Here is a 108,732-nt window from a genome sequence, read left to right on the forward strand (position 1 = left end):
GCCCCCTTTTCGTCGATGATCCGCGAGGTCGTTGCACGGACCCCGCCGGCTGAATACACCCCCGCGCCACGGGCCTGGTTGATCACCATGCTCTCGAACTCGGTGTTCACCCGCTTGTAGCCGTAGGTCCCCGAGTTCGCGATGTTGTCCGAGATGGTGGCCAGCCGCGTGGCGTTGGCCGCCAGCCCGGCGACACCGGCATTGAGGGACGAGGAAATCGACATGGGATCACCCTGATTGTTGCGCTGTTGCCGTCACTGTCCACGCGAGACCTTAATTTCCGGCTAACGCCGGCCCGCGCGCCAACATTATCTGAGTAAAATGACCTCGATCCGGTTGTTGGCCGGGTCCATCGCATTGGAATTGCGGGGCTTCTTGTCGCCAAAGGCGGTCACCCGCTGGACCCGGCGCTCATCGAGCCCGCCCTCGGCCAACAGTTTGCGGGTGGCGTGGGCGCGCTGGTCCGAAAGCGGCCAGACGGGATTCTCGATCATCATCTCGGGGAAGCCCCGCACATGGCCGGCGATGGCCAGGCGGTTGCGGGTCCGCCCCAGCACCGTCGCGAGGATTCCCGTCAGCTCGCGCATCACCGGCGACGGCTCGGCGCTGTCGCCCACGAACAGCGGCTCGTCCACGATGTCGCCAAGCTCGATCACCAGCCCCTCGTCGGTCATCCGGGTCACCACATGACGCAGCAGGTTCACCCGCTGCATCGATTCGGCGCCGCTGCCGGTGAGCTGGTCCTGCAGATGCTGCGCCAGCTTCTCGAGTTCCGCATCGCTGCTGCGCTCGGGCGCGGCGCCCTGATCCGATGCCGGGCTTGCGGCGTCGCCGCCCTCGAGCCCCTGCGAACCGCCCGAATCGGACTGCACGATCGTCGGGTCGAAATAGTCGGCGAGCCCCTGGCGCTGCTTTTCCGTGGTCGCATTGAGCAGCCACATCAGCAGGAAGAACGCCATCATCGCGGTCACGAAGTCGGCGTAGGCGACCTTCCACGCGCCGCCGTGGTGGCCGGCCTCACCCCCGCCCTCGATCCGCTTGATGATGATCGGGGATGCGCCCTTGCCCGACTTGCCTGCCATGATCGCCCCCGTCACCACGTCGAGCGACAGGTTTAGCAGAGACCCGGTTACGGCGCGGTTAACCGCTCAAATGCCGCGCAGATCCTCGGCCATCATCACGGCGGCCTTCTCGGCGATCATGATCGTGGGTGCGTTGGTGTTCCCCGAGGTGATCGTCGGCATCACCGAGGCGTCGACCACGCGCAGCCCCTCGACGCCCCGCACCCGCAGGCGCGGATCGACGACCGCGCCGGGGTCGGCCCCCATCCGGGCCGTCCCGACCGGGTGGAAGATGGTCGAGCCGACCATCCCCGCGGCATCGGCCAGCTCGGCGTCGGTCTGGAAATCGGGGCCGGGCTTGAACTCTTCCGGGCGGTACTTCGCCATCGCCGGGTTGGCCATGATCGCCCGCGTCCGCCGGATCGCCCGGGCCGCGACCAGCCGGTCGCCGGGGGTCGAGAGGTAGTTCGGCGCGATCACCGGCGCCCGCATCGGGTCGGGCGAGCCGATCCGCACCGTACCGCGGCTTTCCGGGCGCAGGTGGCAGACGCTGGCGGTGATCGCCGGGAAATCATGCAGCGGCTGTCCGAACGCCTCGAGGCTTAGCGGCTGGACGTGCCATTCGAGGTCCGGCGTCTCGACCTCGCCCGAAGACCGCGCGAAGGCACCGAGCTGGCTGGGCGCCATGCTCATCGGGCCAGTGCGGCGCAGCAGATACTCGGCCCCGATCATCCCCTTGCCCCACCAGCGCCGGGCGAGCTGGTTGAGCGTCCGCCCGCCCGAGACCTTCCACGCGCAGCGCAGTTGCAGGTGGTCCTGCAGGTTCTCGCCCACGGCGGCCTCGCGCCGGACCTCGATCCCCATCTGCTGCAGCAGCGCGCCGGGGCCGATGCCGGAGAGCTGCAGGATCTGCGGGGTGTTGATGGCGCCCGCGCTGAGCACGATCTCGCGGCCGCGGATCACCTCGATCCCGCCGTCGAGCGAAACCTCGACGCCCGCCGCGCGCGCGCCCTCGAAGATCACCCGGCGCACCTGGCGGTGGGTCAGGACGGTCAGGTTCGGGCGCCGCATGGCCGGGCGCAGGAAGGCGCGGGCGGCCGAGACGCGCCAGCCGTTCTTCTGGCTGACCTTGAAGTAGCCCACCCCCTCGTTGTCGCCAGTGTTGAAGTCGTCGACGCAGGGGATGCCCTCGGCCTCGGCGGCGCGCGACCAGTCGTCGAGGATGTCCCAGCGCAGCCGCTGGCGCTCGATCCGCCAGGGGCCGCCGGCGCCGTGATGGTCCGAGGGGCCCGCGAAATAGTCCTCGGACTTGCGAAACAGCGGCAGCACGTCGTCCCAGCCCCAGCCGGTGCAGCCCGCCTGCCGCCACTGGTCGTAATCCTCGGCCTGGCCGCGCAGATACAGCATCCCGTTGATCGAGCTGCACCCGCCGAGCACCCGCCCGCGGGGATAGAGCAGGCTGCGCCCGTGCAGCCCCGGGTCGGGGGCGGTCTTGTACATCCAGTCGGTGCGGGGATTGCCGATGCAGTAGAGATAGCCGATCGGGATGTGGATCCAGGGATAGTCGTCGCGCCCGCCGGCCTCGATCAGCGCGACGCGCAGCCGCGGGTCCTCGGACAGCCGCGCGGCCAGAACGCAGCCGGCGCTGCCAGCCCCGGCGATGACGATATCGTAGTCCATGCGGGTCCCTCCCCCCGGGACGGGGACGTTAGCATCGGGGCGGGCGGGGGCAAGTGGGCGCCGCGCCGGGCTTCGACCTCCCGGCCCCGGGGCCCCGCCGCGCCCGCCCCTCCCTCTCCCTTGGCCAAATATCCCGGGGGACGCCGCGCCAGCGGCGGGGGGCAGCGCCCCCTGCGGCGCCCGTCGCCCGCGCCGCCATCGCCCCCTTCCCCCACGGCGCGCTTGCGCCGCGGTGCGGGCGGCTTATCTTCGCCCCATGATCGAGGCAGGCCAGTACGACATCACCACCGGGGCGGGGCTGATCGCCTGCCCGCGCTGCGATGCGCTGCACGTCGAGGCCGAGCTGGCGCCGGGCGAGACCGCGCGCTGCATCCGCTGCCACTCGATCCTCGCCCGCCCGCGCGAGGGGGCCTTCACCCAGATCGTCGCACTGTCCTTCACCTCGATGGTGCTGATGTTCGCGGCGGTGTTCTTTCCGTTCCTCGAGATCTCGCGCATGGGGATCGGCAACGCCACCTCTCTCTTCGGGGTGGCGCTGGCGTTCTCGCAAGGCTGGCTGATGCCGCTGACCGTCGCGGTGCTGGGGTTCATCGTCGGGCTGCCGGTGCTGCGGGCGGCGCTGCTCGTCTATGTGCTGCTGCCGATGCGGGGCGAGGGGCGGCCGGCGCCGCAGGCAGGCGCGGCCTTCCGGCTGTCGGAACTGCTCAGGCCGTGGTCGATGGCCGAGATCTTCGTGATCGGCACCTCGGTCGCGCTGGTCAAGGTGGCGGGGCTGGCGACGGTGAACCTCGGCCCGGCCTTCTGGGCCTTCTGCGCGCTGATCATCGTCGGCGCAGCCAGCGACGTGTTCACCTGCTCGACGACGATCTGGGACACGCTCGAGGACCGCGGCGCCTTCACCGACGGGCGCGAGGTGGTGGCCGACCCGGTCGAGACCGCCGCCGACCGCGCCGCGGTCGAGGGCACCGCCGTGCGCGTTGTGCAGGTCGAACCCGACCCGCACGGCCACCCCATGCCCGGCCCCGCCGCCCCACCGCCCGGCCCGCCCGCCGGCAACCCGGGCGCCGCCTGATGGCCGCGCCGCCCGCGCCCTCCGCCCCACCCGTCGCCACCGGCGCCGCCGTGGGGGCCAGCCGCCCGCCCCGTCGCCCCGGCCCGGTCACCGCCCCGCGCGAGGACGCGCCGATCCTGACCGCGCACCGCGCCCATCTCGTCGGCTGCCGCGGCTGCGGCCGGGTCTGGCCCGAGGGCAGCGCCGTCTGCGGCCGCTGCGGCGCCCCGCTGCACAGCCCCGACCGGTCGAGCCTCGCCGCCGTCTGGGCCTGGTGGCTGGCCGGGCTGATCTTCTACATCCCCGCGAACCTGCTGCCGATGCTCAAGACCCAGACCTTCGCGGGCCTCGCGGGCAACAGCGAGGCGACGATCATCGGCGGGGTGATCGAGCTCATGCACTACGGCAACTACGGGGTCGCGGGGATCGTGTTCGTGGCCTCGGTGATCGTGCCGATCGGCAAGTTCGCGGTGATCGCCTGGCTCGCCCGGGTCGCCGGGCGCCCCGCCACGCCCGAATCCGCCCACACCCGCTTGCGCGCCCTCGAGGCGGTCGAGTTCATCGGCCGCTGGTCGATGATCGACGTGTTCGTGGTGGCGATCCTCTCGGCGCTGGTGCAGCTCGGCTTCGTCGCCACCATCCACCCGGGACCGGCCGCGGTCAGCTTTGCGCTGTCGGTTGCGTTCACGATGCTTTCGGCGCAAAGCTTCGACCCGCGGCTGATCTGGCGCGGCCTGCCGTTGCGAAGCCGCCGGGACAGGACCAGCGCATGACCGACATTCCCCCGCCCGACCGGCGCCCGACGGCCCCTTCGGCCCCCGCCGGCCCCGCCGAGCCGTCCGCCATGCGCCCGGCCAGCCCGGTGCGCCGCACCGCCGCGCGGGCCGCGCGCGCCGGCGTCTCGGTCATCTGGGCGGTGCCGATCATCGCCCTTCTGGTCACCATGGCGCTGGCCTGGAACGCCTATACCGGCCGCGGCACGCTGGTCTCGGTCGCCTTCAGCGACGCGACCGGCATCACCCCGGGCGAGACCGCGCTCAAGTTCCGCGAGATCACCGTCGGCAAGGTCGAGGCGGTGCGCTTCACCCGCGACCTGCAGCGCGTGGTCGTGGACATCCGCGTGGACAAGGACATCGCCAGCTTCATCGACGACGATGCCGAGTTCTGGATCGTCCGGCCGCAGGTCTCGGCGCAGGGTATCTCGCGCCTCGACACGGTGCTGACCGGCGCCTTCATCGAGGGCTACTGGGACGACAAACCCGGGGCGGCCGACCTCGACGTGCACGAGGGGCTCGACAAGGCCCCGCTGACCCGCTCGAACGAGCGCGGGACGTGGGTGACGCTCGCCTCGACCAGCGCCAAGGGCATGGCCGAGGGGGCGCCGATCTTCTTCCGCGGGCTGCAGGTGGGGCGGATGCAGAACCTGCGGCTGGCCGAGCGGGACGAGACGGTGATGGCCGACGTCTTCGTGGCCGCCCCGCACGACCAGCGCCTGACCACCGCGACGGTGTTCTGGGACACCTCGGGGTTCAACGTCTCGCTGGGCCCGCAGGGGGTGCAGCTCAACGTGAGTTCCGTCTCGTCGCTGCTGCAGGGCGGGGCCGAGTTCGCCACGCTCAGTTCGGGCGGCCAGCCGGTCCAGCCGGGGCATGTCTTCACCCTGCAACCCGACCAGCAGGCGGCGCAGAACAGCCTGTTCGCCGCCTCGCCCGAGGATGAGCTGCGCCTGACCGTGCTGCTGCCCGAGGCGGTGCGCGGCCTTTCGGAAGGGGCCGACGTGCAGTTCCAGGGCCTGACCGTGGGCCGGGTCACGGCGCTTTCGGTGCGCGTCGCGCCGCCGGCGGACGGCCAGCCGGGGCAGGTGCTGCAGGACATCACCATCGCGCTGTCGCCCCAGCGGCTCGGCCTGCCCGACACCGCGACGCCGGCGGACGCGCTGGCCTTCCTCTCGGGCCGGGTCGAACAGGGGCTGCGGGCCCGGGTGACCGGGGCCGGGTTCCTCGGCACCTCGCTGATGGTCGAGCTGGTCGAGCTGCCCGACCAGCCCCCGGCGCGGATCGCGGTCGACGCCCAGCCCTTCCCGGTCGTCCCCTCGGCCCCGACCGACAGCTCGGACATCGCGGCCACCGCGCAGGGGTTCATGACCCGCATCGGCAACCTCAAGATCGAGGAGCTGCTGAAGTCCGCGACCGACATGATGAACAGTGTGACCGCCATCGCCTCGTCGCAGGACACCCGCGCCATCCCCGCCGGGCTGCGCAAGACCATCGACGAGGCCCAGGCGACCGCCGCCGAGCTGCGCGCCGCCGTCGAGGAGCTGCGCGGCGCGGGCGTCGTCGCCAACATCTCGGGCGCGGCGACGCAGGCGAGCGAGCTGGCGACCAAGCTCAACGGCGCCGCCGACAAGGTGCCGGGGATCGTCGACAGCCTCGACAAGGCCGCGGCCTCGGTCCGTGACGTGGACTTCGCGGGCCTCGCCACCGAGGCGCGCGGCGCGGTCGCCGACATCCGCGCCGTGGTCGGCACCGAGGCCGCCCGCGCCCTGCCCGGCAACCTCTCGGCGGCGATGGACCGCGTGGGGACCGCCGCGGGCGACATCGGCGACATCGCCAGCGACCTCAAGGCCAACCAGATCGGGCCGAAGATCGGCAAGTTCGTGGACGACGCGAGCGCCACCGCGGCCTCGATCCGCGAGGCGGCGGTGGATATCCCCGGGATGGTGGAGAAGATCGACGCCGCGGCGACCTCGGTCGACGAGTTCGACTGGTCGGGGATCAGCGCCTCGGGCAAGGGGCTGGTCGACGACCTGCGCGCGATGCTCGGGACCGAGGATGCCGCGCAGCTGCCGCGGAACCTGTCGGACACGCTCAAGGCGGCCTCGGGGCTGCTGACCGACCTGCGCGACGGGAACGCGGCCGGCAGCCTCAACGCCGCCCTCGCCTCGGCCCGCCGGGCGATGGACGAGGTCGCGCAGGCGGCCAACACGCTGCCGCAGCTCTCGAACCGCTTCCAGCAGCTCGCCAGCCGGGCCGAGGCGGTGATCGCGGCCTACGGCGATCGCGGCGCCTTCAACACCGAGTCGATCAACACCATGCGCGCGCTTCGCCGTGCGGCCGAGAACTTCGGCAGCCTTGCCGCCACCATCGAGCGCAACCCCCGCGCCTTCATCCTGGGACGATAGACCATGCTGCGCCCTGCACTTCTTGCCCTGACCGCCGCCGTGGCGCTGGCGGGCTGTTCCAACCCGGAAAAGACCGGCCGCTACCTGATCGACCCGCCGACGCCCGCGGCGCGGGTCGGCAACGCGCTCGGCACCGCCGAGCTGCGCGACGTGACGCTGCCGGAATACGCGGCGGCGGGCGAGGTCTCGTGGCAGACCCCGGACGGCGCGGTGCGGTCGAACCCGAAGAACCTGTGGGCGGACAAGCCGCAGCGGGCGTTCACCCTGACGCTGGCGCGGGCCATCTCGGACATGTCGGGGGCGACGGTGATCGCCGAGCCGTGGCCGCTGGCCGAGCCGCCGCGGCGCCGGATCGAGGTGCGGGTGGAAAAGGCGCTGGCGCAACTGGACGGCATCTACCGGCTCAAGGGGCAGTATTACGTCTCGAACGACAGCTCGGGCGGCACCAACCACGCCCGCGGGTTCGACATCGCCGTGCCGCTGCCGCAGGCGGCGGCCTCGGGCGGCGGCGGGCTGGGCGGGCTGCTGGGCGGCGGCGGGCAGGCGGTCGCCTCGCCCTCGGCCATCGCGGCGGCGCAGAACGCGGCGATCTCGCAGCTTGCGGCGCAGATCGCGGTGCTGGGCGGGCCGGGCCGGACGGTCAAGACGCAGACCCCGCGGCTCGACCCGATCTTCTCGACCCCGCTGGAACCGCTGCCGCCGCTCGAGCCGCTGCCCGAGATCAGCGTCGAACCCTTGAGCTGAGCTAGCCCGTGCCGCCCGTGCCGTCATCCGGCAGGAAGCGGCCGAAGCGCCCGGCGGCAAAGACCAGTGGGTGATCGTCGGGACCGCCGATCGTCACCTGCGCCACCCGGCCCAGCAGAACGCTGTGGTCGCCCGCCGCATGGCAGGCTTCGGCCCGGCAGTCGAAGCGGGCCGCGACGCCAGGGATCACCGGGGTGCCGAGGTCCGAGACGCTGGGCGGCAGCCCCGCGAAGCCCGCCCCGCCGCGGGCAAACCGCAGGCACACGTCGAGCTGTTCGGCGCCGAGCACATGGACCGACCAGGCGGGCGCCGCGGCGAAGATGGCGTGGCGGCTCGACGCGCGGGCCGGGCACCACAGCACCAGCGGCGGGTCGAGCGACACGCTGGTGAAGCTGTTGACCGTCATCCCCACCGGGCCCGCGGGCCCCTCGGCGGTCACGATGGTGACGCCGGTTGCGAACCGGCCGAGCGCGTCGCGGAACACCCGGCCCGGCTCGCTCTCGGGGTGAAAGCTGATCGCGTCGGCCAGCCGGTCGAGCGTCTCGGGCGGCAGCCGGGTCATCGCCCCTGCCCCGCCGCGCGCAGGTCCGCCCCGGGGGCCAGCCCCTCGGCCAGCAGCCCGTGCAGCGCGGGCCCGGCCACGATCAGCCCGTCCGACTGCGGCACCGCGCCGTTGAAGCGGAACGCCCGGCCCTGCCGGTCGGTGACGCCGCAGCCGGCCTGCGCGGCGATCACGCTCGCCGCCGCGATGTCCCAGTCCCAGACCGGCCGCACCGACAGCGCCGCGTCGAACCGCCCCTCGGCCACGAGGCACAGCCGCCAGGCGAGCGAGCTGCGGAACTTCCGCGTGAGCCCCGGCACCCGCCCTCCGCGCCAGTGCTGGGGGTCGAGCACGGTCCGCGCGCCCAGCATCGTCGCCCCCTCGGCCGAGGTCCGCGCAGCGGGACGGATCGGGGCGCCGTTCAGCGTGGCGGGGCGGTCCAGATCGGCCGCATAGGTCGCCCCGCGGGCCGGCAGGTGGACGACGCCCGCGACCGGGCGGCCGTCCTCGACCACGGCGACGCAGACCGAGAACCCCTCCTGCCCGTCGATGAAGGCGCGGGTTCCGTCGATCGGATCGACGATGAAGGTCCGGGCGGCCGCAAGCCGCGCCGGATCGTCGGGGCTTTCTTCGCTCAGCCAGCCGTAGCCGGGGCGCGCTGACCTGAGCCGCGTCTCGAGCGCGGTGTTCACGGCCAGGTCGGCCTCGCTGACCGGCCCGGCGCCTGCGTCCTTGTCCCACGAGCGGAAGCTGCCGCGCCAGTAATCGAGGGCGATGCGCCCGGCCTCGACCGCCGCTGCCTCGATGAGCGCGAGGTCGGTCAGCGTCAGGTCCGCTTCGTCCGACGCCGTGTCGCGCCGGGCGTCGTCGCGCAGAGGCTCAGGCGCCGGCAACGGTCATCCCCTCGACCATGAGGCTCGGCACCCGGTGGCTGCGCCATTCGGGCAGGTCGTCGGCGGCGGTGATCCGCATCAGCATCTCGCGCAGGTTCCCGGCGATGGTGCATTCGTTGACCGGAAAGGCGATCTCGCCCCCCTCGACCCAGAACCCCGCCGCGCCGCGGGAATAGTCGCCGGTCGTCGGGTTGACCGAGGCGCCGAGCATCGAGGTCACGACGAGCCCCCGCCCCATGTCGCGGATCAGCGCCGCGGGCGGCACCGTCCCCGGGGTCAGCGTCACGTTCGAGACGCCGGGCGAGGGCGGCGCCGAGGTGCCGCGCACCGCGCTGGCCGTCGACGGCATCCCGAGCTTGCGCCCGGTGGCGAGGTCGAGCGTCCAGCCGCCCAGCACCCCGTCCGCGACGATGGTGCGGGCGGCGGTGGGCAGCCCCTCGCCGTCGAAGGGGCGCGAGGCGCCGCTGCGGGGCAGGCGCGGGTCCTCGACCAGATCGAAGCCGGGGGGGAGCACCGGCTCACCCAGCGCGGTCCTGAGCCAGCTGGCGCCGCGCGCGACGGCGCTGCCGTTCACCGCCGAGAGCAGGTGCCCGATCAGCGTGGCGGCCACGCGCTCGTCATAGAGGATCGGAAAGGCGCCGGTGGGGGGCTTGCGGGCGCCCTTGCGGGCCACCGTGCGCTCGCCCGCGCGGCGGCCGATCTCTTCGGGGTCGGGCAGGTCTTCGGCCCAGACGCGGGATTCCGAGGCCCAGTCACGCTCCATCCCCGTGCCCTCGCCGGTGATCGCCACCGCCGATATGCCGTGGCTCGAGCGCGCGTAGCCGCCGGAAAAGCCGTTGGTGCCGGCGAGCCAGAACTGCCGGTGCAGCGACGAGGCGCTGGCCTGCTCGGCGATCCGCACGCCGGGGACGGCCAGCGCCGCCGCCTCGGCCCTGAGCGCAAGATCCAGCAGCGCCTCGGGCGCGGGCTGCGGCTGACCGTCGTCGAGCGCCAGCCCGCCGCCGTCCCGCACCTCTGACAGCGCGCCCGGATCGGCGAGGCCGATCATGTCGTCGACCGGCGCCTCGCGGGCCATTGCCACGGCACGCTCGGCCATTTCGTCGATGGTGCGGGGGGTGAGGTCGCTGGCCGAGACGCAGGCCTGCCGGCCGCCGATCAGCACGCGGAGGCCGATCTCGACCCCCTGCGCGCGGGTCGCCTGCTCCAGCGCGCCGGCGCGCACATCGACCGAGATCGAATCGCCCGAGACCGCGACGGCGTCCGCCTCGGTCGCGCCGGCGGCCCGGGCGGCGGCCAGCAGCGCGTCGGTCAGCCCGGCCAGATCGGGGGGCGCGTGGTCGCCTCGGGTCATCGGCTGCGGTTCCTCACGATGCAAAAAGGGCCGGACGGGCCGGCCCTTTCCGCGGGTGTCGTCAGCAAGGGTGTTACTTCACCTGCTGGCCGTTGGCAAAGACCTGCCCGCCCTCCTTGAACTCGTACTCGCCCACCAGCGCATCCCCGCCCTCAGGCGCGGGCTTGGCGAACATGGCCAGCATCATGCGGTAGCCGCTGACCTCGTCCTGGCTGAGGATGCCGAGCTTCACGAGGTTGTCGATCAGCGCGTTCACCCCCTCGAGCCGGGCGTGCATCGTGCCCACGGGCGCGTCGATCGAGCCGCCTTCGGGCACGGTCAGCGCCCCGGTCACGTCCACCTTGGTGCCGATGGCGTCGAGCGCGAGCTTGTTGACGTTCAGCTCGGTCAGCACGAACGGCTCGGGCGTGTCGGCCGCGTCATCGGCGGCCTCGGGTGCGCCGTCAGCCGCACCGGCATCCGCCGAGGTCGTGGTGTCGGTCGCGGCGTCGGTGGTGGGCGCGTCGGCGGCGGGCGCGTCGGTCGCAGGTGCGTCGGTCGCGCTCGGCTCGGTCGCCGTGGCGTCCGGGGCGGCGGCGTCGGTGCCTTCGGCGGCATCCTCCATCGCCTTGACGTTGGCGGGGTCGAACAGGTCCATGGCGATCCTGGCCAGGCCCGTCACGTCCACGTCAAGGCTCGCCGGCTCGCGCGGCAGCACCTTGCCCTGGTCGAACAGGTTCCACAGCTCGTCCCCGACGGTGAGGCCGGTCAGCGAATAGGCGATCTTGAACGGCACCGGGGCGTCGGACTTCATCACCGGGATCTGCACGTCGACGGTCGAGCCGCCGACCGCGTAATTGATCGGGAACGGCAAGTCCGACGAGGTCAGGCTGACGTTCGAGGCGTCGGCGCTGCCCTGGTACTTGAGGCCGGCGGTCGACATCCCGACGGTCAACTCGACCCCCTTCACGTCGGTGGCCATCTGGCCGCTGACGTCCTTGTCCTCTTCGCCCTTGCCGCTGAACTGCCCCTCGACCTTGCCGGCGCCGATCGAGAAGCTGGCGCTCATGTCCATGCCGGCCTTGAGGGCGGCGTTCAGGTCCTTGGTCACGTCGACGCCCTTGGGCATCATGAAGCGGCCCTCGCCGGCCAGCGCGTCGATGCTGCCGGTGAACGAGGCCTTGGCGGTCGGATCTTCCTTGTCCATCCCCTCGACCGTGCCGGTGAAGTCGGCGCGGTCGGCGCCCATGCGGGCGTCGACGGTCTGGACAGGGCCGTCCACGACCCGCTGCGACGAGGTGGCGTTCACCATCGTCACGCTGATCGGCATCGGCTTCTGCCCGTCCGGCGTGGTGATCGTGTTCAGCGCGAACACCATCTGCGTCGCGCGGCTCTCGTGGGTCATGTCCTCGGGCGCGCCGCTCGAGACGATCTCGGCGTCCTTCAGCGTCACGTTCCCGTCGAGGGTGACGGGCTCGTCCTCCTCGTTCTTGAACGTCAGCTTGAGGGGCGAGGTCTCGGCCACGACCGTGCGCACCTTGCCGTCGCCGGTGCCGGTCAGCGTGACCTCGGGCATGGTGAACTCGACCCCGCCCTCGTTGTCGGGCGCCGACGCCGCCATGACCACGTTCTTGAGGGTCAGGGTCTCGCCGGCCTCTTCACGCGAACCCTCGGTGACGGTGTAGCCGTTGGCCTTGTAGTAATCGACCCAGTTCTGCCACACCTGCGCGGGCGTGACCTCGGCGAAGGCCGGGGCCGTCAGGGCGATGACGGCGAGGGCCGAGCTTGTGGTCCTGAGAAACATTGACGATACCTTTCCGCTGCTGACGGATCACATTCGGTTCAGACGCGACGTGTCGTGCCATACCGCGACGCAACGGCCAAGGAGGCAAGATGGTTCGGTCGGAAACTTCGTCCGAGGGGCTGGTCACGATTTCGTTGGACCGCCCGGACAAGGCGAACGCGCTGACGCCCGGGATGCTCGAGGCGCTGATCGCGGCGGTCGAGGCGGCCACGACGGCGGGCGCGCGGGCGCTGGTGCTGACAGGGACGGGCAAGGTCTTCTCTGCCGGCGCCGACCTTGACGCGGCCCGCGCGGGACTTGCCGTCTCGCCCCTGTGGGAGGCGCTGTCGGGCGCCATCGCCGCCGCGCCCGCGCTGACGATCGCGGCGCTGAACGGCACCGCGGCGGGGGGCGCGCTGGGGATGGTGCTGGCCTGCGACCTGCGGATCGCGGTGCCGACGGCGAAGATCTTCTATCCGGTGATGCGGCTGGGGTTCCTGCCGCAGCCGTCGGACCCGCGGCGGCTGGCGGCGCTGGCGGGGCCGTCGCGGGCGGCGATGATCCTGATGGCGGGGCAGAAGATCAGCGCCGACGAGGCGCTGAGCTGGGGGCTGATCGACCGGATCGCGGAACCCGAGGCGCTGGCCGAGACGGCCGCCGCGCTCGCCGCCGACGCGCTGGCGGCCGAGGTCGCCCATGTCGCGGGGATCAAGCAACTGATCGCCGGGGCGCGCTGAGCGCGGCCTGAACGGGGCCCTGCGCGCCGAGCGGGCGGGACGGCCGGCTCAGTGCGTCAGCCTCAGGGCTTCTTCGGCGGGTTGGCGCGGGTGACGACGTAAAGCCCGACCGCCAGCAGCACCAGCGCCTGCGCGGTCCACCAGCCATGCGGCAGGATGTGCCAGCTGACCGCCAGCCCCACCGCCATCGACACCACGACGAAGATCTTGACCGCCGGCGCGATGGCCCGGTGTTCATGCCATTCGCGGATCTGCGGGCCGAACACCTTGTGGTTCACGATCATCGCGTGGAACCGCGGCGACGAGCGGTTGAAGCCGTAGGCCGCGACCAGCAGGAACGGCACGGTGGGCATGATCGGCAGGACGGTGCCGACGAGCGCCAGCCCCAGTCCGGCAAAGCCGACCACCCACCAGAACCATGCCCGCATTTCCCGCATGTCAGTAGCGGTAGTGCTCCGACTTGAAGGGCCCCTCGACCGGGACGCCGATGTAGTCGGCCTGGTCCTTGCGCAGCTCGGTCAGCTTGACGCCGATCTTCTCGAGATGCAGCCGCGCGACCTTCTCATCCAGCGCCTTGGGCAGGATGTAGACGCCGGGCTGATATTCGTCGCCCTTGGTCCACAGCTCGATCTGCGCCAGCACCTGGTTGGTGAAGCTCGCCGACATGACGAAGGACGGGTGCCCCGTGGCGTTGCCGAGGTTCAGCAGCCGGCCCTGGGACAGCAGGATGATCCGGTTGCCCGAGGGCATCTCGATCATGTCCACCTGGTCCTTGATGTTGGTCCACTTGTGGTTGCGCAGCGCGGCGACCTGGATCTCGTTGTCGAAGTGGCCGATGTTGCCGACGATGGCCATGTCCTTCATCTCGCGCATGTGCTCGAGCCGGATCACGTCCTTGTTGCCGGTGGTGGTCACGAAGATGTCGGCGGTGCCCGCCACATCCTCGAGCGTGACGACCTCGAACCCGTCCATCGCGGCCTGCAGCGCGCAGATCGGGTCGATCTCGGTGACCTTCACCCGCGCGCCCGCGCCGCGCAGCGACGCCGCCGAGCCCTTGCCCACGTCGCCGTAGCCGCAGACGACGGCGACCTTGCCGGCCATCATCGTGTCGGTGGCGCGGCGGATGCCGTCGACGAGCGATTCCTTGCAGCCGTACTTGTTGTCGAACTTCGACTTGGTGACGCTGTCGTTGACGTTGATCGCCGGGAACGGCAGCTGCCCCTGCTTGTGCAGGTCATAGAGCCGGTGGACGCCGGTCGTCGTCTCTTCGCTGACGCCGCGGATGGCGTCGCGCTGGCGGGCGAACCAGCCGGGGGTCTCGGCGATGCGCTTGCGGATCTGGGCGAAGAGCGCCTCTTCCTCTTCCGACTGCGGGGTGGCGATGAGGTCGGTCTCGCCCGCCTCGACCCGTGCGCCCATCAGGATGTAGAGCGTGGCGTCCCCGCCGTCGTCCAGGATCATGTTCGCCGTGCCTTCCGGGAACTGGAAGATCCGGTCGGTGTAGGCCCAGTAGTCCGGCAGCGTCTCGCCTTTGACGGCGAAGACCGGGATGCCGGCGGCGGCGATGGCCGCGGCGGCGTGGTCCTGGGTCGAGTAGATGTTGCACGACGCCCAGCGGACCTCGGCGCCCAGCGCCACCAGCGTCTCGATCAGCACCGCGGTCTGGATGGTCATGTGCAGCGACCCGGCGATCCGGGCGCCCTTCAGCGGCTGGGCCTCGCCGTATTCGGCGCGCAGCGCCATCAGGCCGGGCATCTCGGTCTCGGCGATGTCGAGTTCCTTGCGGCCGTAATCGGCGAGCGCGAGGTCACGGACGAGATAGTCGCCCGGGCGGCTGTCGGAGGAGCGGGTCATGGAGGCCCCTTGCTTGCGTGTGAGTGCAGTGCCGGAATCGACCGGCGTTCCCGCGCGGCCTTCTCACAGACGGCGCTGGAACGCAACGAGAGACGGGGCGTGAGGGCCGAAATCCGGCCTGCGGCCTCAGCCGAGGCCGACCTTGGCGAGATAGGTCGCCGGGTTCTCGCCCGCCGCGTAGCCGATCCCCGAGGCGATGACGCACTGCGTGTCATCGGGGCGCGAGAGCACCACGGTCCACGTCCCCATCACGTCCGAGCCCCAAAGCTGGGTGCCGTCCGAGTGGCGGGTGACCATCTGCTCTTCGAACTCGGTGCGCAGCGCGTCGCGGACGGTCGCCGAACGGTCGCACCACGGCTGGTCGCCGTCGGCCTCGCTGGCCACCGGCAGGGTGCGGGCCAGTTCCAGCACCGCCGGCCCCGACAGGCCCGCGACCGCGGTCCAGCCCTTGACCGGCCCGGCATCGTGCGGGGCGGGTTCGACAGCCGACTGCGCGGCCGTCACCGAGAATGCGGCGATCAGCGCCGCAGCGACGGAGAGGCGGGCGACGGACGGGCGGGCGGTGGCGATACGGCGGGACATCTGGACCTTGGGAACAAAAAAGGGGTTGACAGGCGACGGCGCAGCAATTGCTGCACGACGGGACAACGGCGGGGCCGCCTGCGGGTTCCATCGGGCGCGTTCACGCCGGGCTTGACATTCCCGTGACCCCTCTCGCACCCGATCGTCCGCGGGGTCCGCAATGCTGCGCCGTCAAGGGCTTGAAGCGTGGGTGGCTGGGGGACACGCCCGGCACAAATCTGCCCGCCTGCGGCCTCGGCGGATGGATTTCCTGACCCGAGTGCGTCAAGAATGGTCGGGATCGGGACCATAACGACGACGCGGACAACGGCGGCGCAACGAGGCGGGCAGCGACATGGCGACAGCGTGGGCGAGAAGGGTCGCAGCAGCGGCCGCGGCGGGGTGCCTGATCGCGGGCCCGGCCTGGCCCCAGGGCGCGGCCCCCGCCCCAGCGCCATCGCCCGCACCGGCCGAGACCAAGCCCGCGGGCACCGGCTCGGCTTCCTCCTCGCCGTCGTCGGCGTCCTCGCCCTTCGCGCGCTGGTTCGGGGGTGGCGACCGGGTCGCCAATTCGCCCGTCGAGTTCATCGTCCGCGTCGAGGGCAGCGACCCGGCGCTGGAACGCAAGCTGCGGCAAAGCTCGCTCATCACCGGCGCGCTGGCCGAGGGCCGCACCTCGGGGCAGGACGTGCTCGCCGCCGCCCGCGCCGATTACGCAAGGTTCCTCGGCACCCTCTATGACGAGGGACTGTATGACGCGGTCATCGACATTCGCCTCGACGGGGTCGAGGCGGCGGGGATCGCGCCGCTCGACGCGCCGCAGTTCGTCCGGCAGGTGGTGGTCTCGGTCGATCCGGGAAGCCGCTTCCGCTACAGCCGGGCCGAGATCGCCCCGGTCGCGCCGGGCACGGACCTGCCGCGCGACTACCGTACCGGCGCGGTCGCCCGCACCTCGGACATGAAATCCGCCGCCCGCGCCGGGGTGACCGGCTGGCGCGACTATGGCCACGCCAAGGCCGACGTGACCTCGACCGACATCGTCGCCGACCACGAGCTGCACGCCGTGGACAGCCGCATCGTCCTCGCCCCCGGCCCGCTGGTCCGGTTCGGCCGGCTGCTGCCCTCGGGCAACGAGCGGCTCTCCACCCGCCGGCTGCTCAAGATCGCGGGCTTCCCCGAGGGCGAGCGCTTCGACCCGGAGAAGCTCGAGCAGGTGCGCAAGCGACTGCGCCGCTCGGGCATCTTCTCGGCCATCACGCTCGAGGAAGCCGAGGCGCTCGGCCCCGGCAACACCCTCGACGTGGGGCTGACGGTGATCGAGCAGAAGTTGCGCCGGATCGGCGGCGGCTTCGAGATCTCCAGCATCGACGGGGCCAAGGTCACCGGCTACTGGCTGCACCGCAAACTGCTGGGCGGGGGCGAGCGGCTGCGCGTCGACGGCGAGATCAAGGACATTGGCTCGGGCACCTCGGGCCGCGACTACAAGCTGGGGCTGCGGCTCGACCGCCCGGCGACGATCCGCCCCGATATCACCGCCTTCGTCGAGGCCCGGGCCGAGCGGCTGCGGGAAGAGGACTACGACCTCGACCTCGGCGTGCTCGGGATGGGCCTCGTCTGGCTGCCCTCGGACCGGCTGACCGGCGAGACGCGGCTTGAATACCGCCGCTCGCGCGTCACCGACGCCAGCGGCACGACCGATTTCCGGGTGCTGGCGCTGCCGACCACGGTCACGCTCGACCGCCGCGAGGATGAGCCGAACGACGCAAGGCGCGGCTACTGGTTGTCCACCACCGCGACGCCCTTCTACGGGATGCAGGACACCGGCTCGGGCCTGCGGCTGGTGGGCGAGGGCCGCGCCTACCGCAGCTTCGGCGCCGAGGACCGCTTCACCCTCGCCGGGCGGGCGCGGGCCGGGACGATCTTCGGTTCGGACCTGGCCGAGACGCCGCGCGACTATCTGTTCTACTCGGGCGGCGGCGGCTCGGTGCGCGGCCAGCCGTTCGAGTCGCTGGGCGTCGAGGTCATCCAGGGGCCGGAGGGGCCGGTCAAGACCGGCGGCCTCAGCGTGCTGAACATCACCGGCGAGATGCGGGTGCTGGTGCGCGAGCGCATCGGCCTCGTGGCCTTCGCCGACGCCGGCCAGGTGTGGGAGGAGAGCAGCTTCGGCGGCGCGAGCGACTGGCACGCGGGCGCGGGCATGGGCATCCGCTACACGACGCCGATCGGGCCGATCCGCCTTGACGTGGCCGGGCCCGTCGGCGGCGACACCGGCGAAGGGGTGCAGTTCTATCTGGGTCTGGGGCAGGCGTTCTGATGCGGTATCTCTCGACCCTTCCCGCCCGCCTGACCCGGCCCCTGCGCCGCCTGACGCCGGCGCTGGCCGCGCTGGTGCTGCTGGCCGCGCCGCTGCCGCCCGCGGCGGCGCAGGACGCCGCCCCCCCGCCGGCCGAGGCGCCCGCGCCCGCGCCCGGCGCCGCCGATCAGGACGTGGCCGCCAGCGCCGCCGAGATCTCCGCCGAGGTCGAGGACGACCGCGGCTTCATCACCCGCTTCCTTGAACGCAACCTGTCGGGCGCCGGCCGGCAGGTGGTCATCCGCGGTTTCCAGGGCGCGCTCTCGTCGCGCGCGACCTTCACCGAGATGACCATCGCCGACGCCGAGGGCGTCTGGATCACGCTCAGGAACGGCGCCATCCAGTGGGACCGCTCGGCGCTGTTCGGCCGGCGGATCGAGATCAACGAGCTTTCCGCCCAGGAAATCCTGCTGCCCCGCCTGCCCGGCGGCGGCGAGGGCGGGCGCAAGGCCGAGGTCCGCGACTTCGCCCTGCCGACCCTGCCGGTGTCGGTCAACATCGCCCGCATCGCCGCGGGCCGGGTCGAGATCGGCGAGCCGGTGATCGGCGAGGCGGCGGTCGTCTCGCTCGACGGCTCGATGAACCTGGCGGGCGGCGAGGGCGCGGCCAAGCTGGCGATCAACCGGGTGGACGGCAAGCGCGGCGTCTTCGCCGTCGATGCCGCCTATTCCAACGCCACCACGAACCTCAGGCTGGACGTGACGCTGGACGAGGACCGCGAGGGGCTGTTCGCCAACCTCGTCGGTCTCTACGACAAGCCCGCGGTCACCGCCGAGATCAAGGGTGACGGGCCGCTCAAGGAATTCGCCGCCGACATCCGGCTGGCCACCGACGGCACCGACCGCGTCACCGGGCGCGTCTCGGCCCACGCCCAGGCGGGCGAGGACGGCACCCCCGGCACCGGCTTCCGGGCCGAGCTGACCGGCGACGTGGCGAGCCTCTTGCCGCCCGACAACCGGCCGTTCTTCGGGACCAGTTCGCGCCTTCTGGCCGAGGGCTGGCGGGGCGAGAACGGGCGCATGGCGCTGCCGGTGCTGATGGTGGACACCGAGGCGCTGAACCTCACCGGTTCGGTCACCACCAACGACAAGGGCGCGCCGCAGTCGCTCGTGCTGCTGATGACGCTGGGCGAGGATGCCGGCGCCACCACCCTGCCCGTCCGCCTGCCCTTCGGCGGAGAGCCGACCGACGTGCGCTCGGGCAGCCTGCAGATCAGCTATGACGCCACCCAGTCGGATGCGTGGCGCGTCGTCGGGCGGATCGGCGACATCACCCAGAACGGCAACCGGATCGGGGCGCTGACGCTGAACGGCGACGGCACCGTGGCGCTCGAGAACGGCGACCTGCAGCAGGTGCTGGGCAAGCTCGCCTTCGGGGTCGAGGGGCTGGCGCTGGCCGACGCCGGGCTGCAACTGGCGCTCGGCACGTCGATCACCGGGGAATCCGGCTTCGACCTGACGCCGGGCAATGCGCTCGAACTGTCGGACTTCACCCTCAGCGGGCAGGATTTCGGCATCGCGGGCACCATCCTCGCCGACGGCCTGCGCTCGGGGATCACCGTCTCGGGCGACCTCGACGCGGCCTATGAGCGGCTCGAGCACCTCTCGACGCTGGCGGGCCGGCCGCTGACCGGGCAGGCCAACGCCAACATCCGCGGCCTCTACACCGTGCTGACCCGCGGCTTCGACGCCGAGGCCGAGATCACCGGCACCGACATCACGGTGAACCAGCCCCAGCTCGACCGGCTGATGGCGGGCGAGGCGTCGATCTTTGCCAGCGCCCGGCGCGATGAGCAGGGGATCGAGATCCGCGACCTGCGGGTGGACGGGCAGCGCCTGACCGCCGCGGCGCAGGGGCTGATCACCAGCACCTCGACCGACCTCAAGGCCGACCTGCGGCTGTCGAGCCTGACCGCCGCCGACCCGGCGATGGCCGGCGCGCTGACCGCGCAGGCCGCCGTCACCGGCGCGCCCGGCGCGCGGCGGGTCACCGTCTCGGGCGAGGCGACGGACCTGGAACTGGGCATCAACGAACTGGACTCAGCGCTCAAGGGCCGGACCAACCTCACCGCCATCGCGCAGGAGAAGGACGGCCGCTTCGAGGTCGAGACGCTGCGCCTTGCCAACCCGCAGCTCACCGCCGACGGGCGCGGCAGCTTTGCCCAGGGCGCGCTCGACGCGGCGCTGGATCTGGACGTGCCGGACCTCGGCGCCCTGCAACCGGGCTTCGCCGGGTCGCTCAAGGCCACCGCCACCGCCCGCGAGGCGAACGGGGTGCGCAGCATCGAGGCCACGGGCACCGGGCAGGACCTGCGGCTGGGCCAGCAGGACGTGGACGGCGCCCTGTCGGGCACGACCAACTTCCGCCTGTCGGCCGAGCAGGCGGGCCAGACGGTCACGGTGCGCGACCTGCAGCTGACCAACGACCAGATGACCGCGAATGTCGAGGGCGTGCTGGCCGAGACCGGCACCGACCTGACCGCGACCGCCGACATCCGCTCGCTCGCGGCCTTCGGCCGGGGCTGGCGCGGGGCGCTGCGGCTCGACGGGTCGCTGAAGGATGACGGGACCGGCGCGCGCGTGCTGGCGGTGGACGGCACCGGCACCGACCTTGCGCTGGGGCAGAAATCCGTGGACGGCGTGCTGGCGGGCGAGACGCGGCTGACCGTGCGCGGGACCGAGCGCGACGGCGTGCTGACCCTGACGCAGGCGGTGATCGACAACCCGCGCGCGCAGGCCGATGTAAAGGGCACCGTGGGCGGCGGGCAGACGGACCTGTCGGGGCGGGTGAACCTCGCCGATCTGTCGGCGCTGGGCCTCGGCTGGCGCGGCAGCTTCGCCGCCACGGGGCGGGTGAACGAAGAGCCGGGCGGGTTGCGCCGAATGGTGCTCGACGGCACCGGGCACGACCTGTCGCTGGGGCAGGCGCAGGCTGACGGCGTGCTGGGTGGCGAGACCCGCGTGACCCTGCGCGGGACCGAGCAGAACGGCGTGCTGACCATCGAGCAGGCGGTGATCGACAACCCGCGCACCAATGCCGACATCTCGGGCACCCTCGGCGGCGGGCAGACCAACGTGCAGGGGCGCGTGAACCTCGCCGATCTCTCGGCGCTGGGGCTTGGCTGGCGGGGCAGCTTTGCGGCCACCGGCAGCTTTGCCGACGATGGCAGCGGCGTGCGCCGGCTGGTCGTGGACGGCACCGGCAACAACCTGTCGCTGGGCCAGGCCCAGGCCGACGCGGCGCTGGCCGGGCCGACCCGACTGACCGTGCGCGGCGCCGAGCGCGACGGCGTCCTGACGCTCGAGGAGGCCGTGGTGGCCAGCGCCCGGCTGAACGCCACCGCCCGCGGCACGATCGGCGCCGGGCGCACCGACGTGAGCGCGGACGTGCGCGCGGCGAGCCTCGCCTTTCTCGGCGGCGGCATCGACGGGGCGCTGAACGCCACCGCGCGGCTGGTGGACCAGGGCCGCGGCCGGCGCGTCACCGCCGAGGGCACCGCAAGCGGCCTGCGGATCGGCAACGCGCGGGTCGATCCGCTGCTCGGCGGGCAGACGACCTTCGACCTCGCCGCGACCCAGTCGCCGGGCGGCGCGCTGAGCATCGAGCGGCTGAACGCCCGCAACGGCCAGCTGCGGCTCAGCGCCGACGGCAGCCCGCAGGCGGGGCTGAACGTCGATGCGGCGCTGTCGGACCTGGCGCTGGTGGTGCCGGGGCTGCCGGGACCGGCGACGGTCGCGGGGACGGTGCGGCAGGCGGCGGGGCGCTATGACATCAACCTCAACGCCACCGCGCCGGGCGGCACCCGCGCCACCATCGCGGGCAGCGCGGCGCAGGATTTCTCGACCGCCGACATCCGGGCGTCGGGGGTCAGCGATGCGGCGCTGGTGAACCCGCTTCTGCGGGTGCGCTCGATCGAGGGGCCGGTGGACTTCGACCTGCGGCTGGCCGGACGCCCCGCGCTCGAGAACCTGCGCGGGCGGGTGAGCCTGCCGAACGCGCGGCTGTCGGACCCGAAGCTGGGGCTGCGGGTGGACAACCTCAGCGGCACGGCGGACCTGAACGGCGGGCTGATCCAGGTCAACGCGACCGGCGACGTCTCGGCCGGCGGGCGGGTGACGGTCAGCGGCCCCGTGGACCTGCGCGGTGGCACCGCGCTGGACCTGACGGCGCAGCTCGACGGCGTCGTGCTGCGGGACCCGAACCTCTACGAGACCCGGGTCGACGGGACCGTCCGCATCTCGGGCAACCCGGCGGACGGGCCGCTGGTGACCGGGACCGTGAACCTGGGCGAGACCGAGATCCGCATCCCCTCGACCGGGCTCGGCGGGGCCCGCGCGATCCCCGAGATCGTCCACCTGCGCGACCGCCCCCCGGTGCGCGGCACGCGCGCCAAGGCGGGGCTCCTTCCCTTCCCCTCGGCCGACAGTCGGATCGCGGGGATGACCGCGCCGCCGGCCACGCCGCCCGCCAACCCGGCGCGGCTGGACCTGACCATCAACGCGCCGAATCAGGTGTTCGTGCGCGGCCGCGGGATCGACGCCGAACTCGGCGGCAGCCTGCGGCTGACCGGCACCGCGCGGAACATGATCCCGGTCGGCCAGCTCGAGCTGATCCGCGGCCGCATCGACCTGCTGGGCAAGCGCTTCGACATGACCGAGGGGCTGATCGAGTTGCAGGGCAGCATGATCCCCGTCCTGCGGCTGGTCGCCGAGACCCAGCAGGATGAGATCCTGACCCGCATCGTCGTCGACGGCGACATCCGCGAGCCCGAGATCACCTTCGAATCGGTCCCCGAACTGCCCGAGGAGGAGGTGCTCTCGCATCTGCTGTTCGGTCGCGGGCTGGACACCATCTCGCCGTTGCAGGCCGCGCAGCTCGCCAACGCCGTCGCGGTGCTGGCCGGGCGGGGCAGCGAGGGGATCGTGTCGAACCTGCGCGACTCGGTCGGGCTGGACGACCTCGATTTGGCTACCGACGATGAGGGCAATGTGACGGTCCGCGCCGGCAAGTACCTGACCCGCAACGTCTATACCGACGTGGCGGTGGATGCCGACGGGCGCTCGCGGATCAACCTCAACCTCGACGTGAACGATGCGGTGACCGCCCGCGGCTCGGTGGCGAGCGACGGGGAAAGCACCATCGGGGTGTTCTACGAGCGGGATTACTGAGCGTTTCCCGGGATGCCGCCGCGTCCCGGGGGGCTCACAATAGGGGACCTAACGGCGGGCGACTGACGGATTGTCCCTGAGGCCTCGGGGGCATCGCTGCCGCCTCCGCCTCAAGAACAATCCGGCAGACGAACGATGGCTCGTCGCGTTGCAAGGGCGATCGTTAACAGCGGACCTTCAAACCCGAGTCTCGCAAGGCGCGGCGCGACCCTGTCGGCTGCACCTACCAACATACAACAAACACGCATCGGATAAACGTCCAATTTGTCTGGTTGGTCAATTTATCCTTGGGTCAGCCCGGGAAGTTTTCCCCCACTCGCCGACCCAAACGGATACGCGGGGCTCCGCTGCGCCGCAGCGGCGATCCTTGCGGGGCCGCCCGAGTTTCACTAAGCAGCGACCCTAGTCGGATTTGCGGGGCATCGTCAGTGGAACGCCGGGTTTTTCTGGGGGCGATGACCGCCGCCCTGTCGGTCGCAGCGACCGGCGCGCGGGCGCAGATGGCCGCTCCGCCCGAGGCCGAGGCCGTCGCAGCGCCCCCCGCGCCCTTCGGGTTCGAGGATGTGGCCCGAATCGCCGCCGACCTCGTGCGCGCCGATTACGTCCGCCCGCAGGCCAAGCTGACCCCGCCCTTCGCCGACCTCGGCTATGACGCCTACCGCGGCATCCGCTTCCGGCGCGAGGCCGACCCCTGGCGCGACCTGGGCGGGTTCGGGCTCGACCTGCTGCCGCCGGGGATGCTGTTCACCGACCCGGTGCGGATCAACCTGATCGAGAACGGGGTGGCGCGGAACCTGCCCTTCGACCCGGCGGTGTTCGAGTTCTCGCCCGAGGGCTTCCCGCCCGACGCGGCCTCGGCCCCGCCCGGCGACATGGGCTGGTCCGGCTTCCGCCTGCGGACGGTCCTGAACCGTCCCGGCGTGCTGGACGAGATGGCGGTCTTCCAGGGCGCGAGCTACTTCCGCGCCATCGGCCGCGGCAACGTCTATGGCCTCTCCGCGCGCGGCCTCGCGCTCGGCACCGGCAGCGCGGCGGGTGAGGAGTTCCCGGCCTTCCGCGAATTCTGGATCCGCACGCCTGAGCCGGGGGCCGCCTCGGTCACCGTGCTGGCGCTGCTCGACAGCCCGTCGGTCGCGGGCGCCTATGAGTTCGTCCTGACCCCCGGCGCCGATACCGCCGTCGCCACCCGCGCCGCGCTGTTCCCGCGGCGCGAGCTGACCGACGTGGGGATCGCGCCGCTCACCTCGATGTTCTGGTTCGGGCCGGCCGACCTTGGCAGCTTCGACGACTACCGCCCCGCGGTCCACGACAGCGACGGGCTGCAGATGGTGACCGGCAACGGCGAGCGGCTCTGGCGGGCGCTGGCCAACCCGGCCGCGCTGCAGATCTCGGCTTTCGCCGACCGCGACCCGCAGGGCTTCGGGCTGATGCAGCGCGCCCGCGACTTCACCGCCTTCCAGGATGCCGAGGCCGCCTATGAGCGCCGCCCCTCGGCCTGGGTCGCCCCGCAGGGCGGCTGGGGCGAGGGCCGCGTCGTGCTGGTCGAGATCCCGGTCGAGAGCGAGTTCCACGACAACATCGTCGCGTTCTGGCAGCCCGGCCAGCCGCTCGCCCCCGGCGTGCGCCACGACTTCGCCTATGAGCTGAGCCTCGGCTTCGCGCCCGGCGACAACGACCCGGCGGCGCAGGTGCGCCAGTCGAGGTCGGGGGCCTCGATCAACGGCAAGGGCGCGCGCAGCTTCGTCATCGACTTCGACCTCGCCCCGTTCGACGGCCAGCCCGACCCCGAGCCGGTAGTCACCACCTCGGCCGGCGAGGTTCGCCACCCCTATGTCGTCCGCCTGCCGGCCGAGGGGGTGATGCGGCTCTCGTTCGAGTTCGTGCCCGGTGGCGCCGATCTGGCCGAGCTCTCCGCGCGGCTCGACAGCGCCCAGCTGCGGATGAGCGAGACCTGGCTTTACCGCTGGACGCGGGGCTGACCGGGGTGCTGGAAACCGGCGCCCCGGCGGCCGGCGTGCCCCAGCCCCTTGCCGCAGACGCCCCGGCGGATGCGGCCGCGCGCCTATCCGGGCAGTCGTCCGGGCACCCGCCCGCCACCCCACCCGAAGCGCCGCTGGCGATGCTGGCGCAGGATTTCCGCGCCGTCCCGCCCCCCGGCCCGCCGCGCCTGCCCCCCGCCCCCGAGGTGGTGCTGGCGCGCGTCATCGCCTTCGGCGGCGCCGCGCTGATCGTGGCGCTGGGCTTCTGGCAGATGCTGCTCGTCTTCGGCGACCGCATCCAGCCGCTGCAATGGGCGCTGCTCGGGTTCTTCACCCTGACCTTCGGCTGGGTCGGGTTCAGCTTCTGCTCGATGCTCGCGGGGCTCGTCGCCCGCGCCCCCGCCACCCCCGCCGACCCGGGCACCGCCCGCGTCGCCGTGGTGATGCCGGTCTATCACGAGGACCCCGCCGAAAGCCTCGGCCTGCTCGGCGCGCTCGCCGACGAGATGGCCGCCGCGGGCCTCGCCGGGCGGGCCGAGATCTTCATCCTCTCGGACAGCCGCGACCCCGCGTTCTTCGCTGCCGAGACCCTTGCCGTCGCCACCCTGCGCGAGACCTGCCCGCTGCCGGTCTGGTACCGCCGCCGCACCGACAATACCGGGCGCAAGGCCGGCAACATCGCCGAGTTCGTGCGCCGCTGGGGCGGGCGCTACGACCAGATGGTGGTGCTGGACGCCGACAGCGTGGTGTCGGGCAAGGTGGTGGCCGAGATGAGCGCCCGGATGGCCGCCGATCCGGCGCTGGCGCTGATCCAGACCATCCCGATGCTGGTCGGCGGGCAGACGCTCTTCGCCCGGGTGATCCAGTTCGCGGGCCGCGTCTACGGCCCGCCGATCGCCCGCGGAGTCGCCGCCTGGTCGGGCGACAACGGCAATTTCTGGGGCCACAACGCGATGATCCGCGTCCCCGCCTTTGCCGCCTGCTGCGGCCTGCCCGAGCTGCCGGGCGAGCCGCCCTTCGGCGGCACCATCCTCTCGCATGACTTCGTCGAGGCGGCGCTCTTGCGGCGCGCGGGCTGGAAGGTGCGGCTCGACTGGGACCTGCGGGCGAGCTACGAGGGCAGCCCGCCCACGCTGCTCGACATGGCGGTGCGCGAGCGGCGCTGGGCGCAGGGGAACCTGCAGCACCTGCGGCTGATCGGGGCGCGGGGGTTCTCGGCCATCAGCCGGGTGCATTTCACCATCGGCATCCTCGGGTTCCTGATGAGCCCGATCTGGCTGGCCATGATCCTCGTCGGGCTGGCGCTGACGGCTAAGGTGATCCTGTCGCGGCCCGAGTATTTCCCGCGCACCTACCAGCTTTTCCCCGACTGGCCGACCTTCGATTCCGTCCGCATGACGTGGCTGTTCGCGGCCGCGATGGCGCTGCTGCTGCTGCCCAAGTTCGTGGCCGTCGGCCGCGCCTGGCGCCGCCCGCTGGCCGCCAACGCGGGCGGGCGGTCGCGGACCCTCGCCTCGGCGCTGTTCGAGATCCTGCTCTCGGCCCTGATCGCCCCGGTCCAGATGCTGATCCAGACCCGGCAGATCGCCGAGATCCTCTCGGGCCGCAACTCGGGCTGGGAAAGCCAGGTCCGCAAGGGGTCGATGCCGCCGTGGCGGCTGGTGCTCAGGCGGCACGGCATCCACGTCGCCTCGGGGCTGGCGATCCTGATCGTGGTGGCGATGCTGTCGCCCGGCCAGCTCATCTGGCTGTCGCCGATCCTCGCAGGGCTGATCCTCGCGCCGGCGATCTCGCGCTGGACGGCCTCGCCGGTGTTCGGACGCTGGGCGCGGATGGCGGGCCTCTTGGTCACGCCGGAAGAGCGGCGGGTCCCCCCGATCATCGCCGCCGCCACCGCCGAGGCCCGCCGCCTGCGCCGCGACGACGACCCCACGGCCGCGCTGGGGGCCGACGCCGGGCTGCGCGCCCGCCACGCCGCGCTGCTGCCGCCGCTGCCCGCGCGCCCCGCGGCCGAGCGCCTGCCGGCCATCGCCGCCGCCGCCAAGATCGACGCCGCGGCCAACCAGTCCGAGGCGCTGTCGTTCCTCGACCGCGCCGAACGCGCGGCGCTGCTGTCGGACCCCGCCCTGCTCGAACGCTGGGCCGCGCTGCCGCGATGAGACGCAACGCGACGCTCGACGCCCTGCGCGGCTACGCGCTGGTGTGCATCATGCTGAACCACATCCCCGCCGGATGGGCGCGGCAGTTCACGCTGACCAACTTCGCCATCTATGACGCGGCCGAGCTGTTCGTGCTGCTCTCGGGGTTTCTGGTCGGGCTCGTGTGGGTCAAGGTCGAGGCGCAGTCGGGCCGCCGCGCCGCGCAGTGGCGATTCCTGCGCCGCGCGGGGCAGGTGTGGCTCGCGCTGGTTGCGGGGGGCGTGGCGCTGGCGCTCACCTCGCGCGGGCTCTTCGCGCTCGACCTCGGCCACACGGCGATCTGGTCCGAGTATGCCCGCTGGATCGTCGAGCTGCCGCTCGCCTATGTCACGGCACTGGCGGTGATGTGGATGCAGCCCAACCTGCTCGACGTGCTGGCGCTGTATGTGGTGCTGCTGGCCGCCGCGCCGGCGGTCGTGCCGCTGCTCTTGCGCTGGCCGCTGGCCTTTGCGGCGGGGTCGGTGGCGCTGTGGATGGTGGCCGGGCCGCTCAACGCCCTGCTGCCGAACCAGCGCGAGGGGAACGGGCTGCTCTTCAACCCCTTCGCCTGGCAGATGCTCTTCTTCAGCGGCGTGGCGATGGGGGCGTTCCGCCACCGCTTCATGCCGATCCTGCGCCGCCACGCGGGGGTTCTGACGACGCTGGCCGCGGGGGTCACGCTCTACAGCCTCGGGATGGCGGTGCTGTGGCGCTTCGGCCCCGAGGGCAAGCGGCTGGCCGACGCGATGTGGCACGCGGTGGGGGTGGTGGACAAATGGTCGCTCGACCTCGTGCGCTACACCGCGATCATGGCGGCGAGCTGGCTGGTCGCGGTGCCGCTCGCCCCGCTGATGGCGTGGATCGCGGCGAGCGCCCCGGGGCGGGCGCTGGCGACGATCGGGCGCGGCGGGCTCGTGTCCTTCATCGCCTGCGTGCTGCTGTCGGTCGTGGGCGACGCGCTCGGCAGCAACCTGGGCGGGGCGGGCACCGCCCACCGCGCGGCCGTCGATCTGTGGGTGATCGCGGCGCTGTGGCTGGTGGCCGAGGTGTGGCTGAACCGGCGGCGCGGACCCGTCGCGCGGGCCTGCGACCGGCTGCCGCAGGCGACCGTGGGCACTGTCCGAAAACACAGCTTCCAAAATGGCTTGAAGTGATTATGAGCGGGCCGTGTAGCTCTTTCGCCCAGGTGACCCCATGAAGTTTCTGTCTCTGACTGCCGCCCTCGGCGCCGTCCTGCTGGCCGGCTGCTCGGTCTCTCCCAAGGATTACGAGACCACGCCGGTCGTGGTCGCCTCGGCCGCGGGCCCCGTCACCTGCCAGCTCTATACCCACAGCCAGGTGACCTGGGACCGCTCGATCGGGCATCCGAACAGCATGAGCGTCGCCGATGCCGACGCGATCTGCCGGCAGGAAGGCTTCCGCGTGATGCGTGGCGAGGGCACCGGCACCGCGGCCACGACCGTGCCCGCCGGGACCACCGTGGTCGTCCCCGCCAAGCTCTGACCTCCGCCGTTACCGGCGCCTGACGAAAATGCCCGCCGCGGAACCCGCGGCGGGTTTTTTCACCAGATGCCGCCGTTACTGCGCGGCGGCGCGGACCATGTCGATGGTGTCCTTGCCGATCCGGCTTTCCATCTGCTGATAGACCGGCTGCAGCGCCTCGACCCAGGCCGCGCGCTCTGCCTCGGTCTGCTCGTGGATCTCGGTCGTGCCGGCGTCGCGGATCGCCTGCAGGGCGGCGGCGTTGTCGGCCTCGGACACGCCGTTGGCATAGGTCGTGGCCTCGTCCATCGCCTTGTCCAGCTCGGCCCGGATATCTTCGGGCAGCCCGTCCCAGAACGCCTTGTTCACGATCACCGCGTAGCCGATGTAACCGTGGTTCGAGTGCGTGGCGTGCTTCTGCACCTCGTGCATCTTCTGCGTATAGACGTTCGAGGGCGTGTTCTCGGACCCGTCCACCACGCCCGTCTGCATGGCCTGATAGACCTCCGAGAACGCCATCACCTGCGGCACCGCGCCGAGTGCGGCGAACTGCGCCTCGAGCACCTTGGACGACTGGATGCGCATCTTCAGCCCCAGGAAGTCGTCGGGCATGATCATCGGCCGGTTTGCGGTCATGATCTTGAAGCCGTTGTCCCAGTAGGCGAGGCCCTTGATGCCCTTGGGCTCAAGCAGCGCCAGCATCTTCTCGCCCACCTCGCCCTCGGTCACCTTCCGCAGCGCGGCGGTGTCCTTGAAGATGTAGGGCAGGTCGAAGACCTCGAAGGCGCTGACGCCCAGCGGCCCGAACTTGGCCAGCGACGGCGCGAGCATCTGGACCGAGCCGAGCTGCAGCGCCTCGAGCTCTTCCTTGTCCTTGTAGAGCTGGCTGTTGGGGTAGATTTCGACCTTCACCCGGCCGTTGGTGTATTGCTCGGCCAGCTCCTTGAACTTTTCGGCGCCCTTGCCCTTGGGGGTGTTCGGGGCGACGACATGGCTGAACTTGATGACGATCGGCTCTTGCGCGAGCGCCGGCAGGCCGGTCAGCGCCAGCGCGGCGGCGCCGGCGGCGATCAGCCCACGGCGGGTCAGTGTGGTCAGTGTCATCCGTTTATCCTCCCTGATTTTTCGGATGTTTGGGGCAGTCCCGGGACCGGGCCATAGCGGCGGTCCGCGCCGGCGAAGCGGGCGGCGGGGGCCGGATAGCGGACCGGGCCCACGGGTGTTTCCACGGTGATGCGGCGCAGCTGCGGGTGGGCCGCAAGCCCCGCCATGTCATTCACCGCGGCAAAGGCCACGTCGGCGGCGGTGAGCGCCGCGACCGCCTCGGCCCCCGTGCGGCGGGCGAAGGCGGCGGCGACGGCCGCGTCGGTCTCGGCCCGGTGGCGGACGCGGGCGACGTTGGTGGCAAAGCGCGGGTCGGCGGCCAGGCCGGGGTCGTCCAGAAAGCCGCGGGCAAGGCTCGCGAACTCGCGGTCGGACTGGATCGACATGAGGATCGCCACCCCGTCGGCGGTGGTGAACACCCCGTAGGGCGCGATGGAGGGGTGGGCGAGGCCCAGCCGCTGCGGGCTGCGCCCGGCCTCGTGGTTCATCAGCGGCACGGTCAGCCAGTCGGCCATCACGTCGAACATCGAGACCGAGATCGCCGTCCCCCGCCCGGTGATCCCGCGGCCGATCAGCGCCTCGAGGATGGCGGCGTGGGCCGTGGCCCCCGTGGCGATGTCGACGATCGAGACGCCCACCCGCGCCGGGCCGTCCGGCCCGCCGGTGATCGAGGACAGCCCCGATTCCGCCTGGATGAGCAGGTCATAGGCCTTGCGCGCGGCCATCGGCCCGTCCTCGCCGTAGCCCGAGATCGAACAGGTGACGAGCCGCGGCCAGTCGCGCGCCAGCCGCTCGGGCGGAAAGCCCAGTCGCGCCAGCGCGCCGGGCTTGAGGTTCTGCACCAGCACATCCGCCCCGTCGATGAGCTGCGTCAGCGCCGCCTTGCCCGCGTCCGAGGTCAGGTCCAGCGCCACCGATTCCTTGCCGCGGTTGAGCCAGACGAAATAGCTCGACAGGCCATTCGCCGCGTCGTCGTAGCCGCGGGCAAAGTCGCCCTCGGGGCGCTCGATCTTGATCACCCGGGCGCCCGCGTCGGCGAGCCGCGCGGTGGCGAAGGGCGCCGCGACCGCCTGCTCGACCGCCACCACGGTCAGCCCCTCGAGCACCCGCATCAGAAGCCCCCCATCAGAAGGACCGGGGCAGGCCGAGCACGTGCTCGGCGATGTGGCTGAGGATCAGGTTGGTCGAGATCGGCGCCACCTGGTAAAGCCGCGTCTCGCGGAACTTGCGCTCGACGTCGTATTCGTCGGCGAAGCCGAAGCCGCCGTGGAACTGGATGCAGGCGTTCGCGGCCTCCCAACTCGCCTTGGCGGCAAGATACTTGGCCATGTTGGCCTGCGCCCCGCAGGGCTGGCCCGCGTCGTAGAGCCGGCAGGCCTCCCACCGCATGAGGTTGGCGGCCTCGATCTCGATATAGGCCTCGGCGATGGGGAACTGCACGCCCTGGTTCTGGCCGATGGGGCGGCCGAAGACCGTGCGTTCCTTGGCATAGTCGACCACCTTGTCGGTGAACCAGTAGCCGTCGCCGATGCATTCGGCGGCGATCAGCGTGCGCTCGGCGTTCAGCCCGGTGAGGATGTACTTGAAGCCCTTGCCCTCCTCGCCGATCAGGTTCTCGACCGGGATCTCGAGGTTGTCGAAGAACAGTTCGTTGGTCTCGTGGTTGACCATGTTGGCGATCGGCTTGACCTCCATCCCGCGCGCCATCGCGTCGGCGATGTCCACGAGGAAGATCGACATCCCCTCGGATTTCTTCGTCACCTCGGCCAGCGGAGTCGTCCGCGCCAGCAGGATCATCAGGTCCGAGTGCTGGACCCGGCTGATCCAGACCTTCTGGCCGTTGATCACGTAGCGGTCGCCGCGGCGGACCGCGGTGGTGCGGATCTTCGTCGTGTCGGTGCCGGTGGTGGGTTCGGTCACCCCCATCGACTGCAACCGCAGCTCGCCCGACGCGATGCGCGGCAGATAGCGCTGGCGCTGTTCTTCCGAGCCGTGCCGGACCAGCGTGGTCATGTTGTACATCTGCCCGTGGCAGGCGCCCGAGTTGCCGCCGGCGCGGTTGATCTCCTCCATGATGACGCTGGCCTCGGCGAGGCCCAGCCCGGCGCCGCCGTAGGCTTCGGGGATCAGCGCCGCCATCCAGCCGGCGCGGGTGAGGGCCTCGACGAACGCCTCGGGGTAGCCGCGTTCGGCGTCGATGCGGCGATGATATTCGGCCGGGAACTCGGCGCAAAGCGCGCGGACGCCGTCGCGGATGTCCTGATAGGGGTCGTGCGGCGAGGGGGCGGTCATGAGGTCTCCAGCGTGGCGGTGGCGTCCATGGCCAGCGCCCCGTCGGCCCGGCGCGCCCACAGGCGCACCGATCCGTCCGGCTGGGGCGCGCCGTGGACCGCGAAATCGGCGGTGTCGGTGATGGTGGCGAGCGCCCGGAAGGCGAAGCCCGTGACCCGGCCCATGTCCTGACGCCGCAACAGGTCCATCAGCAGCGTCGCCAGCAGCGGGCCGTGGACGACGAGGCCGGGGTAGCCCTCGACGCCGGTGGCGTAGGGCTGGTCATAGTGGATGCGGTGGCCGTTGAAGGTCAGTGCCGAATAGCGGAACAGCAGCACCGGGTCGGGGGAGATGACGCGGTGAAACGCCGAGCCCTCGGGCGCGGGCTGCGGCGCGGGGGCGGGCGCGCCGGGGGCGGGATCCTCGCGGTAGACGATGTCGTGTTCCTCGGCGATGCACAGCGTCCCGCCGTCGAACAGCTCATGCCCCACGGTCACGAAGCACAGCGGCCCGCTGCGCCCCTGCTTTTCCTCGACCTTGAGGATGGTCGAGCGTTTCGTCGCCTGCGCCCCCACCCTGAGCGGTGCATGAAAGCGGAAGCGCGAGCCGGCCCACATCCGCCGCGGCAAAGGCACCGGGGGCAGGAACCCGCCCCGCGCGGCGTGGCCGTCACGGCCGCTCTCGGACAGCTTGTGCAGCGGCAGGAAATAGAGCCAGTGCCACAGATCGGGCAGCGGGGCGCCCTCGGGGTAGCGTTCGTCGCGGTCGAGCGTCGCGGCCAGCGCGTCGGCGGGGAACGGGCGCAGGGTCTCGGTCGCCGTCTCGGTGCGGCCGATCCAGTCGGTCTGTCGGGTCATCAGGTGCCTCCGCCCCCGGTTATGGCAGGGGTTGCGCGTTCGGCCAATTCGCCTTTCACTAAGCTCGCGTTCGGCTGGGTGGAATACGGGATGCGCGTCGATCTGGACGACCTGCGGCTGTTCGTGGCGGTGGCCGAGGCCGGAAACCTCACCCAGGGCGCGCGCGCCGCGTTCCTGTCGCCGCCCGCCGCCTCGGCCCGCATCCGGGCGCTCGAGGCGGGGCTGCCGCAGCCGCTGCTGGTGCGCGGCAACCGCGGCGTCACCCTGACCGAGGCGGGAACGGTGATGCTGCGCCACGCCCGCATCGTGCTGCGCCAGGTCGAGGCGATGCGCGACGAGCTCGCCGGCGAGGGCGCGGCCGAGGCGGGGCACCTGCGGGTGCTGGCCAACACCACCGCGGTGACCGAGTTCATGCCCGAGGTGCTGGCGCGCTTCCTCGTCACCCGCCCGCGGGTCACGGTGGACCTGCAGGAGCGGCTGACCGACGACATCTTGGGCGGGGTGCGCGACGGGGCCGCGGACCTCGGGATCGTCTCGGGCGATCTCGACTGGTCGGGGCTCGAGCGGGCGGTGTTCTCGACCGACCGGCTGGTGCTGGCGGCGCCGCTGGGGCATCCGCTGGCCGCCGCCGGGCCGGTGGGCTTTGCCGAGACGCTGGGGTTTGCGCATATCGGCCTGCACGAGGGCTCGACCCTGCTCGCGTTCCTGCGCGGGCTGATGGCACGGCACGGCTATGACCGGGCGCTGCGCGTCAAGGTCCGCAGCTTCGAGGCGATGTGCCGGATGGTCGAGGGCGGAGTCGGGATCGGCGTCGTCCCCGAGTCGGCCGGGCGCCGGCACGCGCAGACGATGCGGATCGCGCTGGTGGGGCTGACCGAGGACTGGGCCTTGCGCGACCGCTGCGTGGTCTGGCGCGCGGGCAGCCCCCTGCCCCGCCCGGCCCGCGCACTGGTCGAGGCGCTGATGGCGATGCGCGCGGGCGGCGTCGAACGCGCCGAGGGCGCCTGACCGGCCCCGCGCTTTACTCTGCCTCGCATCGGCATATTCTGCACCCGCAGCATCAGGGAGCGCGCATCATGGTCGAGAAGAGTCTGGCGGGCAAGGTCGCCGTCGTCACCGGGTCGAACAGCGGCATCGGTCTGGGCGTGGCCGAGGCGCTCGCCGCGGCGGGCGCCAAGCTCGCCATCAACAGCTTCACCGACCGGGACGAGGATCACGCGATGGCCCGCGACCTCGCCCGGAAGCACGGGGTCGAGGTGATCTATCTGGCCGCCGACATGAGCAAGCCCGACGACTGCCGGGCGCTGGTGACGCAGGCGGCCGAGAAGCTCGGCGGCTGCGAAATCCTCGTGAACAACGCCGGCATCCAGCACGTCGCCCCGATCCCCGAGTTTCCGACCGAGAAATGGGACGCGATCCTGGCGATCAACCTGTCGTCGGCCTTCCACACCACCGCCGCGGCGCTGCCGCTGATGCGGGGCAAGGGCTGGGGGCGGGTCGTCAACATCGCCTCGGCGCACGGGCTGACCGCCTCGCCCTACAAATCCGCCTATGTCGCGGCCAAGCACGGGATCGTCGGGCTGACCAAGGTCACCGCGCTCGAGACCGCGGGCGAGGGCATCACCTGCAACGCCATCTGCCCGGGCTACGTGCTGACCCCGATCGTCGAGGCGCAGATCCCCGACCAGATGAAGACCCACAAGATGAGCCGCGAGGACGTGATCGCCAAGGTCATGCTGGCGCGCCAGCCCTCGGGCGAGTTCGCCACCGTCGAGCAGATGGGCGGCACGGCGGTCTTCCTGTGCTCGGACGCGGCGGCGCAGATTACCGGGACGACGATCTCGGTCGATGGCGGCTGGACGGCGATGTAAGCCGCCCCGCTCAGGCGTCCGTGCGCGGGCGTCAGGCGTCCGCGGCGACCTCGGCCATCAGGAACCGGCGCAGGGCGCGGATCGCCGGGCGGTTCCGCCGCGCTGGAGGGTAGACCAGGAAATACGCCCGGCCGTTGGTGCCCAGCGTCTCGAACGGCTGGACCAGCGCCCCGGTCGCCAGCTCGAAGCGGAAGAACCGCGGGGTGAGCAGCGCCACCCCCTCGCCCGCCATCGCCGCGCGGGCCTCGTGCAGCTGCACGTTCAGCTCGAGCGCGGTGCGCGCGGCGCAGGGCTCGCAGTTCCGCTCGATCCCCGCGGCGGCCAGCCACAGGTCCCAGGTCGGATCGCGCGGGCTGACCCAGGGCAGCGGCATGATCTGGGCGGGATCGGTGAAGGGCCCGTGGGCCGCGGCCATCGCCGGCGACAGCATGGGGGCGAAATCCACCTCGAACAGGCGGTGCGCGATCAGGCCGGGCCAGTCGCCGGCGCCGCAGCGGATCGCCACGTCCATGTCCTCGCGCGCGAAATCGACCAGATGCGCCGAGCTGTCGAGCCGGACGGCCAGCCCCGGGTTCTCGATCTGGAACCGCCCCAGCCGCTGCGAGAGCCAGTTCCCCGCCATCGTCGGCAGGGCCGAGATCGACAGCGTCTCGGTCTCGTTCTGCGGGCCGAAGGCGCCGCGCAGGGTGTCGAACGCCTCGTGCGTCGGCCGCGCCAGCCGCGCGCCCAGCGCGGTGAGCTCGATCCCGCGCGGCTTGCGCAGGAAGAGCGCCGCCCCGAGCCGATCCTCGAGCAGGCGGATCTGATAGCTGACCCCGGCCTGGGTCATCCCCAGATCGCCCGCGGCGGCGGTGAACGACATCCGCCGCGCGACCGCGTCGAAGACCCGGATGGCGGCGAGAGGCGGCAACTCGTCCATCAGCCCGGCTTATGCCCCCATCCCGGCGTTTCGTTGGTATTGCACGGCGAAAGCTAGCATCTTCGGTACAGGCATCAAGCCTTGCTTGAAGGATCAATATCATGAGCACGATCGATTGCGGCGCGGCCCCGGCCGTGCGCGGATGGCGGCTGTCCGACTGGGCGGCGCGCCTGAGCCACTGGCGGACCCGGACCGCCTGCCGCGAGACGCTGGCCGAACTGCCCGCGGACCTGCGTGCGGATGTGGGCGTGGACGGCGGGCTGCCGCTCGCCCGGCACGAGAACGGCGGGCGGGTGTTCGTCAGCTACGGCCGCCCCGACAGCACCCTCAGCGGCTGGCACTGGTGACGGGCGCCGCGGCCAGCGTCGCGGGCGCGCCCGAGAGGGTCAGCGCCCGCGCGCCCAACCGCGCGGCATGGGCGGGATCGTGGGTGACGAGGATCAGCCCCGCCCCGCTGTCGCCCAGCAGCCGGTCGGTCAGCTCGAGCATCCGCCCCGCGGTCTCGGCATCCAGCGAGGCGAAGGGTTCGTCCATCAACAGGATGTCCGGCCGCGCGGCAAAGGCCCGGGCCAGCGCCAGCCGCCGCTGCTGGCCTAGCGAGAGCTGCCGCGGATAGGCGGCCTCGCGCCCGGCGAGCCCCACCGCGGCCATGAGGCGCGCGGCCTCGGCCGCGCTCGCCCCCGTCGGCAGGGTCAGGTTCGCGGCGGCGCTGCGCCAGGACAGCAGGGTCGGTTCCTGAAACACCATCGCCAGCCGCTCGGGCACCTCGCGGCGGCCCTGAAAGCCCCGGTCCAGCCCGGCGACGATCCGCATCAGCGTGGTCTTGCCGATCCCCGACGGGCCGAGCAGCGCCACCCGCTCGCCCCGCCCGAGGCTGAGCGAGACCCGCCCCAGCACCTGCCGTTCGCCGAAGGCGCGGCCGTCGATCTCAAGCCGCATCGTCCCTCCACCGGTTGGCGCGGGCCTGCCACGGGCGCAGCACCATGAGGTCGAGCGCCAGCATCACCGCGACGAAGGCGAGCGACCAGGCCAGCAGCCGCGGTACGTCGAAGTTGGAAAACGCGAGGTGGATCTTGAAGCCGACGCCGTTCGAGCGGCCGAGGAACTCGACCACCAGCACGATCTTCCAGATCAGCGCGACGCCCGAGCGCGCGGCGGCGGCGATGGCGGGGGCCAGCTGCGGCAGGACGATGTGGCGCAGCCGGGCCACCGGCCCCATGCCGAACACCCGCCCCATGTCGTCGAGGTCCGGGCGCAGCGCCCGCGCCTGCTCGCGCAGCAGCACCGCGACGACCGCGATCTTGTTCAGGGCGACGGCGAGAACCGCGGCGGTCTCGTTCAGGCCGATCCAGATGTAGCAGAGGACGATCACCACCAGCGCCGGGATGTTGAGCAGCACGAGCAGCGAGGGGTTGAGCCAGCGGTCCGCCGCCGGCACCCGCCCCATCCACAGGCCAAGCGCCCCGCCGATCAGCATCGCTGCGGCAAAGGCGGCGCCGACGCGGCCCAGCGTCATGCCGAGATGCAGCCACAGCTCGCCCGACACGGCCAGCTCGACCAGCCGGGTCAGCACCAGCGCCGGGGACGGCAGCCGCTGCGGATCGTCGCCGAGCGCCGCAGCGATACCCCAGACGGTCAGCAGCATGGCGAGCGAGACGAGGCCGGGGACGAGCCCGGGCCAGCGTCGTGTGCGGGGCGTGGCGGATCGCCCGTCGGCAGGAGGAGCGGTGATCGGGACAACCGCCGCCGCAACCGCCGGACTCGTCGGATCAACCGCGACAGCCCCGCCGGGGGGCGGGGCATCCTGAGGCACAGGGCCCCCGCCGGGCGGGGGCGTCAGGGCGGCGGCGGGTTTACTCACCCGACCAGAACAGACCCGCCGGCAGCTCCTTGAGGCCGCCGGTCAGCTCGTCGCCGCCCAGCTCGGCCATGACGCCGAACATCTTCTGCGCGGCCGCCGCATCGACCTTCTGCGACTTGGGGATGCCCGCCCGCCAGCCGTCGCGCAGCGCCGCGAACTGGGCGTCGTCCTTGGCTTTCATGATCGGGCGCAGCGCCTCCCACGCCGCATCGTCGGTGGTGAGGATGCGTTTGGCCTCGGCCGACGCCTTGGCCAGCCCCTTCGCCGCGTCGGGGTGGTCCTTGATCCAGCTTTCGCGCAGCACGTAGCCGAGCAGCGGGGTCGCCGGGTCGAGCCCGAGATCCTTCGCCGCGTCGTTCACGTCGAGGATCTGGCGCGCCCCGCCGGCCATCATCTTGGCCTGGAAGTGCCAGAAGTTCAGCGCCGCCGCGACCTCTCCGGTCTCGAGCGCGTTCATGATCATCGGCGGGGCGCCGAACACCTGGGTGGTCGCCTTGCCGATGTCCTCGCCGCCCGTCGGGCTGCCGGGCCGCATCGACCACGCGCGCAGGATCAGCCAGCTCTTGTCCACCGGCCCGCCGGCGATCCCGACCTGCTTGCCCTTGAGATCGGCGAGCGTCTGGACCGGGCTGTCCTTGGCGACCATCAGCCCGCCGACCGAGGTCGAGTAGGGCAGGAACACGAAATCCGACCCCGCTCCGCGCTGCTGGGCGACCCACAGCAGGTCCGAGACGATGCTGTCCACCTCGCCCCCCTGCATTGCCACCTGCGTCGCGGGGTTGCCGGCCAGCGGCAGGGTTTCCAGCTTGAAGCCGTTGGCGGTGTCGAGCCCGCGCGCCTTGATCGTCTCGAGCTCCCAGCTGACGGTCCCGTTCTCGAGCGTCCCGACCTTCAGCACCGGCTGCTCGGCGGCAGGGACAGCGGTGGGGGCCGCAGCCGGGGCGGCCGTCTGGGCCGCGGCGGGCAGGGCCAGCGCCAGCGTGGCCAGCGCCGCCCGGGCGAGGTGGCGGATGGGGTGGCGGATCGGGATCATGGGCGAAACCTCGCGCGGGTGGGTGCAGATGTCGGCGGAAGGCTGGCACGCGCGACGGGGACAGGCAATCCGACCAAAGCCGCCGCGCGCCGGCGAAAGCACCCGGCCGGGCCGGGAAGGTTCGGCAGTCGGGGGCGCGGCAAAGCCTTGCGCTGCGGCCCGCGGGTTCTAGACTGAGGGCAGCCGGCACGGACCGGCGCGGCGTCGGAGGATCGCTGCGCCCCACGAGAATCCGTCCGGTGCAGGGAGAACAGACACCATGCCCATGTCCACCACGCCCGGTCCGCTGGCTGACGGCCGACCGGCCACCGACCCCGACACGCCCGCGGCCGCCGCGCCTGCCGGCCGGCGCTCGGCCGACCGGGTGAACGACATCCTGATCGTCGACGACCACCCGCTGATGTGCGACGCCCTCGCCCTGACGCTCAAGATCAGCTTCGGGCGCAAGACCGTGCGGACCGCCCGCAGCCTCGCCGCCGCGGTGGAACAGATCCGCAGCCACGGGGCGCCCGACGCGGTGATCCTCGACCTCAACCTGCCCGACGCGCGCGGGGCCGAGGGGATCGTGACCCTGCGCCGGCAGCTGCCGGACGTGCCGATCACGATGATCTCGGCCGACCTCGAGAACGCGATGATCTCGGCGGCGATGGCCGCGGGGGCGCAGGGCTACATCTCCAAATCCCTCGGCCGCGAGGCGCTGGTCGACAGCCTGCGCCGGATGTGGGAGGGCGAGCGCGTCACTCCCGACGGCTACGAGCCCGAGGCGGCGGGGACCGAGGACGAGGCGCGTGCCGAGCTGGCGCGGCGCTTTGCGACCCTGACCCCGCAGCAGATGAAGATCCTGCGGCTGATCTGCCTCGGCAAGGCCAACAAGGAGATCAGCTACGAGCTGTCGATCGCCGAGGCGACGGTCAAGACCCACATCACCGCGATCATGTCCAAGATCAACGCCCGCCGCCGCACCCAGGCGGTGCTGCTCGCCAACAGCGCGCGGCTGTTCGAGCCGGGCTGAGCGCGGGACCGGCACGGGCGGACGGCGGGCAATGACCAGCGCGGAAGCGGCCCTCGACAGCGGCGCAGGCGCCCAATGGGGCGCGCCGGTCAGCCTCAGCGTGGCGGCCGACGCGGCGGATGCCGCGGCGCGGTTGGCAGCGGGGCTGGCGTCTGCCGACCCGGCGCTGGTGCTGCTCTTCGGCTCGCCGCGCGAGACGCTGGCGCCGGTGGCGGAGGCGCTCGCCGCGGCGCTGCCCGGGGCCGAGATCGCCGGCTGCTCGTCGGCGGGCGAGATCGGCGCCGCGGGCTATCAGCGCGGCACCATCGTGGCGATCGGCTTTCCGCGCGCCGCCTTCCGCGCCGAGGTCGTGGCGCTCGAGGATCAGGCGTCGATCCCGGTTTCGGCGTGGCTCGCCCGGCTGCGGCGGCTCAGGGCCGGGTTCCCCGACCGGGCCGGGGCGCAGCTCTTCGGCATCCTGCTGGCCGACGGCAGGGCCCGGCACGAGGATGTGCTGGTCGCCGCGCTCGACGCCGCCCTGCCGGGGGTGCCGGTGGTGGGGGGCTCGGCGGGCGACGGGCTCGACTTCGGCGCCAGCGTGCAGATCGCCGGCGGGCGGCCGGTGCCCGGCGCGGCGGTGTTCGTGCTGGTCGAGACGACGCTCGCCGTGTCCGAGGTGAGCTTTGCCCATTTCACCCCCACCGCCCAGCGCGCCGTGGTGACCCGCGCCGACCCCGCGGCGCGTGAGATCTTCGAGCTGAATGCCGAGCCGGCGGCGCAGGAATACGCCCGCCTCGCGGGGCTCGATGCGGCACGGATGGACCGCACCGACTTCGCCCGCCACCCGCTGCTCTGGCGCACCGGGCGGCGCCACCATGTCCGCGCCATCTCGGGCGTGGGCGAGGGCGGCGCGCTGCGGCTGATGTCGGCGATCGAGCCCGGCACGGTGCTGACGCTCGGCCAGGCGGGCGACGTGACCCAAGGGTTCGCCGAGGCGCTCGAGGCGCTGCCGCGGCAGCCGCTGATGGTGCTGGGCTTCGACTGCATCCTGCGCCGCCTTGCGGTCGAGCGGGCGGGCATGACCGGGCAGATGGCGGCGCTGTTTGCGCGCTACCGCGTCGCCGGGTTCAACACCTACGGCGAGCAGCACGGCGGGATGCACGTCAACCAGACCTTCGTCGGCCTGGCGCTGATGCCCCCCGCCGAGGTGCCGTGATGCTGCCCGACGACCCCGACCCCGCGCGCCGCGCCGACAAGCTTGCCCGCATCGTCGAGGCGCTGATCCACCGCGTGGACCGGCTGGAGGAGACGCGCGGCTCGGCCTGGTCCACCTTTCAGGCCGCCGTCGCGCTGGAACAGGAGGCGCTGGCCCGCACCCGCGACCTCGAGGCGGCGCTTGCGGACCTGTCGCAACGCAACCGCGACCTCGCCGTGGCCCGCGCGGCGGCGGATGAGGCTAACCGCTCCAAGACCCGGTTCCTGCGCGCGGCGAGTCATGACCTGCTGCAACCGCTGGCCGCCGCGCGGCTGTATCTGTCGGCGCTGGCCGACAGCGACCTCGACCCGGTGCAGCGCGAGCTGACGACGCGCCTCGGCGGGGCCTTCGAGTCGGTCGAGGAGCTGATGCACGCCGTCCTCGACATCAGCCGGCTGGACAGCCAGCGGATCGAGTTTCACCGCCGCCCGGTGGCGCTGGACGAGCTGTTCCAGCGGCTGGCGGTCGAATACGCGCCGGTGGCCGAGGCGGCGGGGCTGCGGCTCAGCTTCGTGCCGACCTCGGCGGTGGTGGACAGCGATCCGACCTTTCTGCGCCGCATCGCGCAGAACCTCGTCTCGAACGCGCTGAAATACACCGAGGCCGGGGGGGTGGTCGTGGGCGTCCGGCGGCGCGGCAAGCGGGTCTGGCTCGAGGTGCACGACTCCGGCCCGGGGATCGGCGAGGCCGACCGCGCCCGCATCTTCGACGAGTTCCAGCGCGCGGTGCGCGAGGGCGGCCCGCAGGGCATGGGGCTCGGCCTCTCGATCGTGCGACGGGCCTGCACCAAGCTCGGCCATCCGCTCGAGGTGCTGAGCACGCCGGGCCGCGGGACGGTGTTCCGGGTGGGCCTGCCGCCGGTCGGCCCGGCCGAGGCGGCGGTGGCATTCGCCCCCGCGGGGCGGGGGCTGAGGTCGCGCGTGGCGCTGGTGGTCGAGAACGACCCGGCGATGCGGCGCGCCTATGAGCTGATGCTGGGCCGGACGCTCGGGATGGTGGTGCGGGCGACGGGCGGCACCGCCGAGGCGCTGGCCGAGATGGGGCAGGACGATCCGCCGGACGTGATTCTGGCGGACTACAACCTCGACAACGGGGACACGGGGATCGCGGCGATCCGGGCGCTTCGGGCGGCCGCGGGGCAGGTCGTGCCGGCGGTCATGGTCACGGCGCAGCGCGATCCGGGGATCGCGCGGGCCTGCGCGTCCGAGGGGGTGCCGCTGATCGAAAAGCCGGTGCGGGCGGATGAACTCGCCGCGGTGCTCACACGGGTGGCCGGGTGAGCGGGAGGTGTGCCGTGCGGCGGACCGCACGGCAGCGGGGATCAGAAGATCCCGGTCAGGTAGAGGCCGATGATGACGATGACCGGAACCCCGAGCAGCCAGGCGACGATGCCCTTCATATGACTATCCTTTCTGTTGAAGCTGAACCGGCAACGTATGGCACGGCGGCCGGTTCCCGCCGATGCGGAAGGATCGGGAGGGCGCGGCGGGCGCGGCTACTCGCACCCCACCCCGTCGTTGTCGCGGTCGAGATGCGGCCCGTAGCCCGGCTCGCCCCGGCGCACCGGCGCGGCGCCGGCCCGGCGCGCCGCGGTGCAGTTGCGATAGGCGCCGCCCGACGGAGCATCGATCAGCATCAGCGGCGCCGCCGGCGCCGCCCGACGCGACTTTCCGCCGCGATGACAGTGATAGTCCCCGGTCTTCCGGTTGGTGTGGCAGCCGTCGGCATCAAGCCCACCGCCATGCGCGAACACAGGCCCCGGCAGGCCCAGAAGCAGCAGCAAAACCGCAGAGCGCAGCATCCCCGCCCTCCCTGCACCAGCGAATCGTTAACAAACCGTTAACGAAGCTTAACGCGACGGGAGGGCGTGGGGCGAGTTGTCCTATTCGGCAGCCTCGGCGTAGCTCTCGACCGGCGGGCAGGTGCAGATCAGGTTGCGGTCGCCGTGAACGTTGTCGACCCGGCCGACCGGCGGCCAGTACTTGTCCACCCGGAAGGCGCCGGGCGGGAAGCAGCCCTGCTGGCGCGAGTAGGGCCGGTCCCAGTCGTCCACGACCAGATCCTCGACCGTGTGCGGGGCGTGGCGCAGGGGGCTCTGCGCGGCCTCGATGCGGCCTTCGGCAACCTCGGTGATCTCGTCGCGGATCGCCATCATCGCGGTGATGAAGCGCTCGAGTTCGGCCTTGGTCTCGGATTCCGTCGGTTCCACCATCAGCGTGCCGGCCACCGGCCAGCTCATCGTGGGGGCGTGGAAACCGTTGTCGATCAGGCGCTTGGCGATGTCGTCCACGGTCACGCCGTGGGTGGCGAAGACGCGGGTATCGACGATGCACTCATGCGCCACGCGACCGCGGTTGCCCATGAACAGGATCGGGTAACCGCCGCTTAACCGGGCGGCGATATAGTTGGCGTTGAGAATCGCCACCCGCGTCGCCTGGGTCAGCCCGGCGCCGCCCATCATGAGGATATAGGCCCAGGAAATCAGCAGGATCGACGCCGACCCCCACGGCGCGGCCGATACTGCGCCGCCGATGTCGCCCGCGCCCGTGCGCGGGTCGTCCGGCAGATGCGGCGCCAGATGCGCCTTGACCCCGATCGGGCCCATCCCCGGCCCGCCGCCGCCATGCGGGATGGCAAAGGTCTTGTGCAGGTTGAGGTGGCTCACATCGCCGCCGATCTCGCCGGGCTTCACGAGGCCCACGAGCGCGTTCATGTTCGCGCCGTCGATATAGACCTGACCGCCGTGCTCGTGGGTGATGCGGCAGACCTCGCGCACGGTGTCTTCGAAGACGCCGTGGGTCGAGGGATAGGTGATCATCACCGCCGCCAGACGGTCGCCGGCCGCGGCCGCCTTGTCGGTGAAATCCTCGAGGTCGATGTCGCCGTTCGGCGCCGACTTGACCACCACGACGCGCATCCCGGCCATCTGCGCGCTGGCCGGGTTGGTGCCGTGCGCGCTGGTCGGGATCAGGCAGACGTCGCGCTGATCGTCGCCATTGGCGCGGTGATAGGCGGCGATGGTCAGAAGCCCCGCATATTCCCCCTGCGCGCCCGAGTTGGGCTGCAGCGAGAACGCATCATAGCCGGTGATCTCGCAGAGCTTTTCGGTGAGGTCGGCGAACATCTCGTGATACCCCGCCGCCTGAGCCTCGGGGGCGAAGGGGTGCAGGGCGCCGAACTCGGGCCAGGTCAGCGGCATCATCTCGGCCGCGGCATTCAGCTTCATCGTGCACGACCCGAGCGGGATCATCGCCCGGTCGAGCGCGAGGTCGCGGTCCGAGAGGCGGCGCATATAGCGCATCATCTCGGATTCCGCCCGGTTCATGTGAAAGACCGGGTGGGTCATGAAGTCGCTCTCGCGCAAGAGCGCCTCGGGGATCGCCGGCGCCGTCGCGGGCTCGGCCGGATCAGTGATGCCGAAGGCGTCGAGCACGCGGGCGATCACGCCCGCATCGGTCGTCTCGTCCAGCGAGATGCCGACCCGGTCGCGCCCCACGCGGCGCAGGTTGATCCCGCGCTGTTCGGCGGCGGCGACGATGCCCGCCTGCCCCACGCCCACCCGCACGGTCAGCGTGTCGAAGAACGCCTCGGGCTCGACCTCGGCCCCCGCGGCGCGCAGGGCATTGGCCAGGGTGACGGCGTGCAGGTGCACCCGCTGGGCGATGGCCTTGAGCCCGACCGGCCCGTGGAAGACACCGTAGAACGAGGCCATCACTGCCAGCAGCGCCTGCGCGGTGCAGACGTTGCTGGTGGCCTTTTCGCGGCGGATATGCTGCTCGCGGGTCTGCAGCGCCAGCCGATAGGCCGGCCGGCCCGCGGCATCCACCGACACGCCGACGATCCGGCCCGGCATCGCCCGCTTCATCTCGTCGCGGCAGGACATGAAGGCGGCGTGCGGCCCGCCGTAGCCCATCGGCACCCCGAAGCGCTGGCTCGACCCCACGCAGATGTCCGCCCCCATCGCGCCCGGCTCTTTCAGCAGCGTCAGCGCCAGCAGGTCGGTCGCCACCACCGCCACCGCGCCCGCCTTTTGCAGCGCGGCGCACTCGGCGGTCAGGTCGCGGATGTGGCCGAAGGTGCCCGGATACTGGAAGATCGCGCCGAACACGCGGGTCGGATCGCAGTCCTCGGGGGCGCCGCGGATGATCTCGATCCCCAGCGGCGCGGCGCGCGTTTCGATCACCGCGATGGTCTGGGGGTGCAGGTTCTCGCTGACAAAGAACGCCCCCGCCTTCGACTTCGCCACCCGCTGCGCCATCGCCATCGCCTCGGCCGCCGCCGTCGCCTCGTCCAGAAGCGAGGCGTTCGCCACCGGCAGCCCGGTCAGGTCGGCGACCATGGTCTGATAGTTCAAGAGCGCCTCGAGCCGCCCCTGCGCGATCTCGGGCTGATAGGGGGTGTAGGCGGTGTACCAGGCGGGATTTTCAAGGATGTTCCGCTGGATCGCCGGCGGCGTGACGGTGCCGTAATAGCCCTGCCCGATCAGCGAGGTCATCACCCGGTTCCGCCCCGCCACCTCGCGCATCTTCGCCAGCAGCTCACGCTCGGACAGCGCCGGCCAGTCCAGCGCCCCCTCCTGCCGGATCGAGCGCGGCACGGTCTGGTCGATCAGCTCGTCGAGGCTGCCGCAGCCCAGCGTGGACAGCATCTCCTCCATCTCGGCGGGCGAGGGGCCGATGTGGCGGCGGTTGGCGAAATCGTCGGGGTTGTAGTCGGTCGGGGTCCAGCGGGTCATCGGAAGTGCCTCACGTCAGCGGTGGCTGAGAAGATTGACGAGATTGCCGGCGGGATCGCGCAGGAAGAACCGGCGCACGCCCCAGTCCTCGGCGACCGGGCCGTGGGTAACGGTGCCGCCGGCGGCGAGCGCCCGGGCATGGCAGGCGTCGAGGTCATCGACCTCGATCGACACCGCCGGGACCGGCGTCCCCGCCCCGCCCTCGGCGGCGAGGCTGAGCTGCGCGGTCTTGCCTGCAGTTCGGGGCCCGCCGGCGAGGGTCACGATCCAGCCGTGATCCATGACCGGTGCGAGGCCCAGCACCTCGGCCCAGAACCGCCCGAGCGCGGCCGGGTCGGGCGCCGTCAGGTTCGGGATGATCCGCAGCACCGTCATTCTGTCCTGCCCAAATATCCTGCGGGGGGAATGACCCGGCAGGCTCATGGGGGACGCAAGGCCCCCCTGTGGCGGCGGTCAGCCGATCAATGCCTTGTAGGCATCCTCGTCCATGAACCCGTCGAGGTCGATGCCGTCCTTCGGCGTGATGGCGAAGAACCACGCCATCATCGGGTCGGCGTTCACGTCGCCGGGCGCGTCGGCCAGCGGCGCGTTCACCGCGGTGATGGTGCCCGCGACCGGGGCCACGATGTCGGACGCGGCCTTGACCGACTCGATCACCACGACCTCCTCGCCCGCCTCGACCTCGCGGCCGACCTCGGGCAGTTCGATGAACACCACGTCGCCCAGCTGCTCGCTGGCGTGGCGGGTGATGCCGACGACGATCTGCTCGCCCTCGGCGCGCAGCCATTCGTGGTCTTCGGTATATTTCAGCATGGGCGGCCTTTCAGCGCTTGTAGGTGGGGGAAACGAAGGGCATCGGCACGAGGGTGGCCGGGATGCGACGCCCGCGCAACTCGGCAAAGACCGTCGCGCCCTCGGGCAGGTCGGCGGGCAGGCTCGCCATCGCCACCGGCGCGCCGAGGGAGGGGCCGAACCCGCCCGAGGTCACGCGGCCGATGGGCGCGCCGCCCTCGGCGTCGGCGAAAAGCTCCACCCCCTCGCGGATCGGGGCGCGGCCCTCGGGGCGCAGCCCGCGGCGGGTGATGGGGGCGCGGCCGAGCTCGGCCAGCACCGCCTCGGCGCCGGGGAAGCCGCCCGCCCGCTCGCCGCCCGCGCGGCGGACCTTGGGGATCGACCAGCCGAGGCCCGCGCGGGCCGGGCTCACGCCCTCATCCATGTCGTGCCCGTAGAGCGGCAGCCCGGCCTCGAGCCGCAGCGAATCGCGCGCGCCAAGGCCGATGGCCTCGACCTCGGGCTGGTCCAGCAGGGCGCGCGCGAAGGCCTCGGCGCGGGCTTCGGGGACCGAAATCTCGAAGCCGTCCTCGCCGGTATAGCCCGAGCGGCTGACCCACAGGGTCTCGCCCTCCCACGCGAGGTCGCGGACGTCCATGAAGCGCATCTCCGCCACCTCGGGCATCAGCCGCGCCAGCGCCGCCTCGGCCGCCGGGCCCTGCAACGCCAGCAGGGCGCGGTCGGTCACGACCTCGGGTCTAAGGCCCGCTGCCTCGAGATGAGCGATGTCCTCGGCCACCCGCGCGGCGTTCACGACCAGAAGCAGGTGGTCGCCCTTGTTGGCGATCATCAGGTCGTCGAGGATCCCGCCGCTCTCGGCGGTGAACAGCCCGTAGCGCTGCCGCCCCTCGGGCAGTCCGACGAGATCGGCCGGAACCAGCGCCTCGAGCCGCGCGGCCGCGTCACGGGTGCCGAGGATCACCTGCCCCATGTGGCTCACGTCGAAGAGCCCCGCCGCCTTCCGGGTGTGCAGATGCTCACCCAGCACGCCGAGCGGATACTGGACCGGCATCTCCCATCCGGCAAAGGGCACCATGCGCGCGCCGAGCGCGACGTGCAGAGCGTAAAGCGGGGTGCGTTTCAGCGCATCCATAGGCATCCTCCCCGGCCCGCAGGCCGCTGGTCAACGATGCCCCCTCTGTCCCTGCCCGCGAACGGGCGCCTGAGATCGTGATCCTTCGGCGGGCCGGGTCGCGGCCACTCTTCAGAGTTCGATGCGGGACCCGGTCCTTTTGCCTGAGAGTTTGCCGGGGCGGCTGCTCCTTCGGCCCTGGGAAAGCGCCAGCGTCTCCCGGTATCCACGACTTTCGTAGCGGGGCGGGGGGCGGGCTGGCAAGAGCTTTGTTAGGCGCCCGGTGACGCGCGGGTCGCGCCGTCAGGCGTTGCCGTTTTTGCGCCGCGTCTCCCACCCCTTGCGGGCGGCCTCGGATCGGCTGGTTTCGCGTCCTGAACCGGATTCGTTGCCGCCGCCGTCCTGCTTGTTGACGGTGGCCCAAGCGATCTCCTCGGCGCGCGCCTCGCTCATGCCGCGCTCTTCGTAGCCCTCGGCGATATGGGCGGCCTTGCGCTTCTGCTTATCGGTGTAGGCGTCCTTGTCCCCGCGCGGCATGGCGGCCTCCTGTGCTGATCCTCGGGGTCAACCGCGGGTCGGGGCCGGGGTTCCGGCCTTCAGCGGCGGGGAAAGACGAAGGCGCGGTCGCGGCGCAGCATCAGCCACATGGGCGTGCCCGGATCGGGCAGGAACACCGCGGGGACGGTGGCGCGCAGGATCGAGCCGTCGTGGTCCATGCGGAACTCGACCAGCGATTCGCGCCCGAGGAAGCGGGCCCGCTGCACCACCCCGTGCGCGGCGGTGCCGTTCTCGGGCGTCGGCGCCGGGGGGCGGCCGGCGCGGTCGAAATCGATCCTGAGGTGCTGGGGCCGGATCACGATGTCCACCGCCGTCCCGTCCGGCACGCCGGGGGTGAGGAAATCGCCGAAGGGCGTGTCGGTCAGCGCCCCCTGCACCACCCCTTCCAGCACGTTAACGTCGGAAAAGAACGCCGCCGCCGCCCGGTCCACCGGCGCGTTGTAGAGGTTGTAGGGCGCCCCGCGCTGTACGACCTTGCCGTTCCGCATGAGCAGGATCTGGTCGGCCATCCGCATCGCCTCGTGCGGCTCGTGCGTGACCAGCAGGACGGCCGTGCCCTCTTCCTTCAGCAGCGCGAGGGTTTCGTCGCGGATGCCGTCGCGCAGCCGCTCGTCGAGGCCCGAGAACGGCTCGTCCATCAGCAGGATGCGGGGGTTCGGCGCCAGCGCCCGGGCCAGCGCCACGCGCTGCTGCTCACCCCCCGACAGCGCGTGCGGATAGCTGTCGGCATGACGGCTCATCTGCACCCGTTCGAGCAGCTCGCCCACCCTTGCCCGGTTCGCCCCGGCCCCGCCCTTGAGGCCGAAGGCCACGTTCTCGGCCACCGAAAGGTGCGGGAACAGCGCGAAGTCCTGGAACATCATCCCGATCGCCCGGCGTTCGGGCGGGATGCGGAACACCGTGTCGCAGACGAGCTTGCCGTCCACGAGGATCCGGCCGCTGTCCTGCATGTCCACACCCGCCACGATCCGCAGCGTCGTGGACTTGCCGCAGCCCGACGGGCCGAGCAGGCAGGCGACCTGTCCCGCCGGGACCGAGAACGACACGTCGTCCACCACCGGTCGGCCCCCGAAGCTGCGGACCAGATGCTCGACCTCGAGCCGCGCAGGGGCCTGGGTCTCGGGTGTCAGGGTATGGGGCACGGCAATCCGAGGGTTCCTGTCGGGAAGCCGTTACCAGTCCGGGGCGCGAGGGTAAAGTTTCACACGGTCACGTTCAGCGCACCGCCGTCCAGCATGAGGTTCTGGCCGACGATGAACCGCGCCTGCTGGGAACACAGGAACGCGCAGGCGGCGCCGAAGTCCTCGGCCCGGCCATAGCTGCGGGTCGGGATCGTCGCCTCGCGCCGCGCGCGCGCCTCGTCGGCCGAGATCCCCTGCGCGGCCGAGACGCCCGCATCCAGCGCCGTCGCCCGGTCGGTGTCGTGGATGCCGGGCAGCAGGTTGTTGACGCAGACGCCCTTGTCCGCGACCTGCCGGGCCATGCCGGCGACGAAGCCGGTCAGCCCCGTGCGCGCGGTGTTCGACAGCCCGAGCTGCGCGATCGGCGCGCGCACCGCGGCCGAGGTGATGTTGACCACCCGGCCCCAGCCACGCTCCATCATCCCCGGTACCAGCGCCTGCATCAGCGCGATGGCCGACAGCATGTTGCCGTCGATGGCGCGGATGAAGTCGTCGCGGTCCCAGTCGGTCCAGTGCCCGGGCGGCGGGCCGCCGGCGTTGGTCACGAGGATGTCGGCCTTGCCGCCCAGCGCGTCCAGCACGCGGGCGCGCCCGTCCGCGGTGGTGATGTCGGCCGCGACCGGCTCGACCGTGACCTGGTGGCGCTCGGCGATGGCGTAGGCGGTCTGGATCAGCGCCGCCTCGCCTCGGGCGTTGATGACGAGGTTGACGCCCTCGGCCGCCAGCGCCTCGGCGCAACCCCGCCCCAGCCCCTTCGAGGCCGCGCAGACGAGCGCCGTCTTGCCCTTGATGCCCAGATCCATGCCGCCGCTCCTTCCCCTGCGTTCGCCCGCAGGGAACGCCGGGCGGGCCGCCGGGTCAACCCGGGTTCTTTCGGGCCCGTACCCCTCCGCCGGCGAGGCCCGCGCCGCGTCAGAAGCAGAGGATCTCGGCCTCGGCCTCGGCCCGGCGCAGGTCGGCCATCGGCCCGTCCACCGCCGCGCCCGAACGGAACATGGCCGACCGCTCGCCCGAGGTCTGGCGCATCCGCAGCACCGTCTCGGCATCGACATAGGCCTCGTAGGGCAGGATCCCGGCGATGGCGTCGATGGCGCAGGAACAGCGCTGCAGCGCGGTCGGCGTCTCGCCGTTCGTGGCCATGCAGGCCATGACGTATTCGACCCGCGCGGTGGTGGGGTAATCGTTCACCGTCTGCGCCATGGCGACGGCGGGCAGTAGCAGCGCAAGGCCCGCCAGCGCCCTCATTGCAGCACCAGCGCGTGGCGATAGGCCGTGGGCGCGGCCGTCTGTCCGGCCATCTCGCGCGGCAGCTCGGCGGCCACGGGGCCGGCGGTCGCGGCGACCATCTCGCGGATCGGAGCCTTCGGGTCGTCGCCCAGCACGAAGCGCAGCGTGAGCGTGTCGAACCCGTGCATCCGCGCCCGGTTCGGGTCATCGGCGAACGGCGCGAGCTCGACGGTCGCGCGCCCGTCCGCGCGGCTGACCCGCCCGCCCCGGAACAGCGCGTCCTTGAGGCGGTTGCGGATGTAATCCGGGCTGCCGCCGCTGAGCGTCGCCATGTCGCGGGTGGTGCTTTCGAGGAAATAGATCACCGCCGGGTCGCCGCCCGAGACCGGGAACGGCCCGATCCGCCGCTCGGGCGCCGCCCCACCCGCCCAGCTCTGGGTCAGTTGCAGGACCGGCTTGCCGTCCGAGGCATCGACGGTCTGCGCAAGGCTGAGCGTCCCCGCCCCCATCGGCGGCAGGTCCGGCCGTGCCGGCCCCTCGCGCGTCACCGCCCAGCTGAGCACCTTGTCGCCCAGCGACCACGGGCCGCGCTCGGCAAAGACCAGGTCGCCCGCCTCGGACGCCCCGGCCGCCCCGGCCGCCGGCGCAGCCAGCACCAGCCCGAGCGCCAGCGCCGCGGCAACCCGTCGCAACCGAGCGTGGCGCCGATGGCGGGGTGAGAGGGGGGGAAGGGCTGTCATCTTGGACTCCTCGCTCGACGTGAGCGAAGGTGCCGGGGCCACGCCCGCTTGCCAAGCCCCCGCCCGCGCGGGTCGTCCCAAGGGACCATGCCGGGGGTTGGGCTCGGGCTCTATGCTCGGCTCATCCGGGGGCGCGCCGTGACACCCCGCAAGGCGGCGGCGCGGTTGGCAAGCCCCGCTCGAGACACGACGCACGCCGGCCCGATCCCGGCGCCAAGTCCAATGCAGACCGCGGTGCAACAGCCCGACGAGACGCGCTTGACAACCGCCCGCGCCTGCGCGAGATAGCCCGCCTGTGGGGCCGTAGCTCAGTTGGTAGAGCGCATCGTTCGCAATGATGAGGCCAGGGGTTCGATTCCCCTCGGCTCCACCAGATATTCATGAAAATTGCGAAATGTTGCAGCGGTTAGCATGCTGCTCTGCTGGTGTGGCCCTCGATCTTGTCCCTCACCTTCCCGCGGGTTTCCACGGACAACAGCGGGCAGTTCTGGACATTGGGCAGGGTGTCGGCACCGTAGGATTGCCTGCCTGCAACCTGAAAAGCAGCAACAGGGTCTCGGTGGATCCTCGTCGCAACCGTTGCCTTTGGCGACCTGTTAACTCTCCGCGGCAACAGGCCATGGTGCCTCCTTCGTTGGGCAGGCCGGATTTCCGGCGGGTCGATTTCGGGTCTGCGGGGGACGACGATCCCCTTTTCGAGTCGCCGGTGGCCGGGCTGCCGATGGTCCTCTGGGCCTAGCGCCTTGCGTGCCCCGCCCCGCGACCCCGCCCTAGCTGCGGCCCATGCGCCGATAGACGAAATCGGGGGCGGGGGTGGAGGCGTCTTGGGCGATGATTCGGTCAAGCGTGGCGCGGTGGGGCGAGTGGCGGCAGACCGGGTCGATGGCGCGAGGATTGCCCGCGATCGCCATCGCCTGGCAGCGGCAGCCGCCGAAATCGACCTCTTTCCGCGGGCAGCTTTGGCAGGTCTCGGGCAGCCAGTCGGTGCCACGAAACGCCTGAAACGCCGAGCCGTTGAACCAGATCTCGGCCAACCGCGCCTCGCGGATGGTCTGGAATTGCAGCTCGGGGATGGTTTCGGCGGCGTGGCAAGGCAGCACCTTGCCCTCGGGTGTGACGTTGAAGCCGGTCGACCCCCAGCCATTCATGCAGGGCTTGGGAAAATCGGAGAAATAATCCGGCGGCACAAAGTCGATCACCATCCGCCCGGTATATTGCGCCCGCGCCTCGCCCACGACTTGCTTGGCGGTCTCGACCTGGGCGCGGGAGGGTTGCAGCGCGGCACGGTTTTGCAGCGCCCAGCCCTGGAACTGCACGCAAGCGACCTCGATCCGCCGCGCGCCCAGCCGGTCGGCGAGCGCGATCGTCTCGGCCAGATCGGGCAGGTTCAGCCGGTGCATGACCGCGTTGACGGTCAGCGGAAAGCCGATCCGGGCGATTTCGGCCGCGACCTGCATCTTGCGGTCGAACCCGCCGCGATAGCCGCCGACATGATCGGCAATCTCGGCCCTGACGCCCTGGATCGACAGCTGCACATGGTCCAGACCGGCCGCGTCCAGCTCGTCCAGCCGCCGTCCGGTCAGCCCGATCCCGGAGGTGATGAGGTTGGTGTAAAGCCCCGCCGCCCGCGCGGCCGCGACGATCTGTACAAGGTCGGTGCGCGCGGCCGGCTCGCCGCCCGACAGATGCAGCTGCAGCACCCCCAGCGCGGCGGCCTGGGCGAAAAGATCGGCCCATTCCGCGGTGGTCAGCTCGCCCGCCCGGTCGGTCAGCGCGAGCGGGTTCGAGCAATAGGGGCAGGCCAGCGGGCAGCGATGGGTCAGCTCGGCCAGCATTGCCAGAGGCGGGGGTACGGCGTTGGCGCGACGCGCGGGATGGGGGTCGGGTTGCGGCGGGGGGGCGGGGGCGTTCATGCTTGGTCCACCAGCCGGCGCCCGGCCATGTCGGCCAGAAACTCGACGATGTCGGGCAACACCTCGTCCAGGTCCGCGCCGTAGCGGCCGGCCAGGGCGGCGCCGATCTCGGCCACGTCGCGCCGGCCGTCGATCTCGGCGATGATCGCGGCGCCGATCTCGTCCAGCATCAGCGCGGTTTCGGGGCCCAGCAGCACCTTGGTGCCGCGAACCCGGTCGTCATGGAGCCGCACCCCGCGCGGCAGAACCGGTCGGTCGGTGACCCCCATGCCCGGCCCCGCGGCGGGCGGCTGGGCCTGGGCGGGGCTGGCCGTGCTTGGGTCGGCCCGCCCTGCCGTCGCGCGCCCGTCATCGGTCAGGGCGGCGCTCATGCCAGCCCCTCGCCGGGGTGCCAGGCGCCGGGCGGGATGCGGCCGGGGGCGACATAGGCGCTGTGCAGCGCGTCAAGCTGCGCCCAGAGCACGTCGGTCTTGAACACCAGCGCGGCGGCGGCCACGTCCTGGTCCTGTGCGGTGCGGGCATGGTCCAGAACCCAGCCGAGGCCAAAGGCCACGTCCTTGGGCGCCTCGGTCAGGCGATGCTGGAAATAGGCGATGGTCTGAGGGTTGGCGAAATCGTAATGCGCCAAAAGCCCGGCGATCCGCTGCTGGTGGATGGCGGGCGCGAACAGTTCCGTCAACGACGAGGCGACCGCGGCCAGCAGCGGCTCGTCGCGCACAAAGCGGACATAGGCATCGACCGCAAACCGCGTCGCCGGCAGGACGCCGCGGGCCGAGGCGACGTAATCGGGGGCCAGCCCCACCCCTTCGGCCAGCCGCAGCCAGCGCCAGATGCCGCCGGGCTGGTCGGCGGTGCCGTCGTGATCCTCGATCCGCGAGCGCCAGGCGCGGCGCAGATCGGGGTCGGTGACGCGCGACATGAAAGCCGCGTCCTTCATCGGAATGCGCGACTGGTAGTAATAGCGGTTGATGACCCAGGCGCGCACCTGGTCGATGGTGCAGCCGCCAGAATGCAACAACTCGTGGAACGGGTGCTTGTCGTGATAGCGCTCGGCGCCGATCTGGCGCAGCCGGGCCTCGAATTCGGCCGGGCTGGCAGGCTGGGGCGGGGCCGCGGTGGGGGTCGGGGACTGCGCGTTCATGGGGTGATCTCCATCCCGTCAAAGCCGATCTCCCAGCCGGCGGCGGCGGCCTCGGCGCGCTCGGGGCTGGCGGGTTGCAGCACAGGGTTGGTGTTGTTGATGTGGACAAAGACGCGGCGGGCGGTCAGCCCGTCCAGCCGGGCCATGCTGCCCTCGGGACCGGCCATCGCCATGTGACCCATCCGCGCGCCGGTCTTGGAGCCGGTGCCGGTGCGGCCCATCTCGTCATCCTGCCAGACGGTGCCGTCGAACAGGATCAGGTCAGCCGCCGCCATTTCGGCCAACAGCCCATCCGGGACCGTCGCGCAGCCGGGGATATACAGCAGCCGCCGCCCGCCCGACTCAAGCCGCAGCCCGACGGTCTGTTCGCCCATCAGCTGCGTATCCGGCTCGCCGTCCTCGAGATACAGCGCCACCTTGCCGGGCACCGCAAAGGCGGTGACGCGCAGGCCGGGCACGGGCTCAAAGGGCTGGTCCAGCGCGATCGGCACGCGGGCGACGTAGTCGGGGTTCAGCACCCGAAAGATCGGCTGCGCAAGGATCGCCAGCGTGGCCGGAGTCGCGTGAATCGCAAAGGCCGAGGATTCCCTCAGGCTGAGAAGCCCGGCCAGGTGATCGACATCGGCATTGGTCAGCACCACCGCCGCGAACGGGCTGCCGCGCAGCCCCTCGGGCGCCATGCCGCAGGCGGAAAGCTGGGCGCGAATGTCGGGTGAGGCATTCAGTACGACGGTGTGCCCGTCAACGGTGACCGCCACCGAGGATTGGGTCATCCCTGCAATCCTGCCCGCGCGGGCGTCGCGGCAGTTCCGGCAGCCGCAGTTCCATTGGGGCAGCCCACCACCGGCGGCTGCCCCAAGAATCGTCACTTTCATCCGATGGGCCGGATCAGATCACGTCGCGGGCGTCGCGATCATCCTCGGCGGGACCGTACATGTTGATTTCCATCCCGCAGCGGATCTCGCGGGCTTTCGGCTTGGACCAGCGCATACAATACCTCCGCTTTTGTATGTCGGTCCGAGTGTTCGCGCCCCGCGGGCAGCTGTCAACTGCGCCGCCCGCCATCTGCGATGAAAGGTGCAGACGGGGGCCGGGCGGTTCAGTGAAAATCGTGCGGAGGCGGGCTGATGCGGACATCGCAGGGAAGGGCCTCGTGCTGGCGGGCATCGGGCGGCTGTCCTCGTCGGCGCGCGACATGGGCGGGGCCAGCCCCTCGCCAGACAGCCGCCACAGCACCGCGCTGCGGTGACAACTGTCGGGGCCGGAAGCCAGCGCGCGCGCTTTCGCACGTCCGCTGGCGCCTGAGAACGGGCTTATCGGAAGCCGAAGTAGTGGTGCTGAGCCACGGTACGGTGTGTACGCAAGAGTCACCGACATCTTCGCCGGCGTCGATTTCGCACGGCTCCTGATCGCTGATGAAGCGCACAGTCGAGGGAAATAATGCCGACCCCGCACGAACGGTACCGGTCATTGCGTTCACCCGACAGGGGCCGACGACTATCTCGCGGCGTACTGGAACGGATTTGTAAATGGCCATTATGTCAGCCATGGATCGGGTTCCAAGAGTTCCGAGGGTTATTTCAGGCAGGGGAGGCTCCGCGGAGCCAATCGGTGGACCGCTTTCGTCTCAAGAGTTACCTGCGAAGACGGATGCGCCTGATGGGTAAGTTTGACGGACCACAAACTTAGCCACTAAGCGCCTCCCTCACGCCCCTTACTCGCCGCCGTTCAAACCCTGCTGCCTGATAGACCTTTCTACGCGCTCGAGGTGCCTGTCCATGGCCTGCCACGCAGCCTTGGTATCGGCAGCGCAGAAGGCCGCGACGACGGCATCATGCTCACAGCACCGCTCGGCGATCTGCTGTGCGTCAAGGACCGGAGCGCGTTCGGCGTGCCATCGCGTCATGGCGCGGACGGCGCGGATTTCTTCATAGACGCGAAGGAACAGAATGTTGCGCGACATTTCCGCGATCCGGTGATGGAAGATCTCGTCGGCTGTTTCGTAAGCCGCCGGGTCAGTCGCCGCTCGGCAGCGGTCAGCAAGTTCGCGAAGCCCGGCGATATCGGTGTCGCACGCGCGCAGAGCCGCAAGGCTAGCGAGACCCGGCTCGATCTGACGGCGAACTTCCATCACGTCGGCAGGCGAAATGGCGGTCGCAAGGGTGCGAAGCCTCTGCCGGCCGGTGGCGGGGGTCGGCACCACGAACGTCCCCTGTCCCTGCCGGCGAAAGACCGCGCCCTCCGCCTCGAGCTTGGCGAGGACGCCGCGCAGCTGCCCGCGCCCGACGCCCAGTGTGGCGGCCAGCTCGCGCTCGGGCGGTAGGCGGCCGTCGCGGCGGGCGTCGGCGGCCACATTGCGCAGTTTCTGGAGGAGTTCGGCGCTCATCGTACCCCGCTTAGCAGATCGACCCACATCCGCAGCGAGGTCAGCAGCAGGAAGATGCCGAAGGCCATCCGCAACCGGCGCCGGTCGATGCTGTGCGCCAGCCGGACCCCATAGACCGCCATCCACGTGGACAGCGGGATGATGATCGCCGCGAGATAGAGGTTCACATAGCCCAGCGACATCGGCGGCAGGCCGGGCTGGCCAAGACCGGTCGCGGCGTAGATGAGCGCGCCGGGCAGGCCGATCAGGAAGCCGATGGCCGAGGAGGTGCCGACCGCCTTGCGGATGTCATAGCCAAGAAAGTTGAGGATCGGGACGCCCACTGTGCCCCCCCCGATCCCCATCATAGCGGAGATCCCGCCGGTGAATACGCCCAGCAACGCCCAGACCGCCGCAGGGAACCGTTGCGGTTCGACGTCGCCCGTGGGCCTGCGCAGCATCATGTCAAATGCCACGATCAGCGCGATGATGGCGAACACCGCCACCAGCACCCAGCCCGAGACATATCCGCCGATCAGCGAGCCGACGACCACGCCCAAGAGAGTCCACGGCACCCAGCGCCGGATCAGCGCAAGGTCCATCGCGCCGCGCCGGTGATGCGCCAGCCCTGAGGACAGCGAGGTGAACACGATGGTAGCCAGCGAGGTGCCGACCGCGACCTGCATCGTCCGCGCCGGATCCATGCCGGTCAGCGTCAGAGCGAATTAAAGAATCGGGATGATGACGATCCCGCCGCCGACGCCGAGAAGTCCGGCGATGACGCCGCCGATCACGCCCGAGACCGCCGCCAGTCCGGTCAACTCAAGCAGATGACTGGTCTCGATTCCCAGGATCATCGCGCGCTGGTCCCCGCGGCCGGGCCGGTGGCAATCGAGCGGGTGGTCCCGCCGCGCGCCGCCTCGGCGTCGGCGATAGCCTTGTCGACGCCGCTCCGGTCAGGCTGGCCGGAAAACCGCGCCTCAGTCGGAAGGATCGCCGCGACGTGCAGGTAGCGCTCGGCGGCGACCTCCATCAACCGCGCGAGTTCGGCCAAGGGATCGCCGTGATCGTCGACGCGCAGGTCGAGATGCGGATAACGCTCGCCCCGTTGAAGCATCAGGCGACAGGCGCAAAAGGGGACCCCGCGCTAAAGTTTCGGCCGCTCGCGAGGTGGCTTCACGACCAAGATCATCTGCGGATCAGTGCGGCAGGCCGGCGCATGAGAACCGAAAACACGGCTGGGCAGACATTGGACTACCTCGGTTTTGATCTGGTCATGGCTGACAACCAGCCCGAGCCAAGCGTTTTGCTCGCAGACCTCGGCTACGACTCTGTCAACATCCGCACGACCATCGACGTGCGCGAAGTGGTGCCGGTCATCCCCATGTCCAAAGCTCGGAAGCTTCGGGTCGCCGTTGACCGCAGGCTGGACCGCCCGCGCAATCGCGTCGAGCGGTGCTTCAACAAGCTCAAGAATTCCCGTCGCGTCGCCACCCGCTACGACAAGACCGCCAAAAGGCTCCTTAGTTTTATCGACATCACGTCAATTCCCTTGTGGCACCGCTATTCGTCAACGTGTTCAAAGGACTCCTCACAGCGTCCGCCCAGCCTGATCTCTCACGGCTCCGTAGTATCGATGGGAAGTGCCGTCGTCGCCTTGATCCGCTCCATCGAAAACTTCGACGTCACATTCCGGCACGGCAAGCGGCGGGTGAAGTCCAGATAGAAACTGTCGTACGCCGCGGTGTCCTCGACCACGACCTTCAGCAGGTAGTCGACCTCCCCTGCCATCCGGTGGACCTCGACGATCTCGCGATACTCGGCCACGAGCGCCGCAAAGGCGTCGCGCCAGTCCTGGCTGTGATCGGCTGCGACGATCTCGACGAACACCGTCAGACCGAGGCCGATCCGTTCCGGCGGCACGATGGCGACGCGGCGGTCGATCACGCCCGCCGCCTCGAGCTTCTGCACGCGCTTCCAGCAGGGGGTCTGGGCAGTCCGACACGATCGGCGAGTTGCGCGACGGGCAGGGTCGCGTCCATCATCAGTTCGTGCAGGATCTTGCGGTCGATCCGGTCGAGCGCCGCGGACTTGCCAGTATTCAAATGCGGCTCCGATTCTTCGACAGGCATTCGGACATGCGGCGTTCGGGGGCCCGGGCGACGACCCGCAGCCGGTTTGGAGAACCGCTCATCGGGGCACCGTGCTCGTCGTTCCGGCCGCCATCGCGTCGGCCAGCCTTGCAACCTGGTCGCGGATGTCGGGAACGGCGGTGATTTCCCAGAATGCGGCGCGCGCGGCGGGCCCGATGGCGTAGATCCGGCGCGAGGGGGCACCGTTCCGGGCAATCACCTCGCACTCAGCGGTGACGTCCAGGCTGATCCGCAAGGGATCGATCCGCCCCTGACCCGAGGCCAGCAGATCGGCGATCAGCGGCGTCGCGTTCCGCTCCGGGTCGCGGCGGATGCCGCGGCAGTCGATGATGCGGGCGGCCGAGATCCGGGTCGCGGCGACGTCCCCACGCGGGCGAAAGGTGACGCAGCGACTGCCCTCGGCGTCGACCTCGGCCGTCAGGAAATGCCCGCGTTGCAGGACCAGCTGGCCCGACCGAAGCGCCCCGGCCACTACGGCGGCCGAGGCGGGGGGGATGCGATGGCGGTGGATGTCCCACCAGGTGGCGGCATGGCGCAGGAAGCGCGCACGCTCGGCAGGCGGCAAGGCGCGCCAGAGGTGGCGGACGTGCGGCCGCACGCCATCGACGGCATCGCGCCAGGTTCCTCCCATGCGTTCCGCCGCCCGTGCACGACGACGCAGCCACTGGGTCAGGACAGACATCGGCGCACCCAGCGGAAGGTCGGTCAGATCGATGGGCAGCGGTCGCGTCGGGGCATGGTCGCGCGGCAGAAGGCCCCGGCGCGAGATCGACAGGATCGGGCCGCGATGCCCTGACTTCAGCATCGACAGGACGCAGTCGACCATGGTCAGCCCGCTGCCGACGATGACGATGCGGTCGTCGGGGTCCACTGGCCGGGGGTCTGACCAGGGTCCGCTCAGCGCGCCCTCGGGATCCGGGGCGGGCTGGACATGCCCGGTGGCCAGCACCGCCATGTCACCGCTCAGCACCTGACCATCGTCCAGCGTCGCGGCGACGCCCTCCGGCACGTCGCGCAGGCGCACGCAGGTCTTGCGCACGCAGCGCAGGCGCCCGTCCGAGCCGTCACCCGACCAGGGCTCGAGCAGGCTTGCCATGTAGGCGCCATAGGTGGCCCGGCCGACGAAGCATTGCTCGGTCACACCCTCCCCCTCGGGTCGGACGCGCAGCCAGTCGAGGAAATGGTGCGGGCGGTCGGCAAACCCGCTCATGTTGTGGACGCGGGTGTTCAGCAGGTGGTCGGGGTCGGTGGTCGAATAGGCGACCCCGCAGCCCAGCATGTGGCGCCCCTCGACGATGGTGACGCGAAACCCCGTGTCCGGCCGCGACAAGAGATGCGCGGCCATCATCACCCCGCTCGCACCGCCGCCGATGATCAGCACATGCGGCCCGCGCGGGGGGCGGGCACCGGCATCCTGATCAGGAAAGGGGCGCATCTCCGTCATGCCAACGAGACGAGGCAGATCATCCCGACCAGGCCCGCGACCGACATCCAGATCCGGGGAGTGACCTGATCGTGGGGCCGGTCGCTGGCCGGGACCTGTCCCGCGGCACGCGTGCGGTAGATTTCCGAAGGGAAACGTCCGTCAAGCATGATGGTCTCCTTCTGAGGATCGGCGTCCGGCAGACGTGGTCAAGATTCGGATCGTTCCTTATCTTTAAATATCGACCAACTTAGTCGTGTAAACCATTCTCTTTTGGGGCCCCGCAGAGAAAGGGCGTTCTTCGCGCCGCCCTCGCCAACCCTGCCGCATCCTCGGTCTGGTTGCCGTGGAATCGACCATGACGGGAAGATTGCGCCGCCCGGCAGGCCACGCCCGCACGCAGCCCCCGAGGGGCCGTTTCGGCAAACCTCCGCTGTCCGCGCCACCCGCGGCAGAAGTTTCAACCTCTTTTCGGCCGCATCTTTGGAATGGCCAGACGGGGCCGCATCCAACATTATACACGACAATATAGATAGATATTTAGGACACCACGATGCCGCAGCAACTCATTGGAATCTCGGGAAGTCTTGGACGCCCCTCCAAGACCCACGCCCTGGTCGGGGCGGTCGCGGCACGGGTCTCGGCCCAGTTCGGCACCGCCGCCAGCCTGCATGATCTTGACGCTTTCGGGCCCTCGCTCGGTCAGGCCCGCAGCCTCGCCGATCTGGCGCCCGAGGCGCAGCCGCTGGTCGATCAGGTGATCGCGGCCGATGCCCTGATCGTCGGCAGCCCGGTCTACAAGGGCAGCTATACCGGGCTGTTCAAGCATCTCTTCGACCTGCTTGAACCGGCCGCACTGGCCGGAAAGCCTGTGCTGCTGACGGCGACGGGCGGCGGGGACAAGCACGCGCTGGTGATCGAGCATCAGTTGCGTCCCCTCTTCGGCTTCTTCGAGGCGGTGACGCTGCCCACCGGCGTCTATGCCTCGACCGCCGATTTCGCCGAGGGCCAGCCTGCCGCGCTGCCGCTGCTCGCCCGGATCGACCGGGCCGTGGCGCAGTTCACCCCTTGGCTCAGGCGACCCGTCACCGCCAACGCCGCCTGACATTCCTCACATTCCCGATGCCGCCAGCACGCCCATGGCGTGACCGAAGTCGGCTTGCCCGAAAGGACCCAAACCGTGACCCTGCATCAGACGTTCGACGCGTTGCGCGCGGGAAACATCCTGCTCGTGACCCCCCGGATCGGGGCCGAAATCCGCGACCTCCGCCTGTCGGCCGACCTGCCGCAGCCGGTGATCGATGCCCTGTGGCAGGCGCTTCTGCGCCACAAGGTGCTGTTCCTGCGCGGCCAGTCCCATCTGGACGACGCCGCGCAAGAGGCCTTTGCCCTGCGTCTGGGCGAGCTTGACCCCCACCCCACCCAGCCCGTCGTGGCGGGCTCGACGTCGATCCTCGAACTCGACTCGAGCCGGGGGGGCGGGCGCGCGGACCGGTGGCACACGGATGTCACCTTCGTCGCGGCCTATCCCAAGGCGTCGGTCCTGCGGGGCGTCGTCATCCCCGACCATGGCGGCGACACGATCTGGGCCAATACGGTGAGTGCCTATGCGGACCTGCCCGCGCCGCTCAAGGCCCTGGCTGACAGCCTTCGCGCGATCCATTCCAACGCCTACGACTATGCCGCCGACAGGCCCGCGGCGCGCGCGATCGACGTGACATACCATGCCGAGGTCTTTGCCTCGGCGGTGTTCGAGACCGAGCATCCGGTGGTCCGGGTCCACCCCGAAACCGGCGAACGCAGCCTGCTGCTGGGCAGCTTCCTGCAGCGCTTCACCGGCCTGTCGCGCGAGGATTCGGCCAGGGTCTACGACCTGCTGCAGGCCCGCGTCACCGCCCCCGAAAACACCGTGCGCTGGCGTTGGCAGGCGGGCGACGTGGTGATCTGGGACAACCGCGCGACCCAGCATGTCGCGGTCAACGATTACGGCGACGCGCACCGCGTCGTGCAGCGGGTGACGCTGGCCGGCGATGTGCCGGTCGGCCCCGATGGCCGCGCCAGCACCCCCCGAACCGCCAACTGATCCCCCGAAAGGAACTACACCATGACCCAGACCCGCAAGATCCGCCTTGGCGCCTTCCTTCCCGGAGGCGGCCAGCACATCGCCGCCTGGCGCCACCCCGACAGCCCCGTCGACGGGGCCACCAGCTTCGACTTTCACGTCAGGCTCGCGCAAGAGGCCGAACGCGGCCTGTTCGACGCCTATTTCCTGGCTGACGGGCTCGCCATCGCGTTCGGCGCCGGGGTCGAGGGTGGCAATGCCAAGATCGCCGGGTTCGAGCCGGTGACGCTCTTCTCGGCGCTGGCCCCCCTGACGAAGAACCTCGGCTTCATCGCCACCGCATCGACCACCTACGAAGAGCCCTACAACCTCGCGCGCAAGTTCGCCTCGCTGGACCTGATCAGCGATGGCCGCGCCGGATGGAACGTGGTGACGACGGCGACGGACGGGGCCGCGCATAACTTCAACCTCGACCAGCAGCACCCGCACGCCTTCCGCTATGCCCGCGCGGCCGAACACGTCGATGTCGTCAAGAAGCTGTGGGACAGTTTCGAGGATGACGCCTTCATCCGCGACAAGGCGTCGGGCCGGTTCTTCGACCCCGACAAGGTGCACACGACCGACCACAAGGGCACGCATTTCAAGGTGAAGGGGCCGCTGAACGTCAGCCGGTCGCCCCAGGGCCACCCGGTCATCGTGCAGGCCGGGCAGTCCGAGGACGGCCGCGGGCTCGCGGCGGCGACGGCCGAGGTGATCTTCACCGCCCACCAGAAGCTCGAGACCGCGCAGGAGTTCTATCGCGACATCAAGGCCCGGGCGCGGGGCCTCGGGCGCAACCCCGACCACATTCTGATCATGCCCGGCGTCTCGCCGTTCGTCGGCCGGACGGAAGCCGAGGCGCGCGAGAAATACGAGCGCCTCACCAGCCTGATCCTGGAAGAGGACGGCATCGCGTTGATCAGGGGGCTGACGGGCGGCACGCTCGACCTGACGGGGGTGGACCTCGACGGGCCCCTGCCGCCGGTGCCCCCGACCGAGGGCATGAAGTCGCGCCAGACCCTGATCCGTCAGATCGCGGACAAGAACGACTTCTCGATCCGGCAGCTCTATCAGTGGGTTGCGAGCGCCCGGGGCCATTTCACCGTGGTCGGCACGCCGACGCAGATCGTCGACACGCTGGAAGAGTGGTTCACGAACGAAGGCGCCGACGGCTTCAACATCCTGCCGCCGTGGCTGCCGACCGGCCTGACCGATTTCGTGGACCTCGTGATCCCCGAGCTGCAGCGCCGCGGCCTGTTCCGCACCGCATACGAAGGGCGGACCCTGCGCGAGAACCTCGGCCTTCCGTTCCCCGAAACGCGCTGGGCGGCCCTGCGCCGCACCACCCATGCCGCGGAGTGAGCCATGACCTACCAAAGCCTCGATGACTCCGCCCTCCCCGCCGCTGGGTCGGCCACCCCCGGCGCGGCCTTGCTGCGCCGCGGGGCGGCCGGTGCCGCCGTCGCGGTGCGCCGGTTCGGGCTAGTCGCCGCCTTTCTCGCCCTCTGGCAGGTCGGCTCGACCCACGGCTGGATCAACCCGACGATCTTCCCGCCGCTCGACAGGATCATCGCCGCCACCTGGACCGGCGTGGTCGGCGGGGCGCTTCTCGACGACATCGCGATCAGCCTGCAGCGGTCGGGCATCGCCTTTGCCGCCGCTGTCGCCGTCGCCATCCCGCTGGGCCTGTTCATGGGCCAGATCCGCGCCCTCGAAGAGGCGCTGGACCCGATCCTGCAGTTCTTCCGCCAGACCTCGGCGCTCGCGCTCTATCCGGTGTTCATCCTGCTGCTGGGGCTGGGCGAGACGTCCAAGATCTTCGTGATCTTCTGGGCGACGCTGTTCCCGCTTCTCCTCGCGACCATCGGCGGGGTCAAGGAGGTGGACCGCAAGCTGATCGAGATGGCGGCCACCTTCGGCGCCTCGCGGTTGACGACGTTCCGCCGGGTCGTCCTGCCCGCCGCCGTGCCCGCGATCTTCGTCGGGCTGCGCCTGTCGGCGACGACGGCGCTGCTGCTGCTCATCGCGGCCGAGATGATCGGCGCGAACAAGGGCCTCGGGTTTCAGGTGATGAACGCCCAGTACAACTTCCAGATCCCGCAGATGTTCGCGGCGATCCTGCTGCTCGCGCTGCTCGGCCTGTCGGCCAACGCGGCCCTCGTCGCCCTGCAACGGCGGCTCTGCCGCTGGGCCGACGTGACGAACTGACCCCCTCCTCCCCTCTCGACCAAAGGACCACCTCCATGATCGCCACACTCCGCATCCTCGCGGCTTCGACCGCGCTGGCCTTCACCCTCTCGCCCGCCTGGGCCGATGTGAACCTCCGCTACCTCTCGAGCCAGGGCGGCCTCTCGGCCTTCGAACTGGCCGACGAACTCGGCTACTTCGAAGGCACCGGCATCACCTTCGAGAACGTCGGCTACGCCCAGGGCGGCCCGGCGTCGCTCGTGGCGCTGGCCGGGGGCAGCGTCGAGATCGGCTCGGCCGCGACGGCCGCCGTCCTCAACTCCATCGCCGCCGGCAACGATTTCGTCGCCGCCTATCCCTCGAACGGGATCAACGACGAGGCGCAGTCGGTCTTCTACGTGCGCGATGACAGCCCGATCAAAAGCGTCGCGGACATCGTCGGCAAGACAATCGCGGTCAACACGCTCGGCGCGCATCTCGACTATGTCGTGCGCGAAGCGCTTCACCAGAAGGGGCTGCCCGAGGACAGCGCCAACCTGATCGTCGTGCCGGGACCGCAACTGGAACAGGTCCTGCGCTCGGGCCAGGTCGATGTCTCGGCATTCGGCTACTGGCAGACGACGTTCACCGGCGCGGCCCTGCGGAACGGCGGTCTGCGCGCGGTGTTCGACGATACCGACGTCCTGGGCGAGATCGCGGGCGGCTTCGTCGTCCTGCGGCGCGACTGGATCGAGGCGCATCCCGAAGAGGCCCGGATCTTCGTCGAGCAATCCGCCCGTGCGCTGGATTACGCCCGCGACCACATCGCGGAAACGCGCCAGATCTTCGCCCGCGTCTTGGCCGAACGCGGCGAGAATGCCGACGTGGCGCAGTACTTCGCCGGCTACGGCGTGCGCGAGGGCGGGTTGGCGGTCGACCACGACATCCAGTTCTGGATCGACGTGCTGGAACGCGAGGGCGCCGTGAAGCCCGGCCAGCTCACGGCCAAGGATATCCTTTACGTGACGGGCGACGCCCGACCCCGAACTGAGGCAAAGTCATGACTGTGGACGCGTCCATCCGCCGCGGAGAGGTCAAGGTTCGTGCCCTCTCCAAATCCTTCGCGCTGAACGGCCAGCGCCTGAACGTGCTGCGCAACCTCTCGCTTGACATCCGGGGGGGAGAGGCGCTGGCCATCGTCGGCCCCTCGGGCTGCGGCAAGACCACTTTGCTGCGCGTGCTGGCGGGCCTTGAGACGCCCGACAGCGGCGGGGTGCTGATCGACGGGCAAGAGGTCAGGGGCGTCGGCACCGAACGGTCGATCATCTTCCAGGAGCCGCGCCTGCTGCCCTGGCTCACGGTTCTGGGCAATGTGTCCTTCGGCCTGACGGTCCGCGGTGTGCCCCGGGCCGAGGCCGAAGCGCGCGCCCGCCGTTACATCCAGCTCGTGGGCCTGGCCGAGTTCGCGGACGCCTATCCCCGCCAGCTGTCGGGCGGCATGGCGCAGCGGGTGGGCATCGCCCGCGCGCTCACCGTGCAGCCGGAAATCCTGCTGCTCGACGAACCGCTCGGCGCGCTGGACGCGATGACCAAGCTGACCATGCAGGAGGAGCTTGCCCGCATCTGGCGCGAGGAAGGCGTGACCCTGATCCTCGTCACCCATGACCTCGAGGAGGCGATCTACCTCGCCGATCGGGTGCTGGTGCTGCCGAAAGAGAAGGGCGCGGTGCCGCGGTTGATCGACGTGGGCCTCGCACGCCCACGCGACCGCAGCGAACCCCGCTTCGTCGAGATGCGCCGCCGCCTGATGGCCGAGTTCGGTCTGCATTGACGGGTCGGCTGGGATCGTGCGAGGGACCAGCGCCCTTGGCGGACCTTTACCTGTGAGACGAGCGCCTCTCTGCCGGGCCGAGCTTGCGCCGGCCTCCCGGGATCGCAATGCTCGGCAGTTGGGCTCGACCCGAGTAGACCCGCCCTTACTCAGCCGCCTTGCGGATGATCCGATAGGTGGTCCGCTCGCTGATCCCCAGCACCTGCGCGACCTTCTGGCGGTTGCCGCCGTAGCGATCAAGCAGCAGGTCGATGTAGCGGGCGCGCAGCTCCTCGGCGGTGGGCAGGTGGTCGAAGCTCAGCACCACGCCGCCGGGGGCCGGTCGGGCGCCCGGCGCGGGGCGCAGGCCGAGGTCGGCCGAGGTGATCTCGGGGGCGTCGGCGGACATGATCACGCCGCGGTCCACCGCGTTGTGCAGCTCGCGCAGGTTCCCCGGCCAGTGGTGGCGCACCAGCGCGTCGATCGCCTCGGGGGCAAAGCGCTTCTCCACGTCGCGCTGGAAGCTGCGCGTCTCGAGCAGGTGGTGGGCGACCGCCGGGATGTCCTCGGGGCGGTCGCGCAGGGCGGGCGCGTGCACCTCGAGCGTCGAGAGGCGGTAGAACAGCTCGTCGCGGAACGTGCCCTCGGCCACCCGCGCCTTGAGGTCGGCCGAGGTCGTGGCGATCACCCGGATGTCCTGGCCGATGAACTGCGTCCCGCCGATCCGGCGCACCCGCCCCTGTTCGAGCAGCCGCAGCAGGGGGGCATAGATCGTCTCGGGCAGGCGCTCGATGTCGTTCAGCAGCAGCGTGCCGCCCTGCGCCTGGGCGAGGATGCCGCGGCCGACATGGCCCTGCCCCTCGCTGCCGAAGAGGTCGGCGGGGGTGAGGGTCGAATCGCAGTCCACCGCAACGAGCTGGCGGCTGGCGCGGCCGCTGGTCGCGTGGATCACCTGGGCGATGGCGGACTTGCCGGTGCCGCCCTCGCCGGTGATGAGGATCGGGGCGGCGGCGTGGGCCACCAGCTCGATGGTGCGGCGCAGCGCGCCCATCACCGGGCTCTGGCCCAGCATCGCGTTCTGCCCGGGCGCGGCGCGGCTGCGCCAGAACTCCACATCGTCCTGCAGCCGGCGCACGGTGCAGATGCGGTCGAGCGCGCGGGCGAGGATCGGCAGCGGCGCGCCGGCCGGCAGATAGTCGGCCGCCCCGGCGCGGATCGCCTCAAGCGCCTCGTCCACCGACGGCTCGGCGGTCAGCACGATCACCCCGCAGCCGGGCGACAGCTCGGCCAGCAGCGCCGGCAGGTCGGGCAGGCCGGCGTCGAGCAGGATCGCCGCCGGGATCGCCTCGTCGATCAGCCGCTCGAGCGCAGGGCCGTCGGCGCCGCGGCGCACGGGATAGCCCGCCTCGGCCAGCGTCGCGGCGGCCGCGTCGAGGCGCGCTCCGCCGACGACCACGAGATCGGGGGCCGCAGGGGTCACGCAATCACCTGGTGCAGGCGCTTGCCGTGCGGGGCCGCGCGGCAGATGCGGCAGAGGTCCGGGGCCGCCTCGGTGGCCGCCGTCACCGGCTCGTGCACCGAGACGCCGCACATCCGGCAGCGGAAATCGTGAAGCGGGATCGGTGCGGCTGCCTGGGCCATCGGCTCGACTCTCATCGCGGCGGGGGCACAGATGTCCACGCATAACGCGCAGCCGGTGCACCGCTCTGCGGCCACAGTGTAGCGCAAGACTCCGCCCTCGCTGTCAAGCGCCAAGACCTCTTCGGGGCAGATCCTCAGGCAGGCGTCGCAGCCGATGCAGAGTGCGGGGTCGATGCGGGGGACGTGCCGGAACCGCGGCGCGGCGCCCGGCAGCGCCTGCAGCTCGCGCAGGGCGGCGGCGGGCTCGGCGGGAGCGGCAACCTCGCCCGCGGTGGCGAAGCGGGCGAAGAGCCGGCGCCGCGCGGGGTCCACGGCGGCGCGTTCGTCCAGCGCGGCGCGGGCCTCGGCGGGGGTGGCGGGGCGCAGCTCGATCCCCGCGCGGCCGCGGTCGGCGGCCAGCGCGTTGAGCCGTGCGACCCGGTCGAACAGCGTCTCGGGCGGGCAGAGCGGACAGGCGGCGCAGTCGGGCGTCGCCACCGCGATCCGGTGCGGGCCGGCGGCGAGAGCCGCGTCCGACAGAGCGTGGATGCAGCGCGCCACCGCGGCGCGGGCGGCGCCCGGCCATTCGCGGCACATCGCCACCGCGGGTCCGGCCGCTCCCAGAGGGATCAGCACCTCGGGCGGCGAGGGCGCCAGCGCCAACGCCTCCTGCGGGCAGGCGGCGACGCAGGCGCCGCAGCCCGTGCAGGCTTCGGCGAAGATGAAGATCTCGGGGCCGGCGGGGAAGATGGCGTCCTCGCGGCAGGCATCCTCACAGGCCTGGCACGAGGATTCCTCGAGCCTCGCATGGGTGCAGCGCCCCTCGCGCACCGCAGAGACGGACCCCGCGGCGGATGCAGAGCCGGCGGGCGCCGGCCCGCCCGGTTCGGCCTCGCGCGGGGGGGCTACCAACTTTCGGCGACCCCGGGGATGAAGCGCTCGGGCTCGTCGGGGGTCACGGCCTGGGCCTGCGGCAGCGGCGCCACCGGCCCGCGGCGCACGCCCGAGACCTGCGCGATCAGCTCGCGCAGCCCCTCGAGGTAGGTCGCGGTCAGCAGCCCACTGGCCGCGATCAGCGGCTCGGCCGCGCGGGCGGCGACGCGGCGGCCCCACTCGGGCACCCAGGGCAGCACGTGCAGGTCCATGAACCGCCCCGCATCGACGGCCGCCACCTGCGTCCCCAGCCCCAGCAGGTGCTGCACGAACTGAAGCTCGTGGACGATGTTGTCGTCGCTGCGCCGCCGCCAGTCGGGGGTCGAGAGGCCGTAGTGCTCGTACCAGTCGCGGACCGCGAACATCGGCTCTTGCCGCTCGAGGCTTTCGACGGTCATCCAGACCGAGCCGTTGGGCGAGGCGCGCAGCCCGTGGGTGATGTGCACCTCGGCCCAGGCGGCGGCCACGAGGTCCATGTCGGCCTCAACCGGGTCGTCGGGCAGCGCGTCGAGCGCCTCGGCCAGCGCGGCGGCGGCGGTCTGGCCGTCCTCGCCGGCGAGGATCGCGGCAAAGAGCGCGGGGGCCTCGGCCTCCTTGAGGCCGCGGACCAGCGCCGCGTCCGGCTCGCGGTCATGCAGGCGGATGATGAGGCCCAGCGCCTCGGCCGCCGCGGTCAGCGCCGCCTGCCCCTCGGGCGACAGCTTCGCGGGCTCGGGGCGGGCGCTCTCGTCGGCGGGGCCGTGATGGTGGTCGGCCCCGCAGCCGCAGTCGTGGGTCGCAGCCTTGGTCGTCTCAGCCATCCACACGGCCCTTGGAATGGGGGATGAAAACGATCGAGGGCTTCGTCAGGTCGGGGTCGGCCATCCCGCGGACCTGGCTCACAACCTGATCGTTCGGGCCGCGCGCCTTGGTCTGATAGGTGCCGTCCCTGAGCTGGTCGATCGGGCCCACGTCCAGCACCCGCATCATGCAGGCGCTGACGCAATAGGGCTTCCGCCCGGCCTCGAGCTCGTCGATGCACATGTTGCACTTGGCGACCACGTTGCGGTGCGGGTCATACTGGGGCGCGCCGAAGGGGCAGGCGGCCTCGCATTTCCGGCAGCCGATGCAGAGGGTCGAGTCGATGTCCACCACGCCGTTGTCGGCGCGCTTCCAGATCGCCCCGGTGGGGCAGGCCGGCAGGCACGCGGGCTCGGCGCAGTGGTTGCAGGACATGTTGATCTTGAAGGCGAAGACGTTGGGGAAGATCCCGCCTTCCACGTACTGCACCCGGCGGAAGCGCGGCCCGGCGTCCAGCCCGTTCTTGTCCTTGCAGGCGATCTCGCACGCCCGGCAGCCGATGCAGTCCACGTTGTTGTGGATGAAGCCCATCTGCATCTCGGGCACGACCGGCACATAGCGCTCGCGCTTGCGCCGGGCGGCGTTCTCCTTGATGCGCGCCTTGATGGCGGCGCGCTCTTCGGGGGTGGGCGGGGTGTGAACCCGGACGTCGCTGTTCGTTGCCATCGGTCGAGCCCCCCTCAGAGATCGCGGCGGAAGACGTGGCTGCGGGCGGTGGACAGCTGGTCCCAGCCCGGCCGGTGGATCAGGTCGCTCTTGGCAATATCCACGAGAACCGTGTTGTAGGCAAAGGCCCCGGCGGGCGACGGCTCATCGAGCGTGAGGAAGTCGGGGTTGCCCGACCGGTCCACGCCGTTCGAATCGAGGTCCATCCACGCGCCCTCATGCAGCACCGCGACGCCCGGCATGCAGCGCTCGGTGACGTAGACCGGCGTGACCACCTTTCCGCGCTCGTTCCAGACCTCGATCGTGTCGCCGGTCTGGATGCCCAGGCGCTTGGCGTCGGCGGCGTTCATCGTCGTCTCCTGGCTGAAGGTCTCGCGCAGCCAGGGGATGTTGTTGAAGATCGAGTGCGTGCGCCAGCGCGGGTGCGGGCTGATGAGGTGGAACGGATACTTGGCCGTCTTGGGGCTGTTCAGGCTTTCCCACGGCTCGATCCACTTCGGGATCGCCGGGATGTGATAGCCGTACTGGGTCCGCGTCCAGTCGGTGATCTGCGCGAGCTGGCCCGAGAAGATCTCGATCTTGCCGGAGGCGGTCTGGAATGGCACCCCCTGCTCGATCTGCGCGCGGAAGGCGACGTGCGGCTCGGGCAGGATGAACTTGTAGACGCCGCGCTTCTTGAACGTCTCCCAGCTCCAGTCGACGTGCTGGTGTTCCTGCACCTTGTGCCACCAGTCCACGAGGTAAGCCTCGTCCACCTCGTCGGGGTCGTTGAAGTAGTTGCGGTTGGCCTTGGGGTTGTAGGCCTCGCCGAAGCCCAGCCGATAGGCCAGCTCGGTGAACACCTGAAAGTCGGTGCGGCTTTCGCCCATCGGCTGGATGACCACCGGGCGGTGGATGTAATAGTGCCCCTTGTACCAGGGCAGGGCGACGTCGTGCCGCTCGAAGTGGGTGGCGATGGGCAGCAGGTAGTCGGCCCAGATGCCGGTCGGCGTGATGGTCGAGTCCATGCAGACGAGCAGGCTTTCCCCCTCGCCATAGCTGTCGAGGCGGCGGATCGCCTCGATCTCCTTGTTGATGTTGGTCAGCTGGTTCAGCCAGTCCGAGCCCTGCCAGAAGATGCCGCGGATGTTCGGCACCACCCCGTCCAGCTCGTCGCTGCGCGGCCATAGCCCCGCCTCTTCGCGCCGCACGTTGGGATAGTTGAGCACGATATGCGCCCAGCGGTCGGACTTGATCGAGGCCCACCAGAGGTTGGCGTTCTGGTCATAGGGATAGGCCACCGCCTCGGGGTGCCAGGCCTTGCCCACGCCCTCGGCACAGCCGCCGAGGATGCCGATGTTGCCGGTCATCGCCTGAAGGGCGGCGGCCATGCGGTTGTATTGCTCGCCATAGGCGTTGCGGCCCGGTGCCCAGCTCGCCTTCAGCGCGGCGGGCTTGGTCGTGGCGTACATCTCGGCCAGCTTGCGGATGTCGTCGGCGCTGACGCCGCAGATTTCGGCGGCCCATTCGGGCGTCTTGGGCGTGCCGTCATAGTCCCCGCGCAGATAGTCACGGAAGTTCTCGTGCCCCTGCGCCCAGACCGGCATGGTGCCGGCGTCCATCCCCTGCACGAAGCGGTTGATGAACTCCTGATCGTGCAGGCCCATGTCGAAGATGTGGTAGGCCATGCCCGCCATCATCGCCGCATCGGTGTTCGGCTTGATCGGGATCCACCACGCGTCATAGGCGGCGGCCGAGTCGGTGTACTGCGGATCGACCAGCACGAACTTGCAGCCGCGCTGCTTGGCCATCCGCATGTAGTAGAACGTGTTGCCGCCGTGGAACGTATAGGCCGGGTTCCACCCCCACATGATGATCAGCTTGCAGTGGGCGTACGCGTCGTCCTCGTTGCCGTCCTCGATGGTGCCGAAGGTCATCCGGCTCGAGAACGTCGTCCCCTGGTAGGACGGCACCGACCACGAGTTGGTGCGGCAGCCGAACATCCCGAGGAAGCGGCCCAGCAGCCCCTCGATCTGGTCGGACTTGTGCAGCACCCCGTACGAGGCGCCGGCGTAGGACTGGTCGAGCAGCGCGGTCGGGCCATAGGTGGTCTTGAGGTGGACCATCCGCTCGGCGATCTCGCTCAGCGCCTGGTCCCACGAGATGCGCTTGAACTTGGCCTCGCCGCGCGCGCCCACGCGCTTCATCGGGTAGAGCAACCGCTCGGGCGAATAGAGGCGCGCGCGGTAGCTGCGGCCGCGCAAACAGGCGCGGACCTGCGGCTTTTCCTCGGTGTCGGTGCCGTAGGCGTCGCCCTGATAGGTGCCGTTGTCGGTCGAGAGGCGCACGATCACGTCGCCCTTCTTGTGCGCGACGAGCATGTGGCGGCTGCCGCAGTTGTGCGCGCAGGACGTCACCACCGTCTCGAGCTCGTCGTCCTTGGGATAGGGCTCGTAGGCGAAGGCCTCGGCCCGGCGCGGCACGGACGGCAGCACGAGGGCGGTGGCGGCGGTGGCGGTCGCGGTCTGCAGGAACTGGCGCCGGGTCGGGGTCAGCGCGCGCGCCCAGGCAGCGGGGTCGAGCAGCGCGGTCAGCATCGGTCGGGTCATGGCTTGGTCCCCTTTCGGCTCAGTTGGCGGGGGCAGCGGCAGGCGCCGCCGCATCGGGCGAGGCGGGCGCCGGCGCGACGGCACCGGGCATCGCCGGCGGCGCGTCGGGCGGGGTCGCCCCCGTCGAGGTGCCCGGGTTGTTCGGCGGCAGCCGCGCCTCGTCGGTCACCGGGCTGCCGTCCGCCTGCGGGTCGAGCGGCGCCACGCCGGCGTCGGGCGCGGTCGGCAGCGTCGGATCGGTCGGCGGCTGCGCGCCCATCACCGGCGCGGGCTCGGCCGGGCCGCCCGAGGGCACACCCGAGGCGCTCGGCGCAGCCGCGGCCTGTTCGCCCATCGGGTCGGTCGGCAGGGTGGCGGGGTTGACCGCCGGCCCCTCGTCCTCGTCCCAGCCGGGCGTCGGGTCCGAGTCGGGCATCCGCCAGGCCACGTCGCTGCGGGTCTGCCGGCCCAGCGCCCAGTCGGGCACCGTCTCGGTGTCCATCCCCGGCCACGCAGTCCGCGGATAGGGATACGAGGTGCGGAACCACGCCCGCCCGCCGTGGCAGCCATAGCAGGTGTCCGACCCGGCCTGCGCCAGATCCTCGATGCTCGCCGCGTTGAGATAGGTTACGTTGTGGCGGTTGGTGCGGAAGGTCTCGGCGTGGCAGGACAGGCAGCCGTTGGCCAGCGTCGGGTCGTCCGAGGTGGGGTCCTCCATGTCCGCGCGGACCTCGGGCCAGGGACCGCCGAGGCCCATGATGTTCACCGGGTCGGGCATCTGGCCGTGGCAGCGCAGGCAGGTATCGGACGGGTTGACCATCTTGCGGTTGGTGAACTCGGGCTGCACGGGCGAGCTGAAGGCGTGCCGCCCGGGCATCATGTCCGGGCTTTCCTCGCGCGGGTCGTTGCCCTTGTGGCAGAAGTTGCAGGTGAGCTTCATCGTCGCCTTGGCGAAGTCGCTCTCCATATGCCGCCAGTGGAAATCCTGCTGGTCCTGCATGTAGGTGTCGAGGGTCTGGTACCACGCGATGGTGCTGTCGGCCCGCAGCCCGGCGGGGCTGGCGACGGCGACGTTGTGGTTCAGGATTTCCTTGTGACAGGCGAGGCATTCCGAGTCCGTCGCCGTGGCGATCGCGGGCTGGAAATGGATCGGGTGATAACGGGCCCGCTGGTAGTCCATGCCCGGCAGCGACGCCTTGAGCGCGGCGAGCTTCTCGCCGATGGCGGCGATCTCGGCGTCGGTCTCGCCGGGCGGGTCGCGGTGCTCGACCTGCACGATCTCGCCCTGCGGCAGGGCCGAGACCTCGGGGGCACCCTCGGGGCGGGCGACGCCGGCGTTCGGGGTCTCGCCGCCGGGCGAGAGCGTCTCGGGCGCCGGGTTCTCGGCCAGCGGCGGGGCGGTGCCCGGCGCCGTCTCGACGGCGACCTCTGCCCGGGCGGTGCCCGGCGCGACGCTGGCCGCGGGGGTGGTGGTCTCGGCATCCGCGGGGGCGGGTGTGGTCTGCGCCGGATCGACGGCCGCAGCCGGGGCCGGATTGGTCGCTGCGGCCTCGGCTGCGGCGGGCGCAGCGGGCGCGGCCTCGGGGGCCGGCGCGGCGGCAGCGGTCGTCTCGGGGGCAGCGGCGGCGTCAGCAGCAGGGGCTGCGGCGTCAGCGGCGGCGGGCGGGGCGGCGGCGGCAGGCACGACCGGATTGTCGGACTGCTGGCCGAGCCACGCCACGAGCGCCTTGCGCTCTTCGGGCTTCTTGATCCCGGCAAAGCTCATCGTCGTGCCGGGCACGATCGTCTTGGGCGCGGCGAGATAGTCCTCGAGCAGTTCCGGCGTCCACGGCTGGCCCGCCCGCTCCTGCATCGACTTGGAATACTTGAAGCCCTCGACCGAGGCGGCGGGGCGGTTGACCACGCCCCAGAGGTTGGGGCCGACCTTCTTGGCGCCGTCCTTGGTCACGGTGTGGCAGGTCGCGCAGAGCTTGAACAGCTTCTCGCCGTCCTGCGCGGCCAGCGGCGCGGGGTGGGCCAGCAACGCCGCCGCACCCAGAAACAGCAACCCCGCGCCCGTCGAGGGGCGGGTGGGAATAGGAAAGATGCGGCTGGCCGTGATCTGCTGGCGTGTCATCGTGGTGTCCCTGGCTGGGCAGGCGCAGCCCTGCCTCGTGCTGTGACCGGGCGGCGTGCGCCGCCCGGTCGATGCGTGCTGGGGTCAGTTCTTGGCGGTGGTGTACTGGGTGCAGGCCCAGGTCATGCCGGCCGGAGCTTCGCCGGCCATGCCGGACATGCCCGACATACCCGACATGCCACCCATGCCGCTCATCCCCGACATGCCGCCCATGCCCGACATCCCGGACATGCCGCCCATGCCCGACATCCCGGACATGCCGCCCATGCCCGACATGCCGCTCATGCCGCCCATACCGGACATGCCGCCCATGCCGTCCATGCCCGACATGCCACCCATGCCGCCCATACCCGACATGCCGCTCATGCCACCCATACCGGACATGCCGCCCATGCCGTCCATGCCCGACATGCCACCCATGCCGCCCATGCCCGACATGCCGCTCATGCCACCCATACCGGACATGCCGCCCATGCCCGACATGCCGCCCATACCGGACATGCCGCTCATGCCGCCCATGCCCGACATGCCACCCATGCCGCTCATGCCCGACATGCCGCCCATACCGGACATGCCGCCCATGCCGCCCATGCCCGACATCCCGGCCATGCCACCCATGCCGACCATCGCGGCAGCAGCGGTCGGCAGCAGGGTCCACTGGGTACAGGCCCAGCCGTCGTGGCCAGCCATGCCCGACATCCCGGACATCCCGGACATGCCACCCATGCCGGACATCCCCGACATGCCGCCCATGCCGGACATGCCGCTCATGCCACCCATGCCGGACATCGACTGCGCCGACGCCGCCGACGCGGCGGTGCACAGGGCCACGATCGCGATCTTCTTCACCAGGCTCATTTCCAGTCTCCCTTGAGGTTAAGTGTCGTCCCGTTCTCCGGGACAGTCATCGCGCGAGGCGATCCGTGTCCGCGCTGTGCCAGCCGCGGATGTCGTAAGGCCCCGGCATGCCGGGATTGCCAAAGAAGAAATGCCACATCCCGACATCGTCGAGGAATTGAAGCGAGGGCGGATAGGGCTTCGAGATCCCGTGCAGCGCCCGCTCGTACCAGGCCGAGGACTTGCGCACCGCCACGATGTGGGGCACCGCCGCCGGCCGGCGATCCGGCGCCAGCCCGGCGATGTAGCGCAAGGGCTGGACGGCCCCGACCTCGGGCGGTGGCGCCACGGCGGCGGGCGCGGGCACGGTCTGCGCCGCGGCGACCCCGGCCGCCCCGGCGGCGAGCGTGGCCGCGAAAATCAGAGTTCGGATCGTGGTGCTGGCGGCGCGAGCCTGCTGGCGCATGACGACAACCCTTCGCTGTGGTTGGCTTGACGTTACCCTGCCCGGCACGATGCGCTCGGGTAAACAGTCTCGTGATCGGGTTGATAAAGGAAAAATCGTGCGCCGGGCGTGACCGGACTGCCATTCTGTCAGGTCGGGCCGAAGCGCATCAAAACTCGTAACTTCTCGCCCGCTGACAGTTTGTCAGGCCGTGTCAGATTGGGCAGTCTGCGACATAACGCCACGCTCGGCCGCGGCTTGCCGGCGCCCCCGCCGGGCCGCACCCTCGGCCGCGTTTCACCGCCCAGACCCCGAATCGGAGGCCCCATGCGCGACCAGATCGAAACCGCCATCGACGCGCTGCCGGACGCGGCGGGCACCCCGGGCCGCTGGGTCGCCCGCGGCCTGATCCGCGTCGTCAGCCTCTCGGGCGGGGCCTCGGCCGGCGGCGCCGAGATTCCCGGCGCCACCGCCCGGTTGGTGGTCGAACCGACCCTGCCCGAGGCCGACCGCCCGGCGCTCGAGGCCGCGCTGCGGGCGCTGCCGGGCACCCTGCCCGGCCTCGCCGCGGTCGAGATCGCCCATGCGACCGCCGTGCCCGACCTCGGCGGCGCGACCCGCCCGGCCCCGCGCGAGCTGGCGGGCGTCGGTCACGTCATCGCCGTCGGCGCCGGCAAGGGCGGGGTCGGCAAGTCGAGCGTCGCGGTCAACCTCGCCGTCGGGCTGGGCCAGCGCGGGTTGCGGGTGGGGCTGCTCGACGCCGACATCTTCGGCCCCTCGGCGCACCGGATGCTGGGCGCGACGGGCCGCAACGTGGCGCGCGAGGACGCGCTGATCCCGCTCAGCGCGCACGGGGTGGCGCTGGTCTCGGCCGGCTCGCTCTTCCCGCCGGACTCGGCGCTGATCTGGCGCGGGCCGATCCTCGTCAACACCCTGCGGCAGATGCTGTTCGACGTGGCCTGGCCGGCGCTCGACGTGCTGGTGGTGGACCTGCCGCCGGGGACCGGCGACGTGGCGCTGACGCTGGCCCAGCAGGTCGACCTGACCGGGGCGATCGTGGTCACCACGCCGCAGGACATCTCGCTGATCGACACGCGCCGGGCGCTCGACCTCTTCGACCGGCTGGAGGTGCCGGTGCTGGGCGTGGTCGAGAACATGAGCACCCATGTCTGCAGCGCCTGCGGCCATGAGGAGGCGATCTTCAAGACCGGCGGCGGGGCGGCGCTGGCCGAAGCGACAGGGATCGAGTTCCTCGGCGCGCTGCCGCTCGACGGCGCGGTGTGCGAGGGCGGCGACGCGGGCGCGCCCTTCGTGCTCGAGGACGGGCCGGCGGGGCGGGCGATGGGCCGGGTCGTGGACCGGATCGCGGCGCTGCTGGGCGCGGCCTGAGGGGGGGGCCTGACCAGCGGCTGCGGCGCGGGTCAGCGGGCGGCGCTTGGCCGACTGCCGCAGCGCTTAAGCTTACTCGGCCACCTTGCGGACGAACTGGGACTTGAGCCCCATCTGCCCAATCCCCGGGATGCGGCAGTCGATGTCGTGGTCGCCCTCGACCAGCCGGATGCCCTTGACCTTGGTGCCGACCTTGACGACCGCCGACGAGCCCTTGACCTTCAGGTCCTTGATGACCGTCACAGTGTCCCCGTCGCGCAGCACGTTGCCGACGCTGTCGCGGACCTCGGGGGCCTCGGCGTCGCCCGCACCGGGCTGCCACTCATGCCCGCACTCGGGGCAGGCAAGCCCCGCGTCGAGCGCGTAGGTGAAGCTCGATCCACATTCGGGGCACGGAGGCAGGGCGTCGGTCATGCCCGCGCCTATAGACCCCGCGGCGCGGCGAGGCCAGAGCCCCGCTTGACAGCCGCGATCGGGGCCCCGTATATGGTTTCAAATGCAACGACCTTGGGGAGAGGGGCGATGCAACTCTTACCCCATACCCGACCTGCCCCGCTGCGTGGCCTCCGGCGTGCTGGTGCTGCGCGTGATTCCCTGCCCCTGAGCCAACGGACGACGAGCGCCCCATGAAAAGCCGGATCGAGACCGCCAACGCCCCGGGCTGCGACTTTCCGCTGCAGAACCTGCCCTATGGGGTGTTCTCGGTGAACGGCGATGCGCCGCGCTGCGGGGTGGCGATCGGGGACCAGATCCTCGACCTCGCCGCCGCCGAGGCAGCGGGGCTGATCGACGCGCAGGGGACGTTCGCCGCGCCGCAGCTCAACGACTTCATGGCGCTCGGCCGCGACGTCTGGGCCGCGACGCGGGCGCGGCTGACCCAACTGCTCGCGGAAGGGGCGACCGAGGCGCTGCCGCTGGTGCCGATGGCCGACGCCACGCTGCACCTGCCGATCCGGGTGGCGGAATACACCGACTTCTACGCCTCGAAGAACCACGCCTTCAACGTCGGCGTGCTGTTCCGCGGGCCCGAGAACGCCCTGCCCGCGCAATGGACGCATATGCCCATCGGCTACAACGGCCGGGCCTCGTCGGTGGTCGTCTCGGGCACCCCGATCCGCCGCCCGATGGGGCAGCTCAAGGGAGAGGATGGCCCCGTCTGGGGGCCGTGCCAGCGGCTGGACCTGGAACTGGAACTCGGCGCCATCGTCGGCGCCGACAGCACCATGGGCGAGCGCGTCTCGGTCGAGGACGCCGAGGCGATGATCTTCGGCTATGTGCTGCTCAACGACTGGTCGGCGCGCGACGTGCAGGCGTGGGAATACCAGCCGCTCGGGCCGTTCCAGTCCAAGGCGCTCGGCACCACGATCAGCCCCTGGGTGGTGACGCAGGCGGCGCTGGAACCGTTCCGCGCCGAGGGCGCCGCGCGGGTGAACCCGCTTCTGCCCTATCTGCGCGAAAGCCGCCCCGGGTTCTACGACCTGACCGTGGGCTGGACGATGAACGGCCAGCGGATGTCCGAGACCAACTATCGCGAGATGTATTACTCGTCGGCCCAGCAGCTCGCCCATCACACCGAAAGCGGCTGCCCGATGCGGGTCGGCGACCTGCTGGGGTCGGGGACGATCTCGGGCCCGACGCGCGACCAGACCGGCGCGCTGCTCGAAATGACCGAGGGCGGCAAGCGCCCGGTCACGGTGAACGGCGAAGAGCGGACCTTCATCGAGGACGGCGACGAGATCGGGCTTTACGCCCATGCCCGGGGCGACGGCTACCGCATCGGCTTCGGCCCCTGCACCGGCACCATCCTGCCCGCCAAGGAGTGATCCCATGAGCAAGCAATTCGCATCCGCCGGCGACATGGCCGAAAAGCGGATCAGCTTCACCGAGATCGGCCCCGGCCTCTGGGCCTTCACCGCCGAGGGCGACCCCAACACCGGCGTCATCATCGGCGACGACGCGGTGATGATCGTCGAGGCGCAGGCCACCCCGCGCCTCGCCCGCATGGTGATCGAGCGGGTGCGCGAGGTCACCGACAAGCCGATCAGGTTCCTCGCGCTGACCCATTACCACGCCGTCCGGGTGCTGGGCGCCTCGGCCTATGGCGCCGAGAACATCATCATGTCCGACACCGCCCGCGCCATGGTGGCCGAGCGCGGGCAGGAGGATTGGGACAGCGAGTTCGCGCGTTTCCCGCGGCTCTTTCAGGGGCATGAGGAGATCCCCGGCCTGACCTGGCCCACGATCACCTTCGACGGGCGAATGACGGTGGACCTCGGCAACCGCCGGGTCGAGCTGATGCAGCTTGGCCGTGCCCACACCGCGGGCGACATCGTGGTGTGGGTGCCCGACGCCGGCGTGATGTTCACCGGCGACATCGTCGAGCAGCACTCGGCCTGCTACTGCGGCGACGGGCATTTCGAGGACTGGGGCGACACGCTCGACATGATCGCGAGCTTCGAGCCCGAGGCGATCGCGCCGGGCCGCGGCGACGCGCTGGTGGGCCGCGCGGTGGTCACGGCGGCCATCGAAAGCACCCGCGATTTCGTCCAGTCCACCTATCGCCCGGTGCGCCGGATCGTCGCCCGCGGCGGCTCGCTGAAGCAGGCGTGGGACGCGGTGCGGGCGGAATGTGACCCGAAGTTCAAGGACTTCGCCATCTACGAGCACTGCCTGCCGTTCAACGTGGCGCGCGCCTATGACGAGGCCCGCGGCATCGACACGCCGCGCGTCTGGACCGCCCAGCGCGACCGCGAGATGTGGGACGCGCTGCAGGGCTGAGCCATCCGCGTCGCTGCCTGGGGAGGAGCCATGACGCAACACCAGAAGATCTTCGAGACGCCGCTTTACCCCTATGCCCGCACCGCCGACCAGGACGCGGCCGAGCCGGCGCGCCACAAGGTGATCGTGGTGGGGGCCGGCCCCATCGGCATGGCCGCGGCGCTCGAACTGGGGCTGAAGGGCGTCGAGGTGCTGATCCTCGACGACAACGACAAGGTCAGCTTCGGCAGCCGGGCGATCTGCTTTGCCAAGCGCCCGCTCGAGATTCTCGACCGGCTCGGCTGCGGCCAGCCGATGGTGGACAAGGGCATCGTCTGGAACCTCGGCAAGGTCTTCTTCGACGACCGCAAGGTCTATGACTTCAACCTGCTGCCCGAGGATGGCCACCGCCGGCCGGCGTTCATCAACCTGCAGCAGTACTACTTCGAGGAATACCTGCTGAACCGCCTGAACGCCCTGCGGGCCGAGGGCGCGCCGGTCGAACTGCGCGGCGGCAACCGGGTCACCGCGGTCACGCCGCAGGCGGACGGGGTGCTGGTGACGGTGGAAACCCCGGACGGCCCCTATCGGATCGAGGCCGACTGGCTGATCGCCTGCGACGGCGCGTCGAGCCCGGTGCGCGGGATGCTGGGGCTCGATTTCGTGGGCCGGGTGTTTCAGGACAACTTCCTGATCGCCGACGTGGTGATGGACGCCCAGTTCCCGACCGAGCGCTGGTTCTGGTTCGACCCGCCCTTCAACCGCGGCCAGTCGGCGCTCTTGCACAAGCAGCCCGACGACGTGTGGCGCATCGACCTGCAACTCGGCTGGGACATCGACCGCGAGGCCGAGAAGCGCCCCGAGAACGTCATCCCCCGGCTCAGGGCGATGCTGGGCGAGGACGTCAACTTCGAGCTGGAGTGGGTCAGCATCTACACCTTCCAGTGCCGCCGGATGCAGAAGTTCCGGCACGGGCGGGTGATCTTCGCCGGCGACGCGGCCCATCAGGTCAGCCCCTTCGGCGCGCGCGGCGCCAACAGCGGGCTGCAGGACACCGACAACCTCGGCTGGAAGCTGGCGCTGGTGATCGACGGCAAGGCGCCCGAGTCGCTGCTCGACAGCTATGACGCCGAGCGGGCGCATGGCGCGGACGAGAACATCCTCAACTCGTCGCGCTCGACCGATTTCATCACGCCCAAGTCCGAGATCAGCCGGGTGTTCCGCGACGCGGTGCTGGACCTCGCCGAATACTACGACTTCCCGCGACCGCTGGTGAACTCGGGCCGGCTGTCGGTGCCCTGCACCTATGACGGCTCGGCGCTGAACACCCCCGATGCGCTGCCCGAGGCGCCGGCGCGGTCGCGGCCGGGCAGTCCGTGCAGCGACGCGCCGCTGGGCGAGGGCTTCCTGCTCGACCAGCTGCGCTGCGGCGGGTTCGTGGTGCTGGCGCTCAACACCGAAGCGCAGGACGTGCTGGCGGCGGGCATCCCGGCGCGGGCGCTGAACCTGACGGCCACCGGCGCGCTGGCCGAGCGCTATCTCGGGGACGTCCCGCAGGCGGTCTATTTGATCCGCCCCGACCAGCACGTCGCCGCCCGCTGGCCGTCCTACGACCCCGCCGCCGTCGCCGCCGCGCTGTCGCGCGCGACCGGCCAACCCGAGGAGGCGTGAGATGCCCGGCCTCAACCTGTCGCGCAACCTGCCGGACGGCGACAACCTCTATGCCGATCTGCTCGCCGCCCACGAGGGGCTGACCAAGCCGCAGTCGGACGCGCTGAACGCCCGGCTGATCCTGATCCTCGCCAACCACATCGGTGACCCGCAAGTGCTGCGCGAGGCCCTCGCCGCCGCCGCCCTCAAACCGGAGGAGACGCCATGACCACGCCCACGCTGAAGATCGAGCAGATCCACCACGTCGCCTATCGCTGCAAGGACGCGAAGGAGACCGTGGACTGGTACGTGAAGAACCTGAACATGGACTTCATCCTCGCCATTGCCGAGGACGAGGTGCCCTCGACCCACGAGCCCGACCCCTACATGCACCTGTTCCTGGATGCCGGGAACGGCAACGTGCTGGCGTTCTTCGAACTGCCCACCAAGCCCGAGATGGGGCGCGACCCGAACACGCCGAAATGGGTCCAGCACATCGCCTTCAAGGTCGCTGACCGCGACACGCTCGTGGCCTTCAAGGAGCGGCTCGAGGACAACGGGGTCGAGGTGCTGGGGGTGACGGATCACGCGATCTTCCACTCGATCTATTTCTTCGACCCGAACGGGCACCGGATCGAACTCGCCTGCCCCGACCCCGAGGAAGAGGCGATGCTGGCCCGCCTCGACGCGGTGAAGTGGGAGATGCTGGAGGAGTGGTCCCGCACCAAGCGCGCGCCGCGGCACGCCGACTGGCTGCACGCCAAAGAGCGGGGCAAGGACGTCAAGCCGACCGGCATCCATGCCTGACCGGTGCCCGATCCTCTACGACTACTGGCGCTCGTCGGCGGCCTATCGCGTCCGGCTGGCGCTGGCGCTCAAGGACATCGCCTATGACCGGGTGCCGGTCGATCTCGTCGCGGGCGAGCAGCGCGCGCCCGAACATCTGGCGCGGAACCCGCAAGGGGTCGTCCCGGCGCTGGCCATCGACGGGCTGATGCTGACCCAGTCGCTGGCGATGCTGGACTATCTCGACGAGACCCGCGCCGCCGTGCCGCTGCTGCCCCGCGACGCGGGAGGCCGGGCGCGGGTGAGGGCCATCGCGCTGGCCATCGCCTGCGACATCCACCCGCTGTCGAACCTTTCCGTGCTCGAGCGCATCGAGGCGATCTCGTCGCCCGAGGCGCGCGCCGCCTGGAACCGCGACAACATCAGCCGCGGGCTGGCGGCGGTCGAGAAGCTGCTGGACCACCCCGCGACCGGCCGCTTCTGCCACGGCGACGCGCCGGGCTATGCCGACTGCGTGCTGATCCCGCAGCTCTACAACGCCCGCCGGTGGGAGGTGCGCTTCGACCACCTGCCCCGCATCGCCGCCGTCTCGCAGGCCTGCGCGACGCTCGGCGTGATCGCCAGCGCCCACCCCGACAACTTCAAGCCCGCCTCAGCCAAAACCGCCTGACATTCTCTGGGAGGAGACCCGATGCAGACCCTCAAGTACGCCGCCGCCGCCCTGATCCTCGCCGCCACCCCGCTGGCCGCGGAAGAGCTGATCATGTCCTCGTGGCTGCCGCCCAAGCACCCGATCGTGGTCAACGCGATGGAGCCGTGGGCCGCCGAGGTCGCCAAGGTGACCGACGGCCGCGTCACCGTGCGGATCATGGGCAAGCCGCTGGGCAGCCCGCCCGCGCATTTCGACATGGCCCGCGACGGCATCGCCGACATCACCTATGGGCTGCACTCGTTCACCGAGGACGACCGCTTCAACGGCGCGCGGCTGGGGCAGTTCAGCTTCATGGGCGATGACGCGGTGAAGAACTCGGAAGCGTTCTGGACCATCTACCGCGACAAGCTGGGCGCCGAGGAAGAGCACGCAGGCACCCACCTGCTGGGGCTCTTCATGCATGGGCCGGGCCTTCTGCACAACAACAAGCGCAAGATCGAGAAGCCCGAGGACATGGCCGGGCTGAAGATCCGCGTGCCGGGCGGCTATGTCGGCGACCTGGTGTCGGCGCTCGGGGCCTCGCCGCTCTTCATGTCCTCGCCCGAGGTCTACGAGAAGCTGTCGCGCGGGGTGATCGACGGGGTGGCCTTCACCTATGAGGCGATGACCGCGTTCAACCTGACCGACCACATCAAGTATTCGATGACCGTGCCGGGCGGCATCTACAACACCACTTGGTTCCTGGTGATGAACGAGGCCAAGTGGAACGCGCTGTCGGAAGAGGACCGCAAGGCCATCGACGGCATCTCGGGAATGGCCTTCGCGGACCGCGTCGGCAAGGCCTGGAACGACGCCGACACGGCCGCGCGCGACGTGGTGGGCGACAAGGTGGACTTTTACGAGGCCCCCGCCGCGGTCGTGGACGCACTGCGCAAGGCGGCGACCGAGCTCGAGGCGAAATGGGCCGCGAGCCTGCCGCAGGGCCGCGACGGCGCCGCCGCGCTGGCCGAGTTCCGGCAGATGACCGGTGTCGCCCAGCAATGAGCGGCGGCCCCGAGAGCCGGGGGGGGCGGACGGCGCCCCCCGGCGTCACGCCCGACGACCACTGGTCGCACGGCGGCCACGGCCCGGCGGCGCTGAACCAGCCCGCGGACGTGCCCGACCACATCCCCGGGCGGGTGCCGCACCGGGACTCGCGCCCCTACCGGGCCCTCGCCGCGGCGGCGGGGGCGCTGATCCTCGCGCTGATCGCCGTCACCTGCATCGACGTCTTCGGGCGCTACCTCATGAACCGCCCCTTCGGCGGCGCCTATGAGCTGACCCAGATGCTGCTCGCCGCGCTGGTCTTCGCGGCGCTGCCCCTGACCTCGACCGATGGCGGCCACGTCGAGGTGGACCTGGCGCTGCACCTCTTCCCGCCGCCGGTGCAGCGCGGGATGGCGCGCCTTGCCGGCATCGTCTCGGCCGTCGCGCTTGCCTATTTCGCCTGGCGGCTCGCGCGCATCGGGATGGCGCAGCTGGCCGAGGGCACGCGCAGCGCCTCGCTGGCGCTGCCGATGGCGCCGCTGGCCTTCCTCGGCGCGGCAAGCTGCGCCGTCTCTGCCGTCGTCATGGCCCTGAGGACCCCGGAATGACCATCTCGCTCATCGCCCTCGCCATCCTGCTTGCGATGGTGTTCGTCCGGGTGCCGATCGCCTTCGCCATGGCCATCGTGGGCGGCGTCGGCTTCGCCCTCATGCGCGGGTGGGAGCCGGCGGGCGCCATGGTCGGCAACGCCGTGTTCGAGACGGGGCTGAACTACTCGCTGTCGGTGGTGCCGCTGTTCATCTTCATGGGCAACGTGCTGGCCGGGTCGGGCATCGCGCAGGGGCTGTTCGCGGCCGCGGACCGCATCTTCGGGCGGATGCGGGGCGGACTGGCGATGGCCACCGTGCTGTCCTGCGGCGGCTTCTCGGCGGTCTGCGGCTCGTCGCTGGCCACGGCGGCCACGATGTCCAAGGTCGCCATGCCGTCGATGCGCCGCTTCGGCTACGCCGACAGCCTGTCCACCGGGGCCATCGCCGCCGGCGGGACGCTGGGCATCCTGATCCCGCCCTCGGTGGTGATGATCATCTTCGGACTCTTGACCGAGGCCGACATCGGCAAGCTGTTCTTGGCCGGGATCATCCCGGGCATCGTCGGCATCCTCGGCTATCTGGCGGCGGTGATGGTCGCGGTGCGGCTGAACCCGTCGCTTGCCCCCGAGGTCGGCGAGCCGCACCCGCTGACCCGCCGCGACCTGATCAGCGTGGTGGCGGTGCTGGCGCTCTTTGCGTTCATCATGATCGGGATCTACGGCGGCTTCTTCACCCCGATCGAGGCCGCCGGCATGGGCGCCGCCGCGTCGCTGGTCATCGCCGCCCTGACCGGGGGCCTGTCGCGCGCGACCCTCTGGACGGCGCTGGTGGACAGCGCCACCGCCTCGGCCATGATCTTCGCGATCATCATCGGGGCCGAGATCTTCGGCAACTTCGTCACCTTCGCCGGGCTGCCCGACACGCTGTCGGACCTGGTCGAGCACCTGGGCCTCTCGCCGTGGATGGTGATGCTGGTGATCGTCGTGATCTACATGATCCTCGGCTGCTTTCTGGAAAGCCTGTCGATGATCCTGCTGACGGTGCCGGTGTTCTATCCGGTGATCTCGGGGCTCGACTTCGGCCTCGACATCCTCGCCGACCCGGACGCGGTGCTGATCTGGTTCGGGATCATCGTCGTGGTGGTGACCGAGATCAGCCTGATCACCCCGCCGATCGGGATGAACGTGTTCGTGCTGCGCTCGGTCCTGCCGGACGTGCCGCTGAAGACGATCTTCCGGGGGGTCTACGTGTTCTGGGCGTCCGACATCATTCGGCTGGCGCTGATCGTCGCGGTGCCGTGGCTGTCGCTGGCGCTGCTGCGCTAGCGCCCCGCGGACCGGCCCGGCGCGAAGCCCCGGGCCGGTTTCCGGGCACGGATCGGGGCGTCGGGACGTTGGGCCGTCATCGTCTCTCGACACGACCGCGAAAGGACAGCGCATGACCCTCGATCTTCTCATCGGTGACACGACCCGCCCGGCCGAGGGCGGGCGCAGCTACGACCGCAGGAATCCCTTCGACGGCAGCGTGGCGACCACCGCCGCCGCGGCCTCGCCCGAGGACGCCCGCGCCGCGGTCGCCGCCGCCGCCGCGGCCTTCCCCGGCTGGGCCGCGACCCCGCCGGGCGAGCGCCCAGCACGTTCACGATCGGCGCGCCGACGAGGCCGAAGGCCGGCCGCGTGCTGGCGCTGCGGATCGCCGCCGTCACCGTGTCGGCGGGCAGCCCGCGGGCGGCGGCGATGCGGTCCACCTGCCGCAGCGCGGCGTCGAGCGTGATGTGCGGGTCAAGCCCCGAGGCCGAGGCGGTCGCCATCTCGGACGGGACCGGCAGGGGCCCGAAGGCCGCGGCCCGGTCCCTGACCTGCGCCAGCAGCGCCGCCGAGGACGGCCCGAGGTTCGAGCCGGTGGAGGCGGCGGCGTTGTAGGCGGGCTCGGTCGCCGAGGGGCGGGGGTGCAGGTACTCGGCCCGGGTGAAGTCCTGCCCGATCAGGCTCGAGCCGACCACCGTGCCGTCGCGGGACACGAGCGAGCCGCTCGCCTGCGCCGGCATGACCAGTTGCGCGAGCCCGGTCATGGCCAGCGGATAGGCAAGGCCCAGCAGGGCGGTGAAGGCGCCGATCATCACCAGCGCGGGGCGGAGTTGCGAAATCATGGCGGACCTCATGCCAGACGGGCCAGATCGACGATCATGTCGATCAGCTTGATGCCGATGAACGGGGCGACGAGGCCGCCCAGCCCGTAGACCAGAAGATTGCGCGATAGCAGCGCCCCGGCCGAGGCGGGGCGGTACTTCACCCCCTTCAGCGCCAGCGGGATCAGCGCGACGATCACCAGCGCGTTGAAGATGATGGCCGACAGGATCGCCGACTGCGGCGAGCCGAGCCCCATCACGTCGAGCGCGGCGAGGCCCGGATAGGCGGCCACGAACAGCGCCGGCAGGATGGCGAAGTACTTGGCCACGTCGTTGGCGATGCTGAAGGTCGTCAGCGCCCCGCGCGAGATCAGGAGTTGCTTGCCGACCATGACGATCTCGATCAGCTTCGTCGGGTCGCTGTCGAGGTCGACGAGGTTGCCGGCCTCCTTCGCGGCCGGGGTGCCCGAGTTCATCGCCACGCCCACGTCCGCCTGGGCCAGCGCCGGGGCGTCGTTCGAGCCGTCGCCGCACATGGCGACCAGCTTGCCGGCCGCCTGCTCGGCGCGGATATAGGCGAGCTTTCGTTCTGGCGTTGCCTCGGCCAGGAAGTCGTCGACTCCGGCCTCGGCGGCGATGGCGGCGGCGGTCAGGGGGTTGTCGCCGGTGATCATCACCGTGCGGATGCCCATCCGGCGCAGTTCGGCAAAGCGCTCGCGGATGCCGGGCTTCACCACGTCCTTGAGGTGGATGACGCCCAGCACGCGGCCGTCCTTCGCCACGACCAGCGGCGTGCCGCCCGACATGGCGACCCCGCGCACCAGCGGCTCGGCCGCCGCCGCGCCGCCCTGCGGAAAGGCGCGGGCCATGGCGTCGGACGCGCCCTTGCGGATTTGGGTGCCGTCGGCAAGGTCGATGCCGCTCATCCGGGTCTGGGCGGTGAAGGGGACGACATTCGCCCCCTGCCGCAGCGCACCCTCGGCAAAGCCGTGCCGGCGGGCGGCGAGTTCGACGGTCGATTTCCCCTCGGGTGTGTCGTCGGCGAGGCTGCTGACATAGGCCGCCTCGGCCACCTCGACCTCGGTCACGCCGGGGACCGGCAGGAACGCGTCGGCCATGCGGTTGCCGAAGGTGATGGTGCCGGTCTTGTCGAGCAGCAGCACGTCGATGTCGCCCGCGGCCTCGACCGCGCGGCCCGACTTGGCGATGACGTTGGCCTTGACCAGCCGGTCCATGCCGGCGATGCCGATGGCCGACAGCAGGCCGCCGATGGTCGTCGGGATCAGCGTCACGAACAGCGCGGCGAGCCAGACGACCGGGATCTCGGTCCCCGACCACCCCGCGAACACCGGCAGCGTGGCCACCACCAGCAGGAACACGAGCGACAGCCCGGCCAAGAGGATGTCAAGCGCGATCTCGTTCGGGGTCTTGGCGCGTTTGGCGCCCTCGACCAGCCCGATCATGCGGTCGAGGAAGGTCTCGCCCGATTTGGCGGTGACCCGCACCACCAGCCAGTCCGACACCAGCCGCGTGCCGCCGGTCAGCGACGAGCGGTCGCCGCCCGACTCGCGGATCACCGGGGCGGATTCGCCGGTGATGGCGGATTCGTCCACCGAGGCCACGCCCTCGATCACCTCGCCGTCGGTCGGCACGATGTCGCCCGCCTCGACGAGGATCACCGCGCCGATCTCGAGGCTGTCCACGTCCTCGAGCTCATAGAGCTCGCGGTTGCCCTCGTTCAGCAGCAGCTTGGCGCGGGCGGTGGACTTGGTGGCGCGGAAGGCGTCGGCACGGGCCTTGCCGCGGCCCTCGGCGATTGCCTCGGCGAAGTTGGCGAAGAGGACCGTGGCCCAAAGCCACAGCGCGATCTGCAACGAGACCGCGCTGCCCGGCTCGCCCCAGCGCAGCAGGACGAGGGTGGTCGTGACCAGCGCCACCAGGGCGGTGGCGAAGATCACCGGGTTGCGGGCCAGCTTGCGCGGGTCGAGCTTGCGGAGTGCCGCACCGACCGCCGGGCGCAGGATCTCGGGCGCGAACAGGCAAATCTCGGATTTCGGGTGTTTCGACATGAGGAACCTCAGAAGCTCTGGCCGGCGGCGATCGAGACGTGCTCGGCGATCGGCCCCAGGGCGAGGACGGGAAGGAAGGTCAGGGCGCCGACGATCAGGATCGTCACCACCAGCAGCACGGTGAAGGCCACGCCATGGGTCGGGAAGGTCCCGGCGGTCGCCTCGGCGCGGGTCTTGCCGGCCAGGCTGCCGGCGATGGCCAGCACCGGGATGATGTAGCCCCAGCGGCCGAGCAGCATCGCCAGCCCGATCAGCGCGTTGTGCCAGACGGTGTTGGCGCCGAAGCCCGCGAAGGCCGAGCCGTTGTTGGCCGTCCCCGAGGTGTAGGCGTAGATGAGCTCGGTGAGCCCGTGCGGCCCGGCGTCCTGCACCGCGCTCTGGGCGTTGCCGGTCAGGATCGACGCCGCCGACAGCACCAGCACGCCCAGCGGCATCACCAGCAGCGTCAGCGCCGCGAGCTTCATCTCGCGCGCCTCGATCTTCTTGCCGAGCCATTCGGGCGTGCGCCCGACCATCAGCCCGGCGAGGAACACCGTCAGCACGACGTACAGCACCATGCCGTAGAAGCCGGCGCCGACGCCGCCATAGATGATCTCGCCCAGCAGCATGTTGAACAGCGGGATCATTCCGCCCAGCGCCATCAGGCTGTCGTGCATGGCGTTGACCGCCCCGCACGAGGCGACGGTGGTCACGACCTCAAACAGCACCGTGCCGGCGAGGCCAAAGCGGGTCTCCTTCCCCTCCATGCTGACGCCGGGTTCGGTGATCCCGGCGTGCAGCGGGTTGCCCGCGGCCTCGGCGAAGTAGGCCCAGAGCAGCACGCCCGCGAACAACGCGGCCATCGCGGCGTAGATCGCCCAGCCCTGCCGGCGGTCGCCGACCATCCGACCGAAGAGGAACGGGAAGGCCGCCGGGATGGCGAGGATCGACAGGCACTCGATCAGGTTCGAGAGCGCGGTGGGGTTCTCGTAGGGATGCGCCGAGTTCACGTTGAAGAACCCGCCGCCGTTGATGCCGAGCAGCTTGATCGCCTCCTGGCTCGCGACCGGGCCCTGCGCGATGACCCGCTGCGCGCCCTCGAGCGTGGTCGCGGTGACCGACGCGGCGAGGTTTTGCGGCACCCCCTGCCACAGCAGCAGCAGCGCGACGAGGATCGCGCCGGGCAGCAGCAGGTAGAGCGTGGCGCGCGTCAGGTCGACCCAGAAGTTACCGAGATCGGCGGCCGACCGGGCCGCCAGCCCGCGGATCACTGCGACCGCCACGGCGATGCCGGTCGCGGCCGAGACGAAGTTCTGCACCGTCAGCCCGGCCATCTGGCTGAAGTGGCTGAGCGCCGTCTCGCCGCCGTAGCTCTGCCAGTTCGTGTTGGTCATGAAGCTGACGGCGGTGTTGAAGGCTTGGCTCGCTTCCATCGCGCCGAAGCCCTGCGGGTTGAGGGGCAGCCAGCCCTGCAACCGCAGGATCAGGTACAGCAGGACGAAGCCCGCCGCGTTGAAGGCCAGCACGGCCGCGGCATAGCCGGTCCAGCGCTGGCCCGCGCCGCTGACGCCGGCGGCGCGGTAGAGTGCGCGCTCGACCGGCGCCAGCAGGATCACCCGGCCGTCGAAGACCCGCGCCATCCACGGCGCGAGCGCCAGCCCGAGGACCGTCAGGCCGGCGAGGAACAGGGCGAAGTATGAAAGATCGGCGCTCATCTCAGAACCTCTCGGGCGCGAGAAGCGCGATCAGCAAATAGACGAGCAGCGCGGCCGCGAGGCCCCCGCCGAGCATGAGTTCGATGGTCATGGCGCCCTCACAACCGCTCGGCGCCGCGCACGGCGAGGCCGGCCAGCGCAAAGACCGCGAGCCCGCCGCAGATGAAGATGATGTCGGACAGCATCCGATGCTCCCTCAGTTTGTCTGGCGGGAACATGGGTTGGCGGGGCGTAAAGCCGCGATATGGGATCGGGCGGCGGGCGTAACGGGGGTGTAAAATTGGCGGGGATTGGGGGCGAGCGGGTAGCGAGTGACCGTTAGCTGGGCCACTCGACGGGACTGGATTGCTGTCGCCATTAGGCTGCGGATGTTGGCGCTATCGTCAGCGAGCGCCCCCTGCCGCGATTGGACAAGACAGACTACTGCCCCGGCACGGGGTTTTTCAGATGCTCACTGTTTGCCTCGATCGAGGCCGCACGGACCATTGGACCAGCGGACTTAGACCGCCCAAGGAGCTAGGCCCGCTCAGAGAGTAACTACCCCGCTCGGGGGCCCTTGGAGTGGTGCGGTATAATGCCGTCGGTACTGTGCTTGTGCCATATGCCTGATAGCCGACTGGGCCCTTACCCGGTTAAAAGCTCACCGGAGGCTCAGGTCTGACGAGGGCTGTGTGTCTGCGCGTTACTGGGTCTGCGCTTCGGCACGCCCGGAGTCAGCCGCTCCCCCCTCGCCTACAAACGCAAATGCCGCCCTTGGGGGCGGCGTTTGGGTGTGCGGACCTGTGGGGAGATTTGGTTGCGGGGATAGGATTTGAACCTATGACCTTCAGGTTATGAGTCGTGTCGAACGAACCATGAACAATCACTCGGAACCGCGAATTCTTGCGGAATTTCCGCCACTTGGCGATCCCGGAGACGCGGCCCGGCTTCGCGCGATCTGTCAGGATTGCGCAGCGTTTTTCCGCCTCGTGCTTCCATAATGCTTCCAACGGGCCGAGACCTGATTTTCCGGTAGCACGACCATCAGGCGGCGGTGAGCGACCAGAAGCCGAACTTCCTGCCGTGCTCCTCCTTCAGCCGGGCGACATAGGCGTCATGCGTCTCTAACGCTCCGAAGTCCGGGATGTCGCCCGCGAGCCGAGCGCAGCTTGCGAGGTGTTCGGCGGCATAGCGATACCGCTTCGCCCGCGACCTAGTGAGCGTGAAGTCGATCATCGCGCGGAGCACCAGCGTCGCGGCCAGCGGATGACGGTCTGACAGGGCCTCCGCCGCAGGGGCGAGATACTCGTAGTGATCCCCGTCGATCTCATCATGCCGGGCAATCAGGAGGTCCGAGGCGCGATCCAGCGCCGGCCAGTCGAGGAAGAACTGCAGGGCGTGAAGAAGACTCGGATAGGCCATGGCGTGCGCCATCGCCCGCTCCTCGGCCTCGATGTCGTCGAAGTCGGGAAGCCGCTTGAGATAGGCCCGCAGGTAGCTGTCGGAGAGCGTGCGCTCGAAGCAGTCCCACCGGAACGTCTGCGCCTCCTCGCCGCGACCCAGCGCCTCCAGCGTCTGCAGGCGAATGTCCTGCCATGCCAGAGGAACCCGCAAACCGTCGCCGAGCTCCGCGCGCTCGAGGAACCCCAGCGCCTCGCCTGCCCTACCAGCCGCCAACAGTCGCTGCGCGATCTCGGCCGCGATCTGCGGCACCTTGCGGGTCTTCGGATCGTACTGGGCGATGAAGCCGTCGACGTCGCCCTGCGCATCGGCGATGTCCTTGAGCGCCATGGCGACCGTGCTCGCGCGCTCACGCGCCCGCATCTCGTGCTCGTAGGTGGTGCCGCCCGGGCCCCAGCCCACCGCTTTCCATTGGTCCTTCGGCGGCACCGGCACAGGCGAGCGACCGAGTTCTTCGGCCATCGATTTCAGGGCCGCCAACCCCTCGTCGCCGAGCGCCGGGGCCATGATGCCGATCAGGCCATCATACTGGCCACAGCCGTTGTCCTGAAGCGCATCGAGAACAGTGCCGGCGAGCGCCTGCGGATCGGGCCGGACCTTCGCGGCGAGCTGACCCAGATCGGCACAGGCCTGGTGGAAGATGCCGATGACGGTGCCGCTCGAGTCGTCGCAGCGCTCGAACACTGGTGTGGCGAGCGCCATGAACCGCCACATGAGCGCCAGCGCCTCGTCCGGATCGGCCGGCGCGATCTGCTCGACAATGGCGCGACGCTGGGTTTCGAGATCCGTGACCAGCGCCTTGCGGTTCTTCCAGGTGATGAAGCTGCGGGCGCGGGCGATGCTGGTCAGCCGCTTGGTGATCTCCCGTGCGGCCTCCCTCGGGCTCTGGGCCCCGGCCAGCGCGAGCCGCAGCTTGCGCTTGGCGGCCGCGTTGCCGGTGCTGACCTCGATCAGCAATTGCGCCAGGCGCTCGGCGCCCAGCGCTTCGAGGTTCTTCGCATTGAGGGTGGTCTTGGAAACCATCGGATCGCCAGTTTCTTTTCCCCGAGCCTATCAGCGGCCGGCGGACACCGGAACCTGCGTTCTGATTCGCGCGGCTCGTCGATTTCCCGCATCACCGCGCCGAAACGCCTTGCGCGGAAACGCGAGGCATTTCCTTTTTCTTCGCGATTTCAACATGTTCGTTGACTGTCGCCCGCGCTTCAGCACTGTGGAACGGCGAAAGAACCACCGAAGAGTGCCATGCCCAGGATCACCAAACGCCTCGTCGACGCCGCAGAAGCCCGCTCCGCCGAATACTTCGTCTGGGACAGCGAGATCCCTGGCTTCGGGCTGCGGGTGCTGCCGAGCGGGCGCAAGGGCTACGTGGTCCAGTACCGCGCCGGACGCCGGTCCCGGCGGATCAGCCTCGGGCCCAGCACGGTGCTGACCTGCGAGCAGGCGCGCAACCGCGCCATCTCCATTGTCGCCGCTGCGCGCAACGGCGCGGACCCCGCCGCCGAGAGGGACGCGGGGCGCAGGGCGATCACGGTGAAGGAGCTGGCCGAGCGGTTCGACAGGGAACACATCGCGATCCGCGTGAAGGCCAGCACAGCCAAGGAGTATCGCCGGAACCTCGAACGCTTCATCCTGCCCGCGCTCGGGCAGCTGACGGTCACGGGCACCACCCGGGCGGACGTGGCGAAGTTCCACCACGACCTCCGCCACATCCCCTATCAGGCGAACCGCTGCCTCGAAGTGGTCTCGAAGATGTTCAGCCTCGCCGAGATGTGGGGCCTGCGTCCGGACGGCACCAACCCGCGAAAGCACATCCGGAAATACCCCGAGGAGAAGCGCGAGCGCTTTCTCAGCGCGGCCGAACTCCGCCGGATCGGCGAGGTCCTGCGCGAGATGGAGGTGGAGGGGATCGAACTGCCCTCGGCCATCCTCGCCGCCCGCCTGCTGATCCTGACCGGATGTCGGCTGAGCGAGATCATGACGCTGCAGTGGGCTCACGTCGATCTGGCCGAGCGCGTCCTGCGCCTGCCGGATTCCAAGTCCGGCGCCAAGATCGTCCATCTCGGACAGCCCGCCGTCGACCTGCTCCGCGACGCTCAGCGCATCGACGGGAACCCGTGGGTCATCACCGGCACCCTGCCGGGAAAGCGCCTGAGCGATCTCCAGCCCTTCTGGCAGCGCGCCCGCGCCCGCGCCGGGGTGAAGGACGTCCGCATACACGACCTGCGCCACACCTTCGCGTCGACCGCCGTCGCCTCGGGTCAGGGACTGCCGATGATCGGCAAGCTCCTTGGCCACACGCAGGTCCAGACCACGGCGCGCTACGCCCATCTGGCGGCCGAGCCGGTGCGGATGGCTGCCGATGCGGTGGCGCAGAACCTCAGGCAATCCTTGGGATAATCGCGCCCCGACGCGCCCCTTTTCGATTGATTGCGCAATCCCCCACGGCTACGGTCAAAGAAAGCCCAGAAATTGGGCGCGCACAGTTCGCGTGCGCGCAGGGCTGGGCGGGAGCGCAACGTGGACCGGGACAAGGCCGAACTTCGCTGGGGGATTGAGCAGCGCCTCGAGTTCATCGAGTTCCGTCTGTTCTGGGAGGGACACGTCAATCGTATCGACGTGATGCAGCAGTTCGGCGTCTCGGTGAACCAGGCATCCTCGGACCTGAACCGCTACATCGCGCTGGCGCCGGACAACATGGTCTACGACAAGAGCGCGCGCACCTATGTCCGTGGCCCGGACTTCGACTGCAAGTTCCGCCCGCCGGACGCAGCGCACTACCTCGCCCAAATCCGCCTGGTTGCCGACGATGTGCTGGAGCGCGAGGATTGCTGGATCCCTGAACTGCCACCCTACGCATCCGCCCCGACGCCGGTTCGCGGCGTTGAGCCGGTGACACTTCGCTCGGTTGTCGGCGCCATCCGCCGGTCCGAGGCGATCGAGGTGAAGTACCAGTCCCTGTCTAGCCCCGAGCCGCGTTGGCGCTGGATCGCTCCGCACGCCATCGGGTTCGACGGGTTCCGCTGGCACACACGGGCGTTCTGCCTGACCGATGACTGCTTCAAGGACTTCCTGCTCTCGCGGGTGCTGGAGATTCGAGGATCGCGTGAGAGCGAAGCGTCAGCCGACGATGATCGCGACTGGCATTCCGAGGTCACGCTGGAGGTCGGGCCCCACCCCGCCCTGTCGGAAACTCAGGCAAAGGTCATCGCGCTCGACTACGGGATGCGTGGCGGCAAGGCGAAGATCAAGGTCCGACGTGCGCTGTTGTACTACGCGCTGAGACGTCTGGGACTCGATACTGATCCCAGCGCGAGGAAGCCACAAGACCAGCAGATCATACTTCTCAACAGGGAGGTCATTCATGAAGATCATGGATAGACTGTCCCGCATCTTCGGCAGTCGCGACGAGGCGACGAGCGAACCGGAGAGCCATGTTCTTGGCCCTTTCGAGATCCGGCTGATCGCCGAAGGGAAGCTCGAGCGGCTTGCCGATTTTGCGGCATCCTCCCGCCTCCACGCGGCCGACCCTAAGGGAGATACGCCGCTCCACCTTGCTGCGCGCATGGGCAATCTTGCCGTTTGCGATCTCTTCATTCGGTCGGGTGCTGACCCCGGCGTACTGAACCACGACCGACAGACGCCTGCTGATGTGGCATTTGCCGAAGGTCACGGTCTCACCGCGCAGCTTCTGTCTTCGCTTGTTGCGGGGTCGCCGGAAACGGAGACGGAGACGGTTAGCGAGCGCGAGGTTTCACTCGTGGTCGACTCTGTCGTTGCCGGGCACAATGCAGTTCGGGAGCACCGTTTCGCGGGAATTCAGGAGACTGAGCCAGCCGATAGGGTTGACGACCTGGATGACCTGCTGAATTTCGAAGCTGAGGCAGAACCAGAGGAATTCTTCGATCAGTACGCGGGCGATACGGCATCGGGGACATTCGTTGCGCTCGTCAGTTCGTCACCCGTGGTTTCGGATGACGAGGACGGGGATTGGGATCTCGACCTTTCACAAGCACCAATTTCCGGAGAGGGCATCGGCTCCAGTGCCGCTGCGGCCGCCGATCACGGTGCAGAGAGTGACTTCCTGCAGGTCCGCAACCGCGGCCGACAATCGGTCAAACGAGCGGTCGTCCAGACCGGCACGCGGATGTCGATCGACCCAGATCTCTGCTTCACATGGGCAGAGGAGATTCTGGCAAAGGGTCGGTGCTCCCTCGACGATATCGACCGCCTGGTCGCCCATTGCGAAGGGAATGGTGATCTCGAGGAACTGCGCATCAATCTCCAGCGCAACCTGGAAGCAGCTGGCTTCGATCTCGCTCAAGAGACGGGGCATGATGCCGACCTCTGGGACGCCGTCTCGGACACATCGTCCGATGACCTTGCTGACGCGATAGAGGCAGCCCTTACGCGTCGGACGCGGCTTCCCGGCACACAGCGCTTCGTCATGGACAAATCAGAAGAGCTGCAGTTGCTGGAGCCAATGATGCGGGCCAAGCAGGAACTCCAGCTGGGCATCCTGGCCTCCGAGACCGCCGTCGAAACGATCCTCGACGTCATGGACCGCATCCGCGACGGTTCGCGAGACCCCGGCTCGGTCTCCCTGAGAACCATTATTCCCTCGCGACCGGGCCATGCGGAGACGTCCGAAGTAATGGCCGCCGCGGACGCCCTGAGGTCGTGGCACACTACTGGCCGGGTAATGGACGGCAAACGACGAAGAGAGGCACTTGCTGCGCTCGAGGCATTGGAACTCTCTCTCGCATTCCACAAGGAGTTGGTCCGCAGACTGGAGCAGTTCCCAGCGTGCCAAGCCGAGGCCAGTGAGCTGGAAGCCGAAATCCTGATCTCCGAATCCGCTACCGAACACCTTATCCGCGAGCACCTGCCTTACGTGCGGCGGTTTGCCTCGCGGAACGTGGAGGAAGGCGAGGATCCAGAGGACGTCTTCCAAGTGGCGTTCATGGGTCTGCAGCGTTCCACAAGGCGATTTGATCCCGAACGTGGTTATCGCTTCCTCATCTACGCCACTTACTGGATGAGACAGGCCATCATGCGATGGCGCGCTGATGAAGGCGCGGCGATCCGCATCCCCGTGCATCGTAACGAGAAGATCACCAAGCTTGATCGCGCCCTCGAGAGGCTGGACGTTCGGGTCGGTGGCGCTGTCTCCGACCTCGAGCTCGCCGAAGATCTGGAATGGACAATCGACGAGGTCAGACAGTTCCGCGGCATCCCGCGTGAAGCCGAATATCCCGCAAGCCTTGACGACTGGGACAACCTGCTGCCCGAACCTCCAGAAGTGGATGTCTTCGACCAGGCAGAAACCGAAAGGATCGTGACAGACGCACTGGCTGATCTGCCGGAACGTCAGGCTGATGTGATCCGGATGCGCTTTGGTATAGGGCGCGATTCTGACATGACCCTCGAGGAAATTGGTCAAATCTACGGCGTGACGCGCGAGCGCATTCGCCAGATCGAAGCGAAGGGCCTTGATCGCCTTTCCCATCCGGGGCGCAAGCGTCGGCTCCAGGAGTTGCTGGGCTACGACAGCAGCCGCGGGACAAGAGCTTCCTCTTCGGCCGAGCGAGAGCAGCACAGCCCAGCGGAACCTGTAAAAAAGAGTCAAACACTGACGTCTTGGTCCGAAAGTCGGATAGATCGCCTCAAAGAACTCTGGGCAGCCGGTATGAGCGCAAGTCAGATTGCGCAGGAACTAGGGGGAACCAGCCGGAATGCAGTAATTGGCAAACTGAGCCGCCTCGGTCTAGTAGACTCCGACAGGGGGCAATGCCAATGACTGTGCGAAATGCCCCCCCGCATGCCGGTTCGATGCTCGAATCTTTGCGCGGGCTCGGCTACTCGCCTCCCACCGCACTTGCCGATCTGGTCGACAATTCCATCGCTGCAAATGCACGCGACGTCGCCGTTCATCTTGAGTGGGCCGGTCCAGAAAGCTGGGCAAGAATCGTCGATGACGGTGACGGCATGGACGACGCGGCTCTGGAGGCCGGCATGCGCCTTGGCGCTCGCGATCCGAGGACTGAACGCGCCGCCACTGACCTTGGGCGCTTCGGGCTGGGCCTGAAGACGGCCAGCTTCTCTCAGGCTCGTCGCCTGACCGTCGCCAGTCGGAAGGAAGGTGGACCGGTCGTCTGTTTGCGCTGGGACCTCGATCTCATCGGTCAGGAACCAGGCACCGAGTGGCCGCTCTTCGAGGGGCCGGCGCCGGGATCAGAGCATCTGCTTGAGCCGCTGGACCAGATGGCCCACGGCACCGTCGTTCTCTGGGAGAAACTGGACCGTATCGTGACCGATGGCTTCGCGGCCACCGACATGATCGAGCTCGCGGATCGCGTGGAGGCGCATCTTGCGATGACCTTTCATCGGCTCCTTGATGGCCAAATGCCCATGCTGCGCCTCTCGCTCAATGGCAGAGGATTGAAGCCTTGGGATCCGTACCTCATCGGTCATCCCGGCAAGGCGCTCGAAAGCCCCGAGTATCGGATCCTCCACACCACCGGTGTGATCGGGCAATGCCACGTCCTTCCGCATCGCGACATGCTCAAGCCTGCCGAACAGGAAGCGGCGGCGGGGCCCGGAGGATGGACGCAGCAGGAGGGCTTCTACGTATACCGCAACAAGCGTCTCCTTCTCGCTGGGGGTTGGCTTGGCCTCGGCGATGGCGGCAAGCCATGGCCGCGCGATGAAGCTCACAGGCTCGCTCGTATCCGGCTCGACATACCGAACAGCGCGGATGCCGATTGGAAGATCAATGTCCTGAAATCAACGGCCAGCCCCCCGGTGCGCCTGCGATCCCAGCTTCATCGTCTCGCAACAGAAACACGCGACACGGCGCGGCGGGTCTTCGCCCACCGGGGACACGTGACCCCGGCCTCAGGCACGCGCCCGAACGCAGTCGCCGAAGCCTGGCAAGTGCGGCGTTCGGCACAAGGAACGTCTTACCGGATCGCTCGTGACCATGATCTTGTCGCCTCGATCCTCGATCGCGCCGGGCCACTCAAGCCCGACATCCTCGCTCTTCTGAGGTTAATCGAGGAGACAGTGCCCGTGCAGCGTATCTGGCTGGATACGGCGGAAGACAAGGAGACGCCGAGAACTGGTTTCGCCGGAGCGGCTGACAACGAGGTGATGGAGACCCTGTCCTCGATGTTTGAAGCACTGGTGAAGTTCCGCGGGCTCAGCCCGACCGAGGCGCGCGAGCGACTCGGTCGCACGCCCCCATTCGACCGGCACCTCGGCCTGGTTGCAGCCCTTGCAGCGAAAGACACGCAATGACGATTTCAAACCAGAAGGCCTTCGATTCAATCCTTTCCATGGCCCAGAACATGCTCCGCCTTGCTGCGGAACGCGCTCAGAGCCCTGTCACTCCGGAAATGATCGAGAAGGAGCTGACCAAGCTGTCGATCATGATGGAGGACGATTTCGCCCTTGTTGATCGGGACGCGCTCGTTGACGAACTGATCCGCCGGTCAAGCCGCACGGTGGGCGAGAACGCCACCCTGTCGAGCGGTGAGGACCATGTTGCCTGGCTTGATGCAGAAAGAAAGAAGGGCTGGACCTATTGGCAGCGCTACTCGGAGTACATGGAAGCGCGCATCCCCTGGACAGCCCTCGACGCGCTCGACGTCGCCACTGACGAAGTCCTCTCACAGCTCGAGGACCCGACCCGGGAAGGCGCCTGGGATCGTCGCGGACTGGTCGTTGGCCACGTTCAGTCGGGGAAGACAGGCAATTATACCGGACTGATCTGCAAGGCCGCCGACGCTGGATACAAGATCATCATCGTGCTCGCCGGCCTGCACAACAACCTCAGAGCACAGACCCAGATCCGCCTGGACGAGGGGTTTCTCGGTTTTGCCACCATCGCGGATGCTGACGAGCTCCCAGCAGTGGGGGTCGGACTGATCGACAAGGACATGTCGGTCCGTCCCAATGCTGCAACGAATCGGAGCGACAAGGGCGACTTCAACACGGCCGTTGCCGCGAAGATGAACATCAGCCCGGAACAGCGACCGTGGTTGTTCGTCGTCAAGAAGAACAAGACGGTGCTGGAGCGCCTGCTGCACTGGATCCGCAACCGTGTGGCCAATCACGTCGACCCCGAAACAGGTCGCAAACTCGTCACCAACCTGCCCCTCATGGTGATCGACGACGAGTCCGATCACGGATCTGTCGACACCGGTGAAGATGTCGTGGACGAGTTCGGCAACCCGGATCTCGAACACGAGCCCAAGACGATCAACAGGTTGATCCGGTCGATCCTCCACCATTTCTCGCGGAAGGCTTATGTCGGCTACACGGCGACACCTTTTGCGAACATCTTCATTCATGACCGCGGGGAGACTCAGGAGCACGGACCGGATCTCTTCCCCGCAGCCTTCATCACCAGCCTTGCGGCGCCATCGAATTATGTCGGACCGGGTCGTGTCTTCGGATCAGCTTCCAGCACGCCGGAAGACCTGCCTCTGGTGCGCCCGCTTTTGGACGATGAGTTCCAGCCGTGGATGCCGCCACGACACAAGAACGGCTACCGGCCGCGATGGCAGGGGGATGACCGTGTGCCGGACTCGCTTGCAGAAGCGATCCGCTCCTTCGTCTATGCCTGTGCCGTGAGGAAGCTGCGCGGACAGGGCAGCAAACACTCCTCGATGCTCATCCACGTTACCCGCTTCACCTCGGTGCAGAACGCCGTCGTCAACCAGGTCGCAGAGTACGTGCGAGATCTGAAGGGCCGCTACACCCGCGGCATCGAGCTCGAGAACCTCGAGGCGTCCATGCGCACGGAGTATCAGGAAACCTTTCTGCCAGGGATGCAGGGGATCCGTTCCGCCCTCGTCGAGGGTGAAACGCTGGAGGACTTCTCGTGGGCCGACATTCGTGCCGTCCTCCCCGACGTACTGTCCGACATTCGCGTCCGCGAGATCAACGGCACGGCCAAGGACGCACTCGACTACGCCGAAAATGATGGCACCGGCCTTAAGGTGATTGCCATCGGCGGCGACAAGCTGGCGCGTGGTCTGACGCTCGAGGGTCTCTGCACGAGCTACTTCCTTCGAACCGCACGCATGTACGACACGCTAATGCAGATGGGGCGATGGTTCGGCTATCGCGACGGCTACCTCGATGTCTGCCGCCTCTACACATCGCAGGAAATGGTGGAGTGGTTCGGCCACATCGCCGATGCCGCAGAAGAGCTCCGCCAGGAGTTTGACAACATGGTCGCGGCCGGCGCTACGCCAAAACAGTTCGGTCTGCGGGTGAAATCGCATTCCGTGCTGACGGTGACCTCTCGGGCCAAGATGAGAAACGCTCGCGCGATGCAGCTGACCTACTCGGGCGACCTTTTGCAGACCATCGTGTTTCCCAACCGCAAGGAGGACATCACTGCAAACTTCAATGCCACGGATCGGTTCATCAGCGCACTCGGTCCATCGACGGATCTGAACGATCAGCATTTCGTTCCACAAGGTCAGAAGTGGAACGGTCACCTCTGGCGGAATGTGTCAGCCCTGAACGTCATCTCGTTTCTGCGGGACTACAGGACCCACTCCGCCAGCTTCAGGATCATGAGTCCGCTGATTGCGGACTTCATCGAGGAAATGAACAAGGATCGCGAGCTCACGAGCTGGACCGTCGCGCTGATCGGGAAGGACAGCGGTCCGGACGACAAGCACCGCAAAGTAGGCGGTTGCTCGGTCAACATGCTCCAGCGCAAGCGCACCACCGAACATACCGATCGATACTCGATCAAGACCCTGATCTCGCCTCGCGATCAGGCCATCGATCTGACCGAGGCGGAATGGAAGGCAGCGCTCGAACTCAGCCAGAAGACCTGGCGCAACGACACGGATCGAAACGAAGGCAAGGAGCCGCCGTCCGAACCGAGAGGCCCACAGATCCGTCACGTACTCGGGGAAGGCGTCGCCGAAGCGGGCATTCCGACTCGTCGGGAACGAGGCCTTCTCATGCTCTATCTGCTCGATCCCGAGGGTGCGGGTGTCGATGAACTGAAGGATGCCGATCCCGTCGTGGCCTGGGCAATCAGTTTTCCGTCAAGCACTTCCGAGAGAAGGGTCTCCAACTCGAGGTACATTGCCAACAGCGTACTGTGGGGGGGCCTCAATGACTGGGTGGACTGAAGAGGGGATTGCTCGTGCCTGGCGAGCGCTCGCGCGACAGGAAGCGGCGGAAGACTGGCGGTTTGTACATCTCACCGATATGGGCGCGGTCTCGGTTGAGGCGGGTTGTCAGTTTCCACTCGGGCGGGAGGCGCTGATCGTCTCCTTTCCGGGATCTTGGCCGATGAACCCAGCAAGGCTTCCTGAAGGCAAGGGCTTCGACGTCGCCTGCATCGAGGGGCAGACCGTATTCGCAGGCAAGACGGCGATTGCTCTCGTCAGGCGGCCAGAGGGCTCACCCGACATCTTCGCCATCATGGTCGTGGATGTCTTGAGAGCGCTGGAGACTGCAGCCAACGGCGCGGGCCGCGACGTTATGGAGGCGTTCCTCGAGCGGGTCAGGGAGTGGCAGGCTTTCATGGCCCGATCACACCGCCCTCTTTCGTCCGACGCGCAGATCGGCCTGCTCGGCGAGCTTTGGATGCTCAGATTGCTGGCGGACACTTCCTTTGGGGCGGGTGCTCTCGACTGCTGGCAGGGACCGTTGCGAGCGGCGCAGGACTTCCACGTTCGGGGGGGCGCTGTAGAGGTGAAGAGTACGATCCGCACCGGCAGTTTCCTCGCGCGGATCAACAGCATCGAACAGCTGGATGGTGACCGGGCGCCGATCTTCCTGTGCGCCTTCCGCTTCGAGGAAACCACCGATGGGATCTCGCTCGTCAGTCTTGTGACTGAACTCCGAAAGAGGTTCGGACTGGCCGGAGTGCAACGCGGGTTCGAAGCACTGCTCATGGTGATGGGGTACCTCGACGAGCATGCAGCGCTCTACGGGCGCACACTGACATTGAAGGACGCAAGGGCGTTCCGCGCGGAAGGTGACGTGCCGCGTCTCACGCGCGCGGCGCTTCCAGCTGCCATCCGCTCAGCTGCCTATGTGCTCGACCTCGACGCGCTCGAAGTTCCCTCGATCGGACTTTCGGAGTTGATCAACGAATTTGGACTGGATTGACATGAGCCTCGATGATTTTCACCGCAACTTTCGTTCCGATCTGCAGACAATCATCGCCGAGCGCGTAGAGGCCGGCGAAGGCCCCTTTCCTTCGGATGAGCTCGTCTTTGCGGAAATGGTCATGGAGCATGTCGCAGAAACCGGGATCTGCGAGGCACCAACCGTTTGTCACTGGAGCGGCAAGGTCGGCAACGCGAAACTCCGCATTACGGGCTATGCGCTCAGCTCCGATGAAACGGCTCTCGACCTCTTCGTGACCCACTATTTCGGGACCGAAGAACTGAACGATCTCAGGGACTCGGATGCCACCGCAACCGCAAGCGAAGGCGTTCGCTTTCTGTTTCGAGCGGCAAGCGGCAACCTCGATGCAAGGATTGATCCGACGCATCCGGTCAGGGATCTGGTTGCGACCATTCGTTCTCGCTGGGGCGACATCGACCGACTTCGTGTGTTCGTGATCACCGATGGCAAGACCAAGACCAAGCGGTTCTCGAACAAAGAGGTTCACCAGAAGATGGTGGCCGTCGAGGCCATGGATATGGAGAGGCTGTTCCGCCACACCGAGGGCAAACCGCGAGACGAGCTGGCCGTGAGTTTCGTCCAGTCGATCGGTCGGGCGCTTCCCTGCGTACATGTCCCAGACCCTGATGCTGACTACGAGTATGCCCTTACTGCCATTCCCGGGCAGCTCATCCGGGATCTCTATCTGCGCTACGGTACGACCCTGCTCGAAGCCAATATCCGCACCTTTCTGGGGAACAAGCGCGCGGTCAACAAGGGCATCGTCGAAACGCTGCGAAAGGAACCGGAGCACTTCCTCGCCTTCAACAATGGCCTCGTGCTTGTCTGCGACGAAGCGGCCTTCGAGCGGACTGAGGACGGGAATCTGGGCCTGTCCTTCCTGAAGGGTCTGCAGATCGTGAACGGCGGCCAGACGACCTCGACCATCTACTTCTCATCCCGCGATGATCGCACCATCGATCTGAGCCACGTCATGGTCCCGGCCAAGATCATCATCCTCAAGGGATCGCAGGACGAAGCGCGCGAGAGACTGATCAGCAACGTGTCCCGCTATGCGAACAGTCAGAACGCGGTGAAAATGTCCGACCTGTCGGCAAACCGCCCGTTCCATCGAGAGCTTGAGAAACTCGCGAACGACACGTGGTGCCCTGACGGTGCAACGCGATGGTTCTACGAGCGCGCAGCTGGCGCCTACAACGTCATGCTTCTGAGAGAAGGCACCACGCCGGCCAAAAGGCGAAACCTGAAGGAGATGATCCCGCCGAAACGCAAGCTGACCAAGAACGACATCGCCAAGTACCATGAAGCGTGGCGCTGCAAGCCGAACCAGGTCGCCATGGCTGGCGAGAAGAACTTCGCGGCCTTCATGGCTGCTCTCGATGACGATCCGACCATTGTGCCCAGCCCACTCGATGCCCGCTGGTATCGGGCGATGATCGCCAAGGTCATTCTGTTCAAGGCAATTGAAAGCATGATCAAGACGAAGGAGGCGAAGGAGGTGTTCCGCCAAGGATGGGTGAACATCGCCACGTACGTCGTTTCGGTGGTCGCTGACCGACTTGGCGACAAGCTCGACCTCGAGCAGATCTGGATGCGGCAAGGGATTTCAGCTGGTCTGCGGGACCTGCTCTGGGACTGGGCCGTTGTCGTGAACGCCGAGTTCAACAGGATCGCTCCGGGCCAGCAGATTTCGGAGGTTGCGAAGCGTGCGGACACGTGGGCGAAGGTTCGATCCGCTGAATTCCCTGTTCCGCGGGGTTCAATCCAAGAGCTGCGATAATCATGATCGCCTGACATCGGCGTTGTCGCAAATTCTGGCCTGGAGCCAGTCACTACATATGGGTGGTTTTCACCGTTTCAACGTAGATAGCACTAGCGCAGCGATCTTCCTTGCAAGAAACGGCGGCACGGCGTTTCCGACCTGGACATACTGCTGTGTGCGGTTGCCGAGAAATAGGTAGTCGTCGGGGAAGGTCTGCAGGCGGGCCGCCTCGCGAACGGTCAGGCTGCGGCACTGGATCGGATCGGGATGGATGAAGTAGTGGCCATCTTTCGAGATGTGGCTCGTGACCGTGGTCGATGCCTCGTCCGCCAGCTGAACCCGGAAGCGGTCGTTGAAGACACCGCTGTGCCAGTTGCGGTGATCTGGGCTGATCACCAAGGGAAATTCAGCAGCCTTCGGGCTGTAACCACGGACGGTCCCGAACACGGCAGCAAACAGATAGCGGCCCAGATCCGAGGGCATGTGTCCGCGCGTCTCGTGCTGGGCAATCGCGCGAAGTTCCGGTCGCTCGATCCACTGCAACAACTCATCGTTCGAAGTGCCATAGCCGTCCGGTAACCGTGATGAAGCCCGAACGGTTGGCGAGCTGTCCTTCATTCGCTCTGAAACGGTCAGGAACGCTTCACGGAGCGCACGGTTCTCCTTCCCCTTGGAGATGCCGGCCAGCAGCTTCGCGGCGTCGAGGACTTCTCCTCGCCAGGCAGCGGCGTCGTCGCGCCCGCGGCTGATGCCGCTTCGCAAGGCGGGCATCGTTTCGATGACATCGCGGACAGTCCGCGCCATCCCGGATACAGCGATCTCCGCATCGGCGGCCCGTCCTGCGAGGTCCGAACGGATGCCGATGATGATCACCCTGTGGCGACGCTGCGGGACTCCGAACGCCTCGGCGCGCACGATGAAATCCGAAGGCTGTGCCGCCTCCTGCAGGCTGGCCTTTCCATCCTCGACCCCGACGGCACGAAGTTCGTAGTGATGGGCGTGACCCGTGCCAAGCGAGGAGAGATCCTCCATCAGCATCTCGAAGACAAGTCGGCTCTCGACGGTGGACGAAAGCATGCCCTTCACGTTTTCCATCACGAAGGCGGCGGGGCGAAGCTTGTCGAGAACCCGGATGTACTCGCGAAAGAGGTAGTGGCGCGCATCCTCCTCCGGGACGTACCCGACCTTGCCTCTGGAGCGGGCGCGCCCCACCAGGGAATAGGCCTGACAGGGCGGGCCGCCGATCAGGATCGTGTCGTCGTACTTTGCCTTCAGCGTCGCGATGGCGCCATCTATGGCGTTCGCAGCAGCCCCGGTGCCGAGCTCGAGCGCCCGGGCTTCGTCGATGGTATGCTGCCACGCTTCGCCATCGACGGCTGACCAGTCCGGTTCGGATGCCAGCCCGGCATGGAAATCGATGAACTCTTTCGGCAAGACGCCATGACGTGCACGGTACTCGCGCAGAAAGGCACGCAGCGTCAGGGTCCGATGGGCCGACGCCTCCTTCTCGACCGAAATGCCGATCCGGAACGGCGCATGGCCGTCCTCGACGAGGGAAGCGAACCCCTCGCCAAGTCCGCCCGGACCGGCGAACAGATCGACAATGCCGAAAGTGGAAGGCAAATCAGGCTCCTGACGAATTTCATTCAGCCGGTGTATACCAGGTTCAGGGACGAAAACCAGGACGGATGTGACCGATATCGTGGACCAGCAGACCCGTTCCCGGATGATGTCGGGGATCAGGGGAAAGAACACCAAGCCCGAGCTGGCTCTCAGGCGGGCATTGCACGCGCGCGGTTTTCGCTTCCGGCTTCATTCCGGCAAGGTTCACGGTCGACCGGACCTTGTCCTTCCGAAGCACCGCGCCGTGGTGTTCGTGCATGGTTGCTTCTGGCATCGACATAAGGGGTGCCGCTACGCGACCGTCCCGGCAACCCGGCCGGAGTTCTGGCGGGCAAAGTTCGACGCGAACGTAGCTCGGGACCGCACCGTTCGCACGACGCTTCTGGACGGTGGATGGCGCGTGGCAACGGTGTGGGAATGCGCACTGCGGAAGCTGGATCAAGTTGCCGCTTCGGCCGAACTGCTGTCGACCTGGCTGCTGTCTGACGAAGATCAGATAGAAATCGGCGCGGACGTTTAGCAGCCCTCCTGAGCCGGACCTCGATCCGGACGTTGCGCTCAGCCGACCTTGCAGCCCCAGAAGGACGTGTGGTCTGCCGCGAAGTAGCCGTCCGCGACCCGGAAACATCCCTGCAGCTCCACGGTATCGCCGGCGGTGAGGGGCACCATGGTCTGCAGCCAGATGGCGGTGGCGAGCGAGACATGGGTGGCGGAGATTTCGCCGAGGGAGCCGCGGATTTCCGTCGTGCCGTTCAGGACGAGCCGCCCGCGCATGCGGGCCGTGGCGCTGGCGTTGATCTTGTAGAGCAGCGTCGCGCCGAAGAGGTAGGTGCCGTCCACCGGCGCCACGAAATGATCGTTCGCGGCGTCGAACGCCCCTTGATCGTTTTAGAGCCTTGGATGTGGTTTTCGGCAAGTGTCGCGGCTGGCCTGGCGTCCCCGCAATCACCCTTCCGCCAACATTTCCATGAACCCGCCATCCTCGCTGGGCCGCGGATCCTCCTTGAGATCGAAGATCACCCCTCCAACCACGGCGCGCCATTCCGAGGTGATCTCTACGCTCTGCGCGGACCGGCGCACGGTGATGATTACCGGTGCCTTCGATACGAGTCTCGCCTGCATGACGGCCTCGGAGCCGCGCAGATAGCGGACATGAGCCCAGATGGTGAAGCGATCCTCCCAGCCATGGACGACGCCACCCATGTCGTCCTCGATCATGACGAAGGACTGGAACGTGACGCGCCGATCGAGCTGCCCCGCGTCCATGTTCACAGCCGGATCCTGCGATAAGGTGCCAGCAGCGCCTCGACGGCGAAGGGCAAGGCGGTGCCTGTGCCCGTCACCTGTCGATGCTCGTACCATTGCGTGACCAGCAGCAGCATAGCCTGCCGGATGGCGGCAGGCACTTCGGCCGGCGCGCCATAGCCCGCGGTGAAGGTGACGGCGACGGGCCGGCCAAGCCTCGTGGTCGTCCGCAGCAGAGGACGTTGATCCTGCATGACGACGTGGTAGTTCAGCTCGCCTCCTTCTGCGTCGCTGAAGATCGCACTGTCGATGACGGTATCCGGAAACGGTAGCCGGATTGGGCCGGTGACCGCCGGCAGTTCCGCGCGCCAGGTCTGGGTGACGAGGCAGCGACCGAGGATCCCGGATGGGCCGTCGAGCCAGGCTGTGGCGGCGTCGATGTAATGCTGGAGGAGGAGATCCTCGTCATCATGCGAGACGCGGGCCTGCGCCTTGACCTCGGCCAGCGTGATCGGCGGTGCGGCCGGTGGGGTGACGAGGACCAGCCGCATCAGTCTTGGGCCTTCCCGTAGACG

Annotated in this window: 97 protein-coding genes, 1 tRNA gene, 4 pseudogenes and 1 riboswitch (1 of these 103 cut by a window edge); of the genes and pseudogenes, 44 read left to right on the forward strand and 58 right to left on the reverse strand. The window is 69.7% G+C overall.

What is annotated here, in order from left to right:
• The 3 genes from BLW17_RS10775 to BLW17_RS10785 form a co-directional block, all read right to left on the reverse strand.
• On the reverse strand, positions 1–224 hold the 5' end (the start) of the coding sequence (locus BLW17_RS10775) for a flagellar hook protein FlgE (protein WP_036703467.1). The gene continues 1,096 nt to the left of window position 1, outside the view; only the first 224 of its 1,320 coding nucleotides appear in the window; its start codon is at positions 222–224; its stop codon lies off the left edge, out of view.
• Between the two features lie 84 nt (positions 225–308).
• The gene (locus tag BLW17_RS10780) at positions 309–1,082 is read right to left on the reverse strand and encodes a flagellar motor protein MotB (protein ID WP_036708957.1); all 774 of its coding nucleotides are present in this window, start codon (positions 1,080–1,082) and stop codon (positions 309–311) included.
• A 66-nt stretch (positions 1,083–1,148) separates the two neighbouring features.
• On the reverse strand, positions 1,149–2,741 hold the full coding sequence (locus BLW17_RS10785) for a GMC family oxidoreductase (protein WP_036733606.1): 1,593 nt from the start codon (positions 2,739–2,741) through the stop codon (positions 1,149–1,151).
• 256 nt (positions 2,742–2,997) lie between these two features.
• Between BLW17_RS10785 and BLW17_RS10790 the strand changes: the two genes are divergently transcribed.
• Genes BLW17_RS10790 through BLW17_RS10805 form a run of 4 tightly spaced genes read left to right on the forward strand, consistent with a single transcriptional unit; the run spans position 2,998 to position 7,717 of the window.
• Positions 2,998–3,813 carry a paraquat-inducible protein A gene (locus tag BLW17_RS10790; RefSeq protein WP_083388359.1) on the forward strand — a complete coding sequence of 272 codons (816 nt, stop codon included), beginning with the start codon at positions 2,998–3,000 and terminating at the stop codon, positions 3,811–3,813.
• Entirely contained in the window at positions 3,813–4,565 is a 753-nt protein-coding gene (locus tag BLW17_RS10795) for a paraquat-inducible protein A (protein WP_083388360.1), read from the forward strand. Before BLW17_RS10790 ends, BLW17_RS10795 begins: the two co-directional genes overlap by 1 nt.
• Entirely contained in the window at positions 4,562–6,973 is a 2,412-nt protein-coding gene (locus BLW17_RS10800; RefSeq protein WP_052176422.1) for an MlaD family protein, read from the forward strand. Before BLW17_RS10795 ends, BLW17_RS10800 begins: the two co-directional genes overlap by 4 nt.
• 3 nt (positions 6,974–6,976) lie before the next feature.
• Positions 6,977–7,717 (forward strand): PqiC family protein, encoded by a 741-nt coding sequence (locus BLW17_RS10805; protein ID WP_052176423.1) that lies wholly within the window; start codon positions 6,977–6,979, stop codon positions 7,715–7,717.
• 1 nt (position 7,718) lies between these two features.
• On the opposite strand, the gene ferA is transcribed toward BLW17_RS10805, so the two are convergent.
• The 4 genes from ferA to BLW17_RS10825 form a co-directional block, all read right to left on the reverse strand.
• On the reverse strand, positions 7,719–8,279 hold the full coding sequence (gene ferA, locus BLW17_RS10810; RefSeq protein WP_036734003.1) for a flavin reductase FerA: 561 nt from the start codon (positions 8,277–8,279) through the stop codon (positions 7,719–7,721).
• Positions 8,276–9,088: a 3'(2'),5'-bisphosphate nucleotidase CysQ gene (locus BLW17_RS10815; RefSeq protein WP_052176427.1), complete on the reverse strand. Its 813-nt coding sequence runs from the start codon at positions 9,086–9,088 to the stop codon at positions 8,276–8,278. The genes ferA and BLW17_RS10815 overlap by 4 nt, the downstream gene beginning before the upstream one ends.
• A 49-nt stretch (positions 9,089–9,137) precedes the next feature.
• Positions 9,138–10,502: a TldD/PmbA family protein gene (locus BLW17_RS10820; protein WP_052176424.1), complete on the reverse strand. Its 1,365-nt coding sequence runs from the start codon at positions 10,500–10,502 to the stop codon at positions 9,138–9,140.
• 73 nt (positions 10,503–10,575) lie between these two features.
• Positions 10,576–12,285 (reverse strand): DUF2125 domain-containing protein, encoded by a 1,710-nt coding sequence (locus tag BLW17_RS10825; RefSeq protein ID WP_036734005.1) that lies wholly within the window; start codon positions 12,283–12,285, stop codon positions 10,576–10,578.
• A gap of 89 nt (positions 12,286–12,374) precedes the next feature.
• Between BLW17_RS10825 and BLW17_RS10830 the strand changes: the two genes are divergently transcribed.
• Positions 12,375–13,001, forward strand: coding sequence for an enoyl-CoA hydratase/isomerase family protein (locus tag BLW17_RS10830; protein WP_036734007.1), 627 nt, complete (start codon positions 12,375–12,377; stop codon positions 12,999–13,001).
• Positions 13,002–13,063: 62 nt separating this feature from the next.
• Here BLW17_RS10830 and BLW17_RS10835 read toward each other — a convergent pair whose 3' ends face one another.
• The 3 genes from BLW17_RS10835 to BLW17_RS10845 all read right to left on the reverse strand — a co-directional run bounded on the left by BLW17_RS10835 (position 13,064) and on the right by BLW17_RS10845 (position 15,437).
• Positions 13,064–13,429, reverse strand: coding sequence for a YbaN family protein (locus tag BLW17_RS10835; RefSeq protein ID WP_197055282.1), 366 nt, complete (start codon positions 13,427–13,429; stop codon positions 13,064–13,066).
• Positions 13,430–13,439: 10 nt separating this feature from the next.
• Positions 13,440–14,855 (reverse strand): adenosylhomocysteinase, encoded by a 1,416-nt coding sequence (ahcY, locus tag BLW17_RS10840; RefSeq protein ID WP_036734011.1) that lies wholly within the window; start codon positions 14,853–14,855, stop codon positions 13,440–13,442.
• Between the two features lie 126 nt (positions 14,856–14,981).
• Positions 14,982–15,437 (reverse strand): hypothetical protein, encoded by a 456-nt coding sequence (locus BLW17_RS10845; protein WP_036704003.1) that lies wholly within the window; start codon positions 15,435–15,437, stop codon positions 14,982–14,984.
• A gap of 334 nt (positions 15,438–15,771) precedes the next feature.
• Here BLW17_RS10845 and BLW17_RS10850 point away from each other — a divergent pair, with 334 nt between their 5' ends.
• From BLW17_RS10850 to BLW17_RS10875, 6 genes are all read left to right on the forward strand, one after another.
• The gene (locus BLW17_RS10850; RefSeq protein ID WP_081962679.1) at positions 15,772–17,730 is read left to right on the forward strand and encodes an autotransporter assembly complex protein TamA; all 1,959 of its coding nucleotides are present in this window, start codon (positions 15,772–15,774) and stop codon (positions 17,728–17,730) included.
• A complete protein-coding gene (locus BLW17_RS10855) occupies positions 17,730–22,937 on the forward strand; it encodes a translocation/assembly module TamB domain-containing protein (protein ID WP_052176425.1) in 5,208 nt (1,735 codons plus the stop codon). Before BLW17_RS10850 ends, BLW17_RS10855 begins: the two co-directional genes overlap by 1 nt.
• Positions 22,938–23,392: 455 nt before the next feature.
• Positions 23,393–24,916 (forward strand): OpgD/OpgG family glucan biosynthesis protein, encoded by a 1,524-nt coding sequence (locus tag BLW17_RS10860; protein ID WP_052176426.1) that lies wholly within the window; start codon positions 23,393–23,395, stop codon positions 24,914–24,916.
• 35 nt (positions 24,917–24,951) lie between these two features.
• Positions 24,952–27,075 carry a glucans biosynthesis glucosyltransferase MdoH gene (gene mdoH, locus BLW17_RS10865; RefSeq protein WP_074826653.1) on the forward strand — a complete coding sequence of 708 codons (2,124 nt, stop codon included), beginning with the start codon at positions 24,952–24,954 and terminating at the stop codon, positions 27,073–27,075.
• Positions 27,072–28,247 (forward strand): OpgC domain-containing protein, encoded by a 1,176-nt coding sequence (locus BLW17_RS10870; protein WP_074826561.1) that lies wholly within the window; start codon positions 27,072–27,074, stop codon positions 28,245–28,247. Before mdoH ends, BLW17_RS10870 begins: the two co-directional genes overlap by 4 nt.
• A 40-nt stretch (positions 28,248–28,287) precedes the next feature.
• Complete coding sequence (locus BLW17_RS10875; protein WP_052176618.1) at positions 28,288–28,596, forward strand: hypothetical protein; 309 nt, start codon at positions 28,288–28,290, stop codon at positions 28,594–28,596.
• Positions 28,597–28,671: 75 nt separating this feature from the next.
• On the opposite strand, the gene BLW17_RS10880 is transcribed toward BLW17_RS10875, so the two are convergent.
• From BLW17_RS10880 to BLW17_RS10895, 4 genes are read right to left on the reverse strand one after another with little or no spacing between them, the layout of a single operon-like run.
• The gene (locus BLW17_RS10880; RefSeq protein ID WP_081969250.1) at positions 28,672–29,679 is read right to left on the reverse strand and encodes a TRAP transporter substrate-binding protein; all 1,008 of its coding nucleotides are present in this window, start codon (positions 29,677–29,679) and stop codon (positions 28,672–28,674) included.
• The gene (locus BLW17_RS10885) at positions 29,676–30,791 is read right to left on the reverse strand and encodes a CaiB/BaiF CoA transferase family protein (RefSeq protein WP_036707629.1); all 1,116 of its coding nucleotides are present in this window, start codon (positions 30,789–30,791) and stop codon (positions 29,676–29,678) included. The genes BLW17_RS10880 and BLW17_RS10885 overlap by 4 nt, the downstream gene beginning before the upstream one ends.
• A 13-nt stretch (positions 30,792–30,804) precedes the next feature.
• Positions 30,805–31,971 carry an acyl-CoA dehydrogenase family protein gene (locus BLW17_RS10890; RefSeq protein ID WP_036736233.1) on the reverse strand — a complete coding sequence of 389 codons (1,167 nt, stop codon included), beginning with the start codon at positions 31,969–31,971 and terminating at the stop codon, positions 30,805–30,807.
• The gene (locus BLW17_RS10895) at positions 31,968–32,807 is read right to left on the reverse strand and encodes an HTD2 family dehydratase (protein ID WP_074826565.1); all 840 of its coding nucleotides are present in this window, start codon (positions 32,805–32,807) and stop codon (positions 31,968–31,970) included. The genes BLW17_RS10890 and BLW17_RS10895 overlap by 4 nt, the downstream gene beginning before the upstream one ends.
• A 90-nt stretch (positions 32,808–32,897) precedes the next feature.
• On the opposite strand from BLW17_RS10895, the gene BLW17_RS10900 reads away from it, so the two are divergent.
• Together BLW17_RS10900 and BLW17_RS10905 are read left to right on the forward strand one after the other, a co-directional pair.
• Entirely contained in the window at positions 32,898–33,815 is a 918-nt protein-coding gene (locus tag BLW17_RS10900) for a LysR substrate-binding domain-containing protein (RefSeq protein WP_036734134.1), read from the forward strand.
• Positions 33,816–33,883: 68 nt separating this feature from the next.
• Entirely contained in the window at positions 33,884–34,678 is a 795-nt protein-coding gene (locus BLW17_RS10905; RefSeq protein WP_036734135.1) for a 3-hydroxybutyrate dehydrogenase, read from the forward strand.
• 31 nt (positions 34,679–34,709) lie between these two features.
• Here BLW17_RS10905 and BLW17_RS10910 read toward each other — a convergent pair whose 3' ends face one another.
• Entirely contained in the window at positions 34,710–35,597 is an 888-nt protein-coding gene (locus BLW17_RS10910; protein WP_036707635.1) for a LysR substrate-binding domain-containing protein, read from the reverse strand.
• A gap of 101 nt (positions 35,598–35,698) precedes the next feature.
• Between BLW17_RS10910 and BLW17_RS10915 the strand changes: the two genes are divergently transcribed.
• Complete coding sequence (locus BLW17_RS10915) at positions 35,699–35,944, forward strand: hypothetical protein (RefSeq protein WP_036734136.1); 246 nt, start codon at positions 35,699–35,701, stop codon at positions 35,942–35,944.
• Here the strand turns inward: BLW17_RS10915 and BLW17_RS10920 are convergent.
• The 3 genes from BLW17_RS10920 to BLW17_RS10930 form a co-directional block, all read right to left on the reverse strand.
• Positions 35,925–36,536 carry an ATP-binding cassette domain-containing protein gene (locus tag BLW17_RS10920; RefSeq protein ID WP_036734137.1) on the reverse strand — a complete coding sequence of 204 codons (612 nt, stop codon included), beginning with the start codon at positions 36,534–36,536 and terminating at the stop codon, positions 35,925–35,927. The two genes, BLW17_RS10915 and BLW17_RS10920, sit on opposite strands and share 20 nt — an antisense overlap.
• Positions 36,526–37,242 carry an ABC transporter permease gene (locus BLW17_RS10925; RefSeq protein ID WP_036734138.1) on the reverse strand — a complete coding sequence of 239 codons (717 nt, stop codon included), beginning with the start codon at positions 37,240–37,242 and terminating at the stop codon, positions 36,526–36,528. The genes BLW17_RS10920 and BLW17_RS10925 overlap by 11 nt, the downstream gene beginning before the upstream one ends.
• Positions 37,243–37,450: 208 nt before the next feature.
• Positions 37,451–38,491: an ABC transporter substrate-binding protein gene (locus BLW17_RS10930; protein ID WP_052176439.1), complete on the reverse strand. Its 1,041-nt coding sequence runs from the start codon at positions 38,489–38,491 to the stop codon at positions 37,451–37,453.
• A 265-nt stretch (positions 38,492–38,756) separates the two neighbouring features.
• Here BLW17_RS10930 and BLW17_RS10935 point away from each other — a divergent pair, with 265 nt between their 5' ends.
• From BLW17_RS10935 to BLW17_RS10945, 3 genes are read left to right on the forward strand one after another with little or no spacing between them, the layout of a single operon-like run.
• Positions 38,757–39,503 (forward strand): response regulator transcription factor, encoded by a 747-nt coding sequence (locus BLW17_RS10935; protein ID WP_244507324.1) that lies wholly within the window; start codon positions 38,757–38,759, stop codon positions 39,501–39,503.
• Between the two features lie 31 nt (positions 39,504–39,534).
• The gene (locus BLW17_RS10940; RefSeq protein ID WP_052176440.1) at positions 39,535–40,698 is read left to right on the forward strand and encodes an FIST N-terminal domain-containing protein; all 1,164 of its coding nucleotides are present in this window, start codon (positions 39,535–39,537) and stop codon (positions 40,696–40,698) included.
• Complete coding sequence (locus BLW17_RS10945) at positions 40,698–42,017, forward strand: ATP-binding response regulator (RefSeq protein ID WP_036734140.1); 1,320 nt, start codon at positions 40,698–40,700, stop codon at positions 42,015–42,017. The genes BLW17_RS10940 and BLW17_RS10945 overlap by 1 nt, the downstream gene beginning before the upstream one ends.
• Positions 42,018–42,232: 215 nt before the next feature.
• Here BLW17_RS10945 and BLW17_RS10950 read toward each other — a convergent pair whose 3' ends face one another.
• From BLW17_RS10950 to BLW17_RS10995, 10 genes are all read right to left on the reverse strand, one after another.
• Positions 42,233–42,538 carry an excalibur calcium-binding domain-containing protein gene (locus BLW17_RS10950; RefSeq protein WP_052176442.1) on the reverse strand — a complete coding sequence of 102 codons (306 nt, stop codon included), beginning with the start codon at positions 42,536–42,538 and terminating at the stop codon, positions 42,233–42,235.
• Between the two features lie 81 nt (positions 42,539–42,619).
• Positions 42,620–45,472, reverse strand: coding sequence for an aminomethyl-transferring glycine dehydrogenase (gene gcvP / locus BLW17_RS10955; RefSeq protein WP_036734142.1), 2,853 nt, complete (start codon positions 45,470–45,472; stop codon positions 42,620–42,622).
• A gap of 15 nt (positions 45,473–45,487) precedes the next feature.
• A complete protein-coding gene (locus BLW17_RS10960; protein WP_036734144.1) occupies positions 45,488–45,847 on the reverse strand; it encodes a VOC family protein in 360 nt (119 codons plus the stop codon).
• A gap of 78 nt (positions 45,848–45,925) precedes the next feature.
• Positions 45,926–46,282 carry a glycine cleavage system protein GcvH gene (gcvH, locus tag BLW17_RS10965; RefSeq protein WP_036734159.1) on the reverse strand — a complete coding sequence of 119 codons (357 nt, stop codon included), beginning with the start codon at positions 46,280–46,282 and terminating at the stop codon, positions 45,926–45,928.
• Positions 46,283–46,295: 13 nt separating this feature from the next.
• Positions 46,296–47,396 (reverse strand): glycine cleavage system aminomethyltransferase GcvT, encoded by a 1,101-nt coding sequence (gene gcvT / locus BLW17_RS10970; RefSeq protein ID WP_036734146.1) that lies wholly within the window; start codon positions 47,394–47,396, stop codon positions 46,296–46,298.
• 121 nt (positions 47,397–47,517) lie between these two features.
• Positions 47,518–47,607: riboswitch (glycine riboswitch) on the reverse strand.
• A gap of 71 nt (positions 47,608–47,678) precedes the next feature.
• Positions 47,679–47,912, reverse strand: coding sequence for a hypothetical protein (locus BLW17_RS10975; RefSeq protein WP_036701680.1), 234 nt, complete (start codon positions 47,910–47,912; stop codon positions 47,679–47,681).
• Between the two features lie 59 nt (positions 47,913–47,971).
• Positions 47,972–49,075, reverse strand: a complete 1,104-nt coding sequence (locus tag BLW17_RS10980; RefSeq protein WP_231572795.1) for an ABC transporter ATP-binding protein — start codon at positions 49,073–49,075, stop codon at positions 47,972–47,974.
• Positions 49,076–49,134: 59 nt separating this feature from the next.
• A complete protein-coding gene (locus tag BLW17_RS10985) occupies positions 49,135–49,917 on the reverse strand; it encodes an SDR family oxidoreductase (protein WP_036701676.1) in 783 nt (260 codons plus the stop codon).
• 109 nt (positions 49,918–50,026) lie between these two features.
• The gene (locus tag BLW17_RS10990) at positions 50,027–50,359 is read right to left on the reverse strand and encodes a hypothetical protein (protein ID WP_036707649.1); all 333 of its coding nucleotides are present in this window, start codon (positions 50,357–50,359) and stop codon (positions 50,027–50,029) included.
• Positions 50,356–51,081 (reverse strand): hypothetical protein, encoded by a 726-nt coding sequence (locus BLW17_RS10995; protein WP_139305981.1) that lies wholly within the window; start codon positions 51,079–51,081, stop codon positions 50,356–50,358. The genes BLW17_RS10990 and BLW17_RS10995 overlap by 4 nt, the downstream gene beginning before the upstream one ends.
• Positions 51,082–51,378: 297 nt before the next feature.
• On the opposite strand from BLW17_RS10995, the gene BLW17_RS11000 reads away from it, so the two are divergent.
• Positions 51,379–51,454, forward strand: a tRNA-Ala gene (locus BLW17_RS11000).
• Between the two features lie 397 nt (positions 51,455–51,851).
• Here BLW17_RS11000 and pqqE read toward each other — a convergent pair.
• From pqqE to BLW17_RS11040, 9 genes are all read right to left on the reverse strand, one after another.
• Positions 51,852–52,994 (reverse strand): pyrroloquinoline quinone biosynthesis protein PqqE, encoded by a 1,143-nt coding sequence (gene pqqE, locus BLW17_RS11005; protein WP_074826572.1) that lies wholly within the window; start codon positions 52,992–52,994, stop codon positions 51,852–51,854.
• Complete coding sequence (gene pqqD, locus BLW17_RS11010) at positions 52,991–53,365, reverse strand: pyrroloquinoline quinone biosynthesis peptide chaperone PqqD (protein WP_231572719.1); 375 nt, start codon at positions 53,363–53,365, stop codon at positions 52,991–52,993. The genes pqqE and pqqD overlap by 4 nt, the downstream gene beginning before the upstream one ends.
• Positions 53,362–54,135: a pyrroloquinoline-quinone synthase PqqC gene (gene pqqC, locus BLW17_RS11015; RefSeq protein ID WP_052176197.1), complete on the reverse strand. Its 774-nt coding sequence runs from the start codon at positions 54,133–54,135 to the stop codon at positions 53,362–53,364. Before pqqC ends, pqqD begins: the two co-directional genes overlap by 4 nt.
• Complete coding sequence (gene pqqB / locus BLW17_RS11020; protein ID WP_036731362.1) at positions 54,132–55,010, reverse strand: pyrroloquinoline quinone biosynthesis protein PqqB; 879 nt, start codon at positions 55,008–55,010, stop codon at positions 54,132–54,134. The genes pqqC and pqqB overlap by 4 nt, the downstream gene beginning before the upstream one ends.
• A gap of 13 nt (positions 55,011–55,023) precedes the next feature.
• Positions 55,024–55,125 carry a pyrroloquinoline quinone precursor peptide PqqA gene (pqqA, locus tag BLW17_RS17810; protein WP_036701654.1) on the reverse strand — a complete coding sequence of 34 codons (102 nt, stop codon included), beginning with the start codon at positions 55,123–55,125 and terminating at the stop codon, positions 55,024–55,026.
• Positions 55,126–55,849: 724 nt separating this feature from the next.
• Positions 55,850–56,521, reverse strand: a complete 672-nt coding sequence (locus BLW17_RS11030) for a FadR/GntR family transcriptional regulator (RefSeq protein ID WP_036731365.1) — start codon at positions 56,519–56,521, stop codon at positions 55,850–55,852.
• Entirely contained in the window at positions 56,518–57,204 is a 687-nt protein-coding gene (locus BLW17_RS11035) for a sulfite exporter TauE/SafE family protein (RefSeq protein WP_331429076.1), read from the reverse strand. Before BLW17_RS11035 ends, BLW17_RS11030 begins: the two co-directional genes overlap by 4 nt.
• Before the next feature lie 21 nt (positions 57,205–57,225).
• The gene (locus tag BLW17_RS18890) at positions 57,226–57,357 is read right to left on the reverse strand and encodes a hypothetical protein (protein WP_331429077.1); all 132 of its coding nucleotides are present in this window, start codon (positions 57,355–57,357) and stop codon (positions 57,226–57,228) included.
• Positions 57,354–57,617, reverse strand: coding sequence for a hypothetical protein (locus tag BLW17_RS11040; RefSeq protein ID WP_052176198.1), 264 nt, complete (start codon positions 57,615–57,617; stop codon positions 57,354–57,356). Before BLW17_RS11040 ends, BLW17_RS18890 begins: the two co-directional genes overlap by 4 nt.
• Between BLW17_RS11040 and BLW17_RS11045 the strand changes: the two are divergent.
• A pseudogene (locus BLW17_RS11045) lies at positions 57,612–58,076 on the forward strand (IS5 family transposase); the annotation flags it as partial. The gene BLW17_RS11040 and the pseudogene BLW17_RS11045 sit on opposite strands and share 6 nt — an antisense overlap.
• Before the next feature lie 41 nt (positions 58,077–58,117).
• Here BLW17_RS11045 and BLW17_RS11050 read toward each other — a convergent pair.
• From BLW17_RS11050 to BLW17_RS18150, 3 genes and pseudogenes are all read right to left on the reverse strand, one after another.
• Positions 58,118–58,632, reverse strand: a pseudogene (locus tag BLW17_RS11050) (Lrp/AsnC family transcriptional regulator).
• A gap of 58 nt (positions 58,633–58,690) precedes the next feature.
• Entirely contained in the window at positions 58,691–60,034 is a 1,344-nt protein-coding gene (locus tag BLW17_RS11055; protein ID WP_244507327.1) for an FAD/NAD(P)-binding protein, read from the reverse strand.
• A 59-nt stretch (positions 60,035–60,093) separates the two neighbouring features.
• Complete coding sequence (locus BLW17_RS18150) at positions 60,094–60,246, reverse strand: hypothetical protein (RefSeq protein WP_156116109.1); 153 nt, start codon at positions 60,244–60,246, stop codon at positions 60,094–60,096.
• A 383-nt stretch (positions 60,247–60,629) separates the two neighbouring features.
• Here BLW17_RS18150 and msuE point away from each other — a divergent pair, with 383 nt between their 5' ends.
• From msuE to BLW17_RS11085, 6 genes are all read left to right on the forward strand, one after another.
• Positions 60,630–61,181: an FMN reductase gene (gene msuE, locus BLW17_RS11060; protein ID WP_036731371.1), complete on the forward strand. Its 552-nt coding sequence runs from the start codon at positions 60,630–60,632 to the stop codon at positions 61,179–61,181.
• 75 nt (positions 61,182–61,256) lie between these two features.
• Positions 61,257–62,159, forward strand: coding sequence for a TauD/TfdA dioxygenase family protein (locus tag BLW17_RS11065; RefSeq protein WP_074826574.1), 903 nt, complete (start codon positions 61,257–61,259; stop codon positions 62,157–62,159).
• 21 nt (positions 62,160–62,180) lie between these two features.
• Positions 62,181–63,539, forward strand: coding sequence for an LLM class flavin-dependent oxidoreductase (locus tag BLW17_RS11070; protein ID WP_036731374.1), 1,359 nt, complete (start codon positions 62,181–62,183; stop codon positions 63,537–63,539).
• Positions 63,540–63,542: 3 nt separating this feature from the next.
• Positions 63,543–64,385, forward strand: a complete 843-nt coding sequence (locus tag BLW17_RS11075) for an ABC transporter permease (protein WP_036731378.1) — start codon at positions 63,543–63,545, stop codon at positions 64,383–64,385.
• A 35-nt stretch (positions 64,386–64,420) separates the two neighbouring features.
• Complete coding sequence (locus BLW17_RS11080; RefSeq protein ID WP_036707657.1) at positions 64,421–65,407, forward strand: ABC transporter substrate-binding protein; 987 nt, start codon at positions 64,421–64,423, stop codon at positions 65,405–65,407.
• Entirely contained in the window at positions 65,404–66,174 is a 771-nt protein-coding gene (locus tag BLW17_RS11085) for an ABC transporter ATP-binding protein (RefSeq protein ID WP_036731381.1), read from the forward strand. Before BLW17_RS11080 ends, BLW17_RS11085 begins: the two co-directional genes overlap by 4 nt.
• A 145-nt stretch (positions 66,175–66,319) precedes the next feature.
• On the opposite strand, the gene BLW17_RS11090 is transcribed toward BLW17_RS11085, so the two are convergent.
• From BLW17_RS11090 to BLW17_RS11125, 8 genes are all read right to left on the reverse strand, one after another.
• Positions 66,320–67,633: a sigma-54-dependent transcriptional regulator gene (locus tag BLW17_RS11090; protein ID WP_052176200.1), complete on the reverse strand. Its 1,314-nt coding sequence runs from the start codon at positions 67,631–67,633 to the stop codon at positions 66,320–66,322.
• Positions 67,630–68,685 (reverse strand): 4Fe-4S dicluster domain-containing protein, encoded by a 1,056-nt coding sequence (locus tag BLW17_RS11095; protein WP_081969061.1) that lies wholly within the window; start codon positions 68,683–68,685, stop codon positions 67,630–67,632. The genes BLW17_RS11090 and BLW17_RS11095 overlap by 4 nt, the downstream gene beginning before the upstream one ends.
• Positions 68,679–69,506: a TorD/DmsD family molecular chaperone gene (locus tag BLW17_RS11100; RefSeq protein WP_036731388.1), complete on the reverse strand. Its 828-nt coding sequence runs from the start codon at positions 69,504–69,506 to the stop codon at positions 68,679–68,681. The genes BLW17_RS11095 and BLW17_RS11100 overlap by 7 nt, the downstream gene beginning before the upstream one ends.
• On the reverse strand, positions 69,499–70,212 hold the full coding sequence (locus BLW17_RS11105; RefSeq protein ID WP_081962799.1) for a 4Fe-4S dicluster domain-containing protein: 714 nt from the start codon (positions 70,210–70,212) through the stop codon (positions 69,499–69,501). Before BLW17_RS11105 ends, BLW17_RS11100 begins: the two co-directional genes overlap by 8 nt.
• 14 nt (positions 70,213–70,226) lie before the next feature.
• Entirely contained in the window at positions 70,227–72,800 is a 2,574-nt protein-coding gene (locus tag BLW17_RS11110) for a molybdopterin-containing oxidoreductase family protein (protein ID WP_197055247.1), read from the reverse strand.
• A 19-nt stretch (positions 72,801–72,819) separates the two neighbouring features.
• The gene (locus BLW17_RS11115) at positions 72,820–74,895 is read right to left on the reverse strand and encodes a c-type cytochrome (protein WP_052176203.1); all 2,076 of its coding nucleotides are present in this window, start codon (positions 74,893–74,895) and stop codon (positions 72,820–72,822) included.
• Positions 74,896–74,979: 84 nt separating this feature from the next.
• Positions 74,980–75,753 (reverse strand): hypothetical protein, encoded by a 774-nt coding sequence (locus BLW17_RS18335; protein WP_197055248.1) that lies wholly within the window; start codon positions 75,751–75,753, stop codon positions 74,980–74,982.
• Positions 75,754–75,799: 46 nt separating this feature from the next.
• Positions 75,800–76,198 (reverse strand): hypothetical protein, encoded by a 399-nt coding sequence (locus tag BLW17_RS11125; RefSeq protein ID WP_052171824.1) that lies wholly within the window; start codon positions 76,196–76,198, stop codon positions 75,800–75,802.
• 306 nt (positions 76,199–76,504) lie between these two features.
• Between BLW17_RS11125 and BLW17_RS11130 the strand changes: the two genes are divergently transcribed.
• Entirely contained in the window at positions 76,505–77,566 is a 1,062-nt protein-coding gene (locus BLW17_RS11130; RefSeq protein ID WP_052176206.1) for an Mrp/NBP35 family ATP-binding protein, read from the forward strand.
• 72 nt (positions 77,567–77,638) lie between these two features.
• Here the strand turns inward: BLW17_RS11130 and BLW17_RS11135 are convergent, their stop codons facing one another.
• Entirely contained in the window at positions 77,639–77,980 is a 342-nt protein-coding gene (locus BLW17_RS11135) for a zinc ribbon domain-containing protein YjdM (protein WP_036731391.1), read from the reverse strand.
• A 212-nt stretch (positions 77,981–78,192) separates the two neighbouring features.
• Between BLW17_RS11135 and fahA the strand changes: the two genes are divergently transcribed.
• The 10 genes and pseudogenes from fahA to BLW17_RS18820 form a co-directional block, all read left to right on the forward strand.
• Positions 78,193–79,389, forward strand: a complete 1,197-nt coding sequence (fahA, locus tag BLW17_RS11140; RefSeq protein ID WP_036731394.1) for a fumarylacetoacetase — start codon at positions 78,193–78,195, stop codon at positions 79,387–79,389.
• 4 nt (positions 79,390–79,393) lie between these two features.
• Complete coding sequence (locus BLW17_RS11145) at positions 79,394–80,344, forward strand: MBL fold metallo-hydrolase (protein WP_036731397.1); 951 nt, start codon at positions 79,394–79,396, stop codon at positions 80,342–80,344.
• A gap of 30 nt (positions 80,345–80,374) precedes the next feature.
• Positions 80,375–81,994, forward strand: coding sequence for an FAD-dependent oxidoreductase (locus BLW17_RS11150; protein ID WP_036731400.1), 1,620 nt, complete (start codon positions 80,375–80,377; stop codon positions 81,992–81,994).
• A 1-nt stretch (position 81,995) separates the two neighbouring features.
• Positions 81,996–82,202: a DUF2783 domain-containing protein gene (locus BLW17_RS11155; protein WP_036731403.1), complete on the forward strand. Its 207-nt coding sequence runs from the start codon at positions 81,996–81,998 to the stop codon at positions 82,200–82,202.
• A gap of 11 nt (positions 82,203–82,213) precedes the next feature.
• On the forward strand, positions 82,214–82,780 hold the full coding sequence (locus tag BLW17_RS11160; protein ID WP_036731469.1) for a VOC family protein: 567 nt from the start codon (positions 82,214–82,216) through the stop codon (positions 82,778–82,780).
• Positions 82,773–83,429 (forward strand): maleylacetoacetate isomerase, encoded by a 657-nt coding sequence (gene maiA, locus BLW17_RS11165; RefSeq protein WP_036731406.1) that lies wholly within the window; start codon positions 82,773–82,775, stop codon positions 83,427–83,429. Before BLW17_RS11160 ends, maiA begins: the two co-directional genes overlap by 8 nt.
• 21 nt (positions 83,430–83,450) lie before the next feature.
• The gene (locus BLW17_RS11170; RefSeq protein WP_036731409.1) at positions 83,451–84,455 is read left to right on the forward strand and encodes a TRAP transporter substrate-binding protein; all 1,005 of its coding nucleotides are present in this window, start codon (positions 83,451–83,453) and stop codon (positions 84,453–84,455) included.
• The gene (locus tag BLW17_RS11175) at positions 84,452–85,045 is read left to right on the forward strand and encodes a TRAP transporter small permease (RefSeq protein ID WP_081969062.1); all 594 of its coding nucleotides are present in this window, start codon (positions 84,452–84,454) and stop codon (positions 85,043–85,045) included. The genes BLW17_RS11170 and BLW17_RS11175 overlap by 4 nt, the downstream gene beginning before the upstream one ends.
• Complete coding sequence (locus BLW17_RS11180) at positions 85,042–86,352, forward strand: TRAP transporter large permease (protein WP_036731410.1); 1,311 nt, start codon at positions 85,042–85,044, stop codon at positions 86,350–86,352. Before BLW17_RS11175 ends, BLW17_RS11180 begins: the two co-directional genes overlap by 4 nt.
• Before the next feature lie 112 nt (positions 86,353–86,464).
• Positions 86,465–86,605: pseudogene (locus BLW17_RS18820) on the forward strand (hypothetical protein); the annotation flags it as partial.
• Positions 86,606–86,669: 64 nt separating this feature from the next.
• On the opposite strand, the pseudogene kdpC reads toward BLW17_RS18820, so the two are convergent.
• The 5 genes and pseudogenes from kdpC to BLW17_RS11205 all read right to left on the reverse strand — a co-directional run.
• Positions 86,670–87,188: pseudogene (kdpC, locus tag BLW17_RS18605) on the reverse strand (potassium-transporting ATPase subunit KdpC); the annotation flags it as partial.
• A complete protein-coding gene (gene kdpB, locus BLW17_RS11190; RefSeq protein WP_036731412.1) occupies positions 87,185–89,224 on the reverse strand; it encodes a potassium-transporting ATPase subunit KdpB in 2,040 nt (679 codons plus the stop codon). The gene kdpB and the pseudogene kdpC, both read right to left, overlap by 4 nt.
• A gap of 8 nt (positions 89,225–89,232) precedes the next feature.
• Positions 89,233–90,918, reverse strand: coding sequence for a potassium-transporting ATPase subunit KdpA (kdpA, locus tag BLW17_RS11195; protein ID WP_036731414.1), 1,686 nt, complete (start codon positions 90,916–90,918; stop codon positions 89,233–89,235).
• 1 nt (position 90,919) lies between these two features.
• Positions 90,920–91,009, reverse strand: coding sequence for a K(+)-transporting ATPase subunit F (gene kdpF, locus BLW17_RS11200; protein WP_074826579.1), 90 nt, complete (start codon positions 91,007–91,009; stop codon positions 90,920–90,922).
• Positions 91,010–91,941: 932 nt separating this feature from the next.
• Positions 91,942–93,381 carry a DUF6880 family protein gene (locus BLW17_RS11205; protein ID WP_036731416.1) on the reverse strand — a complete coding sequence of 480 codons (1,440 nt, stop codon included), beginning with the start codon at positions 93,379–93,381 and terminating at the stop codon, positions 91,942–91,944.
• A gap of 219 nt (positions 93,382–93,600) precedes the next feature.
• Here BLW17_RS11205 and BLW17_RS11210 point away from each other — a divergent pair, with 219 nt between their 5' ends.
• From BLW17_RS11210 to BLW17_RS11240, 7 genes are all read left to right on the forward strand, one after another.
• The gene (locus BLW17_RS11210) at positions 93,601–94,755 is read left to right on the forward strand and encodes a tyrosine-type recombinase/integrase (protein ID WP_036731418.1); all 1,155 of its coding nucleotides are present in this window, start codon (positions 93,601–93,603) and stop codon (positions 94,753–94,755) included.
• 120 nt (positions 94,756–94,875) lie between these two features.
• A complete protein-coding gene (locus BLW17_RS11215) occupies positions 94,876–95,736 on the forward strand; it encodes a BrxR family helix-turn-helix transcriptional regulator (RefSeq protein ID WP_036731421.1) in 861 nt (286 codons plus the stop codon).
• Positions 95,720–98,155 carry a sigma-70 family RNA polymerase sigma factor gene (locus BLW17_RS11220; protein WP_036731424.1) on the forward strand — a complete coding sequence of 812 codons (2,436 nt, stop codon included), beginning with the start codon at positions 95,720–95,722 and terminating at the stop codon, positions 98,153–98,155. Before BLW17_RS11215 ends, BLW17_RS11220 begins: the two co-directional genes overlap by 17 nt.
• Positions 98,156–98,187: 32 nt before the next feature.
• The gene (locus tag BLW17_RS11225) at positions 98,188–99,654 is read left to right on the forward strand and encodes an ATP-binding protein (protein WP_231572720.1); all 1,467 of its coding nucleotides are present in this window, start codon (positions 98,188–98,190) and stop codon (positions 99,652–99,654) included.
• Entirely contained in the window at positions 99,651–102,518 is a 2,868-nt protein-coding gene (locus tag BLW17_RS11230; protein ID WP_036731428.1) for a Z1 domain-containing protein, read from the forward strand. The genes BLW17_RS11225 and BLW17_RS11230 overlap by 4 nt, the downstream gene beginning before the upstream one ends.
• Positions 102,502–103,506, forward strand: coding sequence for a PD-(D/E)XK motif protein (locus BLW17_RS11235; RefSeq protein WP_036731431.1), 1,005 nt, complete (start codon positions 102,502–102,504; stop codon positions 103,504–103,506). The genes BLW17_RS11230 and BLW17_RS11235 overlap by 17 nt, the downstream gene beginning before the upstream one ends.
• Position 103,507: 1 nt before the next feature.
• The gene (locus BLW17_RS11240; protein WP_036731434.1) at positions 103,508–105,307 is read left to right on the forward strand and encodes an AIPR family protein; all 1,800 of its coding nucleotides are present in this window, start codon (positions 103,508–103,510) and stop codon (positions 105,305–105,307) included.
• 69 nt (positions 105,308–105,376) lie between these two features.
• Here the strand turns inward: BLW17_RS11240 and BLW17_RS11245 are convergent, their stop codons facing one another.
• Entirely contained in the window at positions 105,377–106,912 is a 1,536-nt protein-coding gene (locus BLW17_RS11245; protein WP_170835599.1) for a DNA cytosine methyltransferase, read from the reverse strand.
• Positions 106,913–106,979: 67 nt separating this feature from the next.
• Between BLW17_RS11245 and BLW17_RS11250 the strand changes: the two genes are divergently transcribed.
• A complete protein-coding gene (locus BLW17_RS11250) occupies positions 106,980–107,432 on the forward strand; it encodes a very short patch repair endonuclease (RefSeq protein ID WP_074826657.1) in 453 nt (150 codons plus the stop codon).
• A gap of 38 nt (positions 107,433–107,470) precedes the next feature.
• On the opposite strand, the gene BLW17_RS11255 is transcribed toward BLW17_RS11250, so the two are convergent.
• The 3 genes from BLW17_RS11255 to BLW17_RS11265 all read right to left on the reverse strand — a co-directional run bounded on the left by BLW17_RS11255 (position 107,471) and on the right by BLW17_RS11265 (position 108,708).
• Positions 107,471–107,761, reverse strand: coding sequence for a hypothetical protein (locus tag BLW17_RS11255; protein ID WP_052176207.1), 291 nt, complete (start codon positions 107,759–107,761; stop codon positions 107,471–107,473).
• A 96-nt stretch (positions 107,762–107,857) separates the two neighbouring features.
• Positions 107,858–108,178 (reverse strand): phage head closure protein, encoded by a 321-nt coding sequence (locus BLW17_RS11260; RefSeq protein ID WP_036731437.1) that lies wholly within the window; start codon positions 108,176–108,178, stop codon positions 107,858–107,860.
• 2 nt (positions 108,179–108,180) lie between these two features.
• A complete protein-coding gene (locus tag BLW17_RS11265; protein ID WP_036731440.1) occupies positions 108,181–108,708 on the reverse strand; it encodes a head-tail connector protein in 528 nt (175 codons plus the stop codon).
• Positions 108,709–108,732 lie beyond the last annotated feature (24 nt).

The organism is Paracoccus sanguinis (genome assembly GCF_900106665.1).
Taxonomy (GTDB): domain Bacteria; phylum Pseudomonadota; class Alphaproteobacteria; order Rhodobacterales; family Rhodobacteraceae; genus Paracoccus; species Paracoccus panacisoli.

What these genes read in the sequence shown, in the direction of transcription:
- BLW17_RS10780 (WP_036708957.1), bottom strand. Translation starts at nt 1,082, where the DNA reads ATGGCAGGCAAGTCGGGCAAGGGCGCATCCCCGATCATCATCAAGCGG.
- BLW17_RS10785 (WP_036733606.1), bottom strand. Translation starts at nt 2,741, where the DNA reads ATGGACTACGATATCGTCATCGCCGGGGCTGGCAGCGCCGGCTGCGTT.
- BLW17_RS10790 (WP_083388359.1), top strand. Translation starts at nt 2,998, where the DNA reads ATGATCGAGGCAGGCCAGTACGACATCACCACCGGGGCGGGGCTGATC.
- BLW17_RS10795 (WP_083388360.1), top strand. Translation starts at nt 3,813, where the DNA reads ATGGCCGCGCCGCCCGCGCCCTCCGCCCCACCCGTCGCCACCGGCGCC.
- BLW17_RS10800 (WP_052176422.1), top strand. Translation starts at nt 4,562, where the DNA reads ATGACCGACATTCCCCCGCCCGACCGGCGCCCGACGGCCCCTTCGGCC.
- BLW17_RS10805 (WP_052176423.1), top strand. Translation starts at nt 6,977, where the DNA reads ATGCTGCGCCCTGCACTTCTTGCCCTGACCGCCGCCGTGGCGCTGGCG.
- ferA (WP_036734003.1), bottom strand. Translation starts at nt 8,279, where the DNA reads ATGACCCGGCTGCCGCCCGAGACGCTCGACCGGCTGGCCGACGCGATC.
- BLW17_RS10820 (WP_052176424.1), bottom strand. Translation starts at nt 10,502, where the DNA reads ATGACCCGAGGCGACCACGCGCCCCCCGATCTGGCCGGGCTGACCGAC.
- BLW17_RS10825 (WP_036734005.1), bottom strand. Translation starts at nt 12,285, where the DNA reads ATGTTTCTCAGGACCACAAGCTCGGCCCTCGCCGTCATCGCCCTGACG.
- BLW17_RS10830 (WP_036734007.1), top strand. Translation starts at nt 12,375, where the DNA reads ATGGTTCGGTCGGAAACTTCGTCCGAGGGGCTGGTCACGATTTCGTTG.
- BLW17_RS10835 (WP_197055282.1), bottom strand. Translation starts at nt 13,429, where the DNA reads ATGCGGGCATGGTTCTGGTGGGTGGTCGGCTTTGCCGGACTGGGGCTG.
- ahcY (WP_036734011.1), bottom strand. Translation starts at nt 14,855, where the DNA reads ATGACCCGCTCCTCCGACAGCCGCCCGGGCGACTATCTCGTCCGTGAC.
- BLW17_RS10845 (WP_036704003.1), bottom strand. Translation starts at nt 15,437, where the DNA reads ATGTCCCGCCGTATCGCCACCGCCCGCCCGTCCGTCGCCCGCCTCTCC.
- BLW17_RS10850 (WP_081962679.1), top strand. Translation starts at nt 15,772, where the DNA reads ATGGCGACAGCGTGGGCGAGAAGGGTCGCAGCAGCGGCCGCGGCGGGG.
- BLW17_RS10855 (WP_052176425.1), top strand. Translation starts at nt 17,730, where the DNA reads ATGCGGTATCTCTCGACCCTTCCCGCCCGCCTGACCCGGCCCCTGCGC.
- BLW17_RS10860 (WP_052176426.1), top strand. Translation starts at nt 23,393, where the DNA reads ATGACCGCCGCCCTGTCGGTCGCAGCGACCGGCGCGCGGGCGCAGATG.
- BLW17_RS10870 (WP_074826561.1), top strand. Translation starts at nt 27,072, where the DNA reads ATGAGACGCAACGCGACGCTCGACGCCCTGCGCGGCTACGCGCTGGTG.
- BLW17_RS10875 (WP_052176618.1), top strand. Translation starts at nt 28,288, where the DNA reads ATGAAGTTTCTGTCTCTGACTGCCGCCCTCGGCGCCGTCCTGCTGGCC.
- BLW17_RS10880 (WP_081969250.1), bottom strand. Translation starts at nt 29,679, where the DNA reads ATGACACTGACCACACTGACCCGCCGTGGGCTGATCGCCGCCGGCGCC.
- BLW17_RS10885 (WP_036707629.1), bottom strand. Translation starts at nt 30,791, where the DNA reads ATGCGGGTGCTCGAGGGGCTGACCGTGGTGGCGGTCGAGCAGGCGGTC.
- BLW17_RS10890 (WP_036736233.1), bottom strand. Translation starts at nt 31,971, where the DNA reads ATGACCGCCCCCTCGCCGCACGACCCCTATCAGGACATCCGCGACGGC.
- BLW17_RS10895 (WP_074826565.1), bottom strand. Translation starts at nt 32,807, where the DNA reads ATGACCCGACAGACCGACTGGATCGGCCGCACCGAGACGGCGACCGAG.
- BLW17_RS10900 (WP_036734134.1), top strand. Translation starts at nt 32,898, where the DNA reads ATGCGCGTCGATCTGGACGACCTGCGGCTGTTCGTGGCGGTGGCCGAG.
- BLW17_RS10905 (WP_036734135.1), top strand. Translation starts at nt 33,884, where the DNA reads ATGGTCGAGAAGAGTCTGGCGGGCAAGGTCGCCGTCGTCACCGGGTCG.
- BLW17_RS10910 (WP_036707635.1), bottom strand. Translation starts at nt 35,597, where the DNA reads ATGGACGAGTTGCCGCCTCTCGCCGCCATCCGGGTCTTCGACGCGGTC.
- BLW17_RS10915 (WP_036734136.1), top strand. Translation starts at nt 35,699, where the DNA reads ATGAGCACGATCGATTGCGGCGCGGCCCCGGCCGTGCGCGGATGGCGG.
- BLW17_RS10920 (WP_036734137.1), bottom strand. Translation starts at nt 36,536, where the DNA reads ATGCGGCTTGAGATCGACGGCCGCGCCTTCGGCGAACGGCAGGTGCTG.
- BLW17_RS10925 (WP_036734138.1), bottom strand. Translation starts at nt 37,242, where the DNA reads ATGCTGCTGACCGTCTGGGGTATCGCTGCGGCGCTCGGCGACGATCCG.
- BLW17_RS10930 (WP_052176439.1), bottom strand. Translation starts at nt 38,491, where the DNA reads ATGATCCCGATCCGCCACCCCATCCGCCACCTCGCCCGGGCGGCGCTG.
- BLW17_RS10935 (WP_244507324.1), top strand. Translation starts at nt 38,757, where the DNA reads ATGTCCACCACGCCCGGTCCGCTGGCTGACGGCCGACCGGCCACCGAC.
- BLW17_RS10940 (WP_052176440.1), top strand. Translation starts at nt 39,535, where the DNA reads ATGACCAGCGCGGAAGCGGCCCTCGACAGCGGCGCAGGCGCCCAATGG.
- BLW17_RS10945 (WP_036734140.1), top strand. Translation starts at nt 40,698, where the DNA reads ATGCTGCCCGACGACCCCGACCCCGCGCGCCGCGCCGACAAGCTTGCC.
- BLW17_RS10950 (WP_052176442.1), bottom strand. Translation starts at nt 42,538, where the DNA reads ATGCTGCGCTCTGCGGTTTTGCTGCTGCTTCTGGGCCTGCCGGGGCCT.
- gcvP (WP_036734142.1), bottom strand. Translation starts at nt 45,472, where the DNA reads ATGACCCGCTGGACCCCGACCGACTACAACCCCGACGATTTCGCCAAC.
- BLW17_RS10960 (WP_036734144.1), bottom strand. Translation starts at nt 45,847, where the DNA reads ATGACGGTGCTGCGGATCATCCCGAACCTGACGGCGCCCGACCCGGCC.
- gcvT (WP_036734146.1), bottom strand. Translation starts at nt 47,396, where the DNA reads ATGGATGCGCTGAAACGCACCCCGCTTTACGCTCTGCACGTCGCGCTC.
- BLW17_RS10975 (WP_036701680.1), bottom strand. Translation starts at nt 47,912, where the DNA reads ATGCCGCGCGGGGACAAGGACGCCTACACCGATAAGCAGAAGCGCAAG.
- BLW17_RS10985 (WP_036701676.1), bottom strand. Translation starts at nt 49,917, where the DNA reads ATGGATCTGGGCATCAAGGGCAAGACGGCGCTCGTCTGCGCGGCCTCG.
- BLW17_RS10990 (WP_036707649.1), bottom strand. Translation starts at nt 50,359, where the DNA reads ATGAGGGCGCTGGCGGGCCTTGCGCTGCTACTGCCCGCCGTCGCCATG.
- BLW17_RS10995 (WP_139305981.1), bottom strand. Translation starts at nt 51,081, where the DNA reads ATGACAGCCCTTCCCCCCCTCTCACCCCGCCATCGGCGCCACGCTCGG.
- pqqE (WP_074826572.1), bottom strand. Translation starts at nt 52,994, where the DNA reads ATGAACGCCCCCGCCCCCCCGCCGCAACCCGACCCCCATCCCGCGCGT.
- pqqD (WP_231572719.1), bottom strand. Translation starts at nt 53,365, where the DNA reads ATGAGCGCCGCCCTGACCGATGACGGGCGCGCGACGGCAGGGCGGGCC.
- pqqC (WP_052176197.1), bottom strand. Translation starts at nt 54,135, where the DNA reads ATGAACGCGCAGTCCCCGACCCCCACCGCGGCCCCGCCCCAGCCTGCC.
- pqqB (WP_036731362.1), bottom strand. Translation starts at nt 55,010, where the DNA reads ATGAAAGTGACGATTCTTGGGGCAGCCGCCGGTGGTGGGCTGCCCCAA.
- pqqA (WP_036701654.1), bottom strand. Translation starts at nt 55,125, where the DNA reads ATGCGCTGGTCCAAGCCGAAAGCCCGCGAGATCCGCTGCGGGATGGAA.
- BLW17_RS11030 (WP_036731365.1), bottom strand. Translation starts at nt 56,521, where the DNA reads ATGAGCGCCGAACTCCTCCAGAAACTGCGCAATGTGGCCGCCGACGCC.
- BLW17_RS11035 (WP_331429076.1), bottom strand. Translation starts at nt 57,204, where the DNA reads ATGGATCCGGCGCGGACGATGCAGGTCGCGGTCGGCACCTCGCTGGCT.
- BLW17_RS18890 (WP_331429077.1), bottom strand. Translation starts at nt 57,357, where the DNA reads ATGATCCTGGGAATCGAGACCAGTCATCTGCTTGAGTTGACCGGACTG.
- BLW17_RS11040 (WP_052176198.1), bottom strand. Translation starts at nt 57,617, where the DNA reads ATGCTTCAACGGGGCGAGCGTTATCCGCATCTCGACCTGCGCGTCGAC.
- BLW17_RS18150 (WP_156116109.1), bottom strand. Translation starts at nt 60,246, where the DNA reads ATGCTTGACGGACGTTTCCCTTCGGAAATCTACCGCACGCGTGCCGCG.
- msuE (WP_036731371.1), top strand. Translation starts at nt 60,630, where the DNA reads ATGCCGCAGCAACTCATTGGAATCTCGGGAAGTCTTGGACGCCCCTCC.
- BLW17_RS11070 (WP_036731374.1), top strand. Translation starts at nt 62,181, where the DNA reads ATGACCCAGACCCGCAAGATCCGCCTTGGCGCCTTCCTTCCCGGAGGC.
- BLW17_RS11075 (WP_036731378.1), top strand. Translation starts at nt 63,543, where the DNA reads ATGACCTACCAAAGCCTCGATGACTCCGCCCTCCCCGCCGCTGGGTCG.
- BLW17_RS11080 (WP_036707657.1), top strand. Translation starts at nt 64,421, where the DNA reads ATGATCGCCACACTCCGCATCCTCGCGGCTTCGACCGCGCTGGCCTTC.
- BLW17_RS11085 (WP_036731381.1), top strand. Translation starts at nt 65,404, where the DNA reads ATGACTGTGGACGCGTCCATCCGCCGCGGAGAGGTCAAGGTTCGTGCC.
- BLW17_RS11100 (WP_036731388.1), bottom strand. Translation starts at nt 69,506, where the DNA reads ATGGCTGAGACGACCAAGGCTGCGACCCACGACTGCGGCTGCGGGGCC.
- BLW17_RS11105 (WP_081962799.1), bottom strand. Translation starts at nt 70,212, where the DNA reads ATGGCAACGAACAGCGACGTCCGGGTTCACACCCCGCCCACCCCCGAA.
- BLW17_RS11110 (WP_197055247.1), bottom strand. Translation starts at nt 72,800, where the DNA reads ATGACCCGACCGATGCTGACCGCGCTGCTCGACCCCGCTGCCTGGGCG.
- BLW17_RS11115 (WP_052176203.1), bottom strand. Translation starts at nt 74,895, where the DNA reads ATGACACGCCAGCAGATCACGGCCAGCCGCATCTTTCCTATTCCCACC.
- BLW17_RS18335 (WP_197055248.1), bottom strand. Translation starts at nt 75,753, where the DNA reads ATGAGCCTGGTGAAGAAGATCGCGATCGTGGCCCTGTGCACCGCCGCG.
- BLW17_RS11125 (WP_052171824.1), bottom strand. Translation starts at nt 76,198, where the DNA reads ATGCGCCAGCAGGCTCGCGCCGCCAGCACCACGATCCGAACTCTGATT.
- BLW17_RS11130 (WP_052176206.1), top strand. Translation starts at nt 76,505, where the DNA reads ATGCGCGACCAGATCGAAACCGCCATCGACGCGCTGCCGGACGCGGCG.
- BLW17_RS11135 (WP_036731391.1), bottom strand. Translation starts at nt 77,980, where the DNA reads ATGACCGACGCCCTGCCTCCGTGCCCCGAATGTGGATCGAGCTTCACC.
- fahA (WP_036731394.1), top strand. Translation starts at nt 78,193, where the DNA reads ATGAAAAGCCGGATCGAGACCGCCAACGCCCCGGGCTGCGACTTTCCG.
- BLW17_RS11145 (WP_036731397.1), top strand. Translation starts at nt 79,394, where the DNA reads ATGAGCAAGCAATTCGCATCCGCCGGCGACATGGCCGAAAAGCGGATC.
- BLW17_RS11150 (WP_036731400.1), top strand. Translation starts at nt 80,375, where the DNA reads ATGACGCAACACCAGAAGATCTTCGAGACGCCGCTTTACCCCTATGCC.
- BLW17_RS11155 (WP_036731403.1), top strand. Translation starts at nt 81,996, where the DNA reads ATGCCCGGCCTCAACCTGTCGCGCAACCTGCCGGACGGCGACAACCTC.
- maiA (WP_036731406.1), top strand. Translation starts at nt 82,773, where the DNA reads ATGCCTGACCGGTGCCCGATCCTCTACGACTACTGGCGCTCGTCGGCG.
- BLW17_RS11170 (WP_036731409.1), top strand. Translation starts at nt 83,451, where the DNA reads ATGCAGACCCTCAAGTACGCCGCCGCCGCCCTGATCCTCGCCGCCACC.
- BLW17_RS11175 (WP_081969062.1), top strand. Translation starts at nt 84,452, where the DNA reads ATGAGCGGCGGCCCCGAGAGCCGGGGGGGGCGGACGGCGCCCCCCGGC.
- BLW17_RS11180 (WP_036731410.1), top strand. Translation starts at nt 85,042, where the DNA reads ATGACCATCTCGCTCATCGCCCTCGCCATCCTGCTTGCGATGGTGTTC.
- kdpB (WP_036731412.1), bottom strand. Translation starts at nt 89,224, where the DNA reads ATGTCGAAACACCCGAAATCCGAGATTTGCCTGTTCGCGCCCGAGATC.
- kdpA (WP_036731414.1), bottom strand. Translation starts at nt 90,918, where the DNA reads ATGAGCGCCGATCTTTCATACTTCGCCCTGTTCCTCGCCGGCCTGACG.
- kdpF (WP_074826579.1), bottom strand. Translation starts at nt 91,009, where the DNA reads ATGACCATCGAACTCATGCTCGGCGGGGGCCTCGCGGCCGCGCTGCTC.
- BLW17_RS11205 (WP_036731416.1), bottom strand. Translation starts at nt 93,381, where the DNA reads ATGGTTTCCAAGACCACCCTCAATGCGAAGAACCTCGAAGCGCTGGGC.
- BLW17_RS11210 (WP_036731418.1), top strand. Translation starts at nt 93,601, where the DNA reads ATGCCCAGGATCACCAAACGCCTCGTCGACGCCGCAGAAGCCCGCTCC.
- BLW17_RS11220 (WP_036731424.1), top strand. Translation starts at nt 95,720, where the DNA reads ATGAAGATCATGGATAGACTGTCCCGCATCTTCGGCAGTCGCGACGAG.
- BLW17_RS11225 (WP_231572720.1), top strand. Translation starts at nt 98,188, where the DNA reads ATGCTCGAATCTTTGCGCGGGCTCGGCTACTCGCCTCCCACCGCACTT.
- BLW17_RS11230 (WP_036731428.1), top strand. Translation starts at nt 99,651, where the DNA reads ATGACGATTTCAAACCAGAAGGCCTTCGATTCAATCCTTTCCATGGCC.
- BLW17_RS11235 (WP_036731431.1), top strand. Translation starts at nt 102,502, where the DNA reads ATGACTGGGTGGACTGAAGAGGGGATTGCTCGTGCCTGGCGAGCGCTC.
- BLW17_RS11240 (WP_036731434.1), top strand. Translation starts at nt 103,508, where the DNA reads ATGAGCCTCGATGATTTTCACCGCAACTTTCGTTCCGATCTGCAGACA.
- BLW17_RS11260 (WP_036731437.1), bottom strand. Translation starts at nt 108,178, where the DNA reads ATGGACGCGGGGCAGCTCGATCGGCGCGTCACGTTCCAGTCCTTCGTC.
- BLW17_RS11265 (WP_036731440.1), bottom strand. Translation starts at nt 108,708, where the DNA reads ATGCGGCTGGTCCTCGTCACCCCACCGGCCGCACCGCCGATCACGCTG.